At 65.1% G+C, this 110,304-nt stretch carries 112 protein-coding genes (2 of these 112 only partly in view); 69 read left to right on the top strand and 43 right to left on the bottom strand.

All coding sequences use genetic code 11. From position 1 onward, the window contains the following. On the top strand, positions 1-865 hold the 3' portion of the coding sequence (gene dtpA / locus VA599_RS03955; protein ID WP_031296906.1) for a dipeptide/tripeptide permease DtpA. The gene continues 623 nt to the left of window position 1, outside the view; the window shows 865 of its 1,488 coding nt (coding positions 624-1,488); the start codon falls outside the window, past its left edge; the stop codon is at positions 863-865. Positions 866-919: 54 nt separating this feature from the next. Here dtpA and VA599_RS03950 read toward each other — a convergent pair whose 3' ends face one another. Both VA599_RS03950 and VA599_RS03945 read right to left on the bottom strand, forming a co-directional pair. Continuing rightward, on the bottom strand, positions 920-1,612 hold the full coding sequence (locus VA599_RS03950; protein ID WP_346787723.1) for an MOSC domain-containing protein: 693 nt from the start codon (positions 1,610-1,612) through the stop codon (positions 920-922). Continuing rightward, positions 1,609-2,316, bottom strand: a complete 708-nt coding sequence (locus tag VA599_RS03945) for an alanyl-tRNA editing protein (RefSeq protein WP_031296908.1) — start codon at positions 2,314-2,316, stop codon at positions 1,609-1,611. Before VA599_RS03945 ends, VA599_RS03950 begins: the two co-directional genes overlap by 4 nt. A 150-nt stretch (positions 2,317-2,466) precedes the next feature. Between VA599_RS03945 and VA599_RS03940 the strand changes: the two genes are divergently transcribed. Beyond that, on the top strand, positions 2,467-3,144 hold the full coding sequence (locus VA599_RS03940) for a pseudouridine synthase (RefSeq protein WP_231151060.1): 678 nt from the start codon (positions 2,467-2,469) through the stop codon (positions 3,142-3,144). A 67-nt stretch (positions 3,145-3,211) separates the two neighbouring features. Here VA599_RS03940 and queF read toward each other — a convergent pair whose 3' ends face one another. Next, positions 3,212-4,045, bottom strand: coding sequence for an NADPH-dependent 7-cyano-7-deazaguanine reductase QueF (gene queF, locus VA599_RS03935; protein WP_346787722.1), 834 nt, complete (start codon positions 4,043-4,045; stop codon positions 3,212-3,214). Between the two features lie 46 nt (positions 4,046-4,091). Then, positions 4,092-5,627 (bottom strand): murein biosynthesis integral membrane protein MurJ, encoded by a 1,536-nt coding sequence (gene murJ, locus VA599_RS03930; protein ID WP_346787721.1) that lies wholly within the window; start codon positions 5,625-5,627, stop codon positions 4,092-4,094. 131 nt (positions 5,628-5,758) lie between these two features. Here murJ and rpsT point away from each other — a divergent pair, with 131 nt between their 5' ends. Both rpsT and VA599_RS03920 read left to right on the top strand, forming a co-directional pair. Beyond that, complete coding sequence (gene rpsT, locus VA599_RS03925; protein WP_011137294.1) at positions 5,759-6,022, top strand: 30S ribosomal protein S20; 264 nt, start codon at positions 5,759-5,761, stop codon at positions 6,020-6,022. A gap of 179 nt (positions 6,023-6,201) precedes the next feature. Further along, positions 6,202-6,900: a glutamine amidotransferase gene (locus VA599_RS03920; RefSeq protein ID WP_346787720.1), complete on the top strand. Its 699-nt coding sequence runs from the start codon at positions 6,202-6,204 to the stop codon at positions 6,898-6,900. 7 nt (positions 6,901-6,907) lie between these two features. Here the strand turns inward: VA599_RS03920 and VA599_RS03915 are convergent, their stop codons facing one another. From VA599_RS03915 to fabI, 3 genes are read right to left on the bottom strand one after another with little or no spacing between them, the layout of a single operon-like run. Further along, a complete protein-coding gene (locus tag VA599_RS03915) occupies positions 6,908-8,059 on the bottom strand; it encodes an acetate/propionate family kinase (RefSeq protein ID WP_104945240.1) in 1,152 nt (383 codons plus the stop codon). Continuing rightward, a complete protein-coding gene (locus VA599_RS03910) occupies positions 8,056-8,991 on the bottom strand; it encodes a phosphate acetyltransferase (protein WP_346787719.1) in 936 nt (311 codons plus the stop codon). The genes VA599_RS03915 and VA599_RS03910 overlap by 4 nt, the downstream gene beginning before the upstream one ends. A gap of 10 nt (positions 8,992-9,001) precedes the next feature. After that, complete coding sequence (gene fabI, locus VA599_RS03905) at positions 9,002-9,799, bottom strand: enoyl-ACP reductase FabI (RefSeq protein WP_021478777.1); 798 nt, start codon at positions 9,797-9,799, stop codon at positions 9,002-9,004. A 235-nt stretch (positions 9,800-10,034) separates the two neighbouring features. Between fabI and VA599_RS03900 the strand changes: the two genes are divergently transcribed. From VA599_RS03900 to VA599_RS03885, 4 genes are all read left to right on the top strand, one after another. Then, positions 10,035-10,298, top strand: coding sequence for an FmdB family zinc ribbon protein (locus tag VA599_RS03900; RefSeq protein ID WP_021478778.1), 264 nt, complete (start codon positions 10,035-10,037; stop codon positions 10,296-10,298). Between the two features lie 23 nt (positions 10,299-10,321). Then, positions 10,322-10,975 (top strand): DUF502 domain-containing protein, encoded by a 654-nt coding sequence (locus VA599_RS03895; protein WP_234004440.1) that lies wholly within the window; start codon positions 10,322-10,324, stop codon positions 10,973-10,975. Positions 10,976-11,053: 78 nt separating this feature from the next. After that, positions 11,054-12,847 carry an aspartate--tRNA ligase gene (aspS, locus tag VA599_RS03890; RefSeq protein ID WP_346787718.1) on the top strand — a complete coding sequence of 598 codons (1,794 nt, stop codon included), beginning with the start codon at positions 11,054-11,056 and terminating at the stop codon, positions 12,845-12,847. Positions 12,848-13,139: 292 nt separating this feature from the next. Then, on the top strand, positions 13,140-13,754 hold the full coding sequence (locus tag VA599_RS03885) for a peroxiredoxin (protein WP_021478781.1): 615 nt from the start codon (positions 13,140-13,142) through the stop codon (positions 13,752-13,754). 69 nt (positions 13,755-13,823) lie between these two features. On the opposite strand, the gene VA599_RS03880 is transcribed toward VA599_RS03885, so the two are convergent. Both VA599_RS03880 and VA599_RS03875 read right to left on the bottom strand, forming a co-directional pair. Beyond that, positions 13,824-15,041 carry an MFS transporter gene (locus VA599_RS03880; RefSeq protein WP_346787717.1) on the bottom strand — a complete coding sequence of 406 codons (1,218 nt, stop codon included), beginning with the start codon at positions 15,039-15,041 and terminating at the stop codon, positions 13,824-13,826. A 127-nt stretch (positions 15,042-15,168) separates the two neighbouring features. Beyond that, entirely contained in the window at positions 15,169-15,765 is a 597-nt protein-coding gene (locus VA599_RS03875; RefSeq protein ID WP_346787716.1) for an arylesterase, read from the bottom strand. On the opposite strand from VA599_RS03875, the gene VA599_RS03870 reads away from it, so the two are divergent. Genes VA599_RS03870 through VA599_RS03860 form a run of 3 tightly spaced genes read left to right on the top strand, consistent with a single transcriptional unit; the run spans position 15,764 to position 19,515 of the window. Beyond that, the gene (locus tag VA599_RS03870) at positions 15,764-16,462 is read left to right on the top strand and encodes an ABC transporter ATP-binding protein (RefSeq protein WP_021478784.1); all 699 of its coding nucleotides are present in this window, start codon (positions 15,764-15,766) and stop codon (positions 16,460-16,462) included. The genes VA599_RS03875 and VA599_RS03870 overlap by 2 nt on opposite strands. Continuing rightward, positions 16,459-18,954, top strand: coding sequence for an ABC transporter permease (locus VA599_RS03865; RefSeq protein ID WP_346787715.1), 2,496 nt, complete (start codon positions 16,459-16,461; stop codon positions 18,952-18,954). Before VA599_RS03870 ends, VA599_RS03865 begins: the two co-directional genes overlap by 4 nt. Before the next feature lie 39 nt (positions 18,955-18,993). Continuing rightward, entirely contained in the window at positions 18,994-19,515 is a 522-nt protein-coding gene (locus VA599_RS03860; protein WP_346787714.1) for a DUF2946 family protein, read from the top strand. Positions 19,516-19,580: 65 nt separating this feature from the next. Here VA599_RS03860 and VA599_RS03855 read toward each other — a convergent pair whose 3' ends face one another. The 7 genes from VA599_RS03855 to VA599_RS03825 form a co-directional block, all read right to left on the bottom strand. Further along, a complete protein-coding gene (locus VA599_RS03855) occupies positions 19,581-20,843 on the bottom strand; it encodes a CynX/NimT family MFS transporter (RefSeq protein ID WP_346787713.1) in 1,263 nt (420 codons plus the stop codon). Between the two features lie 12 nt (positions 20,844-20,855). After that, positions 20,856-21,545, bottom strand: a complete 690-nt coding sequence (locus tag VA599_RS03850; RefSeq protein WP_021478788.1) for a FadR/GntR family transcriptional regulator — start codon at positions 21,543-21,545, stop codon at positions 20,856-20,858. A gap of 79 nt (positions 21,546-21,624) precedes the next feature. Next, positions 21,625-23,157, bottom strand: coding sequence for a flagellar filament capping protein FliD (gene fliD / locus VA599_RS03845; RefSeq protein ID WP_346787712.1), 1,533 nt, complete (start codon positions 23,155-23,157; stop codon positions 21,625-21,627). Positions 23,158-23,329: 172 nt separating this feature from the next. Next, on the bottom strand, positions 23,330-23,584 hold the full coding sequence (locus VA599_RS03840) for a hypothetical protein (protein WP_021478790.1): 255 nt from the start codon (positions 23,582-23,584) through the stop codon (positions 23,330-23,332). Between the two features lie 41 nt (positions 23,585-23,625). Next, a complete protein-coding gene (gene modB, locus VA599_RS03835; RefSeq protein WP_021478791.1) occupies positions 23,626-24,300 on the bottom strand; it encodes a molybdate ABC transporter permease subunit in 675 nt (224 codons plus the stop codon). Beyond that, positions 24,297-25,025, bottom strand: coding sequence for a molybdate ABC transporter substrate-binding protein (modA, locus tag VA599_RS03830; RefSeq protein WP_031296912.1), 729 nt, complete (start codon positions 25,023-25,025; stop codon positions 24,297-24,299). The genes modB and modA overlap by 4 nt, the downstream gene beginning before the upstream one ends. A 53-nt stretch (positions 25,026-25,078) precedes the next feature. Then, positions 25,079-25,699 (bottom strand): DUF3313 domain-containing protein, encoded by a 621-nt coding sequence (locus VA599_RS03825; RefSeq protein WP_346787711.1) that lies wholly within the window; start codon positions 25,697-25,699, stop codon positions 25,079-25,081. 231 nt (positions 25,700-25,930) lie between these two features. Between VA599_RS03825 and mltG the strand changes: the two genes are divergently transcribed. Genes mltG through VA599_RS03790 form a run of 7 tightly spaced genes read left to right on the top strand, consistent with a single transcriptional unit; the run spans position 25,931 to position 30,973 of the window. Beyond that, complete coding sequence (mltG, locus tag VA599_RS03820) at positions 25,931-26,923, top strand: endolytic transglycosylase MltG (protein WP_021478794.1); 993 nt, start codon at positions 25,931-25,933, stop codon at positions 26,921-26,923. Continuing rightward, the gene (gene tmk, locus VA599_RS03815; protein WP_021478795.1) at positions 26,920-27,561 is read left to right on the top strand and encodes a dTMP kinase; all 642 of its coding nucleotides are present in this window, start codon (positions 26,920-26,922) and stop codon (positions 27,559-27,561) included. Before mltG ends, tmk begins: the two co-directional genes overlap by 4 nt. Then, the gene (locus VA599_RS03810) at positions 27,561-28,565 is read left to right on the top strand and encodes a DNA polymerase III subunit delta' (RefSeq protein ID WP_346787710.1); all 1,005 of its coding nucleotides are present in this window, start codon (positions 27,561-27,563) and stop codon (positions 28,563-28,565) included. Before tmk ends, VA599_RS03810 begins: the two co-directional genes overlap by 1 nt. Positions 28,566-28,580: 15 nt before the next feature. Next, positions 28,581-28,952, top strand: coding sequence for a PilZ domain-containing protein (locus VA599_RS03805; RefSeq protein WP_021478797.1), 372 nt, complete (start codon positions 28,581-28,583; stop codon positions 28,950-28,952). A gap of 60 nt (positions 28,953-29,012) precedes the next feature. Continuing rightward, entirely contained in the window at positions 29,013-29,783 is a 771-nt protein-coding gene (locus VA599_RS03800; protein ID WP_346787709.1) for a TatD family hydrolase, read from the top strand. A 13-nt stretch (positions 29,784-29,796) separates the two neighbouring features. Next, positions 29,797-30,180: a hypothetical protein gene (locus tag VA599_RS03795; RefSeq protein ID WP_346194768.1), complete on the top strand. Its 384-nt coding sequence runs from the start codon at positions 29,797-29,799 to the stop codon at positions 30,178-30,180. A 16-nt stretch (positions 30,181-30,196) separates the two neighbouring features. After that, positions 30,197-30,973, top strand: coding sequence for an MBL fold metallo-hydrolase (locus VA599_RS03790; RefSeq protein WP_346787708.1), 777 nt, complete (start codon positions 30,197-30,199; stop codon positions 30,971-30,973). Between the two features lie 47 nt (positions 30,974-31,020). Here the strand turns inward: VA599_RS03790 and VA599_RS03785 are convergent, their stop codons facing one another. The 4 genes from VA599_RS03785 to VA599_RS03770 all read right to left on the bottom strand — a co-directional run bounded on the left by VA599_RS03785 (position 31,021) and on the right by VA599_RS03770 (position 33,623). Beyond that, complete coding sequence (locus VA599_RS03785) at positions 31,021-31,485, bottom strand: CreA family protein (RefSeq protein WP_346787707.1); 465 nt, start codon at positions 31,483-31,485, stop codon at positions 31,021-31,023. 86 nt (positions 31,486-31,571) lie between these two features. Further along, positions 31,572-31,877 carry a chorismate mutase gene (locus VA599_RS03780; RefSeq protein ID WP_104945226.1) on the bottom strand — a complete coding sequence of 102 codons (306 nt, stop codon included), beginning with the start codon at positions 31,875-31,877 and terminating at the stop codon, positions 31,572-31,574. Positions 31,878-31,960: 83 nt separating this feature from the next. Then, the gene (gene trpS / locus VA599_RS03775; protein WP_429838488.1) at positions 31,961-32,983 is read right to left on the bottom strand and encodes a tryptophan--tRNA ligase; all 1,023 of its coding nucleotides are present in this window, start codon (positions 32,981-32,983) and stop codon (positions 31,961-31,963) included. 229 nt (positions 32,984-33,212) lie between these two features. After that, positions 33,213-33,623 carry a nuclear transport factor 2 family protein gene (locus tag VA599_RS03770; protein ID WP_104945224.1) on the bottom strand — a complete coding sequence of 137 codons (411 nt, stop codon included), beginning with the start codon at positions 33,621-33,623 and terminating at the stop codon, positions 33,213-33,215. 115 nt (positions 33,624-33,738) lie between these two features. Here VA599_RS03770 and VA599_RS03765 point away from each other — a divergent pair, with 115 nt between their 5' ends. Both VA599_RS03765 and VA599_RS03760 read left to right on the top strand, forming a co-directional pair. Further along, complete coding sequence (locus VA599_RS03765) at positions 33,739-34,491, top strand: AraC family transcriptional regulator (protein WP_346787706.1); 753 nt, start codon at positions 33,739-33,741, stop codon at positions 34,489-34,491. 349 nt (positions 34,492-34,840) lie between these two features. Continuing rightward, positions 34,841-35,197 carry a translation initiation factor Sui1 gene (locus VA599_RS03760; protein WP_031296914.1) on the top strand — a complete coding sequence of 119 codons (357 nt, stop codon included), beginning with the start codon at positions 34,841-34,843 and terminating at the stop codon, positions 35,195-35,197. Positions 35,198-35,215: 18 nt separating this feature from the next. Here VA599_RS03760 and ppsR read toward each other — a convergent pair whose 3' ends face one another. Next, on the bottom strand, positions 35,216-36,037 hold the full coding sequence (ppsR, locus tag VA599_RS03755) for a posphoenolpyruvate synthetase regulatory kinase/phosphorylase PpsR (protein WP_021478807.1): 822 nt from the start codon (positions 36,035-36,037) through the stop codon (positions 35,216-35,218). Between the two features lie 282 nt (positions 36,038-36,319). Here ppsR and ppsA point away from each other — a divergent pair, with 282 nt between their 5' ends. Further along, a complete protein-coding gene (ppsA, locus tag VA599_RS03750; RefSeq protein ID WP_346787705.1) occupies positions 36,320-38,707 on the top strand; it encodes a phosphoenolpyruvate synthase in 2,388 nt (795 codons plus the stop codon). A 76-nt stretch (positions 38,708-38,783) separates the two neighbouring features. Here the strand turns inward: ppsA and VA599_RS03745 are convergent, their stop codons facing one another. From VA599_RS03745 to VA599_RS03730, 4 genes are all read right to left on the bottom strand, one after another. After that, a complete protein-coding gene (locus VA599_RS03745; RefSeq protein WP_021478809.1) occupies positions 38,784-39,446 on the bottom strand; it encodes a thioredoxin domain-containing protein in 663 nt (220 codons plus the stop codon). Positions 39,447-39,563: 117 nt separating this feature from the next. Next, positions 39,564-40,889 carry a dicarboxylate/amino acid:cation symporter gene (locus tag VA599_RS03740; RefSeq protein ID WP_346787704.1) on the bottom strand — a complete coding sequence of 442 codons (1,326 nt, stop codon included), beginning with the start codon at positions 40,887-40,889 and terminating at the stop codon, positions 39,564-39,566. Positions 40,890-41,032: 143 nt separating this feature from the next. After that, complete coding sequence (locus VA599_RS03735; protein ID WP_021478811.1) at positions 41,033-41,635, bottom strand: MarC family protein; 603 nt, start codon at positions 41,633-41,635, stop codon at positions 41,033-41,035. Between the two features lie 168 nt (positions 41,636-41,803). Next, a complete protein-coding gene (locus tag VA599_RS03730) occupies positions 41,804-42,997 on the bottom strand; it encodes a THUMP domain-containing class I SAM-dependent RNA methyltransferase (protein WP_346787805.1) in 1,194 nt (397 codons plus the stop codon). Between the two features lie 1,644 nt (positions 42,998-44,641). Here VA599_RS03730 and mutY point away from each other — a divergent pair. From mutY to VA599_RS03660, 14 genes are all read left to right on the top strand, one after another. After that, positions 44,642-45,688 (top strand): A/G-specific adenine glycosylase, encoded by a 1,047-nt coding sequence (gene mutY, locus VA599_RS03725; RefSeq protein ID WP_346787804.1) that lies wholly within the window; start codon positions 44,642-44,644, stop codon positions 45,686-45,688. A gap of 96 nt (positions 45,689-45,784) precedes the next feature. Then, positions 45,785-47,989, top strand: a complete 2,205-nt coding sequence (locus VA599_RS03720; protein WP_346787703.1) for a RelA/SpoT family protein — start codon at positions 45,785-45,787, stop codon at positions 47,987-47,989. A 224-nt stretch (positions 47,990-48,213) separates the two neighbouring features. Next, positions 48,214-48,981 carry a deoxyribose-phosphate aldolase gene (deoC, locus tag VA599_RS03715; protein WP_346787702.1) on the top strand — a complete coding sequence of 256 codons (768 nt, stop codon included), beginning with the start codon at positions 48,214-48,216 and terminating at the stop codon, positions 48,979-48,981. Positions 48,982-49,091: 110 nt separating this feature from the next. Next, entirely contained in the window at positions 49,092-50,417 is a 1,326-nt protein-coding gene (gene deoA / locus VA599_RS03710) for a thymidine phosphorylase (RefSeq protein ID WP_104945218.1), read from the top strand. A gap of 15 nt (positions 50,418-50,432) precedes the next feature. Then, complete coding sequence (locus VA599_RS03705; protein WP_346787701.1) at positions 50,433-51,650, top strand: phosphopentomutase; 1,218 nt, start codon at positions 50,433-50,435, stop codon at positions 51,648-51,650. 94 nt (positions 51,651-51,744) lie between these two features. Then, positions 51,745-52,455, top strand: coding sequence for a purine-nucleoside phosphorylase (deoD, locus tag VA599_RS03700; RefSeq protein ID WP_104945216.1), 711 nt, complete (start codon positions 51,745-51,747; stop codon positions 52,453-52,455). 378 nt (positions 52,456-52,833) lie between these two features. Beyond that, positions 52,834-53,262 (top strand): 50S ribosomal protein L13, encoded by a 429-nt coding sequence (gene rplM / locus VA599_RS03695; protein ID WP_021475775.1) that lies wholly within the window; start codon positions 52,834-52,836, stop codon positions 53,260-53,262. A 15-nt stretch (positions 53,263-53,277) separates the two neighbouring features. After that, a complete protein-coding gene (rpsI, locus tag VA599_RS03690) occupies positions 53,278-53,670 on the top strand; it encodes a 30S ribosomal protein S9 (protein ID WP_021475776.1) in 393 nt (130 codons plus the stop codon). A 133-nt stretch (positions 53,671-53,803) separates the two neighbouring features. After that, on the top strand, positions 53,804-54,832 hold the full coding sequence (argC, locus tag VA599_RS03685; protein ID WP_346787700.1) for an N-acetyl-gamma-glutamyl-phosphate reductase: 1,029 nt from the start codon (positions 53,804-53,806) through the stop codon (positions 54,830-54,832). A 121-nt stretch (positions 54,833-54,953) separates the two neighbouring features. Further along, complete coding sequence (erpA, locus tag VA599_RS03680; RefSeq protein WP_369826569.1) at positions 54,954-55,286, top strand: iron-sulfur cluster insertion protein ErpA; 333 nt, start codon at positions 54,954-54,956, stop codon at positions 55,284-55,286. A gap of 67 nt (positions 55,287-55,353) precedes the next feature. Next, complete coding sequence (locus tag VA599_RS03675; RefSeq protein ID WP_221668364.1) at positions 55,354-56,211, top strand: CheR family methyltransferase; 858 nt, start codon at positions 55,354-55,356, stop codon at positions 56,209-56,211. Positions 56,212-56,315: 104 nt separating this feature from the next. Further along, a complete protein-coding gene (locus VA599_RS03670) occupies positions 56,316-57,572 on the top strand; it encodes a D-amino acid dehydrogenase (RefSeq protein ID WP_346787699.1) in 1,257 nt (418 codons plus the stop codon). 63 nt (positions 57,573-57,635) lie between these two features. Then, a complete protein-coding gene (locus tag VA599_RS03665) occupies positions 57,636-58,025 on the top strand; it encodes a group II truncated hemoglobin (RefSeq protein WP_021475186.1) in 390 nt (129 codons plus the stop codon). A 122-nt stretch (positions 58,026-58,147) separates the two neighbouring features. Then, a complete protein-coding gene (locus VA599_RS03660; RefSeq protein ID WP_021475187.1) occupies positions 58,148-58,438 on the top strand; it encodes a hypothetical protein in 291 nt (96 codons plus the stop codon). A 9-nt stretch (positions 58,439-58,447) separates the two neighbouring features. Here VA599_RS03660 and VA599_RS03655 read toward each other — a convergent pair whose 3' ends face one another. Further along, positions 58,448-58,807, bottom strand: a complete 360-nt coding sequence (locus VA599_RS03655) for a dihydroneopterin aldolase (RefSeq protein ID WP_021475188.1) — start codon at positions 58,805-58,807, stop codon at positions 58,448-58,450. 84 nt (positions 58,808-58,891) lie between these two features. Here VA599_RS03655 and plsY point away from each other — a divergent pair, with 84 nt between their 5' ends. Continuing rightward, positions 58,892-59,512, top strand: a complete 621-nt coding sequence (gene plsY / locus VA599_RS03650; RefSeq protein ID WP_104945212.1) for a glycerol-3-phosphate 1-O-acyltransferase PlsY — start codon at positions 58,892-58,894, stop codon at positions 59,510-59,512. Between the two features lie 194 nt (positions 59,513-59,706). Here plsY and VA599_RS03645 read toward each other — a convergent pair whose 3' ends face one another. Beyond that, complete coding sequence (locus VA599_RS03645) at positions 59,707-60,666, bottom strand: histone deacetylase family protein (protein WP_046155490.1); 960 nt, start codon at positions 60,664-60,666, stop codon at positions 59,707-59,709. 73 nt (positions 60,667-60,739) lie between these two features. Between VA599_RS03645 and VA599_RS03640 the strand changes: the two genes are divergently transcribed. Genes VA599_RS03640 through VA599_RS03630 form a run of 3 tightly spaced genes read left to right on the top strand, consistent with a single transcriptional unit; the run spans position 60,740 to position 64,483 of the window. After that, on the top strand, positions 60,740-61,645 hold the full coding sequence (locus VA599_RS03640) for an AAA family ATPase (RefSeq protein WP_346787698.1): 906 nt from the start codon (positions 60,740-60,742) through the stop codon (positions 61,643-61,645). After that, positions 61,629-62,573, top strand: coding sequence for a DUF58 domain-containing protein (locus VA599_RS03635; protein WP_346787697.1), 945 nt, complete (start codon positions 61,629-61,631; stop codon positions 62,571-62,573). The genes VA599_RS03640 and VA599_RS03635 overlap by 17 nt, the downstream gene beginning before the upstream one ends. After that, positions 62,570-64,483 carry a transglutaminase TgpA family protein gene (locus VA599_RS03630; RefSeq protein ID WP_346787696.1) on the top strand — a complete coding sequence of 638 codons (1,914 nt, stop codon included), beginning with the start codon at positions 62,570-62,572 and terminating at the stop codon, positions 64,481-64,483. Before VA599_RS03635 ends, VA599_RS03630 begins: the two co-directional genes overlap by 4 nt. A 45-nt stretch (positions 64,484-64,528) precedes the next feature. Here the strand turns inward: VA599_RS03630 and rpoS are convergent, their stop codons facing one another. From rpoS to nadA, 5 genes are all read right to left on the bottom strand, one after another. Then, positions 64,529-65,479 (bottom strand): RNA polymerase sigma factor RpoS, encoded by a 951-nt coding sequence (rpoS, locus tag VA599_RS03625; protein WP_021475108.1) that lies wholly within the window; start codon positions 65,477-65,479, stop codon positions 64,529-64,531. Positions 65,480-65,532: 53 nt separating this feature from the next. Further along, positions 65,533-66,540 (bottom strand): peptidoglycan DD-metalloendopeptidase family protein, encoded by a 1,008-nt coding sequence (locus tag VA599_RS03620; protein WP_346787694.1) that lies wholly within the window; start codon positions 66,538-66,540, stop codon positions 65,533-65,535. Positions 66,541-66,689: 149 nt separating this feature from the next. Continuing rightward, positions 66,690-67,358 (bottom strand): protein-L-isoaspartate(D-aspartate) O-methyltransferase, encoded by a 669-nt coding sequence (locus VA599_RS03615; protein ID WP_104945208.1) that lies wholly within the window; start codon positions 67,356-67,358, stop codon positions 66,690-66,692. After that, positions 67,343-68,086, bottom strand: coding sequence for a 5'/3'-nucleotidase SurE (gene surE / locus VA599_RS03610; RefSeq protein WP_021475111.1), 744 nt, complete (start codon positions 68,084-68,086; stop codon positions 67,343-67,345). The genes VA599_RS03615 and surE overlap by 16 nt, the downstream gene beginning before the upstream one ends. Positions 68,087-68,201: 115 nt before the next feature. Then, positions 68,202-69,119 carry a quinolinate synthase NadA gene (nadA, locus tag VA599_RS03605; protein WP_021475112.1) on the bottom strand — a complete coding sequence of 306 codons (918 nt, stop codon included), beginning with the start codon at positions 69,117-69,119 and terminating at the stop codon, positions 68,202-68,204. Between the two features lie 193 nt (positions 69,120-69,312). Between nadA and VA599_RS03600 the strand changes: the two genes are divergently transcribed. The 8 genes from VA599_RS03600 (at position 69,313) to xerD (ending at position 76,447) form a co-directional block, all read left to right on the top strand. After that, positions 69,313-70,323, top strand: coding sequence for a cation diffusion facilitator family transporter (locus VA599_RS03600; protein ID WP_346787693.1), 1,011 nt, complete (start codon positions 69,313-69,315; stop codon positions 70,321-70,323). Then, complete coding sequence (locus tag VA599_RS03595) at positions 70,320-72,995, top strand: bifunctional acetate--CoA ligase family protein/GNAT family N-acetyltransferase (protein WP_346787691.1); 2,676 nt, start codon at positions 70,320-70,322, stop codon at positions 72,993-72,995. Before VA599_RS03600 ends, VA599_RS03595 begins: the two co-directional genes overlap by 4 nt. 106 nt (positions 72,996-73,101) lie before the next feature. Continuing rightward, entirely contained in the window at positions 73,102-73,353 is a 252-nt protein-coding gene (rpsP, locus tag VA599_RS03590; RefSeq protein ID WP_011137222.1) for a 30S ribosomal protein S16, read from the top strand. Positions 73,354-73,387: 34 nt separating this feature from the next. Next, the gene (rimM, locus tag VA599_RS03585; RefSeq protein ID WP_103902154.1) at positions 73,388-73,897 is read left to right on the top strand and encodes a ribosome maturation factor RimM; all 510 of its coding nucleotides are present in this window, start codon (positions 73,388-73,390) and stop codon (positions 73,895-73,897) included. After that, complete coding sequence (trmD, locus tag VA599_RS03580; protein WP_021476698.1) at positions 73,897-74,664, top strand: tRNA (guanosine(37)-N1)-methyltransferase TrmD; 768 nt, start codon at positions 73,897-73,899, stop codon at positions 74,662-74,664. The genes rimM and trmD overlap by 1 nt, the downstream gene beginning before the upstream one ends. A gap of 3 nt (positions 74,665-74,667) precedes the next feature. After that, on the top strand, positions 74,668-75,036 hold the full coding sequence (gene rplS / locus VA599_RS03575; RefSeq protein WP_021476697.1) for a 50S ribosomal protein L19: 369 nt from the start codon (positions 74,668-74,670) through the stop codon (positions 75,034-75,036). Between the two features lie 72 nt (positions 75,037-75,108). Next, positions 75,109-75,573, top strand: coding sequence for a methylated-DNA--[protein]-cysteine S-methyltransferase (locus VA599_RS03570; RefSeq protein WP_346787690.1), 465 nt, complete (start codon positions 75,109-75,111; stop codon positions 75,571-75,573). Beyond that, positions 75,560-76,447 carry a site-specific tyrosine recombinase XerD gene (xerD, locus tag VA599_RS03565; protein ID WP_346787689.1) on the top strand — a complete coding sequence of 296 codons (888 nt, stop codon included), beginning with the start codon at positions 75,560-75,562 and terminating at the stop codon, positions 76,445-76,447. The genes VA599_RS03570 and xerD overlap by 14 nt, the downstream gene beginning before the upstream one ends. 69 nt (positions 76,448-76,516) lie before the next feature. On the opposite strand, the gene clpA is transcribed toward xerD, so the two are convergent. Together clpA and clpS are read right to left on the bottom strand one after the other, a co-directional pair. After that, positions 76,517-78,796: an ATP-dependent Clp protease ATP-binding subunit ClpA gene (gene clpA, locus VA599_RS03560; protein WP_021476694.1), complete on the bottom strand. Its 2,280-nt coding sequence runs from the start codon at positions 78,794-78,796 to the stop codon at positions 76,517-76,519. Continuing rightward, on the bottom strand, positions 78,796-79,104 hold the full coding sequence (gene clpS / locus VA599_RS03555; RefSeq protein ID WP_021476693.1) for an ATP-dependent Clp protease adapter ClpS: 309 nt from the start codon (positions 79,102-79,104) through the stop codon (positions 78,796-78,798). Before clpS ends, clpA begins: the two co-directional genes overlap by 1 nt. A 226-nt stretch (positions 79,105-79,330) precedes the next feature. Between clpS and VA599_RS03550 the strand changes: the two genes are divergently transcribed. Continuing rightward, a complete protein-coding gene (locus VA599_RS03550; RefSeq protein WP_011137214.1) occupies positions 79,331-79,534 on the top strand; it encodes a cold-shock protein in 204 nt (67 codons plus the stop codon). Between the two features lie 92 nt (positions 79,535-79,626). Here the strand turns inward: VA599_RS03550 and VA599_RS03545 are convergent, their stop codons facing one another. Beyond that, entirely contained in the window at positions 79,627-80,148 is a 522-nt protein-coding gene (locus tag VA599_RS03545; RefSeq protein WP_346787688.1) for a GNAT family N-acetyltransferase, read from the bottom strand. Between the two features lie 101 nt (positions 80,149-80,249). Between VA599_RS03545 and VA599_RS03540 the strand changes: the two genes are divergently transcribed. Next, entirely contained in the window at positions 80,250-81,140 is an 891-nt protein-coding gene (locus VA599_RS03540) for a LysR family transcriptional regulator (RefSeq protein WP_346787687.1), read from the top strand. A 91-nt stretch (positions 81,141-81,231) separates the two neighbouring features. Here the strand turns inward: VA599_RS03540 and VA599_RS03535 are convergent, their stop codons facing one another. Further along, positions 81,232-83,469, bottom strand: a complete 2,238-nt coding sequence (locus VA599_RS03535) for an NADP-dependent isocitrate dehydrogenase (protein WP_346787686.1) — start codon at positions 83,467-83,469, stop codon at positions 81,232-81,234. Between the two features lie 338 nt (positions 83,470-83,807). Between VA599_RS03535 and VA599_RS03530 the strand changes: the two genes are divergently transcribed. Then, positions 83,808-84,479: a pseudouridine synthase gene (locus tag VA599_RS03530; RefSeq protein ID WP_021476689.1), complete on the top strand. Its 672-nt coding sequence runs from the start codon at positions 83,808-83,810 to the stop codon at positions 84,477-84,479. A gap of 176 nt (positions 84,480-84,655) precedes the next feature. Here the strand turns inward: VA599_RS03530 and VA599_RS03525 are convergent, their stop codons facing one another. Together VA599_RS03525 and mutS are read right to left on the bottom strand one after the other, a co-directional pair. Continuing rightward, positions 84,656-85,081, bottom strand: coding sequence for a hypothetical protein (locus VA599_RS03525; protein WP_021476688.1), 426 nt, complete (start codon positions 85,079-85,081; stop codon positions 84,656-84,658). A 65-nt stretch (positions 85,082-85,146) separates the two neighbouring features. Beyond that, a complete protein-coding gene (gene mutS, locus VA599_RS03520; protein WP_346787685.1) occupies positions 85,147-87,687 on the bottom strand; it encodes a DNA mismatch repair protein MutS in 2,541 nt (846 codons plus the stop codon). A gap of 157 nt (positions 87,688-87,844) precedes the next feature. Here mutS and VA599_RS03515 point away from each other — a divergent pair, with 157 nt between their 5' ends. Continuing rightward, positions 87,845-89,107 carry a glycerate kinase type-2 family protein gene (locus VA599_RS03515; RefSeq protein ID WP_346787684.1) on the top strand — a complete coding sequence of 421 codons (1,263 nt, stop codon included), beginning with the start codon at positions 87,845-87,847 and terminating at the stop codon, positions 89,105-89,107. Positions 89,108-89,236: 129 nt separating this feature from the next. Here the strand turns inward: VA599_RS03515 and VA599_RS03510 are convergent, their stop codons facing one another. Continuing rightward, the gene (locus VA599_RS03510) at positions 89,237-91,252 is read right to left on the bottom strand and encodes a methyl-accepting chemotaxis protein (protein ID WP_346787683.1); all 2,016 of its coding nucleotides are present in this window, start codon (positions 91,250-91,252) and stop codon (positions 89,237-89,239) included. Positions 91,253-91,432: 180 nt separating this feature from the next. Beyond that, positions 91,433-92,839 (bottom strand): oxygen-independent coproporphyrinogen III oxidase, encoded by a 1,407-nt coding sequence (gene hemN, locus VA599_RS03505; protein WP_021476684.1) that lies wholly within the window; start codon positions 92,837-92,839, stop codon positions 91,433-91,435. 103 nt (positions 92,840-92,942) lie between these two features. Here hemN and fnr point away from each other — a divergent pair, with 103 nt between their 5' ends. Further along, positions 92,943-93,689, top strand: coding sequence for a fumarate/nitrate reduction transcriptional regulator Fnr (gene fnr / locus VA599_RS03500; protein WP_021476683.1), 747 nt, complete (start codon positions 92,943-92,945; stop codon positions 93,687-93,689). Positions 93,690-93,736: 47 nt separating this feature from the next. Here the strand turns inward: fnr and VA599_RS03495 are convergent, their stop codons facing one another. After that, positions 93,737-94,648: a DUF1853 family protein gene (locus VA599_RS03495; protein WP_346787682.1), complete on the bottom strand. Its 912-nt coding sequence runs from the start codon at positions 94,646-94,648 to the stop codon at positions 93,737-93,739. Continuing rightward, positions 94,638-95,399 carry an RNA methyltransferase gene (locus tag VA599_RS03490; protein WP_346787681.1) on the bottom strand — a complete coding sequence of 254 codons (762 nt, stop codon included), beginning with the start codon at positions 95,397-95,399 and terminating at the stop codon, positions 94,638-94,640. Before VA599_RS03490 ends, VA599_RS03495 begins: the two co-directional genes overlap by 11 nt. A gap of 145 nt (positions 95,400-95,544) precedes the next feature. Between VA599_RS03490 and VA599_RS03485 the strand changes: the two genes are divergently transcribed. From VA599_RS03485 to VA599_RS03440, 10 genes are all read left to right on the top strand, one after another. Continuing rightward, entirely contained in the window at positions 95,545-96,336 is a 792-nt protein-coding gene (locus VA599_RS03485; RefSeq protein ID WP_021476680.1) for an inositol monophosphatase family protein, read from the top strand. A gap of 156 nt (positions 96,337-96,492) precedes the next feature. Continuing rightward, a complete protein-coding gene (locus VA599_RS03480) occupies positions 96,493-97,983 on the top strand; it encodes a multicopper oxidase family protein (protein WP_346787680.1) in 1,491 nt (496 codons plus the stop codon). A 48-nt stretch (positions 97,984-98,031) separates the two neighbouring features. Continuing rightward, positions 98,032-98,355: a metal-sensitive transcriptional regulator gene (locus VA599_RS03475; protein ID WP_021476678.1), complete on the top strand. Its 324-nt coding sequence runs from the start codon at positions 98,032-98,034 to the stop codon at positions 98,353-98,355. Between the two features lie 58 nt (positions 98,356-98,413). Continuing rightward, positions 98,414-98,713 carry a hypothetical protein gene (locus VA599_RS03470; protein ID WP_166440158.1) on the top strand — a complete coding sequence of 100 codons (300 nt, stop codon included), beginning with the start codon at positions 98,414-98,416 and terminating at the stop codon, positions 98,711-98,713. A gap of 156 nt (positions 98,714-98,869) precedes the next feature. Continuing rightward, positions 98,870-99,247 (top strand): 30S ribosomal protein S6, encoded by a 378-nt coding sequence (gene rpsF, locus VA599_RS03465; protein ID WP_021476675.1) that lies wholly within the window; start codon positions 98,870-98,872, stop codon positions 99,245-99,247. Positions 99,248-99,265: 18 nt separating this feature from the next. Further along, positions 99,266-99,565 (top strand): primosomal replication protein N, encoded by a 300-nt coding sequence (priB, locus tag VA599_RS03460; protein WP_021476674.1) that lies wholly within the window; start codon positions 99,266-99,268, stop codon positions 99,563-99,565. A gap of 5 nt (positions 99,566-99,570) precedes the next feature. Further along, positions 99,571-99,798 carry a 30S ribosomal protein S18 gene (gene rpsR, locus VA599_RS03455; protein WP_011137185.1) on the top strand — a complete coding sequence of 76 codons (228 nt, stop codon included), beginning with the start codon at positions 99,571-99,573 and terminating at the stop codon, positions 99,796-99,798. Positions 99,799-99,820: 22 nt separating this feature from the next. Then, positions 99,821-100,270 carry a 50S ribosomal protein L9 gene (rplI, locus tag VA599_RS03450; protein WP_021476673.1) on the top strand — a complete coding sequence of 150 codons (450 nt, stop codon included), beginning with the start codon at positions 99,821-99,823 and terminating at the stop codon, positions 100,268-100,270. 122 nt (positions 100,271-100,392) lie between these two features. After that, complete coding sequence (locus tag VA599_RS03445; RefSeq protein ID WP_346787679.1) at positions 100,393-101,301, top strand: GNAT family N-acetyltransferase; 909 nt, start codon at positions 100,393-100,395, stop codon at positions 101,299-101,301. A gap of 86 nt (positions 101,302-101,387) precedes the next feature. After that, on the top strand, positions 101,388-102,698 hold the full coding sequence (locus VA599_RS03440) for an anaerobic C4-dicarboxylate transporter family protein (RefSeq protein WP_104947943.1): 1,311 nt from the start codon (positions 101,388-101,390) through the stop codon (positions 102,696-102,698). Position 102,699: 1 nt separating this feature from the next. Here VA599_RS03440 and VA599_RS03435 read toward each other — a convergent pair whose 3' ends face one another. After that, on the bottom strand, positions 102,700-103,029 hold the full coding sequence (locus tag VA599_RS03435) for a DUF2322 family protein (RefSeq protein ID WP_021476670.1): 330 nt from the start codon (positions 103,027-103,029) through the stop codon (positions 102,700-102,702). Between the two features lie 747 nt (positions 103,030-103,776). On the opposite strand from VA599_RS03435, the gene VA599_RS03430 reads away from it, so the two are divergent. The 7 genes from VA599_RS03430 to VA599_RS03400 all read left to right on the top strand — a co-directional run. Then, the gene (locus VA599_RS03430) at positions 103,777-104,352 is read left to right on the top strand and encodes a GbsR/MarR family transcriptional regulator (protein ID WP_346787678.1); all 576 of its coding nucleotides are present in this window, start codon (positions 103,777-103,779) and stop codon (positions 104,350-104,352) included. Next, positions 104,349-105,695: a cytochrome ubiquinol oxidase subunit I gene (locus VA599_RS03425; RefSeq protein WP_346787677.1), complete on the top strand. Its 1,347-nt coding sequence runs from the start codon at positions 104,349-104,351 to the stop codon at positions 105,693-105,695. The genes VA599_RS03430 and VA599_RS03425 overlap by 4 nt, the downstream gene beginning before the upstream one ends. Further along, positions 105,692-106,702, top strand: a complete 1,011-nt coding sequence (locus tag VA599_RS03420) for a cytochrome d ubiquinol oxidase subunit II (protein ID WP_021476667.1) — start codon at positions 105,692-105,694, stop codon at positions 106,700-106,702. The genes VA599_RS03425 and VA599_RS03420 overlap by 4 nt, the downstream gene beginning before the upstream one ends. 177 nt (positions 106,703-106,879) lie before the next feature. Further along, positions 106,880-108,208: a sn-glycerol-3-phosphate ABC transporter substrate-binding protein UgpB gene (gene ugpB / locus VA599_RS03415; RefSeq protein ID WP_021476666.1), complete on the top strand. Its 1,329-nt coding sequence runs from the start codon at positions 106,880-106,882 to the stop codon at positions 108,206-108,208. Positions 108,209-108,265: 57 nt separating this feature from the next. Next, complete coding sequence (ugpA, locus tag VA599_RS03410; protein WP_021476665.1) at positions 108,266-109,147, top strand: sn-glycerol-3-phosphate ABC transporter permease UgpA; 882 nt, start codon at positions 108,266-108,268, stop codon at positions 109,145-109,147. Further along, on the top strand, positions 109,147-109,986 hold the full coding sequence (gene ugpE, locus VA599_RS03405) for a sn-glycerol-3-phosphate ABC transporter permease UgpE (RefSeq protein WP_346787676.1): 840 nt from the start codon (positions 109,147-109,149) through the stop codon (positions 109,984-109,986). The genes ugpA and ugpE overlap by 1 nt, the downstream gene beginning before the upstream one ends. A gap of 13 nt (positions 109,987-109,999) precedes the next feature. After that, positions 110,000-110,304, top strand: the 5' portion of a protein-coding gene (locus tag VA599_RS03400) for a sn-glycerol-3-phosphate import ATP-binding protein UgpC (protein ID WP_346787675.1). Its footprint extends 808 nt past the window's final position; the window shows 305 of its 1,113 coding nt (coding positions 1-305); its start codon is at positions 110,000-110,002; its stop codon lies beyond the right edge, outside the window.

Below are 110,304 nucleotides of genomic sequence, written 5' to 3'. Positions count from 1 at the left end.
CAAATTGTCCACCTGGCTGGCGGTGCTGGCCGGCATTGTCGTCGCCTGCGGCGCGGCCGCGCTGCTGCTGAAGCACGAGATCATCGCCAACGTGGTGCTGGCCGTGCTGTCCATCGGCGTGGTGGGCCTGTATGTGAAGGAAACGCTGCTGCTGAAGGGCGCCGAGCGCAAGAAGATGATCGTGGCTGCCATCCTGATGCTGCAGGCGACCGTGTTCTTCGTGTTGTACAACCAGATGCCGCTGTCGCTGAATTTCTTCGCCATCCACAATACCGAGCACACGCTGTTCGGCATCCCGGTGCAGCCGGAGCAGTTCCAGTCGCTGAACCCGTTCTGGATCATGCTGGCCAGCCCGCTGCTGGCGCTGTGCTACAACAAGCTGGGCAACCGCCTGCCGATGCCGCACAAGTTCGCGATCGGCATGGTGCTGTGCGCCGGCGCCTTCCTGGTGCTGCCGCTGGGCGCCAAGTACGCCAACGCCCAAGGCCTGGTGTCGTCCAACTGGATGGTGCTGAGCTATCTGCTGCAGAGCGTGGGCGAGCTGCTGATCTCCGGCCTGGGCCTGGCGATGGTGGCGCAACTGGTGCCGCAGCGCCTGATGGGCTTCATCATGGGCGCTTGGTTCCTGACCTCGGCCGCGTCGTCGGTGATCGCCGGCTGGGTGGCGGGCCTGACCGCCGCGCCGGACAACGTCACCAGTCCGCTGGCCACGCTGGAGATCTACAGCCGCGTGTTCACCCAGATCGGCGTGGTGACCGGCGCGATCGCGATCGTGACCATCATCATCGCGCCGTGGCTGCATCGGATGACGCTGGACGAGAAGCCGGAGCATCCGGAACACGAAATGGCGCTGGACGCTCGCTGAGCGCGGCATCCGCCAAATAGCAACGGGGACCGGTTCGGTCCCCGTTTTGCTTGCCTAGCCGTCCAGCCGGCGGCTCCAGTCTTCCAGCTGGCCGCTTTCCAGCCTTTTCTCGATCAGCTGTCGCCAGGACTCCACCAGCGGCAGCCGGGAGATCTCCAGCAGCAACTCGCGTTCCAGGCCGCGGCGGTAGAACACTTCGGCCAGTCGCGCCAGCGTCCAGTCGGGGTGCGGACGCGTTAGCAGGCGGATGTCGTCGCCGGCGCCGACATCGCCCTCGCGCAGCACCCGGCAGTACCAGCCGGTACGGCCGCTGTCCTGCAGGCGTTTGGCCATGTCGCGCTGGTCGAAACGGTGATTGAGCTTCCAGCAAGGCTGGCGGCCCTGGGAGATTTCCAGCACTGCGGCGCCGATGGCCAATTGGTCGCCCAGGCACAGCGTGGTCTCGTCCATGCCCAGGGTGCTGAGGTTTTCGCCGAAGCCGCCGGGCTGCTCCAGCGCCGGACGCGGGCCGATTTCGCCGCGCCAGCGGGCGTAATGCTCGAAGGCGTACAGGTGCACCGCCTTGTGCGGGCCACCGTGGTGGCGCGGGTCGCCCTGCTCGTCGCCGGCCAGGCCCAGCGCGCCCACGGATGCGCGTCCCGCCAGCGGCTGCTTGGCGATGGCGCTGAGCGCGCCGGGACGGACATAGGGAGCGGCTTTGCCGGTCAATACCGCCAGCACGCTGCCGATGACGGTTTCCCGGCTCATTCCGCCAGCTCCACCACTACCCGCTTGTTGCGCGCGCCCTTGCTTTCTATCTTTTTCACCCGCACCCGGCCCACTTCGCCGGTGCGCGCGACGTGGGTGCCGCCGCAGGGCTGCAGATCCACGCCCTCCACCTCGATCAGCCGGATTTCCGGCAGGTGCAAGGGCGGCGTCACCGACATGGTGCGGATCAGCTCAGGCTGCGCCTTCAGCGCTTCGCCGCTGGTCATTTTCACCGCGAGCGGCAGGTCGGCGGCCACCAGCCGGTTCAGCTCGGCCTCGATATGCTCCTTGTCCAGTTCCATGCCTTCCGGCAGCGCGAAGTCCAGCCGGCCCGACTCCGCGGTCATGTTGCCGCCGGTGACGCCGGCCTTGATCACCACGCCCAGCAAATGCAGACAGGTGTGGATGCGCATGTGGCGGTAGCGGCGGTCCCAGTCCAGCTCCAGCGTCACCTCGGTTCCCGGCGCGAGGCGGACATCGCTCTCGGTCTGGTGCTGGATGGCGCGGGTCTCGCGGTCGCGGCGGGTGTCGGCGATGCGCAGCGTCGCGCCGTCGGCCAGCGTCAGGGTGGCGCTGTCGCCGGGCTGGCCGCCGCCCAGCGGATAGCACAGCGTGTCTTCCAGCGTCAGGCCGGCGTCGTCGTGGCTGAGCACGCGGGTGGCCAGGCGGGTCTGGTAGGGGGCTTGATAGAATCGTTCCGTCATGATGCGTCCTTTGTCGTCTTGTCTGGACAGGGTGACGGCTGCCGGGCGGGATTTCAAGTGACAGCGCCGCGGAGAAAAGACGGTAACAGCTTGTGGCGCAAGGCTTTAACGCCGATAATCGCCGCCAATCGATTTTTAAAGCCGTTAGCCATGCAAAGACACAATCTGGAACACTACAATCCGCCGCCGGACACCGGCCTTTCCGTGATCTACGCCGACAGCTGCCTGCTGGTGCTGGACAAGCCCAGCGGCCTGTTGTCGGTGCCGGGGCGGGGCGAGGACAAGGCCGATTGCCTGATCAGTCGCGCGCAGAAGGTTTACCCGGACGCGCTGACCGTGCACCGTCTGGACATGGACACCTCCGGCCTGGTGGTGATGGGCCGCGGCCCGGAGATGCAGCGCGCGCTGTCCATCGCCTTCATGGACCGCAAGGTGAAGAAGCGCTATATCGCGGTGGTGGACGGCATCGTGGAAAGCAATAGCGGCACGGTGGACCTGCCGCTGATCATCGATTGGCCGAACCGGCCGCGGCAAAAGGTGGATTTCGATGAGGGCAAGGAAGCCATCACCCATTACCGGGTGATTCTGCGCGACACCGGCCGCAACATCAGCCGGATGGAACTGGACCCGCAAACCGGCCGCGCCCACCAGCTGCGCATGCACATGCTGCACCTGGAGTCCGGCCACCCCATCCTCGGCGACGACATCTACGCGCCGCCGGAGGCGCTGGCCAAGGCCGACCGCCTGCTGCTGCACGCGTCGCGGCTGGTGTTGCGCCACCCGGTGACTTTCGAGGAGATGGAGTTCGAGGCGCCGGCGCCGTTCTGAGGCCGGGCCTTGTCCGCAAAAAAGGGATGCTCTTCGGCATCCCTTTTGTTTTGGCCGGCCGGGCGGCTTACTGCCGCGCGGCGCGGACGTTGTCCGTCGGCGGGGCGTCCGCATTGCTGCGCCACGGATTGATGTCCAGTCCGCCGCGGCGGGTGTAGCGGGCGTAGACGGTCAGCTTTTGCGGCGCGCAGGCGCGCAGCACGTCGACGAAAATGCGCTCCACGCATTGCTCGTGGAATTCGTTGTGCTGGCGGAAGCCGATCAGATATCTCAGCAGCGCTTCTCGGTCTATCTTCGGCCCGGTGTAGCGGATGGACACGCTGCCCCAGTCCGGCTGGCCGGTGACCAGGCAGTTGGATTTCAACAGATTGCTGCACAGCGTCTCGCTGACGATGTCGGCGGCGTCGGCCTTGAGAACCTCAGGGCAGGGCGCGTAGTGGTCGACCTCGATGTCCAGCTCGTCGATGTACTCGCCTGCCAGTTCGCGTACCTGTTCGGCGGCGAAGGCCTGCGGCAGCGCGATGGAGACCGAAACCTCCGCGCCGGCGGCTGCGGACAGGTCGCGCGCCAACTGGGCGGAGAGGGCGTCGACGCCGTCCATCCGCGTCTGGTTGTAGCTGTTCAGGTAGAGCTTGAACGACTTGGACTCGATCAGCCTGGGGCTGGCGGCCGGGATGCGGAAGGTGGCGATGCCGACCTGCGGCTTGCCGCGGGGGTTGAGCCAGGACAGCTCGAAGCCGGTCCAGATGTCGACGCCGGCGAAGGGCAGCGCGGCTTCATCCACGCCGATTTCGTCGCGCTTGGCCTGGCGCGCGATCGGGAACAGCAGGGAGGGATCGTAATGGTCCTGATAACTGACGGTCTTGCCCAGCGGCGAATGTTCGGGGGTGAGATGGCTCATGGTTGCGACTTTCTAACCGAATGCTGATGAATCATAGCCAGGTGGCTCAATGCTCGCGGCGCATGAATTGGCGCGGGCGGAAGCCCAGCGCGAACAAGGCTGCGAAGTAGACCGCCGCGCCGACGCCGACCAGCAGCAGCAGCCACAGCGCGCGCTGCCAGGCGTGGCCGTGCCAGTCTATCGGCAGCCACTGCAGGCAGGCCAGCAGCGCGGCGGCCATCGCCGCGATCGCGACGATGAGTTTGGCGAGGAAGGATTTCCAGCCGGCCTCGGGCCGGTAGATGCCGCGCTTGCGCAGCGTGTACATCAACAGGCCGGCGTTGATGCAGGAAGCGAGGCCGATCGACAGCGCCAGGCCGGCGTGCTTCAGCGGGAACACGAAGGCCAGGTTCATCACCTGGGTGATGATCAAGGTGGTCACTGCGATGCGCACCGGCGTCTTGATGTCCTGGCGCGCGTAGAAGCCCGGCGCCAGCACCTTGACCAGAATCAGCCCGAGCAGGCCGAAGGAGTAGGCGATCACCGCCTGCTGCGACATCAGCGCGTCGTGGGCGCTGAACTTGCCGTACATGAACATGGTGTACAGCAGCGGGCCGGATAGCAGGCCCAGGCCGACGGTGGCCGGCACCGCCAGCAGCAGAGACAGCCGGATGCCCCAATCCAGCAGCACGCTGAACTCGGCGTCGGACTTGCTGGCCGCGTGCTTGGACAAGGATGGCAACAGGATGGTGCCGAGCGCCACGCCCAGCACGCCGGACGGGAATTCCATCAGCCGGTCGGCGTAATACATCCACGACACGCTGCCGGTGGGCAGGAAGGAGGCGAAGGTGGAGTTGATCAGCAGCGAGATCTGGGCCACCGACACGCCGAAGATCGCTGGGCCCATCTGCCGGATCACCCGCCACACTTCCGGATCGCGGAAGGCGAGGATAGGGCGGGCCAGCATGCCGACCTGCTTCAGGAAGGGCAGTTGCCATACCAGCTGGATCAGGCCGCCGACGAACACCGCCCACGCCATCGCCATGATGGGCGGATGGAAGTAATGGGTGAAGCACAGCGCGAACACGATGAAGCTGAGGTTCAGGAAGGTGGGTGTGAAGGCCGGGATTGAAAATTTTCCCCAGCTGTTCAGGATGCTGCCGGTCATCGACGACAGCGAAATGAAGAATATATAAGGGAAAGACACCCGCAGGATGTCGGCGAACAGCGCGGCCTTGGCCGGCTCGCGGTAGAAGCCCGGCGCCGAGATCCACATGATGGCGGGCGCGGCCAGCATGCCTATCGCCGTCACCAGCAGCAGCACCGAACCCAGCACGCCGGTGACCTTGGCGACGAACTCGCGCGTTTCCTCATGGGTCTTGTTCTGCTTGTACTCGCCGAGGATGGGCACGAAAGCCTGCGAGAACGCGCCTTCGGCGAACAGCCGGCGCAGCATGTTGGGAATCTTGAAGGCGGCGTTGAAGGCGTCGGCGGCCATGCCGGCGCCGAAGATGCGGGCGACCAGGGTGTCGCGCACCAGGCCGAGGACGCGGGACACCATGGTCATGCTGCTGACTGCAGCCAGGGCCTTGAGCAGGTTCATTTTGGTTTGACGGCCGATACTGGACGGATTGAGCAAGCCCGCTAGTTTACGCTGGCGGGTTTATTGTTGCAAAACCTGAGTTTAGGGCTTAGAATCGCGGGTTTCAGATTCCGCTATCAGGAGAAAGATTCATGGCTAACAGCGCACAAGCTCGCAAGCGTGCACGCACAGCCCTTAAGCAGCGCGCGCATAACGCCAGCCTGCGTACTGCGTTCCGTACCGCAGTGAAGAAAGTGCTCAAGGCAATTGAAGCCGGCGACAAGGCCGCCGCTCGCGTGGTGTTCCAGGCTTCGGAAAAAGTGATCGACCGCATTGCTGACAAGGGCGTGTTCCACAAGAACAAGGCTGCTCGTCACAAGAGCCGTCTGTCCGCTCAGATCAAGGCCATGGCCTAATCGATCGACAGCCCAGGCTGCAAGAATACGCAGAGGCTCCGCAATAGCGGGGCCTTTTGTGTATCCGCGCCCCCGTCGCAGCGATGCGGCGGGGGCGTTGTCCTTTCCCGCGTCGACAAGGGCAAGGGGCTTATGCATACTCGTAGCCATTGACTTTGCATAAAAAGGAGGCGCTGCCGATGAAAACCGCCATTGCGATTCGCCATGTCGCGTTCGAGGATCTCGGGTCCTTGCACCGCCAGTTGGAAATGCGCGGCTACCGCATCGAATACCGCGAGGCCGGGGTGGACCGGCTGGACAGTCCGGCTCTGGAGCAGGCCGACCTGCTGGTGGTGCTGGGCGGTCCGATCGGCGTCGGCGACGACGATCTGTATCCGTTTCTCCAGCAGGAGCGATTGTTGCTGGAGCAGAGGCTGAGGCGGCGGCGGCCGACGCTGGGCATCTGCCTGGGGGCGCAATTGATGGCGAGCGCGCTTGGCGCGCCGGTGGCGCCGATGGGGCATAAGGAAATCGGCTACGCGCCGCTGCGTCTGACGGATGCCGGCAGGGTGTCGCCGCTGGCGCCGCTGGCCGACGCGCCGGTGCTGCACTGGCATGGCGATCAGTTCGCCATTCCCCACGGCGCGCAGTGCCTGGCGGGCAGCGAGCTGTGTCCTCACCAGGCTTTCGCCGTCGAGGATTACGCCCTCGGTTTGCAATTCCATCCGGAAGTGGAGCCGGCGCAGCTGGAACGTTGGCTGATCGGCCACAGCGGCGAGCTGGCGGCGGCCGGCATCGATCCGCGCGAGCTGCGCGAGCAGAACCGGCGGCACGGCGACGCCTTGCCCGCGCTGGCCGCCCAGGTGATAACTAGCTGGCTGAGCGGCATCCGCGCCTAGCCAGAGTCTACAGCAGGCGCGCCGCCTGGCGGGCCATCTCGCCTTCCTCGTCGGTGGGCAGCACATAGGCCGGCAGACGGCTGCCGGCGGCGGTGAGCCGGCGCGCGTGGGCGAGGTTGGCCGCGTGGTCCAGCTCGAAGCCCAGCCAGGACAGCTGCTGCAAGATCCTGGCCCTCACCTCCGCCGAGTGCTCGCCTATGCCGGCGGTGAAGATCAACGCGTCCAGGCCGCGCATCGCCGCGGCCAGGCTGGCCGCCTCGCGCGCCGCCCGGTAGCAGAACAGCTCCACCGCCTCGCGGGCCTCCGGCAACTCGCTGGCCAGCAGCTCGCGCATGTCGGCCGACACGCCGGACACGCCCAAGAGGCCGGAGTTCTTGTACAGCTCGCGCCGCACGTCCTTCACCCCCATGCCTTCATGCTCTTGCCAGTACAGGATCACCTCCGGGTCGATATAGCCGGGCCGGCTGCCCATCATCAGGCCGTCCACCGCCGAAAACCCCATGCTGGACGCCACGCTCTTGCCGGATTCGATCGCGCAGGCGCTGGCGCCGCTGCCCAGGTGGCAGACCACCACCTTGCCGTGGGCCAGGCCGATTTCCGGCAGCCGCCGCGCGATGGCGGCGTAGGACAGGCCGTGGAAGCCGTAGCGGCGCACGCCCTCGTCATGCCAGTGGCGGGCGATGCCGAAGCGGGTGGCCACCGTCGGCTGGGTGGAGTGGAAGGCGGTGTCGAAGCAGGCGATTTGCGGCAGCTGCGGATCTATCCGGCTGAAGGCGTCTATCACCGCCAGGCTGACCGGCTGGTGCAGCGGCGCCAGCGCGATGTAGTCGTCCAGCGCCGTTCGCACATCGGCGTCCATCCGCACCGGTTCGCGGAAGCGGTTGCCTCCATGCACCACGCGGTGGGCCAGGGCCCGCGCTTCCAGGCCCTGGTCGGCCAGGCCGTTCAGCGCCGCCGCCAGCGCGGTGTCGTGCGCGGCGTCGGCCAGGCCGCGTTCGGCCAGTTTCTGGCCATTGGCGTCGGCCAGCGAGAACAAGGCCTCGCGGCTGCCGAAGCGGTCCACCATGCCGCGCGCCAGCAGCGTCTGGCCGTCCAGCGAGAAGGCGCGGAACTTCAGCGTGGCGGAGCCGGCGTTGATCGCCAGCAGGCAGCGGTTCATGGACGTCCTCCCTGGCGGCGTTTCTGATGGGCAAGCAGGCTGGCGATGGCGCTGGAGGCGAGGCGGCCGCTGGCGTCGTCGGCGCGGCTGGTCAACACCATCGGCACCCGCGCGCCCATCACGATGCCGGCGGAGGCGGCCTGGGCGAGGTAGGTCAGCTGTTTGCCCAGCATATTGCCGGCTTCCAGGTCCGGCACCAGCAGGATGTCGGGATCGCCGGCCACCGGCGAGACGATGCCTTTGCTCTCTGCAGCCTCCTTGGAGATGGCGTTGTCGAAAGCCAGCGGGCCGTCCAGGATGGCGCCGGTGATCTGGCCGCGGTCGGCCATCTTGCACAGCGCGGCGGCGTCCAGCGTCGAGCGCATGTCGGGGTTGATGGTTTCCACCGCGGCCAGGATGGCCACCTTGGGGCAAGGGATGCCCAGCGCGTGGGTGAGGTCGATGGCGTTTTGGCAGATGTCGCGCTTGGTAATCAGATCCGGCTCGATGTTGACCGCGGCGTCGGTGATGAACAGGTAGCGCGGATAGCTTTCCACCTTCATCACCCAGACGTGGCTGATGCGGCGGTCGGTGCGGATGCCGGTGTCGCGCGCCAGCGCGGCGCTCATGAATTCGTCGGTGTGCAGGCTGCCCTTCATCAGGATGTCGGCGTAGCCGTCGCGGGTCAGCTGCACCGCGCGCGAGGCTGCGGCGTGGCTGTGCTCCACATCTATGCATTCGAAGCGCCGAATGTCGATTTCCAATTCGTCGGCCAGTTTCTGCAGCCGCGCCTGCGGCGCCACCAGGATGGGAGTGGCGATGCCGTTGTCGGCGGCCTCCACCGCGCCCAGCAAGGATTCGCGGCTGCAGGGGTGGGCCACCGCCATCGGCAGCGCGCCCAGCTGGCGCGCCTGTTGCAGGATGTCGTCGAATGCGTGGGTATCGTGAATCATGCCGCTCTCCTCAAGCCTTGATGTGGTGTCCGCCGTCTACGTAGATGGTTTGGCCGGTCAGTCCGCTGGCGGCGTCGGAAATCAGGAAGGCGCAGGTCATGCCCACTTCTTCGATCTCCACCAGGCGATTCTGCGGCGCGCGGGAGATGGCGTCCTCGATCAACTGGTCGAAATGCGCGATGCCGGAGGCCGCGCGCGTCTTCAGCGGGCCGGGCGACACCGCGTGCACGCGGATGCGCTTGGGGCCGAGCTCGTTGGCCAGGTAGCGGGACACGCTTTCCAGCGCCGCCTTGACCGGACCCATGATGTTGTAGTTTTCCACCACTTTGTCGGCGCCGTAATAGCTCATCGTGATCAGGCTGCCGCCGCGCTTCATCAGCGGCTCGGCCAGCCGCGCCATCTCGATGAACGAGTAGCACGACACTCGCATCGCCTGCTGGAAGCCCGCCAGCGAACAGTCGGTGACGCGGCCGTGCAAGTCTTCCATCGGGCAATAGGCGATGGAGTGGATGATGAAGTCCAGCCCGCCCCAGTGCTTTTCTATCTCGGCGAACACATGCTCCAGCTGGCCCGGCTGCTCCACGTCCAGCGGCAGCACCAGCTTGGCCTGCAAAGCTTCGGCCAGCGGCCGCACGTATTTCTCGGCTTTGGCGTTGAGGTAGGTGACCGCGCACTCCGCGCCCAGTTGATGCAGCACGCTGGCGCAGCCGTAGGCGATGCTGTCTTCATTGGCGATGCCGACGATGAGTCCTCTCTTGCCGGCGAGGATGTTGCGTATGCTTTCCATCTGACCTTCTTGGTAAACCATTTGGACCTCCGGGATAGCGTTGCAGGGCGGTGTTGCAGCAGAATGATTAAAAGTGGTTTTTGTATTGCCGTTTCAGTCGGATATAATGGTTGGTTTGCAGGCGGCGCACTTGTGTTTGAAAGCTGGCGGCCGCATCTGTACAGTCAGACCTGTCCTGAGTTTAGTTCCGGATGTGGTGCAGTGCAGCAATCATGCGTATTATGCCATTGTGGTCAATTGGCGGGAAAGTAAAGCTATGCCGATCTATGAATATCGTTGCGGCGCCTGTGGCGTCGCCAAGGAACACCTGCAGAAACTGAGCGACGCGCCAGTGGCCGCCTGTCCGGAATGCGGCAGCGCCGACTACAACAAGCAGCTGTCCGCCGCGGGCTTCCAGCTGAAGGGCTCGGGCTGGTACGCCACCGACTTCAAGGGCGGCGCTTCCTCGTCTTCGTCCTCCTCCGGCGACTCCGCCTCTTCCGGGGGCCATAGCTGCGGCGCCGGCTGCGGTTGCGACTGATGTCGGTTCCCCCGCAAATCAAAATGACCCTGAAGGGCTATCTGATCGCCGGCCTGCTGATCTGGCTGCCGCTGGCGATCACCCTTTGGGTATTGAACCTGATCATCGGTTCGCTGGACCAGACGCTGACGCTGCTGCCGGCCGAGTGGCGCCCCGAGCAGCTGTTCGGCATGCATATCCCCGGCCTGGGGGTGGTGTTCGCGGTATTGGTGGTGATGGGCACAGGGATGCTGGCCGCCAACGTGCTGGGCCGCCGCCTGGTGGAGTTCTGGCACGGCCTGCTGTCGCGCACGCCGGTGGTCAACTCGATCTACAACAGCGTCAAGCAGGTCAGCGACACCTTGCTGTCCGACTCCGGCAACGCGTTCAAGAACGCGCTGCTGGTGCGCTGGCCGCATCAAAATGCCTGGACCGTGGCTTTCCAGACCGGCACGCCGGCCCAGGAAATCCTCTGCCACGCGGAGAGCGGCGAGGAACTGGTCAGCGTTTACGTGCCGACCACGCCGAACCCGACCTCGGGCTATTTCATCGTGGTGCCGCGCAGCGACACCCGCGAACTGAACATGAGCGTCGACGAGGCGCTCAAGTACGTCATTTCCATGGGCGTGGTGGTTCCGAACCCGCCGCCGCAGGCTCAGCGCCCGCGGCTGAATGATGAACATAATCGGCAGGGCTAGGCCGTCACCCTGTCTAGCCCCTAAGCATGTCGTCCCCTAGCGGGAACTTCGAAGAATTCAATCAAAAAGGTTTACCCAATGCGCACCGATTATTGCGGACTCATCGACAAGAAATACCTCGGTCAAACCGTGACCGTCAAAGGCTGGGCCCACCGCCGCCGCGACCATGGCGGCGTGATCTTCATCGACCTGCGCGACCGCGAAGGCCTGGTGCAGGTGGTGATCGATCCGGACACCCCGGAAGCGTTCAAGCTGGCCGACAGCAGCCGCGGCGAGTACGTGTTGTCCATCAGCGGCATCGTGCGCGAGCGCCCGGCCGGCACCGCCAACAGCAAGATGATCTCCGGCGAGATCGAAATCCTGGCCAAGGAAATCGAAATCCTGAACGCCGCGGCCACGCCGCCGTTCCAGATCGACGACGAGAACCTGTCGGAAAACGTCCGCCTGACCAACCGCGTGATCGACCTGCGCCGCCCGGCGATGCAGAAGAACCTGCGCCTGCGCTACAAAGTGGCGATGGGCGTGCGCAACCACCTGGACAAGCAGGGCTTCATCGACATCGAAACCCCGATGCTGACCCGCTCCACCCCGGAAGGCGCCCGCGACTACCTGGTGCCGTCCCGCGTGCATCCGGGCGAATTCTTCGCGCTGCCGCAATCGCCACAGCTGTTCAAGCAGTTGCTGATGGTGGCCGGCTTCGACCGCTACTACCAGATCACCAAGTGCTTCCGCGACGAAGACCTGCGCGCCGACCGCCAGCCTGAATTCACCCAGATCGATATCGAGACCTCGTTCCTGAACGAGGACCAGATCATGGACATCACCGAGACCATGACCAAGGAGATCTTCAGCGACGTGCTGGGCGTGACGCTGCCGACCTTCCCGCGAATGACCTACGGCGACGCCATGTTCTACTACGGCTCCGACAAGCCGGATATGCGCGTTTCGCTGAAGTTCACCGAACTGACCGACGTGATGAAGTCGGAAGAGTTCAAGGTGTTCCGCGGCGCCGCCGACATGGCGAACGGCCGCGTGGTGGCCCTGCGCGTGCCGAACGGCGCGTCGTTCAGCCGCAAGGAAATCGACGACTACACCCAGTTCGTCGCCATCTACGGCGCCAAGGGCCTGGCCTACATCAAGGTCAACGACGTGAGCAAGCTGAACGAAGAGGGCCTGCAGTCCCCGATCGTGAAGTTCCTGTCCGCCGACGGCCTGAAGCAGATCATCGAGCGCACCGGCGCGCAGAACGGCGACATCGTCTTCTTCGGCGCCGACAAGGCCAAGGTGGTGAACGAGGCGATCGGCGCGCTGCGCATCAAGATCGGCCACGAGCACGGCCTGGACAACGGCTACTTCGTCAAGGAATGGCGTCCGCTGTGGGTGGTTGACTTCCCGATGTTCGAGCACGACGAGGAAGCCGACCGCTGGACCGCCTGCCACCATCCGTTCACCAGCCCGAAGCCGGGCCACGAGGACCTGATGGCCACCGATCCGGCCAACTGCCTGGCACGTGCCTACGACATGGTGCTGAACGGCTGGGAAATCGGCGGCGGCTCGATCCGTATCCACCGCGCCGAGATCCAGGAGAAGGTATTCGGCGCGCTGAAGATCAGCCCGGAAGAACAGCAGAACAAGTTCGGCTTCCTGCTGGACAACCTGAAGTTCGGCGCGCCGCCGCACGGCGGCCTGGCTTTCGGCCTGGACCGTCTGGTGACGCTGATGTGCGGCGCGGAATCCATCCGTGACGTGATCGCCTTCCCGAAGACCCAGCGCGCCCAGTGCCTGCTGACCAACGCGCCGAACGCGGTGGACGACAAGCAGCTGCGCGAGCTGAACCTGCGCCTGCGCCAGAAGGCCGAGCCGAGCGCCTGATCCTGACGGATCGCGTGGAGAAAACGGACAGCATGCTGTCCGTTTTTTTTCGCGCGCGGCCCGCTGATGGCCGTCGGCTTGAAACTTCAGCGGCCTATCCCCATCTGATGGGATAGCCCCCGCTCAGCCGGGGCGGTCCCGCGTCCGGCAATTGCAAAACTTTATCGCAACGATATCGATTTACAATTTGCCGGGTCCGGACGCAGTGTTTTATAAAGCTCCGCAATCCACGGCGTTTTCCGATGCCCGATCAGGAACGCGCCGTCATATCAAGACCCTTAAGGAGATTAAAATGGCCGTACTCGTTGGCAAGCAAGCCCCGTTCTTCGCTGGTGAAAAGACTTTCTCCGCCGTGCTGGGCAATGGCGAGATCGTAGACAACTACTCCTTCAAGCAAGCCACCGCCGGCAAGTACGCCGTGGTGTTCTTCTACCCGCTGGACTTCACCTTCGTCTGCCCGTCCGAACTGATCGCCTTCGACCACCGCCTGGCTGAATTCAAGGCCAAGAACGTGGAAGTGATCGGCGTGTCCATCGACAGCCAGTTCACCCACGCCGCATGGCGCAACACCCCGGTCGACAAGGGCGGCATCGGCCAAGTCGGCTACACCCTGGTTGCCGACATTCAGCATGACCTGTGCAAGGCCTACGACGTTGAAGCCGACGGCGGCGTCGCTTTCCGCGGCTCCTTCCTGATCGACAAGTCCGGCGTGGTGCAGCACCAAGTGGTGAACAACCTGCCGCTGGGCCGCAACGTCGACGAAATGCTGCGCATGGTCGACGCGCTGCAATTCACCGAAGAGCACGGCGAAGTGTGCCCGGCTGGCTGGAACAAGGGCAAGAAGGGCATGAAGCCGTCCGCCGAAGGCGTGGCTTCCTACCTGGCCGAGAACGCCAAGGACCTGTAATCCGCGACATTGTCCGGATTTCGTTCCGCACCCCGCCCGCGCAAGCCGGCGGGGTGTTTTGTTTGGCGTTCAGGCCGCGGCCGGGCTCAGCATCTTTTTCAGCGCGCCGTGCTGGATGGCCACGCTCAGGCAGGCCGCCAGCGCGCACAGCCACCACAGCGCCGCGCCGCCCAGCTGGCCGTACAGCGCGGTGCCCAGCGCCGGCGCCACCAGCGTCCGTCCGTTCCAGGCGGCGTTGTAAAGTCCCAGATAGCTGCCGCGCAGGCGGCCCTCGGAGCGATGCATCACCAGCTGCGCGTAGCTGGGCGACAGCAACAGCTCGCCGAATGTCAGCGTCACCATCATCAGCACCGCCCACAATGCGCCGTGGCCGGCGTTCAGCCACAGGAAGGAGCAGCCGGTCAGCAACACGCCCAAATGGGTGCTGCGCGCCAGCCCCCAGCGCAGGATGCGGCGGCTGACCGGAATTTGCAGAGCCACCACCATCAGGCCGTTGATGGTGAACAGATAGCCCACCCATTGCGGCCCCAGCTGGTAGTGCTCGCGCAGGAACAGCGCTAGCGTCACGTACATCTGGTCGAAAGCCAGCGTGACCAGCACCAGCGCGAAGATGGCGCGCAAGAAACTGGCGTCGCGCCAGGGGCCGGCCAGCGCGCTCTCGTCGCCGGCCTGGCGTGCTTGCGGCCGGGTGTCTTCCCGATGGCGGCTGTAGGACCAGGCCATCCAGCAGGCGCCAAGCAGCGTGCCGGCGGCGTTGGCCGCGTACACCCACTGGTAGCCGTAAGCGGCGAGGAAGCCGCTGGTGACGCCGGCGATGGCCACGCCCAGGTTGAACGCCACCCGCATCATGCCTTGGGCCACCGGCCGTTGCTGCGGGGTGCAGGGCTCCAGCGCCAGCCGCTGGTTGATCGGGCGGAAGCCGCCGTCGGCCATGCCGGACAGCACCAGGACAGGCATGAACATCCACACCGGAATCTGCAGCGCCAGCAAGGCCATGCACAGGCCGGACAGGGCGAGAGCCAGCACGCCCAGCGCGCGGCTGTCGAAGCGGTCGCTCAGGCTGCCGCCCTTCAGCGAGCCGGCCAGCATGCCGGCGCCGTAGAAGGCCATCAGCGTGCCGATCTGGCTGTAGGGCAGCTGGTAGCTTTCGCGCAGGTACAGCGGCAGGAACAGCTTGGAGATGCCGCCTACGTTATTGATGAAGCTGCAGGCGACCTGAATGTAGACGCTGGGCGGCAAGCCGCGATAGGGGCGGGAGAGGCGGCGGAGCAAGGAGGGCTGTGGCATGGCGGCGCAGCGGCCGTTCGGCCCGCTGGCCGCATGTCGGCTGAAGCGGGTTGGCGGATGGCTGTAGGATTATGCGATCCAATTATTCTTCTATTTGAAACAATCAACAGTCAAGTGTTGCGCCGCATTATTTCACTGGCAGTTTTGCCTTGACCGTGCGCATCATGGTGGCCTGCTTCTCCGCGCGGGGATGCAGGCCGTCCGGCTGGAAGGCGCTCAGATCGCCGGCGAAGCCTTCCACCAGCAGCGGCACGTAGGCCAGGCGGTTGCGCCGGGCCAAATCGTCATAAACGCCGCGGAACTCGGCGCCGTAGCGGGGGCCATAGTTGGGTGGCAGCGCCATGCCCACCAGCAGCACCTTGGCCTTGCGCGCTTGCGCCAGGTCTATCATCCGCTGCAGGTTGCGCCGCATCTCGGCCATCGGCAGGCCGCGCAGGCCGTCGTTGGCGCCCAGTTCCAGCACCAGCACGTCCGGCTGGTGGCGGGCGAGCGCGTCGGGCAGCCTGGCTAGGCCGCCGGCGCTGGTTTCGCCGGAAATGCTGGCGTTGACGACCTTGTGCCTGGGGGCCAGCGTGCGGGACAGCAGCGTTACCCAGCCTTGGTCCGGCGCCAGGCCGTAGCCGGCGGACAGGCTGTCGCCGAATACCAGCACCGTGGCGGCGAGGGCGGGCAGCTGCCACAGCAGCAACAAGGGGAACAGCATTTTGCAGACGATAGAACGCATGAACCATCCTGAGAAAAAGAAGGCGGTGTTGGCCGCCAGCGAGTTGGCGAAACAAGTGCATTTCCGCGGCGACGTGCTGCACATCCTGCGCAGCGCGTCGCTGACCCTGTATTCCGGCGAGAGCGTGGCCATCGTCGGCACCTCGGGTTCGGGTAAGTCCACGCTGCTGTCGCTGCTGGCCGGGCTCGACCACCCCAGCGACGGCGAGGTGGCGCTGTTCGGCAAGCCGCTGTCCCGGCTGAACGAAGACGCCCGCGCATTGCTCAGGCGCGACAAGGTGGGCTTCGTGTTTCAGAACTTCCAGCTCTTGCCGCAATTGACCGCGCTGGAAAACGTCATGCTGCCACTGGAGCTGGCCGGGCGCAACGACGCGCGCGACGCGGCGGAGAGGATGCTGGAGCGCGTGGGGCTGGCGGCGCGGCTGGGCCATTATCCGCGCCACCTGTCCGGCGGGGAGCAGCAGCGGGTGGCGCTGGCGCGCGCCTTCGTCATTCATCCCGGCCTGTTGTTCGCCGACGAGCCCACCGGCAATCTCGATCCGCATACCGGCCGCCAGATCATAGACCTGTTGTTCCAGCTGAACGCCGAGCAAGGCACGGCGCTGGTGCTGGTCACCCACGACAACGAGCTGGCCAGCCGCTGCGACGCCATCTACCGGCTGGTGGACGGCAAGCTGAACGGAGCGCGCGCCGAATGACCCTGCTTGGACGTTTCAGATTCGTCATCCGATTCATCCGCCGCGAGCTGGCGGCGGGCGAGCTGACCATCCTCGGCCTGGCGCTGCTGGTGGCGGTGGCGGCGATGAGCAGCGTCGCCTTCTTCTCCGACCGGGTGGAAAAGGCGCTGACCACCCAGGCCACCCAGCTGCTGGCGGCCGATCTGGTGCTCTCCGGCAACGAGATGGCGCCGGATGCGGTGCGCGCGGAAGCCGCGCGGCGCGGCCTGCAGACCGCCGACAACATCACTTTTCCGTCCATGGTGTTCGCCGCCGGGCAGGCGACGCTGGCCCAGTACAAGGCGGTGAGCGCCGGCTACCCGCTGCGCGGCGAGACCACGGTGCAGCTGCTGGACGGCGGCGAAAAGAGCGGCAGGCTGCAGCCGACGCCTGGCACCGCCTGGGCTGACGCCAGGCTGATCAGCCGGCTCAAGCTGAAGCTGGGCGACGAGATCGGCGTCGGCAACGCCCAGTTGGAGCTGGCCGGCGCCATCGTCCGCGAGCCGGACGGCAGCATGGACATCTACAACTTCGTGCCGCGGCTGATGTTCAACAGCGCCGACCTGCCGGCCACCGGCCTGGTGCAGGAAGGCAGCCGCATCCGCTGGCGGCTGTTGTTCGCCGGCGAGGACCGCCAGATCGCCGATTTCCGTGTCTGGCTGCGCGCGCACAAGCCCAAGGGCGCTCGGCTGGAAAACGTGGAAGAGATGCGGCCGGAAATCCGCACCGGCCTGGAGCGCGCGCGGCGCTTCCTCGGCCTGACCGCGATGCTGACCGTGGCGCTGGCCGCGTCGGCGGTGGCGCTGGTGGTGCGCCGCTACCTGCAGCGCCATTGGCAGCAGGTGGCGGTGCTGCGCTGCCTGGGCCTGGGCTCCGGCGAGGTGTGGGGGCTGTTCGTCGGCTTGTTCGCGCTGGTGGGGCTGCTGGCTGGCCTGCTCGGCACGCTGGCGGGCTTCGGCGTGCAGCTGGGGCTGATGCGATTGTTCAGCGGCTACGTCGGCGAGATTCTGCCCGATCCGGGCTGGCAGCCGTGGCTGATCGGCCCGCTGGCGGCGCAGCTGCTGCTGGCCGGCCTGGCGCTGCCGCCCTTGATGGGCATCCGCGACGTGTCGCCGGCCGCGGTGCTGCGCAACGAGCTGCCGCCGACGCGCCAGGGCGTGATCGCGCCGGTGCTGGCGCTGGCCACGCTGCTGGGCCTGGCCTCGTGGCAGGTAGGGGAATGGTCGCTGGCGGGTTGGCTGCTGGCGGCGATGCTGGGTTTTCTCGGCGTGTCCGGCGCGTTGGCGCTGGGCTTGGTGCTGCTGCTGCGCCGTCTGCCGCGCGGCGGCAAGGTGGGCTGGCGCTTCGGCATCGCCAACCTGGCGCGGCGCCGCTGGCTGGCGGTGCTGCAGATCGCCTCGCTGTCGGTGGGCTTGATGGCGCTGCTGACCCTGACCGTGGTGCGAGACGATCTGATCGGCGCCTGGCAGCGCAGCGTGCCGGCCGACGCGCCGAACAAGTTCGTGATCAATATCCAGGGCAATCAACTCGACAGCGTGCGCGGCGCGTTCGCCGCTGCGGGACGGCCGCAGCCCGAGCTCGCGCCGATGGTGCGCGCGCGGCTGATCGCCATCAACGAGCAGCCGGTGCGGCCTGCCGCCTATGACAACGAGCAGGCGCGGCGGCTGGCCGAGCGCGAGTTCAATCTGTCCTGGCGCGCCGAGCCGCCGCCGGGCAACCAAGTGGTGTCCGGCAAGTGGTGGGACGAGGGCAAGCGGGTGAAGCCGCAGTTTTCGGTGGAGAAGGGCCTGGCCAATCTTTTGGGCATCAAGCTGGGAGACACGCTGGCCTTCGACTTGGCCGGCACCGCCTACCGCGCCAAGGTGACCAGCCTGCGCGAAGTGCCCTGGGACAGCTTCCGCGTCAATTTCTTCGTGATCGGCACGCCGGGCCAATTCAGCCGGCAGCCGGCCAGCTGGATCACCAGCTTCCGCCTGGAGCCGGCGGACGAGGCTTTCGCCAATCAGCTGGTGGAGCGTTTTCCCAATCTGTCGGTGATCGACGTCGGCAGCATCCTGGCCGAAGTCAGGACGATGGTGGACAAGCTGACGCGCGCGATCGAGGCGATGTTCCTGTTGGCGCTGGCGGCCGGGGTGCTGGTGCTGTGGGCGTCGCTGACCGCCACTCGCGACGAGCGCCTGGCTGATGTGGGGCTGATGCGCGCCTTGGGCGCGTCGCGCAGGCAGGTGCGCAGCGTGGTGCTGGCCGAGCTGGTGTGGCTGGGCGCGGTGTCCGGCTTGTTGGCGGCTTTGGGGGCGATGGGAATCGGCGTGCTGGCGGCGGTAAAGCTGTTTTCGCTGCCGCTGCTGCTCAATTGGTGGCTGCTGCCGCTGGGGATGGCCGGCGGGGTGCTGGTGGTGACGCTGGCGGGCTGGCCGCTGGTGGGCAAGGTGACGAGAACACCGCCGCTGACGGTGCTGCGCGCCATAGGCTAGCGGCGGAACAAGCGGGACGAACCCGCGGAAGGAGAGGCGATGGACGAAATGGTGTTGGCGGCGCTGGCCAAGTGGCCGAACGTGCCGGCGGTATTCGGCTGGCTGCGGCTGGACGCGCGTGGCCAGTGGTGGATCAAGGACGCCCGGCTGCAGCATGAGGGGATGGTGGAGTTCTTCAACCGCAACTACAGCCGCGACGGCCAGGGCCGCTGCTATGTGCAGAACGGCCCGCAGAAAGTGTATGTGCAATTGGACGCCGCGCCCTTGGCGGCGCGGCGCACGCCCAAGGGCTGGAGCACGGTGCCTTACGACGACGACGTGCCGGCGCGCGCGGCCTGGCTGACGCCGGACGGCATGCTGCTGCTGGAAATCGGCGGCGAGCTGGCCGCGGTGGACGACCGCGACCTGGCCGCGGTGCTGGAAGAGGCGCTGCCGGATTGGGACGGCGATGCGGCGTCGCTGCCCGCCATGCTTCAGGTGGGCGAGGCCGGGCTGCCGCTGGCGACCGAAACCTTGCCGGCGCTGCAGGCCCGCTACGGCATCGTCGCCCGGCCCAGGTAAGCCGTTTGGCTGGATGAGAAAAAGCCCCGCCGCAACGGCGGGGCTTTGTCATGGGGAGGCTGGGATCAGACTGGTTCGGCCTTGACGTCGACCAGCCGTTTGCGGCCGGCCAGCATGCCGACGCAGAAGGCGGCGGCGGCGATCAGGCTGAACAGCAGCGCCAGCGGCCAGGCCTCATGGCTGTGGCCGCGGATCAGGCCGACGGCGAACGGGCCCATCGAGGCCAGCATATAGCCTATGCCCTGCGCCATGCCGGACAGGCTGGCCGCCACGTGCTGGTCGGGAGAACGGTGGGCGAGCAGGCTCAGCGCGGTGCTGAACAGGCCGCCCTGGCCGAAGCCGAGCAGAACCGCCCACAGGATCAGGCTGTCGGTGGGCGCGTACAGCATGCCCAGCAGGCCGGCGATCACCGCCAGCAACGTGATGGCGATCGGCGGACGCTGATTGCGGCAGCGGTGGGCCAGGATCGGCACCAGCAGGGATGCCGGCACCTGAACCATGGTGGACAGCGACAGCATCAGTCCGCCCTGCATCGCGGTGAGGCCGCGGTCCATCAGGATGGAGGGCAGCCAGCCGAACACGATGTAGGCCAGCGACGATTGCAAGCCCATGAACAGCGTCACCTGCCAGGCCAGCGGGTCGCGCAGCAGGCCGCTGACCCGCCACTGGCCGCGGCCGGCGGCGTGGCGGGTGTTCAGCTGCGGCCACCAGACGGCCAGCGCCAGCGCCGCCGGCAAGGCCCACAAGGCCAGCGCGGGCCGCCAGTCGTGGCTGAAATGTTCGGCCACCGGCACGGTGAAGCCCGCGGCCAGCGCCGCGCCCAGGCACAGCGCCATGGTGTAGACGCCGGTCATCAGGCCGGCCCGGCTGGCGAAGTCGCGTTTGACGATGCCGGGCAGCAGCACGCCGATCACGCCGATGGCGGCGCCGGCCAGCGCCGAGCCGGCGAACAGGCCGAACAGGCCCAGCTGGGTGCGCAGCAGGATGCCGGCAGCCAGCGCCAGCAGTACCAGCGCGATGGTCTTCTCGCTGCCCAGGCGGCGCGCCAGATGCGGCGCCAACGGACCGAAGATGCCGAGGCAAGCCACTGGCAGCGTGGTCAGCAGGCCGGACATCGCCGGGCTGAGGCCGGTATCGGCGCTGACCATGCCCAGCACAGGCGCCAGGCTGGACAGCGCCGGCCGCAGATTGAGCCCCACCAGCACCAGCCCCAGCAATAACAGCAGCGCGCGTTTGCGGCTGCTGGTTTGCGGCACGGCGGAGGGGGTGTCGTCATCGATCAACAGTTCGTCGGCGATCGCTTGGGGCCGACCCGTATTTTCTTGCATCGTGCTTCCTTCTTATTGTTGCTTGTCCAGCAGCCGGTCCAGCGTGGCCAGCAGCGGGCGGGTGATGGCGGCGGCGGCCTGGCCGGCTTCGTCCGGCCGGCCTTGCCGGATCGCGTCGAAGATGGCGGCGTGGGAGGCCAGGTCCGGATCGGGCAGCGCTTCGTCGCGGATCGAGTCCTGGACGCTCTGCCGCACCGCGCGCGAGAAAAAGTGGTAGAGGCCGGCCAGCGCCTGGTTGCCGCTGGCGTCGGCGATGGCGACATGGAAGGCGAGGTCGCGCTCGGCGTAACTTTCTGGCGTTTCGCCGTCCTGCGGCCGCAGCCCTTCCAGCGTGGCGGCGATGCGGGCGATGTCGGCGCGGCTGGCGCGCTCGGCGGCCAGCCGCGCGGCGCTTTCCTCCAGCAGGCAGCGCACTTCCAGATGCTCGCGCAGGCTGGAGCGGCTGATCGCGCGCATCGCCTCGCCCGGATTGACGATGGCCCGCACATAGGTGCCGTCGCCCTGGCGCACTTCCAGCAGCCCGGCGTACAGCAGCACCCGCACCGCCTCGCGCACGGTGTTGCGGCTGATGCCCAGTTCGTCGGCCAGTTCCGGCTCGGTGGGAATGCGGCTGCCCACCGGCCAGCGGCCTTGTTCCAGCTGGCGGCCCAGGTTGTCGACGGCGATGTCGACCAGCGAGCGTTTCGCGGCGGAAATATTCATAGATCCCGGCTTAAACATCCAATCATCCGATGAATTTTACCGGCAAAAGCCGAGAAGGGCAAAACCAAGGGAGAACGGTTCAGGCGGTGGCGGAGAAACCGCTGCTGGACAGGCCCAGCCCCTGGCCCACCAGCAGCGCGTTCAGCGTGTAGGGCGCGCCGATCGAATACACCAGCGCGTACATCGCGAGGCCGCTGATCTGCTGGGCGGACAGCATGCTGTTGCCGGACGGGTAACTGAGCAGGTTCTGCAAGTTGAACGGGAAGGTATTGGGCGTTTGCGGAGTGTGGATCACCAGTTGCCGGTTGCGTTGCTGGGCTTGCAGCGCGCGGGTTTCATTGACCAGCGAGCCGCTGCCCTGCGAGGTGTAGCTGTTGGCGAGCGCGTTCAGCGATTGCGCCGCCGTGTACAGCAGGTTGGCGGCGCCGCTGGAGTCGCTGTTGTACGCCGCCTGCAGCGAATTGACGTTTAGGCTCAGCGTGCCGCCCAGTCCGTATTGCGCCGGTCTCTGGTAGCTGAGGCCGACCTGGCTCAGCATGGTCAGCAGCGAGCTGCCGTTGCTGTAGCTGTTTTGCGCCTGCTGATTCAGCATCCGTGGCAGCATGGCGGCGATTGGATCGTTGCTTGGCCGCACCTGGTTGCCCAGCAGGCTGTTGATGGCGCCCTGGGCGGTATTGAAGGCGCTGGCCAGCGACTGGGCGTTGGTGTTGAGCTGGCCGAAATCGACATTGACCGTGATGTTGCTGCTGCCGGTCGCCAGCAGGTTGGCCGACACGCCGCTGCCCAGCTGAATGCCGAAATTGCTGGCGTTGGAGCCGGAAGCGCCGTTGATGGTGTAGCTGGCGTTCAGCGCGGCCTGGGTCTGGGTCAGGTTCTGGCCGCTGCCCACGGCCTGGGTCTGGTCGAAGGCCAGCCGCGACAGGCCGCTTTGGTCGGTATTGTTGCCGTCGTTGTCGCTGACCGTGATCTTGAAATTGTTGCTGGCGCCGGTGCTGGCCTGGCTGATCTGCAATTGATAGGCGCCGGACGAGTTCTGCACCACGTTGGCCACGACTCCGGCGCCGGCGCCGTTGATCGAACTGGCGATGCTGGACAGGGTGCCGTTGCTGATGCTGATGGTCACCGGCGTGTCGTTGGCGGTGAAACTGGTGGCCGAGGTCGAGCTGGTGTAGGCATAGCTGCCGGTGGTGATGGTCAGGCTGCCGCTGCCCACCACGGTGGTGCCGCTGTCGGACAGCGAGAAGCTGGTGGTCGCGCTGTGCGCTTGAGCTAGTTGGGAAACATTGAGCAGGTAGCTGGCGTTCTGCGCGCCGGCGGAGGTGCTGACGCTGGCTACGGCGGGATTGCTGCTGCTGGCGGTGCCGCCGCCGAATCGTATCGACGGCGCGTAAATCTGCTGCAGACTGCTTTGGAAAGTGCCGAGAATCGACATCAGTTGGCCCAGCGTGGACAACTCGATCTGGATCGGATCGGCTGCGCTGCTGCTGGCGCTGCTCTGGCTGGCGGCGCTGGACGAGCCCAGCAGTAGTCCGCTCGACAACAAACTGCTCAAGTTTGGCAGCAGGCTGTCGAAAGACGAGAAAGAGGAGTTGTATCCGGACAGGGAGTTCATTGCCAACACTCACAAGCCACATCTTGTTCAAGTGTAGATCAAATCGCTCAAGTCATTGCTTATTCAGCTTTTTTGTCGGTTTTTGCCGTGTGTTCGCGTTTGGGATTTTGCGTAAGCGAGACACAAAAAACGGCATGGCGCGAGGCGGCATGCCGTATGCGGGGGAGAGCGATTACTTGGCCATCGAGTCCTTCACGCATTTCTTGGCGAAGCTCTGCTTGGCGGCGCCGGCCAGTTTCTTTTCCGCAGCCTTGGCGTCACAGCTGGTCTGAGCGGCGGCGGTGTCTTTTTCGCATTTCTTCAGGAAGCTTTGCTTGGCGGCGCCGGCCAGTTTCTTTTCGGCGGCCTTGGCGTCGCAGGCGGCGTCGGCCAGCGCCAGATTGGCGCTGAACAGGGCGAGTACGGCGATCAGCACGGATTTGCGCATGATGGTTGGTCTCCAGTGAAGGCCCGCGGCGCGGGCGGATGTCATTCCGATTGTTTTTGTCTGGCGTTCAGCCAATAAACGGCGCTCAACGCCGCCAGTGAAAACAGCAGCAACATCAGCGCCAGCTGGTGGGCCGCGCCATAGTTGGCCTGCTCCACTTGATTGTACAGCGCGATCGATATCACGCGCGTTTCGCCGTCGATGTTGCCGCCTATCATCAGCACCACGCCGAATTCTCCCACCGTGTGGGCAAAGCCCAGGCAGGCCGCGCTGAGCAGGCCGCTGCGGCAGGATGGCAGGATCACATGGCGCATCCGCTGCCAGCGGCCCGCGCCCAGCAGCAGCGCGCTTTCCAGCTCTTCCTGCCGCACCGCGCGAAAACTGGCCAGCAAGGGCTGCAGCACGAAGGGCAGCGAGTACAGGATGGAGGCGAGCACCACGCCGGGAAAGGTGAAGGCGAGGCCGGGCAGGCCCAGCGAGGAGGTCAGCTTGCCGACCGGCCCGTGCGGCCCGAACGCCAGAAGCAGGTAGAAGCCCAGCACCGTCGGCGGCAGCACCAGCGGCAGCATGGCGCCGGCCTCCATGAAGGGGCGCAGCCGGGAGCGGCTATGCGCCAGCCACCAGGCGCAGGGAATGCACAGGGCCAGCAGCAGCAGGGTGCTGATGCCGGCCAGGCGCAATGTCAGCGCGATCGCGCTCCAGTCCTGGGGACTCACGGCTTGAAGCGGTAGCCGGCCTGAGCCATCAGCGCGCGCGCCTGCTCGCCCTTGAGGAAGGCCATCAGCGCGGCCGCGGCCGGGGTGGGCTTGATCAGCAGCGCGTCCTGGCGGATCGGCTGATGCAGTTTTTCAGGCACCAGCCAGTAGCGGCTGTGTATGCCTTGCTCCAGCAATTGGGAATAGGCGACGAAGGCGAAGTCGGCGCCGCCGACATCTGCGAACTGCATGGTCTGGCCGATATTGTCGCCGGTCAGCAGCTTGGGTTTCACCGCCGCTTCCAGCTTCAGCGCGGCCAGCGTTTCCATCGCGGCGCGGCCGTAGGGCGCGGTGGCCGGGTTGGCGACGGCCAGCTTGGCGAAATTTCCCTGGCGCAGCGCCGCTTCGCCGGCGTCGTCGCGCTGCTTGCTCCACAGCGCCAGCTGGCCGTAGGCATAGGTGAACTGGCTGGAGGCCTGGCCTACGCCGGCCTTGGCCAGCTCGGTCGGGCGTTCGTCGTCGGCGGACAGGAACACCTCGAACGGTGCGCCCTGGCGGATTTGCGCGGCCAGCTTGCCGGACGCGCCGGCGCTGGCCTTGATGTCGTGCCCGGTGGCGGCCTTGAAGGATTTGGCGATCTTGTCCAGCGTCTGCTGGAAATTGCTGGCGACGGCGACATTGACGGTGTCGGCGAGAGCGAGGGGGGAGAGGATCAGGCACAGCAGGGCAAGGCGCAGGCGCGGCATGGCGGACTCCGGGGACAGGATCATCCGCCCATTATGCTGCCAAAGGCCGGCGGCTAGCCAGCCGCCCGGCCGGCGATCTTGAACTGGAGCAACTGTTGCCAGTCACAGCCTAGCAGGTCCTGCCAGTCTTCCCCGCGGACGCCCGAGGGGTGGGAAGCCGCGCTTTGCAGATTGACCACGCCGCCCAGCAAATGGCCGTCGCGCGAGTCCTCGAACTGCGCGACGCTCGCCACCTGCTCCAGGTAAGGCGCGATGCCGCGGACCAGCGGCGACTGGCCGTCGATCGGCCGGCCGGGCGTCGGACCGGCATCGAGTCCGGGGACCACCAGCCGCAGCCTGACGATGCCGGGCGCCGGCTCCGCCACCTGGGGAATGGCCGGCATCCAGGCGCGCAACAGCGTTTGCAGGCGAAGGTTGAGGCTGTGTCCGAGCGCGGTGGCCACCAGTTGCCAGCGCCCGTCGCGGCGGGTGTCGAGCAGCCACAGCGGCTCCAGCAGCAGGCCGTGGTAGGGAGTGAGCAGCCGGGGTGACTCGGCGTAGACGAACTGGCGGTTGTGCCTGCCCTGGCAGAAGCCGGGGCGGGTGGCTTGCAGGTCGCTGTCGCCGCCGCGGGCCACCCGGCACAGTTCGTTCCAGGCGACCAGCGCGCATCCGAGATTGAAGAAGGGTTTCATCGTTTGTTCTACCCTGGCCGTATCTTGTTGAATAAAGTGAAGGAGCGCCCGGCGCGAGGCCGGTTGTCTAGGCTGAAAAATAGGCAAAAACCGGCCAATGACTATTGATTTGGCGCAAACTACCGGGCTTGTGGCCAGTGCAAGCTGTCATGTCGGACAGCCTCGCTTGCTGGTATGATTCCGCCTTCGTCGCCGTGGCGGCCGTCACATCTGGATTTGCGAAGCGTTTAAATGAAGAAAATTTCCCGCGTTCTGTTGTTGCTGCTGCTGTGCGCGGCAGGGTGGCTGGCCTGGGCGCTGCTGCTGCCGGTAGAGATGCCGGCGGGTGGTTACAAGCTGCTGGTCGGCCCCAACCGCACGATGAAGCAGATCGCCCATTCGCTGGCGAAGGACGGCGCGATACGCGACGGCCAGCTGATGGTCGCGCTGGCCAGGATCACCGGCTCGGACCGCAAGGTGAAGGCCGGCCTGTACCGTCTGGACGGCAGCCAGTCGATGCTGGACGTGCTCGATCGGCTGGTGCAGGGGCATCCGGACGAGGCGAGCCTGACCACGATCGAGGGCTGGACCTTCCGCCAGCTGCGCCAGGCGGTGGAGCGCAATCCGGACATCCGCCATGACGGGCGGAAGCTGAGCGATGTGGATCTGGTGGCGCGGATCGGCCTGGGAGACGCCAGCCCCGAGGGCCTGTTCTTCCCCAGCACCTATCTGTTCACGCCTGGCACCTCCGATCTGGACTTGTACCGCCAGGCCTACGCCACGATGCGGCAGCACCTCGACGCCGCCTGGGCGGCGCGCAAGCCCGATCTGCCCTACGCTTCGCCATACGAGCTGTTGACCATGGCCAGCCTGATCGAGAAGGAAACCTCCAGCGAGGCGGACCGGTCGATGGTGGCGGCGGTGTTCATCAATCGCTTGAAGAAGGGCATGCGGCTGCAGACCGATCCCTCAGTGATCTACGGCATGGGCGCCAGCTACCAGGGCAATATCGGCAAGGCCGACCTGCGCCGCGATACGCCTTACAATACCTATACCCGCGCCGGCCTGACGCCGACGCCGATCTCGATGCCGGGCAAGGCCGCGTTGTACGCGGCGGCCCAGCCGGCCGAAACCGACGCGCTGTACTTCGTCGCCCGCGGCGACGGCAGCTCCGAGTTTTCCAGCACCCTGGAGCAGCACAACCAGGCGGTGCGCAAATACATCCTGAAGAAAGGCCAGCAATGAGCACGCAGCAGGTCCGACGCGGCCGTTTCATCACGCTGGAAGGCATAGACGGCGCGGGCAAGAGCACCCACCTCTCCTTCATCCGCGACTGGCTGTCCGGACGCGATGTCGACGCCGCGTTCACCCGCGAGCCCGGCGGCACGCCGCTGTCGGAAAAGATACGCGACCTGCTGCTGGATCCCGGCACAGTGGCTTCGCTGGATGCCGAGGCGCTGCTGGCTTTCGCCGCGCGCCAGCAGCACATCGCCGAAGTGATAGAGCCGGCGCTGGCCGCCGGCCGCTGGCTGGTGTCCGACCGCTTCACCGACTCCACCTACGCTTTCCAGGGCGGCGGCCGCGGCGTGCCGTTCGAACGCATCCGCGCTCTGGAAGACTGGGTGCAGCGCGGCCTGCAGCCGGACCTGACCCTGCTGTTCGACCTGCCGACCGAAGTGGCCGCCGGGCGCATGGCCGGCACCCGGGTGCCGGACCGTTTCGAGCAGGAAGCCGCCGATTTCCACCGCCGCGTGCGAGCGGCCTACCTGCGCCGGGCCGAGGAGGCGCCGCAGCGCATCGTCGTGCTGGACGCCGGCCGCGGCATCGCCGACATCCAGGCCGACATCGCCGTCCACCTGCAACGCTTGCTGGAGCGCGGCTGATGCTGTACCCGTGGCAGGGCGATGATTGGGCGCGGCTCTCTGCCGAGCGCGAGCGCATGCCGGGCGCCTGGCTGTTCACCGGCGGCGCCGGCATCGGCAAGCTGTCCTTCGCCGAGCACCTGTCGCTGTCGCTGCTGTGCGAGAGCCCCGCGTCCAACCATCAACCCTGCGGCCAATGCCAGGGCTGCCGCTGGTTCGCCAGCGGCACCCATCCGGACTTCCGCCGCCTGTCGCCGTTCGCCGACGAAGAGGAGGAGGGCAAGGAGGCCAAGACTACGCGCAAGCTGCCGCAGATCAAGATCGAGGCGGTGCGCGAGGTGATCGATTTCGCCCATCTGACCGCGCACCGAGCCGGCCGCCGGGTGATCCTGGTGGAGCCGGCCGAGAACCTGAACCTGGCCGCAGCCAACGCCTTGCTGAAGATACTTGAGGAGCCGCCGGAGGCCGTGCTGTTCCTGCTGGTGTCGCACGCGCCGCAACGCCTGCTGCCCACCATCCGCAGCCGCTGCCGCCAGTTCGCGCTGACCCGCCCGTCGGAGCCGGCCGCGCTGGCCTGGCTGAAGGAGCAGGGCGTCGCCGGCGCCGAGGCGGAGCTGGCGCACAACGGCGGCGCGCCGCTGTTCGACCACGATCCCGAGCTCGCCGCGCTGCGCGCCCAGTTCGTCCGCGGCCTGGGCCAGCCCAGTTTCGCCGGCATGCTGCAACTGGCGGAGTTGATCGACAAGAACAAGCAGCTGTCTTTGGCGCAGCCGCTGGCCTGGCTGCAGAAATGGCTGCACGACCTGGCCGCGCTGTGCCTGGCCGGCAGGGTCCGCTATTATCCAGATCAGGAGAGGGCGCTCGCCGCGCTGGCGCCGCGCTGCGACGTCGTTCTGCTGATGGCTTGCCAGCAGGCGTTGACCGCGCTGGCGCCGTTCTCCCAGCATACCTTGAACATTCGCCTGCAACTGGAGGCGGTGTTGATGGATTACCTGAAGATCTTCGCCGGCGGCAAGGCCGGCTAAGCAAAAGGGGCCTGAATGGATGCCGCCAAGCCGGATCTGAACAATCCCAATCGCCCCGGCGTGCTGTCGCTGCATATCAAGGAGCGCAGCGCGCTGTTCGCCGCCTACATGCCTTTTCTGCGCAACGGCGGCATTTTCATTCCCACCAACAAGGAAATGCAGCTGGGCGAAGAGGTGTTCCTGCTGCTGACGCTGATGGAGGATCCCCAGCGCATCGCGGTGCAGGCCAAGGTGGTGTGGATCACGCCGGGCGGCGCCAACAACAGCCGGGTGCAGGGCGTCGGCGTGGAGTTCGTTTCCGGCGAGGCCGGCAAGCAGGCCAAGGACAAGATAGAGACGCTGCTGGGCGGCGTGCTCAACTCCAGCCGCCCCACCCATACCATGTGAGGTCCGGGGAGAGGACGTGATATCCTGTGGACCGGATTCACGTTTTTCTGCCCACCGACCATGTTGATCGATTCCCACTGCCACATCAATTTTCCCGACCTCGCCGAGCGCATGCCCGATGTGCTGGCCAATATGCGCCAGAACCAGGTGACGCACGCCCTGGTGATCGGCGTCAGCCGCCCCAAGTATCCGCAGGTGCTGGCCTTGGCCGAGTCGCATCCCAATCTGTACGCCACCGTCGGCGTGCATCCGGATGACCCGGAGGCCGAGGAGTACAGCGAGGACGAACTGGTCGAGCTGGCCGCCCATCCGCGGGTAGTCGGCATCGGCGAGACCGGCCTCGATTACCACTGGTGCAAGGGCGATCTTGATTGGCAGCATCAGCGCTTCCGCACCCATATCCGCGCTGCCCGGCGCGTCGGCCTGCCGCTGGTGATCCATACCCGGGAGTCCGCCGAGGACACCATCCGCATCATGCGGGAAGAGCATGCCGAGCGATGCGGCGGCGTGATGCACTGCTTCACCGAAACCTGGGAAGTGGCCGAGGCCGCGCTGGCGCTGGGCTTCTACATCTCGTTCTCCGGCGTGGTGACCTTCAAGAACGCCAAGCAGGTGCAGGAGGTGGCGCAGAAGGTGCCGCTGGAGCGGATGCTGATCGAAACCGACTCGCCCTATCTCGCGCCGGTGCCGTTCCGCGGCAAGACCAACGAGCCGGCCTATGTGCGCCACGTGGCGGAGTTCATCGCCCAACTGCGCGACATCCCGTTCGAGGAGGTGGCGCAGGCCACCACGGAAAACTTCTTCCGCCTGTTCGCCAAGGCGGCGGGCTGAAACGGAGAGGAATATGCGGCTGCCCGCATTGGGTTTGATCGGATGGTTGATCGCGCTGCCGGCGCTGGCCAATTGCGTCAGCCTGGCCGGACGCAGCTACTGCGCGCCGCCGGGCGGCCAGGCGGTGCTGCACCTGGGCCAGCCCTACTGCGGCGCCGGCGCCTGCGTGTCCGACGAATTCGGCAATCTGTTCTGCTCGCCGTATCCCGGCGGCGGCGTGGTCCGCGCCCGGGGCGGTTTTTACGCCGGGCCCGGCCTGTGCTTGCTGGGGCCGGACGGCGCGCCGAACTGCGCGGCGCAGCCGGGCGGCAGCTGCGCGATCGGCCCCGGCGGCCAGCCGGTTTGCGAAGGCGGTTCCGTCGCCGTGCCCGCGGCGCGGGCGCAGCCGTGCCAGTGATCAAGCAAGGAGAGTTGTGAATACGCTAGAAGTCACCATCCTGGGTTGCGGCTCCAGCTCCGGCACGCCGGCGATAGGCTGCGGCTGCCCCACTTGCCGCTCGGACGATGTCCGCAACAAGCGCACTCGCGCCAGCGCCTACGTGCGGGTGGGAGAGCTCGGTTTCCTGATCGATACCGGGCCGGATCTGCGCCAGCAGGCGCTGCGCGAAGGCTTGAGCCGGCTGGACGCGGTGCTGTACACCCATCCGCACGCCGACCACCTGAACGGCATCGACGACCTGCGCGCCTTCTGTTACCTGAAGAAGGGGCCGATCTCGCTGTACGGCAACGACTTCACCATTTCCAACATCCGCGAGCGCTTCGGCTACGCGCTGCTGCCGCCGTCCAAAATGTGGGACAAGCCGGTGCTGTTGCCGGAAGTGGTCAACGGCCCGTTCCGGCATCAGGGCGTGGCGCTGACGCCCATTCCCTTGCTGCACGGCAGCTGGCCCTGTCTGGGCTGGCGCATCGGCGACGTGGCCTGGCTGACCGACCTGTCCCACATTCCCGACAGCAGCCTGCCCTTGCTGGAAGGGCTGGAGCTGCTGTTCCTCGATTGCCTTAACCAGGATCCCTACCCATCCCACCTGTGCGTGGACCAGGCTTTCGAATGGGCGGGACGCATCGCCGCGCGCCGCACGGTGCTGATCCACATGACCCACAAGCTGGAATACCTCGATCTCAGCGAGCGCTGTCCGCCCGGCGTGGAAGTCGGTTTCGATGGCTGGCGCGCCGAAGTGGCTATGGGATGATGGTTGTCATGTTAAAAAACATGATCTTTTTCAATGGCTTGTGATGTTTACTTCTTGAGCGGGATCTTCTGGTCCAGCACCGCCACCGCGGTGATCGCGTTGTCCGGGCTGCCGTCCACCAGCTTGTCCGAGTAGGTGAGGTAGGTCAGCACATTGCGCTTGGGGTCGACGATGCGCACCACGCGCACGTGCTTGAATACGAAGGACGCGCCCTCCTTGAAAACTTGCTCTTGCGGCGGGATCGGCTTGTTGAAGCGGATCCCGCCCACCTGGCGGCAGGCGACGGAGAAGCGGGACGGATCCTTGGCCAATCCCATCGCGCCCTTGTAGCCGCCGGTCTTGGCGCGCGACACGTAGCAGGCGACGCCTTGCACCGAGGGATCGTCAAAGGCTTCCACCACCACCTTGTCGTTGGGACTGAGCAGCTTGAAGGTGGTGGACACTTCGCCCACCTCTTCGGCCAGGGCCGGCAGGGACAGGCAGGCGAGCAGCAGCAGGGCGGCTTGTTTCATCGGTTTTCTCCGGCGTGGGCCGGCCGCCTGGAGCGGCCAGACAGGGTCACAGGACGGGACGATTGTAGGCAAAGCCGCCCGCCGCCTCAATCTCCGGCGGCCCGTTCGCGGAAAGCCGCCATCTCGTCGGCGACGAAGTACTCTATCATCGTGCGGTAGACCGCCGCGGTCAGCGCGGGGTCCGCGCCCAGTTCGCCGGCCAGCCGCTCGACGCGGCGCATCACCTGGTCCACCCGCTTGCCGCCTTCCACTTCTTCGCGGCTGTGTTTGAACGCCGCCGCCTGGCGCACGTAAATGCCGCGCTCGGCGATCAGCGCCACCAGCGAGCGGTCGACGCGGTCTATCTGTTCCCTGACTTCAGCCAGGTCCTGGCATTGAAAAACGCTGTCCATTCATGGTCTCCTTAGAAAGCGCGGCATCGGCGCTTGCGCATGAGCGGCTGGCGAAGCCCTGAAGCCCGCCAGCCCGCGGCGCGTCAGTAGTAGTTGAGGCCCATCGCGGCCTTCACTTCGGACAGCGTGCGAGCGGCCACGTCGCGGGCGCGGCGGGTGCCGGTCTTCAGCATTTCCAGCACCGCGGCCGGGTCCTGGGCGTAGCGCTCGCGGCGTTCGCGGATCGGCGCCAGCATCTCCTGCAGGCAGTCTTCCAGATGCTTCTTGATCACAGTGTCGCCCAGACCGCCGCGCTGGTATCGGGCTTTCAGTTCCGCCACCAGCGCCTGGTCCGGATGGAAGGCGTCCAGATAGGTGAACACCACATTGCCTTCCACCTGGCCCGGGTCGGCCACCCGCAGGTGGTTGGGGTCGGTGTACATCATCTTCACCGCCTGGCGGATGTCGTCCGGCGTGGCGGACAAGGTGATGGTGTTGCCCAGCGATTTGGACATCTTGGCCTTGCCGTCTATGCCGGGCAGGCGGGAGCCCACCTCCGGCACCACGGCCCGGGTTTCCACCAGCACCGGCCGCTCGACGCTGGCGTTGAAGCGGCGGACGATTTCATTGGTCTGTTCGATCATCGGGATCTGGTCTTCGCCGACCGGCACGATGGTGGCCTTGAAGGCGGTGATGTCGGCGGCCTGGGCGGCCGGGTAGGTGAGGAAGCCGGCCGGGATGTCGCGCTCGTAGCCGCGCTGCTTGATCTCGTCCTTGATGGTCGGGTTGCGCTCCAGCCGCGCCACCGTCACCAGATTGAGATAGTAGGACGCCAGCTCGGTCAGTTCCGGCACCAGGCTCTGGATGAAGATGGTGCTCTTGGCCGGATCGATGCCGACGGCCAGATAGTCCAGCGCCACCTGCAGCACGTTGTCGCGCACCTTCAGGTAGTTGCCCATATTGTCGGTCAGCGCCTGAGCGTCGGCCAGCAGCAGGAACTGCACGCAGCGGTTCTGCAGGATCACGCGGTTGCGCAGCGAACCGACGTAATGGCCCAGATGCAGCTGGCCGGTGGTGCGGTCGCCGGTGAGGATGATGTCTTGCGAGTTGATGTTGTCCAGATTCATTTCGATCTCCACTGTTGGAATGAGGAGACCGGCAGGGCGGACTGGGGGAGGTGAGGCTAAAAACAAACCCGGTGCGCCTTGTCGGCAGCCTCCGGGTTTTTATTGCATATGCGTTCGCCGGTGCCGCCTAGGAGAGGCGCCACCACCAAAATCGGATTGCGAATGCGGGTGCGGTTTTCATTCTTTCATCAAAACACGGGGCCGAGCGCCGCGTCAAGCCCCTTGCGCTTCAGTGGCGCGAGCCGAGGTCGCGGTCGGCGTCCGGGCCTTCCAGCTGGCGGGTCAGCTCGTCGCAGGCGACGATTTTGCCGTCGCGCAGCGTAATGTGGGCCTGCACCTGAAAGCGGGCGGCGCTGCCGTCTTTCTTGGCGACATGCACCTGATGGTGGGTCAGCACGCAGTCGTCGTCCTGGGCGACGGCCAGGAAATGCACCGCCATTTTTTCCACGACTTCGCGCTGCATGCGCAGGTGGCGCTTGAAGCCGGCCAGATCCAGCTCGCGGCCGTCGACGCGCTGGCGGTAGCCGGGCGCCATGTAGCGGGCGATGCTGTCGTCGTCGACGCGGCCGGCTTCGATCAGCTCGGTGAACATGCCGCGGACGATGGCGAGATTGTCGGGGATATGGAGGAAAGAGCTCATATTGCGGTCTCCTGGACTGGCGCGCCGCGCCGATGGTGGATAGAGACACTGTAGGCGCTTTACGGTTTGATGCGTTAGCGGCAAAGTATCAAGTATTGTCTCAATCGGATCAATTATGGATACGGTCAATCTACCCTTCCATTGTCTGGTGATGGGCGGGGCATCGCATGGCGGTGTCGCCAGCCATGCCCATGCTGTCGGGCAGCTGATCTATCTGCGTCGTGGCGCGATGCTGTGCCAGAGCGAAACCATGCGCTGGCTGATGGCGGCGGGGCAGGTCGGCTGGATTCCCGCCGGCATGGCGCACAGCGCCGAGCCTTTGGCCGAGATCGAAGGGGTGAGCGCCTATGCCGACAGCGCCGCGTATCCGGATCTGCCGACCGAGGCTAGGGTGGTGCCGGCGGGCGGCATGATGGGCTTGTTGCTGGAGAGGCTGCTGAGCTACGAGGCGGAGCCGTGGATCGGCCGTCGGCAAAGGCTGGCCGGCGTGATCATCGACGAGCTGCTGCGTTTGGCGCCTTTGTCGCAGCAATTGCCCCTGCCCGCTGATCGCCGCCTGGGCACCTTGTGCCGGCGGGTGTTGGCGGATCTGGGGCGGGGGTGGCTGCTGGACGAGCTGGCGGCCGCGCATGGGTTTTCCCGCGCCAGCCTGACGCGGGCGTTCGCCAGGGAGACCGGCGTATCGTTTGGAAACTGGCTGGCGCAAGCCAGGCTGTTGGAGGCGGCGCGGCTGCTCAGCGGCGGCGCGGCGGTAGGAGAGGCTGCGCTACAGGTAGGCTATCAGTCCCTGAGCGCGTTTGGCGCGGCGTTCCGTCGCCATCTGGGTATGGCGCCGGGCGAATTCCAGCGTGCTCAGGCCCGCGTTTGAATCCAATACGGCGGTGCGGCCGGGGGCCGGGCCGGGCGCGGCTTGCGAAGTGTTCAGCAGCCGGCGGAACAGCATTTCAGCCAGTTCGCGCTGGGCAGGCGTTTGTCCCTGGTTCGCGGCGGCGATGCCGTCGACCCGCAGCGGGGCGGGCTGCCGCAATGCCGCGATAGGCGATAGATTGGGGTCGGGCAGATTCATGGCGCTCTCTTTGGCAATATTCACAATATTGGAGAGCGAATAGTTGCTATTGTTCTGCTTTTTTTAGGAAATTTACAAATAAACAATGGCATAGCGTCTGGCGACGCCTTGCCTGGATGGCATGGGTGTCCATGTCGGGAGCGAGATGACGATGGCGAGAGAGAGAACGGGCGGATTGGTGTATTCCACCGAGCATGGCCGGATGTGTCCGGAATGCGGGCAGCCCGAGGCCCAATGCCGCTGCAAGGCGCCGGCCGCGCCAGCCGGCGACGGCATTATCCGGGTGTCCAGGGAAACCAAGGGACGCGGCGGCAAGGCGGTGACGGTGGTGAAGGGGCTGCAGTTGACGGCCGACGAACTGGCCAAGGTGGGGAAGCAGCTGCGCGCGCGCTGCGGCAGCGGCGGCACGGTCAAGGACTGGACGCTGGAGATCCAGGGCGAGCACGTGGAGATCGTGATCGCCGAGCTGGCCAGGCTGGGCTTCAAGGCCAAGCGTGCGGGCGGCTAGGCGCCGCCCGCGCCGGGATCAGAACTTCCGGCCCAGCGAAGCCTTGTGCATGATGGTGGAAGCGATTTCCTCAATCGACTTGTGGGTGGTGCTGATGAAGGGCACGCCGTGATGGCGGAACATCGATTCCGCCTCGTTCACCTCGCGCCGGCAGTTGTCCATGCTGGCGTACTTGGAGTCCGGCCGGCGCTCCGAGCGAATGTGGTGCAGCCGGTTGGGATCGATGGTGAGGCCGAACATCTTGTCCTTGAACGGCAGCAGGATTTTCGGCAGCGTCGGGCTGCCCAGGTCTTCCGGCGTCAGCGGGTAGTTGGCGGCGCGGATGCCGTATTGCAGCGCCAGGTAGAGGCAGGTCGGCGTTTTGCCGGAGCGGGACACGCCCACCAGAATCACATCGGCTTCGTCCAGATCCTTCAGCTTGACGCCGTCGTCGTGGTTCAGCGAGAAGTTCACCGCCTCGATCCGGTGATCGTATTTCTCCTCGTTGACCATGCCGTGGGCCTTGCCCACCGTCAGCGTCGCCTTTTGCCCGATCTCATCCTCCAAGCGGCCGATGAAGGTCTCGAAGAAGTCGATCAACACCACGTTTTCCAGCCGCAGCGCCTCGCGCACCTCCGGGTTGACGATGCTGGTGAAGACCAGCGGCCGCAGGTGGTCGCGTTCGGCGATTTCGCTGATCCGCTCGGCCAGCGCGCGCGCCTTTTCCACGGTGTCGACGAAAGGCACGGTCTCGCGCTGGAAGTCCAGCGCGTCGAACTGGGTCAGCAGCGTGTGGCCCAGCGATTCTGCGGTGATGCCGGTGCGGTCTGAAATGAAGAAGGCTGAACGGTGATGCGACATGGATGACCCTGCGGATGGTGGATTTGCCTGCTGCAAAGTGTATACCGGCGCGGGCGGCGGCGATATGGCGGGATTCTGTTCGTTTTCTTCATGTAATCATAAAATTACATGACAAATAACTATTGAGAATGGCCATTTTCAAAACAACTGTTTGATTGTATTGACTTTGTCGACCATCCTGTCGCAAAAAGTCTTGTGCAGCGCAAAAGATGCTACGCAATTCGCACGTAATTCGGCTAGAATGCGGCCCATCGTCCCAATCCCAACACAGGAAGTGAAGTGATGGCAGACAACTACGTCATCTGGTTCGAGAAGCTGCGTATGACCGACGTGGAAGAGGTAGGCGGCAAGAACGCCTCCCTCGGCGAAATGATCAGTCAGCTGGCGGGTTCCGGCGTTCGTGTTCCCGGCGGCTTTGCCACCACCGCCCAGGCGTACCGGGATTTCCTGCAGCATAATGGCCTGGCCGACAAGATCAGCGCCGCGCTCGCCAAACTCGATATCGACGACGTCAGCGAACTGGCCCGGGTAGGCAAGGAAATCCGCCAGTGGATCATCGACACCCCGTTCCCGGCCAAACTGGATGCAGACATCAAGGAAGCCTGGGACAAGATGGTGGTCGACGCCGGCGGCGCCGACATCTCCGTAGCGGTCCGCTCTTCCGCCACCGCCGAAGACCTTCCCGATGCCTCGTTCGCAGGCCAGCAAGAAACCTTCCTGAATATCCGCGGCCTCGACAACGTCAAGGACGCGATGAAGCACGTATTCGCCTCCCTGTATAACGACCGCGCCATCTCCTACCGCGTGCACAAGGGCTTCGCCCACGATGTGGTGGCCCTGTCCGCCGGCGTGCAGCGCATGGTGCGTTCCGACATGGGCGCGGCCGGCGTGATGTTCACCATCGACACCGAATCCGGCTTTGAAGACGTGGTGTTCATCACCGCTTCCTATGGCCTGGGCGAGACCGTGGTGCAGGGCGCCGTGAACCCGGACGAGTTCTACGTGCACAAGCCGACGCTGCGCGCCGGCCGCCCGGCAGTGCTGCGCAAGACCATGGGTTCCAAGCTGATCAAGATGGAGTTCACCGACGCCTCGCAAGCGGGCCGCTCGGTCAAGACCGTGGATGTGGAGCCGGCGCTGCGCAAGGAATTCTCGATCAACGACGCTGAAGTGGCCGAACTGGCCGAGTACGCGCTGATCATCGAAAAACACTACGGCCGCCCGATGGACATCGAGTGGGGCCGCGACGGCGTGGACGGCAAGCTGTACATCCTGCAGGCGCGTCCGGAAACCGTTAAGTCGCAGGAAGACCGCAAGGACACCCTGCGCCGCTACCGTTTGAACAGCAAGTCCGAAATCCTGTGCGAAGGCCGCGCCATCGGCCAGAAGATCGGCCAGGGCACCGTGCGCACCATCCGCGACGCGTCCGAGATGGATCAGGTCAAACCCGGCGATGTGCTGGTGACCGATATGACCGACCCGGATTGGGAACCGGTGATGAAGCGCGCAGCCGCCATCGTCACCAACCGCGGCGGCCGCACCTGCCACGCGGCCATCATCGCGCGCGAATTGGGCATCCCGGCCGTGGTCGGCTGCGGCGACGCCACCCGCGTGTTGAAAGCCGGCATGCAGGTCACCGTGTCCTGCGCCGAGGGCGACACCGGCAACATCTACGACGGCCTGCTGGATGTGGAAATCATCGATCTGGAACTGGACAAGATGCCCAAGGCGCCGGTCAAGATCATGATGAACGTCGGCAACCCGGAACTGGCCTTCGATTTCGCCCAGCTGCCGAACGAAGGCGTGGGCCTGGCGCGGATGGAATTCGTCATCAACCGCCAGATCGGCATCCACCCGAAGGCGCTGCTGGAATTCGACAAGCTGAGCCCGGAGCTGAAGGAAACCATTTCCGACCGCATCGCCGGCTACGCCAGCCCGGTGGACTTCTACGTCGACAAGATCGCCGAGGGCGTGTCCACGCTGGCCGCGGCTTTCTATCCGAAGAAGGTCATCGTGCGCATGTCGGACTTCAAGTCCAACGAGTACGCCAACCTGATCGGCGGCCAGTTGTACGAGCCGCACGAAGAAAACCCGATGATCGGCTTCCGTGGCGCCGCCCGCTACGTGGCCGAATCGTTCCGTGATTGCTTCGAGCTGGAATGCCGCGCGATCAAGAAGGTGCGCGACGTGATGGGCCTGACCAACGTCGAGGTGATGATTCCCTTCGTCCGCACGTTGGCCGAGGCTGAGAAGGTAGTCGAGATCCTGGCCGAAAACGGCCTGAAGCGCGGCGAAAACGGCCTGCGCCTGATCATGATGTGCGAGCTGCCGACCAACGCGGTGCTGGCGGAGAAATTCCTGCAGCACTTCGACGGCTTCTCGATCGGCTCCAACGACATGACCCAGCTGACGCTGGGCGTGGACCGCGACTCCGGCGGCCCGATCGCTTCCACCTTCGACGAGCGCAACGAGGCGGTGAAGGCGATGCTGCACATGTCGATCCAGGCTTGCCGCAAGCTGGGCAAGTACGTGGGCATCTGCGGGCAGGGCCCGTCCGATCATCCGGACTTCGCCAAGTGGCTGGTGGAAGAGGGCATCGAGACCGTGTCGCTGAACCCGGACACCGTGGTGGAAACCTGGCTGTACCTGGCCAAGGAACTGAACAGCTAAGGCTGCCAGTCATCCATCGGTGAATGAGAAACCGCCCGGAAACGGGCGGTTTTTCTTTATCTGCGGCAGCCCGGGCTCAGCGTCCGGCGCCGCCATTCCGGCTTAGCTGATCCTGAATCAGCTTGGCCTTCTCCAGCAGCCGCTCGGTGCCTTTTTCCCGTTCCGCCTCCTGCTCCTGCCGCACTTCCGCGGCCTCGCGCTCGGCCGCCATCGCCTGCTGCTCGCCTTCCTGCAGCAGCGCCTCGATGGCGTCGAAATTGAAGAAGTCGCGGGTATTCGCCAGCCGCTCCGAGTAATGGACCACGTTGGCGGCGTCGGCCAGGATGATGGACGGCGAGGTGTAGCCGCTCAGCGGGTACTCGGTGATCAGCACGCCGTAGCGCTTGTGGAAATCGCGGCCGCGCAGCGTGGAAAGCAGCGCGATATTGGGCAGGCCGTGCTCGTGCCGCGCGCGCGCCAGCGACGACGGCGAGTCGACGGTGATCACGATCAGCTTCAGATGCGGCCAGCTGTCCAGAAAGCGCCGGGTTTCCCGTAGCAACAGCAGGCCGGCGTGATCGTCTTCGTCAACGGACAGCAGGGTGACGATCAGCTTCGGCGTGTGGGAGAAGCCCTCCAGCGGGGCATCGCGCTTCTGGTCGTCCACCAGCATGAAGCTGGGCAAATAGCTGCCTTGGCGTGGGAAATCGCCGATGACGGGCAGCATTTCATCACCGTATTGCACCCAAAAGTCTTCCATTTCCACTCCTCCTAGCATTTTTATCGTGGACGAGTAGACGGCGAAATCAAGAATTTCGTCCTAAATGAAACGAAAAACCCGCCTGGCGGCGGGTTGGCGGAAATGGGCGCGGGCGCCTCAGGAAGTCTGCAGCGCCGGCTCCGGCGCGGCTTCCTGCCGGTTTCTGGGCGGGGTAGGCGGCTCGGCGCCTTCCAGCACCTGGCGCATCTTTTCCACGTCCAGCGCCTTTTCCCACTTGGCGATCACCACGGTGGCGACGCCGTTGCCGATCAGGTTGGTGATGGCGCGGGCCTCGGACATGAAGCGGTCGATGCCGATCAGCAGCGCCAGGCCTTCCACCGGCAGCTTGCCGCCCAGCGTCGCCAGCGTGGCCGCCAGCGTGATGAAGCCGCCGCCGGTCACCGCCGCCGCGCCCTTGGAGGTCAAGAGCAGCACGCCGATGATGGCCAGCTCCTCGCCCAGCGTCAGGTTCACATTGGTGGCCTGGGCGATGAAGATCGCCGCCATGGTCAGGTAGATGGAGGTGCCGTCCAGGTTGAACGAGTAGCCGGTGGGCACCACCATGCCGACCACCGGTTTGGAGCAACCCAGGTTCTCCAGCTTCTTCATGATGCCCGGCAGCGCCGATTCGGACGAGGACGTGCCCAGCACCAGCAGGATTTCTTCCTTGATGTAGACCAGGAAGCGCCACAGGCTGAAGCCGGAGCAGCGGGCGATGGTGCCCAGCACGATGAAGACGAAGGCGAAGCAGGTGAGATACACGCAGGCCATCAAAAAGCCCAGCTGCTTCAGCGAGCCGATGCCGTACTTGCCGATGGTGAAGGCCATCGCGCCGAAGGCGCCGATCGGGGCCAGCTTCATCAGCATATTGATCACGCCGAACAGCGCGTGGGAGAACTCGTCCAGGATGTGGACGATGTTCTTGCCGTTGTCGCCCATCTTGGTCAGCGCCAGGCCCAGCAGCACCGAGAAGGTCAGCACTTGCAGGATCTCGCCGCTGGCGAAAGCGCCGACGACGGTGTCCGGGATGATATGCAGCAGGAAGTCGACGGTGTTCATTTCCTTGGCGCCGGCGGTGTATTTGGCGATGTCCTTGGCGTGCAGCGTGTGCGGGTCGATGTTGAGGCCTGCGCCCGGCTGCAGCAGGTTGACCACGACCAGGCCGATCACCAGCGCCAGGGTGGTGACGGCTTCGAAGTAGAACAGCGCCTTGACGCCGACGCGGCCCACTTCCTTCATGTCGCCCATCTTGGCGATGCCGACCACGACGGTGGCGAAAATGATGGGGGCGATCATCATCTTGATCAACTTGATGAAGGCGTCGCCCAGCGGTTTCATCTTGGCGCCGAGGTCAGGCGCGAGGGCGCCGAGCGTGACGCCCAGCGCGATGGCGATCAGCACCTGGACGTACAGGCGCGAAAAGAAGGGGGTCTTGGTTTGCATGGTTCTCCCGACTGGCGTTGGTTGCTTCGGACGCGGACTCTTGGATGGTCCATTTGCATCCGATGCTAACAACAGCCATCAGCCGGGAGCATTGTCGATATCCCTATCGGGGATAACCCTGATGCTGTATCTGAATTGAATATTCAGTGCAACTGCTTCAGATAGGAGGCGAAGCCGCTGAGCAGCATTTCCACCGAGATGGCGGTCAGCACCAGACCCATCAGCCGCTCCAGCGCGGTGATGGCCTGCTCGCCCAGCAGCTTCTGCAGTTTGCCGGAGAACAGGAACACCACGGTGGTGACCAGCATGCAGATGGTCAGCGCGCCCATCCACTCCAGCATCCGGCCCGGCTCGCGGGTGGACAGCAACAGCACGGTGGCCATCGCCGACGGGCCGGCGATCAGCGGAATGGCGATCGGCACGATGAAGGGCTCGCCGTGCAGCTTGTCGCCGCCGAACACGCTGCCTTCGCCGGGGAAGATCATCTTGATCGCGATCAGGAACAGGATCACGCCGCCGGCGATGCGCATCGATTCGTCGGTCAGGTGCATCAGTTCGAGGAAATTGCGGCCGAACAGCATGAAGATGGTCAGCACCAGGAAGGCGATCAGGCATTCGCGGTAGACCACGCGCTTGCGGCGCTCGGGCTTGACTTGCTTCAGCGCGGAGATGAACAGCGGGATATTGCCCAGCGGGTCGGTGATCAGAATCAGCAGGATGGTGGCGGACAGAAACGAGGTTTGCATGGTCTGAGGCTTGGGTGGGTTCGGCCGCGATTATCTCATGCCGGCCGAATGGCGGCGAGCGGGGATGCGACTGGAAATTAACCGTTCTCGCAGTTCCTGGCGGCGAACGTCCGTAAAAATGCCGCCCGGCCATAGGCGGGGCGGCATTTTTACGGAGTGGGCGGGGGCTTACTGCTCGCCGTTTTCGGATTCGGTCCCGTTTTCACCATCCTTCTGCTTGCGCGCGCTGCCTTCCACCATATTGATGACGAACAGGCGGCATTGCAGCGAGCCGTTGAACAGCGGCGTGCGGCGCTTCGGAGCCAGGTGGATCAGCTTGCCCAGGCGCAGGTCGCCGCTGAACAGGCAGGCGGTCCAGCCGGCGAAGTGGGCCTTCAGCCAGTCGCCCAGCTCCGGGTACCAGGCCGCCAGCTGGTCCTGTTCTTCCAGCCGCACGCCGTAGGGCGGGTTGCTGACGATCAGGCCGTGCTCGGCGTGCGGGCGGGTGTCGGCCACGTCGGCGGCCGCGACCTTGATCAGGTCGGCCAAACCGGCGCGCTCCAGGTTGGCGCGGGCGATGTTGATCATGGCCTGAGAGCGGTCCGAGCCGCGGATGGCCAGCGAAGCGGCCGGCTGCTCGGCTTTGCGCGCGTCCAGCTGCAGTTTTTCCCAAGCGGCGGAATCGAAGCTGGACAGCGCTTCGAAGCCGAAGCTGCGGGCGCGGCCCGGCGCGCGGTTCAGCGCGATGTCGGCGGCTTCCACCAGGAAGGTGCCGCTGCCGCACATCGGGTCCAGCAGCGGCTGGCTGCCGTCATAGCCGGCCAGCAACAGGATGCCGGCGGCCAGGTTTTCGCGCAGCGGCGCTTCGCCGGTTTCCTCGCGCCAACCGCGCTTGAACAGCGGCTCGCCGCTGGTGTCCAGATAGATGGTCGCCTCGTCGGCGGTCAGGAACACGTTGACGCGCACGTCCGGGTGGCGGGTGTCGACGCTGGGGCGGCCCTGATGGGTCTGGCGGAAGCGGTCGCAGATCGCGTCCTTCACCGTCAGGCCGATGTAGTCCAGGCTCTTGACGCGGGCGGCGATGCCGTCGGCCTTCAACTTGATGGTGCGCGACACATCGAACCAGCGCGGCCAGTCCACGCCCATCGCCAGCCGGTAGATGTCCTGGTCGGCGTGGTAGCCGCCATGGGCCAGGCGCAGCAGCACGCGGCTGGCGGTGCGGCTGTGCAGGTTGACGGCCATCATCAGCCGCGCGTCGCCGGCGAAGGCCACGCCGCCGTCGGTCGGCGCGATGTCGCCGGCGCCCAGCGCCAGCAATTCGTCGGCCAGAATCTGCTCCAGGCCGCGCGGGCAGGGAGCGAACAGCGACAGCCGGCTGTCCAGGCGATTGGTGATCACGTTTTCGGCGCGGGCGGCCGGCGCGTGGCCGTGGCCGCCGTCATGCGGGCGCTGTTCGAAAGCGCGGCGCGGCTGGTCGACGCGGTGGGTGTCGCCGAAGGGCTGCAGGCCGCGCGGGCGATGCTCGTGCCGGTCGCCGCGCGGGCCGCGGTCTTCGCGCGGTTGCCATTGCGGCTTGTCGTCGCGGCTGAAGCGGTTGTCGCGCTCGCCGTCCTCGCGCTTGGAGAACAGCTTGCGCGGCGCGTCGCCGTCCTGGCGCGGGGCGCGGTCTTCGCGCGGCTGCCACTGCGGCTTGTCGTCGCGGCGGAAGCGGTTGTCGCGCTCGCCGTCCTCGCGCTTGGAGAACAGCTTGCGCGGCGCGTCGCCATCCTGGCGCGGGGCGCGGTCTTCGCGCGGCTGCCACTGCGGCTTGTCGTCGCGGCGGAAGCGGTTGTCACGCTCGCCGTCCTCGCGCTTGGAGAACAGCTTGCGCGGCGCGTCGCCATCCTGGCGCGGGCCGCGGTCTTCGCGCGGTTGCCATTGCGGCTTGTCGTCGCGGCGGAAGCGGTTGTCACGCTCGCCGTCCTCGCGCTTGGCGAAGGGCTTGCGCGGCGCGTCGCCGTCCTGGCGCGGGCCGCGGTCTTCGCGCGGTTGCCATTGCGGCTTGTCGTCGCGGCGGAAGTGGTTGTCGCGCTCGCCGTCCTCGCGCTTGGCGAACACCTTGCGCGGACCGCTGTCGCCATAGGGCGCGCGGTCCTTGCGGGCTTGCCACTGCGGCTTGTCATCGCGGCGGAAGTCGCCTTCTGCGCGCGGCTTGAATTCGCGCGGCGGGGCGTCTTCGGTATGCAACGGCTTGCGGCCGGACGGGCCGCGGTCGCGGCTGTAGCGCTTGTCCTGCGGCGCGCCGTCGCGGCGGAATTCGGAAGCGCGTTCCACGCCTTCCGGCAGCGGCTTGCGGCTGGACGGACCGCGGTCGCGGTCGTAGCGGCGCTCATGGCCGGCTTCCGGCTGGCGCTTGTCGAAACGGCGATCATCCTGGCGCGGCTGCCAAGCCGGCTTGTCGCCGTCGCGGTTGAAACGTTTCTGCTGGCCTTCGCCGCGCTCGTCCGAACGCTTGTCGAAACGGCGGTCGTCCTGACGCGGCTGCCAGGCGGACTTGTCGCCGTCGCGGTTGAAGCGCTTTTGCTGGCCTTCGCCGCGGTCGTCAGGGCGCTTGTCGAAGCGGCGGTCGTCCTGGCGCGGCTGCCAGGCGGGCTTGTCGCCGTCGCGGTTGAAGCGCTTTTGCTGGCCTTCGCCGCGGTCGTCAGGGCGCTTGTCGAAGCGGCGCTGCTCCTGGCCTGGCTTCCAGTCAGGCTTGCCCGGACCGGGCCGCTGGCCGGAATAGGGCGCGCGCGGCTTGCCGTCCTGAGGCTGCCGATCCGGGGCGCTCGGGTTTCCGCCTGCCGGCGAGTTGGCCGCGCGTTCGCGGCTGGTTTGATCGCGGCGCTGGCTGGCGCGTTGGCGGGAGCGGAAACTGGACATGAAACGACCTCGAATGGACAAGCTAAAATAAGTAATCCTTTAATTTTAACGTATTTGGCCGCCGCCTGCTTGGTGACGCTGCTGCTTTCCGCTACCATAACCGGTTCGATTGGATATTGGATTGCGATGTTGCACAGCAGTTTCGCCTCCCGGCTGGTGGCCTGGCAACGGCGGCACGGCCGCCACGACCTGCCCTGGCAGGTGACGGATCCATACCGCGTCTGGCTGTCGGAGATCATGCTGCAGCAGACTCAGGTGAAGAGCGTGCTCGATTATTATCCGCGCTTCCTGGCCCGTTTCCCGGACGTGGCGGCGCTGGCCGCCGCGCCGGCGGACGACGTGCTGGCGCAGTGGAGCGGCCTGGGTTACTACAGCCGGGCGCGCAATCTGCACAAGGCGGCGCGGATGGTGATGGACGAGTTCGGCGGCGCGTTTCCGGCCGAGCGTGAGCAACTGGAGCGTTTGCCGGGCGTAGGGCGGTCCACCGCCGCCGCGATTTCGGCCTTCGCCTTCGGCCGGCGCGAAACCATCTTGGACGGCAATGTCAAACGCGTGCTGGCGCGCTGTTTCGGCATAGACGGCTTTCCCGGCGACAAGGCGATCGAGAAACGGATGTGGGCGCTGGCCGAGCAGATCCTGCCGCCCGACGCCGCCGACATCGGCCCCTATGTGCAGGGTTTGATGGACCTGGGCGCGACGGTGTGCAGCCGCGGCAAGCCGGCCTGTACCGTCTGTCCGATGGTGGACGGCTGCGTGGCGGCGCGCGAGGGCCGCGCCGGCGAGCTGCCGACGCCGCGGCCGAAAAAGACGGTGCCTACGCGCCACACGGCGATGCTGCTGGCGCGGCACGAAAACAAGGTATGGCTTGAGCGCCGGCCGCCCACCGGCATCTGGGGCGGGCTGTTGTCGCTGCCGGAGTTCGGCACCACGCTCGAGATGGAAGGCTGGCTGAGCGGCAGGGGCGATGGCGACATGCTGCCCGCCTGGCCGGAGCTAGAACATGTATTCACCCATTTTCGCCTGATCATCACGCCGCAGCCGGTCCGGATCGACCGCCTGGCCGCGGCGGGAGTCGCCGAGGCCGATGGCCAGTGGCTGGACATCGATCAGGCGGTGGACGCCGGCGTGCCGGCACCGGTGCGCCGATTGCTGCTGAGGCTGGCGGCGCATGATTGAAAGAGGGCAGGCTAGCCCTGTCCGCGTGGCCAATCCGCTGGCCGGGCGCGCCCGGCCGCGGCTTAAAGACGGCTCGTCCGTCCAGATAGAACTGATATGGTTTCCGTAGTCCGCACCGTTGCCGATACCCTGGCCGACGCCGCCGACCCGGCGCGCTGGCTGGAGCGCATGTCCGCCGCTTTCCCCGATCAGGACGGCGCGCTGCTGGCGCGCGCCTTCCATGCCGCGCGGGAGCTGTACGCCGGCAAGACCGTCCCCTCCACCGGAGAAGACCTGTTCACCCACGCGGTGGCCGCCGCCGCCATCGTCGCCGATCTGAATTTGCTGCCCGACGCCATCGTCGCCACGCTGCTGTTTTCGGCGCCGGATTACCAGCCGGAATGGCAGGCCTGGCTGACCGAGGCCTTCAACCCGACCGTGGCGATGCTGGTGGACGGCGTCGGCGGCGTGCGCCGCATCACCGAGTTCGCCCGCATCGACCGGATGGCCACGCCGGAGGACTGCGCGCGCCAGGCCGAGACCATGCGCAAGATGCTGCTGGCGATGGTGGCCGACATCCGCGTGGTGCTGATCAAGCTGGCGTGGCGCACCCAGACCATGCACTACCTGGCCAACGTGTCCGATGAGACGACGCGCCGCCGCATCGCCGGCGAGACGCTGGAGCTGTTCGCGCCGCTGGCCAACCGCCTGGGCGTGTGGCAGATCAAATGGGAGCTGGAGGACCTGGGCCTCAGGCACACCGAGCCGGACACCTACAAGAAGATCGCCAAGCTGCTGGACGAGCGCCGGCTGGAGCGCATCGACTACATCGAGCGGGTGCTGGACGTCCTGCGCGACGAATTGAAAAAGGCCGGCGTCAGAGCCGAGGTGGCCGGCCGGCCCAAGCACATCTACTCCATCTGGAAGAAGATGAAGAAGAAAAGGCTCGATTTCACCGAGCTTTACGACATCCGCGCGGTGCGCATCCTGGTGGACAAGCTGCCGGACTGCTACACCGCGCTCGGCATCATCCACGGGATGTGGCAGCCGATCCGCGGCGAATTCGACGACTACATCTCCCATCCCAAAGCCAACAACTACCGCAGCCTGCACACCGCGGTGGTCGGTCCCGAGGACAAGGCGCTGGAGGTGCAGATCCGCACCTTCGAGATGCACGAGCACGCCGAGTTCGGCGTCGCCGCCCACTGGCGCTACAAGGAAGGCGGCAAGGGCGACGCGGCTTACGAGGAAAAGATTTCCTGGCTGCGCCAGCTGCTGGACTGGCGCGAGGAAATGTCCGATCGCGAAGGCCTGGCCGAGGCGTTCAAGACCGAGCTGTTCGCCGACACCATCTATGTGCTGACGCCGCAGGGCAAGGTGCTGGCGCTGCCGCAGGGCGCGACGCCGATCGATTTCGCCTACGCCATCCACTCCGGGCTGGGCAACCGCTGCCGCGGCGCCAAGGTGGAAGGGCAGATCGTGCCGCTGTCCACGCCGCTGCAGAACGGCCAGCGCGTGGAAGTGCTGGTGGCCAAGGAAGGTGGCCCGTCGGTCAACTGGCTGCACGACGGCTGGGTGAAGAGCCACCGCGCCATCTCCAAGATCCGCCAGTACATCCGCCTGCAGAACGCCGACACCGTGCGCGAGACCGGCAAGGCGCTGTTCGAGCGCGAGCTGGCGCGGCGGCCGCACATCCAGCCCAATCTGCAGCAACTGGCGGAGAAGCTGGGCTACGACAAGCTGGACGAAGTCTATGGCGCGCTGGGGCACGGCGAGCTGACGATACGCGCGGTCAGCAACGCGATCACCAGCTTCGCGCCGCCGCCGGCGGTGGAGGTGCAGCCGGAAAGCCTGATCCGCGCCAGCAAGGGCGGCCACGACGCCGGCGGCGTGCTGATCGAGGGCGTGGACAACCTGATGACGGTGCTGGCCAAGTGCTGCAAGCCGGCGCCGCCAGACCAGGTGATGGGCTTCGTCACCAAGGGCCGCGGCATCTCCATCCACCGCAGCAGCTGCCTGACCCTGAAAAAGCTGTCGCAGGAAGTGCCGGAACGGCTGATCGCCGCCGAGTGGGGCGAACAGAAGAACAGCGTGTTCCCGATCGACATCGAGGTGATGTCGCAGGACCGGCCTGGCCTGCTGCGCGACATCTCAGACGTGCTGTCGCGCGAGAAGCTGAACCTGATCGGCGTGAACACCCTGTCGCGCGACCAGAAGAGCCGCTTGCGGCTGACGGTGGAAGTGCGCCAGGTGCAGGACATCAGTCGCGTGCTGTCGCGCCTGATGGAGTTGTCCGGCGTGCAGGAGGCGCGCCGGGTCTGAGCGGTAACGGAGAAGCCGGCTGGAATGCCCGCGGGACGGGCGTTGCGGCCGGTTTCGCTTTTGGCGCGGGCGAGTGGCCGGCGCCGGACGGTTTGCGTTTAAGCAAGTCGCATCGATTCGCAATTTGCTTTCATGTGAAGAAATTTTCATAATCGTGGGCATTGCCCTGGGTAAACCGCCGTCATGCGGTTTGCGCCTTTTGGACGCATACGAGAGAGATCGATATGTCTGCACTGATTGAAGCCGCGCGCCGCGCGCTGTCCCTGATGGACCTGACCACCCTCAACGACGACGACACCGATGAGAAGGTGGCCGCGCTGTGCCGCAAGGCCAAGAGCCCGGATGGCACCGTGGCGGCGGTATGCGTTTACCCGCGCTTCGTGCCCATCGCCAAGAAGACGCTGCGCGAAGCGGGTTGTCCGGAAGTGCAGGTGGCCACCGTCACCAACTTCCCGCACGGCAATGACGACATCTCGATCGCGGTGGCCGAAACCCGCGCCGCCATCGCCTACGGCGCCGACGAAGTGGACGTGGTGTTCCCGTACCGCGCGCTGATGGCCGGCAACCGCGACATCGGCTTCGAGCTGGTCAAGGCCTGCAAGGAAGCCTGCGGCGGCAAGCTGCTGAAGGTGATCATCGAAAGCGGCGAGCTGAAGGACGCGGCGCTGATCCGCGCAGCCAGCGAGATATCCATCCGCGCAGGCGCGGATTTCATCAAGACCTCCACCGGCAAGGTGCCGGTCAACGCCACCTTGCCCGCGGCCGAAGCCATGCTGGCCGTCATCAAGGAGCAGGGCGGCGAATGCGGCTTCAAGGCCGCTGGCGGCGTGAAGAGCGCCACCGAGGCAGCCGAATATCTGGCTCTGGCCGCGCGCCTGCTGGGCGAGGGCTGGGTAAGCGCCCGCCATTTCCGCTTCGGCGCGTCCAGCCTGTTGGCCAATCTGCAGATCGAGATCGCCGGCGGCGTTGCCAAGCCGACATCCGGCTACTGATCCATTCAAGAATTCGCGGGGTTACCGCACTCTGGCCGGGCGATTTCCCGGCCGCACCGCCCATCGCCGTTTCATTCTGCAGCGCGATGGGTTTCAGGCAGGAGAATGCCATGTTTTTGCCGCAGGAAATCATCCGCAAGAAACGCGACAACCTGACGCTGTCGCAACAGGACATCCAGCAGTTCGTCGCCGGCATCACCGACAACAGCGTCGCCGATAGCCAGATCGCCGCCTTGGCGATGGCCATCTACTTCAACGGCATGGAGCTGGACGAGAACGTCCACCTGGCGCTGGCGATGCGCGATTCCGGCCGCCGCATGCACTGGAAAGACTTGAATCTGCCGGGCCCGATCGTGGACAAGCATTCCACCGGCGGCGTCGGCGACGTGGTGTCGCTGATGCTCGGGCCGATGGTCGCCGCCTGCGGCGGCTTCGTGCCGATGATTTCCGGCCGCGGCCTGGGCCACACCGGCGGCACGCTGGACAAGCTGTCCGCGGTGCCCGGCTATAACCCGTTCCCGGAGCCGGAGCTGTTCCGCAAGGTGGTGAAGGATGTGGGCGTGGCCATCATCGGCCAGACCTCCGACCTGGCGCCGGCCGACCGTCGCTTCTACGCCACCCGCGACGTCACCGCCACCGTGGAGTCGATCGCGTTGATCACCGCGTCCATCTTGTCCAAGAAGCTGGCGGCGGGGCTCGACGTGCTGGTGATGGACGTGAAGGCCGGCAGCGGCGCCTTCATGCCGACCATGCAGAAGTCGATCGAACTGGCCGAGCGCATCGTCAAGGTGGGCAACGGCGCCGGCGTGGCCACCACCGCGCTGATCACCGAGATGAGCCAGCCGCTGGCCTCCACCGCCGGCAACAGCATCGAAACCCGCGAAGCGGTGCGCTACCTGAAGGGCGACGAGCGCAACCCGCGCTTGCACGAAGTGACGATGGCGCTGTGCGCGCAGATGCTGATCGGCGGCAAGCTGGCCGCCGACGAGGCCGATGCTCGCGCCAAGCTGCAAGCAGGTCTGGATTCCGGCCGCGCCGCCGAGATCTTCGGCCGCATGGTGACCGCGTTGGGCGGTCCGGCCGACTTCATGGAAAACTACGACCGTCATCTGGCGCCGGCGCCGATCGTGCGCCCGGTGTACGCCGACCGCTCAGGCTACGTCGGCGCGATGGACACCCGCGGCATAGGCATGGCTGTGTGCGCGCTGGGCGGCGGACGCCGTCTGGCCACCGATGTGCTGGATTTCCGCGTAGGACTGTCGCAGTTCGTTGAACTGGGCCAGAATATCGGCAAAGACACTCCGCTGATGATGATCCACGCCGCCGACGAGGCGAGCTTCGAAGACGCGGCGCGCCGCGTCAAGGCCGCCATCCGCGTTGACGACGCCGCGCCGTCCGAGCTGCCGCTGGTTTACCAGATCATCCGCGGCGAATAAGGCTGGGGAGGCATCATGAAACGCGCAATCATCTTGATCTTGGACTCGCTGGGCATCGGCGCGGCGGCCGACGCGCCGGCGTTCGGCGACGCCGGCAGCAACACGCTGGGCCACATCGCGATGGAGGCGGCCGCCGGCCGCGCCAACGTCGGCCGCAGCGGCCCGCTTAAGCTGCCCAATCTGTCCAAGATGGGCCTGGGCCACGCCTGCCGGCTGTCGTCCGGCTATTTCCCGGAAGGCATGGACCCGGCCGATCCGGTAGCCGCCTACGGCTACGCCCGCGAAATCTCCAGCGGCAAGGACACCCCGTCCGGCCACTGGGAGATCGCCGGCGTGCCGGTGCTGTTCGACTGGGGCTATTTCAGCGACCACGACAACAGCTTCCCGCAGGAGCTGCTGGACGCCATCGTCGAGAAGGCCGGCCTGCCGGGCTTCTTGGGCAACTGCCACGCTTCCGGCACCGAGATACTGGACCGCCTGGGCGAGGAGCACATGAAGACCGGCAAGCCGATCTTCTATACTTCGGCCGACTCGGTGTTCCAGATCGCCTGCCATGAAGAGACTTATGGCCTCGACAAGCTGTATGAGCTGTGCAAGATCACCCGCGAGCTGCTGGAGCCGTACAATATCGGCCGCGTGATTGCCCGGCCCTTCGTCGGCGAAGGCAAGGGCAAGTTCGCCCGCACCGGCAACCGCAAGGACCTGGCGGTGGAGCCGCCGGCGGCCACGGTGCTGAAGAAGCTGGCCGACGCCGGCGGCGATGTGGTGTCGATCGGCAAGATCGCCGACATCTACGCCCACGTCGGCATCACCCACAAGCACAAGGCCACCGGCTTCGACCAATTGTGGGACGCCACGCTGACGGCGATGGACCAGCATCAGGACAAGCCGGCCATCATCATGGCCAACTTCGTCGACTTTGACTCCAGCTACGGCCACCGCCGCAACACCGCCGGCTACGCCGCGGCGTTGGAGGAGTTCGACGCGCGGCTGCCCGAGGTGATGGCCGCGATGGGCGACGACGACATCCTGATCTTGTCCGCCGACCACGGCTGCGACCCCACCTGGCCCGGCACTGACCACACCCGAGAGCATATCCCGGTGCTGTGCTACGGCAAGAAGGTGAAGGCGGGCGCCATCGGCGAGCGCGCCACTTTCGCCGACATCGGCCAGAGCGTCGCCCGCCATCTGGGCCTGCCCGATATGGACTACGGCGCGTCCTTCCTGGACTGATGCCGCCGCCCCGGGCCGCCGCGCGCGGCCCGGCGTCGTTTTTCCCGGTCCGCGCAAGCGGGGCGGGAGCAGAATCATTTAGAGGAGACCTTGAATGGCAACCCCGCATATCAACGCCAAAGACGGCGCCTTCGCCGAAACCGTACTGATGCCTGGCGACCCGCTGCGCGCCCAGCTGATCGCCGAAACCTTCCTGGAAGGCGCGGAGCTGGTCACCAACGTGCGCAACGTGCTCGGCTACACCGGCACCTACAAGGGCAAGCGCCTGTCGGTGATGGCCCACGGCATGGGTATCCCGTCCGCCAGCATCTACACCACCGAGTTGGTCAAGGACTACGGCGTCAAGAACATCATCCGCATCGGCTCCTGCGGCGCGGTGACGCCTGACATCAAGCTGCGCGAGCTGTTCGTCGCCATGGGCGCGTCCACCGACAGCAAGGTCAACCGCATGCGCTTCAACGACCACGACTACGCCGCCATCGCCGATTACACGCTGCTGCGCACCGTGGTGGACACCGCCGCCGAGCAGGGCAAGCCGATCACAGTCGGCAACGTGTTCTCCGCCGATCTGTTCTACGGCGTGCAGCCGAACATGCTGGACGTGCTGTCCAAGATGCAGGTCAACGTGATCGAGATGGAGCTGGCAGGCATTTACAGCGTGGCCGCCCAGTACGGCGCGCGCGCGGTCGGCATTCTGACCGTGTCCGACATTATCCCGACCGGCGAGGCCACCAGCGCGGAGGAGCGCCAGACCTCCTTCCGCGACATGATGGAAGTGGCGCTGGACGCCGCGATCAAGCTGTAAGTCACTGATAGCCATGATTAAACGGGCGCCGGATGGCGTCCGTTTTCGCATTGCGGAACGGAGTGTGGCATGCGCGCACATCGTTTATCGTGCAGTGCACAAAAAATGCTTGCCTAATCCAGATGGGATACCGATAATCGGTATTGCATCAGGGCGTTGCGCACTGTGGCGTTCCTGGTGTTGTCTCCTCCATCCTCCTTCTTTAGGTGGAACTTGGCGCAACACGCTTGAGCGTTGCGCTTTTTTTTTGCCGCCGTTTTTCGCCCGGATTCCACCGTTTCCCGCCTGCTGGAAATCTGTTGTGTCACAAGGGTTTGACAGCTACCCGGCCACTGCACTAGAATCCGTAACTTTCAAGAATTACGATGGAAGAGTTCCATGAAGACCTTTTCTGCCAAGGCGCATGAGGTAAAGCGCGAATGGTACGTGGTCGACGCCGCCGATAAGGTGCTGGGTCGCCTGGCTGCCGAAATCGCCCGCCGTCTGCGTGGCAAACACAAGCCGGAATTCACCCCGCACGTTGACACTGGCGATTTCATCGTCGTAGTGAACGTCGACAAGCTGCGCGTGACCGGTACCAAGGCACAAGACAAGAAGTACTACCGTCACTCTGGTTACCCGGGCGGCATCTACGAACGCACCTTCACCGAACTGCAAAACCAGTTCCCGGAGCGCGTTCTGGAAAAGGCCGTGAAAGGCATGCTGCCGAAGGGTCCGCTGGGCTACGCCATGATCAAGAAGCTCAAGGTATACGCCGGCGCTGAGCACCCGCACGTCGCCCAACAGCCCAAAGTGCTGGAAATCTGATTTTAAGGCTTAACAATGAACGGTAAATACTACTACGGCACTGGCCGTCGCAAGAGCTCCGTTGCTCGCGTGTTCATGCAGAAGGGTTCCGGCCAGATCATCGTTAACGGCAAGCCTGTTGACGAGTATTTCGCCCGTGAAACCGGTCGCATGGTTATCCGCCAGCCGCTGGTTCTGACCGAAAACGTCGAATCCTTCGACATCAAGGTGAACGTTGTCGGCGGCGGCGAAACCGGCCAAGCCGGCGCGATCCGCCACGGCATCACCCGCGCCCTGATCGACTTCGACGCTGCTCTGAAGTCCGCTCTGTCGGCAGCTGGCTACGTGACTCGCGACGCTCGCGAAGTTGAACGTAAGAAGGTCGGCCTGCGCAAAGCTCGCCGCGCCAAGCAGTTCTCCAAGCGTTAATCGCGGATTCCTGCTCGAAAAAACCGCCCGGCTTCGGCCCGGCGGTTTTTCTTTTGCTGTGCACTTGCCGCCACAGCGTCTACTGCCTAAACTGTCGCTTTTGCGACATTTTTTTACATAAAGGGCAGTCCACATGATCAAGGTTGGGATCGTCGGGGGCACCGGTTACACCGGCGTCGAGTTGTTGCGTTTGCTGGCCAAGCATCCGCAGGCGCGCGTGACTGCGGTGACTTCGCGCAAGGATGCCGGCATCCGCGTCGACGAGATGTTTCCCAGCTTGCGCGGCCGCATCGATCTGGCGTTCAGCACGCCCGACGAAGCCAGGCTGCAGGACTGCGACGTGGTGTTCTTCGCCACGCCCAACGGCATTGCGATGCAAGAGGCCGCCGCACTGCTGGACGCCGGCGTGCGGGTGGTGGACCTGGCGGCGGACTTCCGCATCAAGGACGTGTTCGAGTGGGAGAAGTGGTACGGCATGCCGCACGCCGCGCCACAGCTGGTGGCCGACGCCGTTTACGGCCTGCCCGAGGTGAATCGCGAGGCCATCCGCGGCGCCCGGCTGGTGGCCAATCCGGGTTGTTATCCGACTGCCGTGCAACTGGGCTTCCTGCCGTTGATCGAGTCGGGCGCGATCGACGCCTCCAGCCTGATCGCCGATTGCAAGTCCGGCGTGTCCGGCGCCGGCCGCAAAGGCGAGATCGGCGCGCTGCTGGCCGAGGCCGGTGATTCGTTCAAGGCTTACGGCGTGTCCGGCCACCGCCACTTGCCGGAAATCCGCCAGGGTTTGGCGCGCGCCAGCGGCAAGCCGGTGGGGCTGACTTTCGTTCCGCACCTGACGCCGATGATCCGGGGCATCCACGCCACGCTGTACGCTAGGCTGTCCAAGGATGTCGATCTGCAGCAGCTGTTCGAGGCCCGTTATGCCGGGGAGGCCTTCGTCGATGTGCTGCCGGCGGGCAGTCATCCCGAAACGCGCTCGGTGCGCGGCGCCAATTTGTGCCGGATCGCGGTGCACAGGCCGCAGGGCGGCGACACGGTGGTGGTGCTGTCGGTGATAGACAACCTGGTCAAGGGCGCGGCGGGCCAGGCGGTGCAGAACATGAACCTGATGTTCGGCCTGCCGGAGACGGATGGTCTCGATGTGGTGCCGCTGTTGCCGTGATCGCAGGGCTGGGGCTTGAAGGCTCGCCATTCGCCCTGATATCCGACTAAAATAGTGGGTGAATGGCCGCGACCGGCCCGATTGAATTGCGAGGTTACACATGACAGAAGCTGCTACCGAAATGCCGTGCCCGATCAACTTCACCGAAAGCGCCTGCGCCAAGGTGCAGGATCTGATCGCTGAAGAGGGCAATCCCGACCTGAAGCTGCGCGTGTTCGTCACCGGCGGCGGCTGTTCCGGCTTCCAGTACGGTTTCACGTTCGATGAAATCGCCAACGAGGACGATACCGCGATCGAGCGCCAGGGCGTGACCTTCCTGGTGGATCCGATGAGCTACCAGTACCTGGTCGGCGCCGAGATCGATTACCAGGAAAGCCTGGAAGGCTCGCAGTTCGTGATCCGCAACCCGAACGCCACCACCACTTGCGGTTGTGGTTCTTCGTTCTCGGTGTGATACTGAACGCAGGTAAGAACCAGGCCCGGGCCCTTGCCCCGGGCCTTTTTGCTGTGGAATCCAGAACATGAACAAGCTGCCGCCGGTGGTATTGCCCAAGATCGAATTCAATCGTGAATTCTCTTTCACGGATGCCGACTTCGAGCGCATCCGCAAGCTGATCTACAAGGAGGCGGGGATTTCCCTGAATCCGTCCAAGAAGGACATGGTGTACGGCCGGCTGGTGCGGCGCATCCGCGAGCTCAAGCTGCCCGGCTTCGCCGCCTATGTCGATTTCCTGGAATCGATTGGCGGCAAGCGCGAATTCGAGCAGTTCGTCAACGCGTTGACCACCAATCTGACTTTCTTCTTCCGCGAGGAGCACCACTTTCCCATTCTGTCCGAGCATCTGAAGAAGAAGGCGGCGGCCAGCGGCGAACTGGCGATCTGGTGCGCGGCGGCGTCCACTGGCGAAGAGCCTTACTCGCTGGCGATTACGGCGCTTGAATCCTTTCCCGGCGCCACGCGGCCCAATATTTCCGTGCTCGCCACCGATCTGGACACCAGCGTGCTGGAGACCGGCCGCAAGGGCATTTATCCGGCGGAGAAGATCGCCCGCCTGCCGGCCGGCCATGCGGTCAAGTATTTCGACAAGCAGCCCGACGGCAGCTACCAGGCCAAGCAGGCGCTGCGCAATATGATCACTTTCCAGCGTTTGAACCTGGTCGAAAGCAACTGGAGCGTGCGCAAGCAGTACGACGCGATCTTCTGCCGCAACGTGATGATCTACTTCGACCGCGACACCCAGTTCGCCGTGCTCAAGCGCTTCGCGCCGCTGCTGAAGCCGGATGGACTGCTGTTTGTCGGCCACTCGGAAAACTTCTATTTCGCGTCCGATTACTTCCATCTGCGCGGCAAGACCGTGTACGAGCACGCGAAAAAGTAGGCATTTGTCCGACAAAACAGTCGCCGCGCCGCGCGATTGCCATTACCATTCCGTCTCTAACGGGCAAGCGAGTCTTGCCCGTTGTCTTTGCGCGGGGAGGCGGTATGCGAGTGGCGGTTCTCGGGGCCGGCGTGGTGGGCGTGTCCACCGCCTGGTTCCTGGCCAGGATGGGACACGAGGTGGTGGTGCTGGAGCGCGCCTGCGGCGCGGCTAGGGAGACCAGTTTCGCCAATGGCGGCCAGCTGTCGGTCAGCCAGTCCGAGCCCTGGGCGAGCCCGGGCGCGCCGTGGCAGGTGTTGCGCTGGCTTTGGCGCGACGACGCGCCGCTGCTGTTCCGGCCGAGGATGGACCCGTCGCAGTGGCGCTGGATCGCCGGATTCCTGGTGGAGTGCCTGCCTGGCCGCCATCAGCGCAATATGCGGCAAATGGTGGCGCTGGGGCTGTACAGCCGCGACGCGATGCGCCAGTTGCGCGAGGAAACCGGCATTTCCTACCGCCGCCTGTCGCGTGGCATTCTCAGCCTGCATTACGACGCCTGCCAGCTGCGCCATGCCCGGCGCTCGGCCGAGCGGCTGCAGGCGCTGGGAGTGGACAAGCGCGTGCTGAGCCCGATGCAGGCGCTGGCGCTGGAGCCGGCGCTGGAGCCGACCTTGCCTGGCTTGGCCGGCGCCAGCTGGTGCCCGGACGACGAGTCCGGCGATGTGCATCTGTTCACCCGCGGACTAGCCGAAGCCGCCGCGGGCCTGGGCGTGGAGTTTCGTTACAATACCCGGATCAATGCGCTGGAGATGGCGGACGGCGGCGTGTCGGCGGTATCGGTGACGGGGCCGGACGGCGGCTACCAGCGCGTGACGGCGGACGCCTACGTGCTGGCGTTGGGCAGCCACTCGCCGTTGCTGGCCGCGCCGCTGGGCTTGCGGCTGCCGGTTTATCCGGCCAAGGGTTATTCGGCGACGGCGCCGGTGAAGAGCCTGATCGCCGCGCCCATGGTCAGCCTGACCGACGAATCCCATAAACTGGTGTTCAGCCGCTTGGGCGATGAGCTGCGCATCGCCGGCACCGCTGAACTGTCCGGTTATTCGTCCAGCCTCGATCCTCTGCGCTGCGAGGCCTTGCTGCGTCGGGCCAGGACGCTGTTTCCCTCGGCCTGCGACTGGGAGGCCGCGCGCTTCTGGAGTGGGTTGCGGCCGGCGACGCCGGGCAACGTGCCATTGATAGGCAGAAGCGGAATCGGCAGGCTGTTCCTGAACACCGGCCACGGCACCTTGGGCTGGACCGAGGGCGCGGGTTCGGGGAAGGCGTTGGCGGAGATCATCAGCGGCAGGACGCCGCAGCTGGATTTCGCGTTTTGCGGGCATTGAGGCCGCGAAGCGATTGATGAATGGTTTTGGCCGGCGCGTTTTGCGCCGGCGCTTGGAGCGTGAATGAGCGAAGTGCAGGAAATGACGCCGTACCAGCTATTGGGCGGCGAAGGAGTGGTCCGCTGGCTGTGCGACCGGTTCTACGACATCATGGATAGCGAGCCTTCGGTGAAGCCGCTGCGCGACATGCATCCGGTCGATCTCGCCGGCTCGAGCCAGAAACTGTTCATGTTTCTGTCCGGCTGGCTGGGCGGCCCTTCGCTGTATATGGAAGCCTTCGGCCACCCTCGGTTGCGCATGCGCCACATGCCGTTCGCTGTGGACGAGGCCGCGCGCGACCAGTGGATGTTCTGCATGCGCAAGGCGGTGAGCGAACTGGTGGCGGAGGACTGGCTGAAGGACAAGTTGCTGGAAGCGTTCTACAACACCGCGGATTTCATGCGCAATCGCTGAACCGGACGCGCCGGGGGACGTTTGGGCGATTGTCTCTGCATTGCTGGCAGCTGTTGTAAATAGATGCTTGAAGTCGGCGTCTCTTTGTCCATGATTAAAGTATCCACACGTGGAGCCTGGACATGGGCCGCCGTCTGCTGCTGCTGCTGCTCGTCATCGGATTGGGCGGAGAGTCCGCCCTGGCGGGGTGTTTGCCGCAGGCGATGATGTGCGCGTCGCCGCGCGATCCGGAGGTGAAGCGGCCGGAGCTGACCGAGCAGGGCTTGCAACTGGGCCCCCTGAGGCTGGAGCGCGAGCCCGGCAGCCAGAGCCTCAGGCTGACGCCGGCGCTGGATATGGGCAAGCGCACCCACCTGTCGGTGCGCATGCATCACAAAGACGTCGGTCTGAGGCTGAAATTCAATACCGACTAGACGCCGGACTCAGCTTGGCCGATGGCCGCGCTCGATCTGCACGCCCACGCGCTTCACGCCGGGCAGTATCCCCAGCTTGGTGACCGCCACTCTGACCCACGGCGCGCCGAACTCCTCGCGCACCATCTTCGCGATATGCTCGGCCAGCGCCTCCAGCAACAGGAAGTGCTGTTCTTCCAGCGATTGGCGCAGCCGCTCCACCACCACGCCGTAGTGTATGGTGTCGCCGATGTCGTCGCTGTGGCAGGGCGTGTCGCTGGGAATGCCGATTTCCAGGTCGATTTCAATGGTCTGGGCGGCTGTGCGCTCCCAGTCGTACACGCCGATCACGGTGTCGGCGCGCACTTCGCGCAGGAATATGATGTCCATCTGTCCGTCAGGTGGTTGGGCTTTCGCGCCCGATACCGTAAAATCCGAAGCTCTCTATTCTAATGCAACGGATACCGCTCCACCATGACCACGACCGCATTCGCTTTTGTTCTGGCGGCCTATTTGATCGGATCGCTGTCTTTCGCCGTGATCGTCAGCAAGGCGATGGGCATGGACGATCCGCGCAGCTACGGCTCCGGCAACCCCGGCGCGACCAATGTACTGCGCACCGGCAAGAAGCTCGCCGCCGCGCTGACGCTGCTGGGCGACGGCGCCAAGGGCTGGGTGGCGGTGGCGCTGGCGTCCTGGCTGGGCCCGCGCTACGGCCTGGGCGAGCAAGGCATCGCCCTGTGCGCGCTGGCCGTGCTGTTCGGCCACATGTGGCCGGTGTTCTTCGGCTTCAAGGGCGGCAAGGGCGTGGCCACCGCGGTGGGCATCCTGTTCGGCATCAATCCCTCGCTGGCGCTGGCCGCGCTGGCCACCTGGCTGTTCATGGCCTTCGTGGTGAAGATTTCTTCGTTGTCGGCCATCATCGCCTGCGTGCTGGTGCCGGTGTACGCCTTTTTCATCCTGGGGCCGCAAAGCGTGTATTTCGGCACCTGCATCATCATCGCCATCGTCGTGGTTCACCGGCACAAGTCCAACCTGATCAAGCTGATGACCGGCAAGGAAGACAAGATAGGCAATAAGGGCGATGCCGGCTGAGCCGCGCGTCGGGAATGAAAAAAGCCGTCCCTCGGGACGGCTTTTCGTTTGTCTGGGGTCTCTGTCAATGAAAGCCGCTGGCGAAGCGGCTCCAGCACGGCATCCAGTTGTCGGCGCTGTCGTCCCGGTTGTCGCCCAGCATCAGGTACTGTCCGGCCGGAATGGCGATGGGGTCGAAGTTGCTGTGGGGATATTCAGCCGTCGGACAGCACGCGGATATGGGCGGCGACGCTGCGGCCCAGCGCCGACAGGTCGTAGCCGCCCTCCAGCACCGACACGATGCGGCCGGCGCAGTATTGGTCGGCGATTCCCACCAGATGGCGGGTCACCCATTCGTAGTCGGACTCGATCAATCCAAGCGAACCCATGTCGTCCTCGCGGTGGGCGTCGAAGCCGGCTGAGATGAACAGCATCTGCGGCTGGAATTCATGCAGCAGCGGCAGCCAGACGTTTTCCACCGCTTCGCGGAATTCGCGTCCGCCGCTGCCTGCCTTCAGCGGCACATTGTGCATGTTCGGTCCCATAGGCTCGTCGCCGCTGTACGGATAGAACGGATGCTGGAAGATGGACACCATCAGCACGCGCGGATCGTCTCGCAGGATTTCTTCGGTGCCGTTGCCGTGGTGGACGTCGAAATCCACCACCGCCACCCGCTCGAACTTGTAGTGGGCCAGCGCGTGGGCGACGCCGACGGCGATGTTGTTGAAGAAGCAGAAACCCATCGCCTTGTCGCTTTCGGCGTGATGTCCGGGCGGACGGATCGCGCAGAAGGCGTTGGGCGCCTTGTCCTCGGCCACCAGTTCCACCGCCTTCACCACTGCGCCGGCCGCGCGCCGGGCCGCCTGCAGCGTGCCGGGCGACATCGCGGTGTCGGGATCCATGCGGAAGGTGCCCACGCTGGGCGCGCAGGCTTCCAGGTATTCGACGTAGCGCGGCGGGTGCACGCGGGCCAGCTGCTCGTAGCCGACTTCGGGCGCTTCCACCTCTTGCAGTGAGTCGAAAATCTGCGAGGCCATCAGCTGGTCGCGGATGGCGGTCAATCGTTCCGGGCACTCTGGGTGGCCCACCCCCATATTGTGTTGCAGACAGTCGGGATGGGTGACGTAGGCGGTCAACCCGTTCCGCTGCAGGCGGTTTTTCAGCCAAGTGAACACGAATGCTCCCCGCGTGCTTACAATGGGATTGCGATATGTGAATTTGATAAATACTGCGCGCAAGCGGGGTCAAATGCAATCACTCTCCCAGGCCTACCGGCAACTGAACACGCTGATATTGGGTAAGCCGCAGGCGATCCGGCTGGCTTTCGCCTGCCTGATCGCGCGGGGACATCTGCTGATCGAGGATGTGCCCGGCGTGGGCAAGACCACACTGGCGCACGGGCTGGCCGCTGTGCTGGGGCTGGAATACCGGCGGGTGCAGTTCACCAGCGACCTGCTGCCGGCGGACATTCTGGGCGTCAGCATCTACCAGCGCGACAGCGGCCGCTTCGAGTTGCACAAGGGGCCGGTGTTCACCCAGGTGCTGTTGGCCGACGAGATCAACCGCGCGTCGCCCAAGGTACAGTCGGCGCTGCTGGAGGCGATGGAGGAGCGCCAGGCCTCGATAGACGGCCACACCCACCCGTTGCCGGCGCCGTTCTTCGTGATCGCCACCCAGAACCCCGGCGAGCAGATGGGCACCTTCCCCTTGCCAGAGTCCCAGCTGGACCGTTTCCTGATGCGGATCTCGCTTGGCTACCCGCCGCGGGAGGCCGAGCGCGCGCTGTTGATGGGTGAGGACCGCCGCGCGCTGCTGGAGCGTTTCCAGGCGACGATGGCACCGGGAGAGCTGCTGGCGCTGCAGCAGAAGGCGGCCGCGGTCACGGTGTCGCCGGCGCTGGCGGATTATCTGCTGGCGTTGCTGGAGGCGACGCGCAGGCCAGGCCTGTTCGCCACTGGACTGAGTCCGCGCGCCGGACAGGCGCTGGCCGCCGCCGCGCGCGGTTGGGCGCTGCTGGCGGGGCGGGACCATTTGCTGCCTGAGGATGTGAAGGCGATTTTCACGCCGGTGGCCGCTCACCGGCTGCAGTCGGCGTCCGGCGCGCCGGTGGAGTCGGAACTGGACAAGCTGCTCGCCCATGTCGCCATTCCGTGAGCGTCTGCGGCGCTGGTGGTGGTCGCGCCTGCCGCAGGAGGAGCGCTGCGAGCTGTCTCAGCGCCGAATCTATCTGTTGCCCACTCGCTTCGGCTTACTGTTGATGATTGTGGCGCTGGCGGTCTGGCTGGGCGCGCTCAATTACCAGGTCAGCCTGGCTTACGCGCTGGCGTTCTGGATCGTTGGCCTGCTGCTGGTGGCGGTATTGATGGCTTACCGGCAGTTGGCTGGGCTGAAGCTGAGCGCCGACGGCGGCCCGGCGGTGTTCGCCGGCGAGGCCGCGCGGTTTTCCCTGCTGCTGGAGAACCGGACGCCCGCCGCCAGGCGTTTGCGCATCGCCGCCGAGGGAGGCGAGCCGCAGGCGTGCGAGCTGGAGGGCATGGCGGATGCCCGGATGGCGCTGGAGCTGCCCGCGTCCAGGCGCGGCTGGCTGCCTTTGCCGGCCTGCGTGGTGGAGAGCGACGCGCCGTTCGGCCTGGTGCGGGCGTGGGCGGTGCTGAAGCTGCGCGCGCGGGTGCTGGCTTATCCGGCCCCGCTGCCGGACGCGGCCAGGGGACGCCGGGAGAAGGAAGCCGGGAAGGGGGGAGGCGAGGGCATCGGGGATGAGGATTTTTCCCATCTTGACGCCTATCGCTATGGCGATACGCCGCGGCAGATCGCCTGGAAGGTGATGGCGCGGCGCGATCTGCTGGCCAGCAAGCGCTTTTCCGCCGAGGCCGGCGCCGGGCTGCAGCGCTTGGGCTGGGACGACTACGCCGGCGAGTCCGATCCGGAGCGCCGGTTGTCCCGCCTGGCCTGGCGGGTGGAACAGTGCGAGCGCCGCCGCCAGCGCTACCGGCTGTGCCTGCCAGACGGCGAAATTGGCCCGCAACCGCGCCAGCGCGAACTGGCGCTGGGCGCGCTGGCTTTGTTCGGAAGCGCGCGGTGACGGTTGCGGCCAGGCAAGAGCCGAACCGCTGGCCGGTGCTGTTGGCCTTGCTGTGGATCGTGTCCCCGCTGGCCTGGCATCTGCCGCTCTGGCTGCCGGCAGGCTGCGCGCTGGCCCTGCTGTGGCGAGGCTGGCGGTCGGCGTTGCCGCCGCGCTGGCTGCTGCTGCCGGCGCTGCCGATTGCGGCCGCGGCGCTATGGATGAGCCTGGGCACGCTGGTGGGACGGGAGGGCGGCGTCGCCTTGTTGACCATGCTGATCGCTTTCAAAGCCTTCGAGACCCGCACGCTGCGCGATTGGCGCGTGCTGACGGCCTTGGGCTTTTTCCTGGCGGCGACGCCGCTGCTGTTCGACCAGTCGCCGTTGATGGCGGCCTGGCTGGCGCTGGCCATGCTGTTGCTGACCTGGGCCGCCGCGAGGCTGGCCGGCGCGTTGCCGCGCGGCAGCTGGCGCCACGCCTGGCAGGCCTTGGCGCTGTCGCTGCCGCTGATGCTGGCTCTGTTCGTGGCGATGCCGCGGCTGCCGCAGCCGTTATGGAGCCTGAATACGCCGCCGCAAACCGCTTCCAGCGGCCTGGGCGAAGATATGGAGCCGGGCAGCATCAGCCGGCTGATTCTGAACCGGGAGCCGGCGTTTTCCGCGGTGTTCGACGGCGCCGCGCCAAGGCTGGATCAATTGTACTGGCGGGTGGCGCTGCTGGATGACTTCGACGGACGCCGCTGGCAAGCATTGGGAGGCGAGCGGGATGAGCGGGACGAGCCGGCGGCGGGGCGCGTTCTGCGCTATCGCCTGACGCTGCGGGCCGACCGCGGGCGCTTGCCGGCGCTGGAGCTGGCGTCCGGAGCCGGGCCGGGCAGCCGCCTGGAAGGCGGCGGACTGTTGCGCCAGGAGACGCGCAGCGACGAGCTGCTCGGCTATGCGCAGGAAAGCCGGCTGGGAGAGCGCCGCCGGGTGGTTCTGAGTCCGGCCCGGCGGGCCTTCTACCTGCGCCTGCCGCCGGGGAATTCACAAAGCCGCGCCTTGGCCGTCCAATTGGCAGCAGCGGGCGGGGATGGCCGCGGATTCCTGCGCGCGGCGCTGGACTTCCTGAAGCGCGGCGGCTTCCGTTACACCCTGCAGCAACCGCTGCTGGGCGATCAGGCGGTGGATCATTTTCTGTTCGCCAGCCGCCAGGGCTTCTGCGAGCACTACGCGTCCTCGTTCGCTTTTCTGGCCCGTGCGGCGGGGTTTCCTGCGCGGGTGGTGGTCGGCTATCAGGGGGGAGAATACAACCCGGTCGGCCGTTTCTGGCAGCTGCGCTCATCGGACGCGCACGCCTGGGTGGAGGTCTGGCTGGACGGCGCGTGGCAGCGGGTGGATCCTACGGCCGCGGTATCGCCGGGACGGCTGGCGCTCGGCGCGGAGCAGACGCTGCCCGCGCTGAGGACGGAAAGCGGCATGGCGGCGGCACTGCCGCCCCAGTGGCTGAGGCGGGCCCGCCAGCAGTGGTTTGCGGCCAATTTCGTCTGGCAGCAGTGGGTGGTCGGCTATGACGCGGAGCGCCAGCAGGGGCTGTTCCGATGGCTGGGACTGGGCGAACGGGTGGATGCCGCCAGCGTGTTGCGCGCGCTGGCGGCCGGAATGGCGCTGGCGATGATGCCGCTGCTCCTGTGGTGGCGCAGGAGGCCGGCGGAGGAGCCGCTCCCCGCGGGCTGGGAGGCATTGCGCAGGCGGCTGGAGAAGAGAGGCGTCGAGGCGCCGCGCGCGCAGGGGCCGCTGGAGCGGCTGAAGGCGGCGCGCGGGCTGCCGCGCGACGATTTCAACCGCCTGAAAGCGCTGGTCGATGAATATATCGAACTGCGTTATCGGCTAACCGCTGCCGACGGCGCGCGCGAAAAACGGTGGCTGAGGCGGGCGCTGCGCTGGAAATGACAAAGCCCGGCGGGAGGCCGGGCCGATGGCTGCGTCTGGCGGACTTCAGAGCAGGAAGTCGCGGGAGATGCCTTTGCGGCGCAAGATGCGGCGCAGCTGTTCCAGGCCCTCGATCTGGATCTGGCGCACGCGTTCGCGGGTCAGGTTCAGCGAGGCGGCCAGTTCCTCCAGCGTGCAGATCTCGTAGCCGTTGAGGCCGTAGCGGCGCTCGATCACCAGCCGCTGCTTCTCGTTTAGCTGGCTCAGCCAGTCGTGGACGAACATCTCCAGCTGGCTGTTGTGCAGCTGCAGCTCAGGCTCCTCATGCTGCTCGTCGGGGATGGATTCGCCGATCGACAGCATCGGATCGATGTCCAGCGGCGCGTCCAGCGAGGCCATGCGCTCGTTCAGGTTCAGCACCTTGCGCACGTCCTCCACCGGCTTGCCGACTAGGTGGGCGATCTCCTCCACGCTGGGTTCGCGGCCGATCTGGCTTTCCAGGTGGCGCGAGGCGCGCAGGTAGACGTTCAGCTCCTTGATCACGTGCACCGGCAGGCGGATGGTGCGGGACTGGTTCATGATCGCCCGCTCTATGCTCTGGCGTATCCACCAGGTGGCATAGGTGGAGAAGCGGAAGCCGCGCTCGGGATCGAACTTCTCCAGCGCGTGCATCAGGCCGATATTGCCTTCCTCGATCAGGTCGAGCAGGGCCAGCCCGCGGTTGATGTAGTGTTTGGCGATGTTCACCACCAGCCGAAGATTGTGCTCGATCATCTTCTGCCGGGCTTCGAACTCGCCGGCCACCACCCGCCTGGCCAGCGCCAGTTCTTCCTGCGGCGTCAGCAGCGCGTTGTTGCCGATGTCGTTCAGATAAATCTGGGTGACGTCGGCGACCACGTCCTCGAAGACTGCTGGGCTTTCTGCGCTTTCCTCTGCCTCGGCTTCGGCTGCGTTTTCTTCGCCATTGTCTTCGTCAAGAATGTCATCCTCGTCGAGGATGTCTATTTCGTTGCTCATCTCTCTACCCCCGTCGCTGTCTTGTCCCGACGGGGGTGGGTGGCCACGCCCGATCAGGACTTGTGTTCAAGATACTGCATCGGGTCCACCGGCTTGCCGAAGCGGCGGATCTCGAAATGCAGCTTGACTTGGTCGGCATCGGAATTGCCCATTTCGGCAATCTTCTGCCCTTTCTTGACAGACTGTCCTTCCTTGACCAGCAACTGGCTGTTGTGCGCGTATGCGGACAGGAAGGTCTTGTTATGTTTGATGATGATCAGTTTGCCGTAACCCCTCAGTCCGGCGCCGCTGTACACCACTTTGCCGTCGCCGGCCGCCAGCACCGGCTGGCCCATCCGGCCAGTAATCTCGATGCCCTTGTTGCTGTCCGAATATCCCTTGGTCATCTTGCCTTCGGTAGGCCAGGCCCAGGGCACCGCGTCTTCTTCCTGCCTGGCGCTGGGTGCGCTGGCTTCCTTGGCCGGCGCCGGTGCCTGCGTGACCGCGCTGGCTTCCGGCTTCTTCGCCGGCGGCGTGGCAACCGCGGGAGCGGATGTTTGAGCGTTGTTGTTATTGGCTACGCGTCCCTCGCTCTGGGCCGGCAGATTCTTCACCGCTTCGCTGCTGTATGGCAGCTTCAGCGCCTTGGGGTAAGCCTTGACGCTGGAGCCGCCGGCATTCTTCGCCGTCTCGCCCGCCGCCACGATCGGCGCGGCTGATGGCTTGTCCGCGGCGGGGGCCGCCGGGCTTGCCGCGCCTCCGCCCGGAGGAGACAAGCGCAGAACCTGGCCGACCTTGATGCTGTTGTCGGGCAGATTGTTCCAAGCTGCCACGTCCTTGTACTTCAGCCCGTGGTTCAGGGAAATCCGGAACAGGTTGTCGCCGGGTTTCACCACGTAAGTGTTGCCGTTTTCAGCGGCCGCGTCATCCGCCACCGGCTGGACTTTCAGACTGCCTTGGTCCCGATAGGGGGCGGCCACGGTGGCGTCATGCGGGGCGGACGGCGTGTCGACCTTGGCCGGAGCCGCCTGGGCGACCCGCGCCGGCGCGGCGCTTTCCACCGGAGCCGCCTGTTGCACCATGCTGCTGCAACCGGCCAAACCGGCCGCTATTGCGGCGACTACTATATGCGCATACCTGCAATGCATTTTTAGCATGTTTTTTTTGTTCAAATGTTGAATAAGTGTTTTGATTGATTGTCTGACAGATCAAGTGTTGCGTTTTTGCAGTCTTAACTGCGTCCGTTCAGCAGTGGAACAAACTTGACCGGGTCCAGCCGGGTCTTTTGCAGGCCTTGAGCCGTCTTTTCCAGCAGCCATAGGTGCTGCTCGGCCTCGCCCAGCGGCAGCACCATGCGGCCGCCGTCGGCCAGCTGGTCCACCAGCGGCGCGGGCACCGCCCGTGCGGCCGCGGTGATGATGATGCCGTCGAAGGGCGCGGCCTCGGGCAAGCCGGCATTGCCGTCGCCGTGCACCAGCCGGGCGTGGACCAGCTTGGCGGCGCGCAGATTGCGTCTTGCTTGGTCAAGAATCGCGCCCAGTCGTTCAATCGAATAGACCTCGGCGCCCGTCTTCAGCAGCACTGCCGTCTGGTAGCCGCAACCGGTGCCGACCTCCAGTATCTTGCCGGGCTGCCGGCCCTGGATCAGCAGCTCGGTCATCCGCGCCACGGTCAGCGGCTGGGAGATGGTCTGGCCGTGGCCGATCGGCAGCGACACGTCGTCGTAGGCGCGGGTGGCCAGCGCCTGGTCGACGAACAGATGGCGCGGCACCTCGTGCATCGCCGACAACACCCGCTCATCGTTGATGCCGTGCTGGCGCAGGCGGTCGCTCATGCGGCGGCGCGTGCGTTCGGACAGCATGCCGTAGGCCTGGGCGTTCGGGGTCAGCGGTGCAGCCATGTGGAAATCCTGTCCAGTTGCCCGTAGGCGGTCAGATCCAGCATCAGCGGCGTGACGGACACCTGTTTGGACGCGACGCAGCCGAAGTCGGTGCCGGCGCCGGCATCCTGCACCGCGCCGACCGGTCCTACCCAGTATATCGTCTCGCCGCGGGGATTCTGTGATTTGATGACCGGCTGCGCGCAATGGCGGCGTCCCAGGCGGGTGACCTGGATGGCGCCTAGTTCTTCCGGCGGCGCGTCGGGGACATTGACGTTGAGCAGCACCGGTTGCTGGAACGGATCTTCCAGGCAGCGCTCCACCAGTTGCTCCACTATCTTGCCGGCGCTGGCGAAATGCTTGCCGCTGTGGCCGGCCATGGAGACGGCGATGGAGGGGATGCCCAGCATGAAGCCCTCGGTGGCGGCGGCGACGGTGCCGGAGTACAGCGTGTCGTCGCCCATGTTCGGGCCGTGGTTGATGCCGGTGAAGATCATGTCCGGCTTGAAGTCGAGGAGGCCGGTGACCGCGAGGTGGACGCAGTCGGTAGGCGTGCCGTTGACGTAATGGAAGCCGTTGGCGGCCTTGCGCACCGTCAGCGGGCGGTCCAGCGTCAGCGAGTTGCTGGCGCCGCTGCGGTCGCGCTCCGGCGCCACCACCGCCACTTCGCCGTAGCGTTGCAGCGTCTGGGCCAGCATGGCCAGTCCAGGCGCGAAATAACCGTCATCGTTGCTGAGCAGAAACTTCATACTGTCTTTCCGTGTGAGTCGCCCGATTGTAGCGCCGCCGGCATGACAGCGGATAGCGCGGCGTAGGCGCGGGGACCGTAAAAAAACCCGCGGAGGGCGGGTTTGTCTAGCCTGTTCAGGCGTAGTAGCGTTTGCTGAATTCCAGCATCCGCTCGATGGGCACGCGCGCGGCGTCCATTTGTTCTTGGCTCAGGTAGTCGATGGCCAAGCCCTCGCCCTGCTGCGCGCGCTTCACCGCCTCTATGGTGTTCATCTTCATGTAAGGACAGGAGTTGCACTGGCAGCCGGCGTAGATCGGCGCCTGGCGCAGGTCGAGGTCGGGACGGGCCAGACCCATGTTGTACAGGATGCCGTCCTCGGTGGCGACGAAGATCACCGCCTTGGCGTCGCCCTGGTAGGCCTTCACCCAGTTCAGCATGCCGGAGGTGGAGCCGACGTAATCGGCTTTCTTCAGCACCGGCAGCGGGCTTTCCGGATGGGCGATCAGGTATTTCTCGCCGGGCACGGCCTCGAACGCCTCGTTCAGCGCCGCCTCGTTGAACTTGTCGTGCACCTCGCACACCGCCGACCACAGCGGCATGTCGTAGCCGTACTGGTCGTTGAGGTAGCCGCCCATATTGCGGTCAGGCGAGAAGATCACCTGCTTACCCTCGGCGTACAGGTGGGCGATGATGTCGTCGACGTTGCGGCTGGTGACGATCCAGTCCGACACTGCTTTGTGTTCGGCGCTGGAGTTGATGTAGGACACGTGCACGTGGTCCGGATAGCGCTTGCGCCACAGGGTCAGCTCGGCGACGTCGGTCTGGGTCACCAGCGAGCAGGTCGAGCCGGCGTCCGGCAGGATCACGGTGGCGTCCGGGTTGAGGATCTTCGCGGTCTCGGCCATGAAGCGCACCCCGGCGAAGACGATGATGTCGGCCTGGGCCTCCTTGGCGTACAAGGACAGTTCCAGGCTGTCTCCCACCTTGTCGGCCATCTGCTGGATTTCCGGCTGGGTGTAATAATGAGCGAGGGTGACGACGCGTTTCGTCATGGTGTTTCGGCTCCTGCCAGACCGGGGAAGGGACCCGGCCGGTTGAATGCTGCGGCGCAATAAACGTTTGTTGCGAAACTGTAAAGGTTAGCAATATTGTAAAGCTTGCGCCACTGGCTGGGTATCGCACCGGGTTAATTTCACCGGGCGCCGTGGCTGAAATGCATCTGTCAGTGGTTTGTCGGAGGTCAAAATGACGCCTGGTTTCCATCTGCATGATGAGGACGGCGTGGATCACGCCCACGACGACGATCACGACGCCAACCACTCGCATCTGCACCGCCACGGCGGTCCGGAGGGTGGAGACGGCAGGCGGCTGAGCAGCCGCGCGCTGGCCAAGGTGTTGGCGTTGACTTGCGGTTTCGCGCTGGTGGAGGCGCTGGGCGGCTGGTGGAGCGGCTCGCTGGCGCTGCTGTCCGACGCCGGCCACATGCTGACCGATTCGCTGTCGCTGCTGCTGGCGCTGTGGGCGGCACGCATCGGCAGCCGGCCGGCCACTGACCGGCTGTCGTTCGGCCATGGTCGGGCCGAGGTGCTGGGCGCGCTGCTGAACAGCCTGCTGCTGTTCGGGCTGTCGGTCTTCATCGTTGCGGAGGCGGCGGAGCGGCTGCTGCGGCCGCATGCGGTGAACGGGATGGGTGTGATGCTGATCGCCGCGATCGGCCTGGCGGTCAATATGCTGGCGGCCTGGGTGCTCAGCCGCGGCGCGCATTCGCTCAACAGCAGGGCGGCGCTGTTGCATGTGCTGGGCGATCTGTTCGGCTCGGTGGCCGCCATCGCGTCCGGCGTGATCATCTACCTCACCGGCTGGACGGCGGCGGACCCGTTGCTGTCCATCCTGGTGGCGCTGCTGCTGCTGGCGGCGGCCTGGCGATTGATCCGCCAGGCGGTGATCGTGCTGATGGAGGGCGTGCCGGCGCATCTGGACTACAACCGCATCGGCGAGGCGCTGTCGGGCATCGCCGGCGTCCGCTCGGTCCATGATCTGCACGTGTGGACGATGTCGGCCGAGCGGGCGGCACTGTCCGCCCACGTGCGCATCGCCGCGCCGCAGGACTGGCCGCGCATCCTGGCCGCCTGCCAACTGATGCTGTCGCGCGAATTTTGCATAGATCACGTAACCTTGCAGGCGGAATGGCCGGCGTCCGCGCCCGCCGGCAAGCCGGTACCGATAGATATCATCTCCGAGGACAAGCATTCATGAGGCCGCATTACCTGACCCCGCTGTTTTCCCCGCGCACCGTAGCCGTGGTCGGCGCCAGCGACCGGCCGGGTTCGATCGGCCAGGCGGTGTTCGCCAATCTGCTGGCCAGTTCCTTCCAGGGCAAGCTGTTTCCGGTCAATCTCAACCACAAGGTGGTGGGCGGCATGCCGGCGGTGGCCTCGGTTCGGCAAATCGAGGAGCCGGTGGATCTGGCGGTGGTGGTGACGGCGATCCGCTCGCTGCCGGCGGTGATCAAGGATTGCGGCAAGAAGGGCGTGAAGGCAGTGCTGCTGGCCAAGGAATTTTCCGACAGCGAGCAGTTGGAGCAGGAGCTGATCAACGAGGCCCAGTCCATCGCCCGCCATTTCGGCATCCGCATCCTGGGGCCGAACGTGCTAGGCCTGATGCGCCCGGTGGCCGGCTTCAACGCCAGCAATTACAACGGCAAGGTGCGGCCGGGCAATCTGGCGCTGGTGTCGGAGTCGTCGGCGCTGTGCGCGGCGATGCTGGACTGGGCCGACAGCAAGGAGATCGGCTTCTCCAGCGTGGTGCCGCTGGGCGGGGCGCTGGATGTCGGCTTCGGCGAGATTCTGGATTATCTGGTGGCAGACAACGCTACTCAGGGCATCCTGTTGCATGTTCACCACATTCATGACGCCCGCCGTTTCATGTCGGCGCTGCGGGCCGCCGCCCGCACCAAACCAGTGGTGGTGATCAAATCCGGCCGTTTCGAAAACGACGCCAGCGGGCTGACCCACGCCAGCAATCTGGTGGCCAGCGGCGACGCCTTCGATGCCGCGCTGGCGCGCGCCGGCGTGCTGCGGGTGTCGTCCATCGCCCAGCTGTTCACCGCCGCCAAGGTGCTGGCCGCCAACTACCGAGTCGGCGGCCGCCGGCTGGCCATCGTCACCAACGGCTTCGGCCCCGGCATGCTGGCGGCCGACAGCGCCGTCGATTACGGCGTGGAGCTGGCCAAGCTGAGCGAGGGCACGGTCAAGCTGCTGGATAGCGTGCTGCCGCGCAACTGGTCGCACGGCAATCCGCTGGACATCATCGGCGACGCCAGCCCGATGCGCTTCCGCACCGCGGTGAAGGCCTGCGTCGACGATCCCGGCGTGGACGGCGTGATGGTGATCTTCACCCCGCAGGCCGGCACCGACCACTTGACCACCGCCCAGCTGATGATAGGCCTGCAGCGCGAGACCACGAAGCCGTTGTTCCTGTCCTGGCTGGGCGACGCCAAGGTGTCGGAAAGCCGCGAACTGTTCTCCAAGGCCAAGTGCGCCCACTTCCGGGCGCCGGAGTACGGCATCGAAGTGTTCCGCCACCTGGCCGACTACCAGCGCAACCAGCAATTGCTGCTGCAGACGCCGGGGCCGCTGGAGGGGCTGCGCAACGATCCGGACGTCAACACCGCGCGCAAGGTGATGGACGCGGCGCTGGCCGAAGGCCGCACCGTGCTGTCGGAGCGCGAATCCAAGCAGGTACTGGCGGCCTTCCATATTCCGGTCAATCCGACCACGCTGGCCCGCACCGCCGACCAGGCGGTCAAGCAGGCGGCCAAGATCGGCTATCCGGTGGTGCTGAAAATCGACTCGCCGGACATCATCTACAAGTCCGACGTCGGCGGGGTGGAGCTCAACATCAGCAACGAGGAAACGCTGCGCGCCGCCTTCGACGCCATCCTTTCCCGCACCCGCCAGGCGCGGCCGGACGCGCGCGTCGACGGTGTGTCGGTGCAGCCGATGCGCAAGCGCCGCTTCGCGCGCGAGCTGATGGTGGGCGTCGCGCGCGATGCCGGCCTCGGCCCGGTGATCGCCTTCGGCGCCGGCGGCATCGCGGTGGAGGTAATGCGCGATCTGGCGCTGTCTTTGCCGCCGCTGAACGATTACCTGGTGGACAGCATGATAGGCCAGACCCGGATCGGCCAATTGCTGGGGCCGTTCAAGAATCTGCCGCCGGTGGATGTGGACGAATTGCGCCACGTGCTGCTGCAGGTGTCGGAAATGGTGTGCGAGCTGCCGCAGTTGAGGGAGATGGACATCAATCCGCTGGTGGCGGACGAACAGGGCGTGATCGCGCTGGACGCGCGCATTTTCGTCGGACCCGCGCGCGCGGACCAGAAACGCTACGGCCACATGGCCATCATGCCTTATCCCACTCATATGGTGGTGTGCGCCAAGCTGCATGACGGCACGCCGGTGATGATCCGGCCGATCCGGCCCGAGGATGCGGACATGCAGCAGGCCTTCGTCCGCAACCTGTCGGAGGAGAGCCGCTACAACCGCTACCTTTCCAGCATCAAGCAGCTGTCGCAAAGCATGCTGGTCCGCTTCACCCAGCTCGACTACGACCGCGAGATGGCGCTGGCGATGACGCGCGAAGGCGATGGCGGAGAGGAGATGTTGGCGGTGGCGCGCTTCATCACCGATCCGGACAACGAGGCCTGCGAGTTCGCGCTGGAAGTGGCCGACGACTGGCAGGGGCGCGGCATCGGCACCTTGCTGCTGCAGGCCTTGTTCGACGCGGCGCGCGAGCAGGGGCTGAAACTGATGCGCGGCGAAGTTCTGGCAGGCAATAAGGGCATGCTGAAACTGATGCATAAACTGGGATTTAGCGTCGAGCCGCACCCCGAGGACAGGGCGTTGACGCTAGTGTTGAAGACGCTGTAAGCGGGCGCTTCGGGATGGTCTTGCATTAAGCGCTTGCAAGATAAGGGAAATCTGCCATAAAATCGTGGGCTTTTCTATATCCCGTTTTTTTCAAGGACAATCGACAATGGTAGTGATTCGTCTGGCCCGCGGCGGCGCCAAGAACCGTCCGTTCTACAACATCGTGGTGACCGATTCCCGCAACCGTCGTGACGGTCGCTTCATCGAGCGCGTTGGCTTCTACAACCCGGTAGCCAACGAGAAGCAAGAGCGCGTCCGCTTCACCATGGACCGTCTGAACTACTGGGTCGGCGTTGGCGCACAGCTGTCCGACTCCGTTGCCAAGCTGCTGAAAGAGCAGAAAGTCGTAGCCGCTTAATCCGGCTATCCGACATCAAGACGGAATTGGGCGCATGCGCGACGAAGATCTCGTAGTAATGGGCTTTGTGCGCGGCGCCTTCGGTATCAAAGGCTGGGTGAAAATCCACGCCGATACCGAATACGCTGACGGCCTGTTCGATTACCCGGTCTGGTGGCTGGGCAAGAACGGCAGCTGGAAGCCGTATACATTTGAGAACGGCGCAGTCCAGCCCAAGGCGCTCGCCGCCAAGCTGGAAGGCGTCGAAGGCAGAGATGCCGCCGAGTTGTTGCGCGGTTCGCAGATCGCGGTTCCGCGCAGCGAACTGCCTGCTCCCGCCGATGACGAGTACTACTGGAACGACCTGATGGGTCTGACCGTGGTCAATCAGCAGGGCGAAACGCTTGGCAAGGTGGATAATCTGCTCGAAACCGGCGCCAACGACGTGCTGGTGGTGAAGGGCGACGATGGCCAGCAGCGGCTGATTCCGTTCGTGGAACAGTATGTGCTGGACGTGGTGCCGGCCGAAGGCCGCATCCTGGTGGACTGGGGTCTGGATTACTGATGCAGATCGACGCGGTGACGCTGTTCCCGGAGATGTTCGATTCGATTGCCCGCTTTGGCGTCAGCCAGCGGGCGCTTGACTTGGGCCTCTGGCATTTCAAAGCCTGGAATCCGCGCGACTTCACCCACGACAATTATCGTCGGGTGGACGACCGGCCTTATGGCGGCGGTCCCGGCATGGTGATGCAGATCGAGCCGCTGGAACAGGCGATAGACGCCGCGCGCGCGCGCCAGCGCGAAGCCGGCGTCGAAGCCAGCCATGTGGTCTATCTGTCGCCCCAGGGCACGCGGCTCTCCCACGCCAAGGCGGCGGAGCTGTCGCAGCGGCAAGGCTTGATCCTGCTGTGCGGCCGTTACGAGGGCATAGACGAGCGGTTGATCGCCACCCAGGTCGATGAGGAAATCTCGATCGGCGATTACGTGCTGTCTGGCGGCGAACTGCCGGCGATGGTGCTTGCCGACGCGGTGGTCCGGCTGCTGCCGGGCGTATTGAATGACGCCCAATCGGCTTACGAAGACTCATTTGTGGACGGTCTGCTGGACTGCCCGCATTACACCCGACCCGAAGAGTATCGAGGCATGCGGGTGCCGGACGTGCTGTTGTCCGGTAATCATGCCCTGATCGCCAAATGGCGGCTCAAGCAGTCGCTGGGGCGGACGTGGAAACGTCGGCCCGAGCTGCTGCAAGACCGCGTTTTGACAAAACAGGAATCTCGGCTGCTGGCGGAGTACCAGCAGGAACAAGATATCCGTAAAAAACCGGAGTAAAACATGGATCTGATCCAGAAACTCGAGCAAGAAGAAATCGCACGCCTGGGCAAGACCCTGCCGGCATTCGCCCCGGGCGATACCGTCGTGGTTCAAGTCAAGGTAAAGGAAGGCAACCGCGAGCGTCTGCAGGCTTACGAAGGCGTTGTGATCGCCAAGCGTAACCGCGGTCTGAACAGCGCGTTCACCGTGCGCAAGATGTCCGCCGGCGAAGGCGTTGAGCGTACCTTCCAGACCTACTCCCCGCTGGTGGCTTCCGTTGAAGTGAAGCGCCGCGGCGACGTGCGTCGCGCCAAGCTGTACTACCTGCGTGGTCGTACCGGCAAGTCCGCACGCATCAAAGAAAAGCTGCCGGCTCGCAAGCAGGGTTAATCCTGCCGGCGACAGCCGCTATCATCAAAGCGCAAGGCCTGGCCTTGCGCTTTTTTTATTGGGGGAAGGGGAATGGACTATCAGGTGGTGATCGCCGCGCCGTTCGGCCGGCTGGGCGTGCGCTGCGAAGCCGGCGCGTTGCTCGAGCTGCGTTTCCTGCCGGCGGGCGCGGCCTTGCGTCCGCCCAAGCCGGGCAGCCTGGAGGCTGAGGTGGCGAGGCAGCTGGATGCCTACTATGCCGATCCGCGCCATGTCTTCACCGTGCCGCGGCGGCTGGCCGGCACGCCGTACCAGCTGCGGGTGTGGGAGCGGATTTCGGCGATACCCTGCGGCGACACTCGCCGCTACCTGGACCTTTCCCGGGAGTTGGCGTCGTCGCCGCGCGCCGTCGGCGGCGCTTGCGGCCGCAACCCCATTCCCATCATCGTGCCCTGCCACCGGGTGGTGGCGAGCGCCGGCCTAGGCGGCTTCAACCAGTCTACCGGCGACGAGACGCTGGACATCAAGAAATGGCTGCTGCTGCATGAGCTCGGATAAGGACAGCATCGACGCCTTCCTCGATCAGCTGTGGCTGGAGGACGGACTGTCGCAGAACACGCTGGCCGCCTACCGCCGCGACTTGTCCAAGCTGGCCGGCAGGCTGGCCGAGCAGGGGGCGACGCTGGAAGCGGCCGGGCAGGCGGATCTGGAGCGAGCGCTGCTGGCCGGCGTGGCCAGCGAGAAGCCGGCCACCCGCGCGCGACTGATTTCGGCCCTGCGCCGCTATTGCCAGTATCTGCTGCGCAGCGGCATCCGCTCCGACGATCCCAGCGCCAGGCTGGCGTCGCCCAATCGCGGGCAGCGTCTGCCCAAATCGCTGTCCGAAGTCGACGTCGAAGCGCTGCTGGACGCGCCGGATGTGGAGACGCCGCTCGGCCTGCGGGATCGGGCCATGCTGGAGGTGCTGTACGCCAGCGGCCTGCGGGTGTCGGAACTGGTGGGCATGACGCTGAACCAGCTGAACTTGCTGGATGGCGTGGTGAAGACGATAGGCAAGGGCAGCAAGGAGCGGCTGGTGCCGCTCGGCGAAATCGCCCAGGACTGGCTGCTGCGCTACCTGAAGGAGGCGAGGCCGCTGCTGCTGGCCGGCCTGCCGTGCGACGCGGTGTTCGTCACCCAGCGCAAGGCCGGGATGACGCGGCAGATGGCCTGGCACCTGATCTCGCAATACGCCAGCCGCCAGGGTCTGTCCAAGGTCAGCCCGCATGTGCTGCGCCACGCCTTCGCCACCCATCTGGTCAACCACGGCGCCGACCTGCGGGTGGTGCAGCTGCTGCTGGGCCATTCCGACATCTCCACCACCCAGATCTACACCCACGTCGCGCGCGAGCGGCTGAAACAGCTGCACGCGCGCCATCATCCGCGGGGCTGAGGCCCGCGGCGTTGGAAATAAAAAAGACCCGGCATGCCGGGTCTTTCGCTGCGTGGAGGGACGTTGCGCTCAGACCGGTTCCGCCGCCAGCGCGCTCTGGTCGAACAGCAGCTCCACCTTGTCGTCGGCCACGGTGACCGTGACTTCGCCGCCGGCCACCAGCCTGCCGAACAGCAGCTCGTCGGCCAGCGCCTTGCGCAGCGTGTCCTGGATCAGGCGGGCCATCGGACGCGCGCCCATCAGCGGGTCGAAGCCGTTCTTCGCCAGATAGCGACGCAGCTCGTCGGTGAAGTGGATGTCGACGTGCTTCTCCGACAACTGCTGTTCCAGCTGCATCAGGAACTTGTCCACCACCTGCAGGATGATCTGCTCGTCCAGCACGCCGAACGGGATGATGGCATCCAGACGGTTGCGGAACTCGGGGCTGAACAGCCGCTTGATGTCGCCCATCTCGTCGCCGGCGGCCTTGGTCTGGGTAAAGCCCAGCGAAGGCTTGGACAACGATTCGGCGCCGGCATTGGTGGTCATGATCAGCACCACGTTGCGGAAATCCGCCTTGCGGCCGTTGTTGTCGGTCAGCGTGCCGTGGTCCATCACCTGCAGCAGCACGTTGTAGATGTCCGGATGCGCTTTTTCGATCTCATCCAGCAGCACCACCGCGTACGGATGCTTGTTGATGGCCTCGGTCAGCTGGCCGCCCTGTTCGAAGCCGACATAGCCCGGAGGCGCGCCGATCAAGCGCGACACGGCGTGGCGCTCCATGTATTCGGACATGTCGAAGCGGATCAGCTCGACGCCGAGTATGTAGGCCAGCTGGCGCGCCAGTTCGGTCTTGCCGACGCCGGTGGGGCCGGAGAACAGGAAGGAGCCGATCGGCTTCTGCGGGTTGCCCAGGCCGGAGCGGGTCATCTTGATCGCGCTGGCCAGGCCTTCGATCGCTTTCTCCTGGCCGAACACCACGTTCTTCAGATCGCGCTCAAGATTCTTCAGCACGTTCTTGTCGTCGCTGGAGACCGTTTTCGGCGGAATGCGGGCGATCTTGGCGACGATCTCTTCGATCTCCGACTTGTTGATCACCTTCTTCTGCCGCGACTTGGGCAGGATCTTCTGCGCGGCGCCGGCCTCGTCGATCACGTCGATCGCCTTGTCCGGCAGGTGGCGGTCGTTGATGTAGCGCGCCGACAGCTCCGCCGCGGTGGACAGCGCCGATTGCGTGTACTTGACGCCGTGGTGGGCTTCGAAGCGCGACTTCAGGCCCTTCAGGATTTCCACCGTCTGCTGCACCGTCGGCTCGGTGACGTCGATCTTCTGGAAACGGCGGGACAGCGCGTTGTCCTTCTCGAAGATGCCGCGATACTCGTTGTACGTCGTCGCGCCTATGCAGCGCAGGCTGCCGTTGGACAGCGCCGGCTTCAGCAGGTTGGACGCGTCCAGCGTGCCGCCCGACGCCGCGCCGGCGCCGATCAGCGTGTGGATCTCGTCGATGAACAGGATCGCGTTGGTGTCCTCGGTCAGCTGCTTGATCACCGCCTTCAGCCGCTGTTCGAAATCGCCGCGGTACTTGGTGCCGGCCAGCAGGGCGCCCATGTCCAGCGCGTAAACGGTGGACTTGGACAGAATCTCCGGCACCTCGCCGCCGACGATACGGCGCGCCAGGCCCTCGGCGATGGCGGTCTTGCCGACCCCGGCCTCGCCGACCAGCAGCGGGTTGTTCTTGCGGCGGCGGCACAGGATCTGCACCGTGCGCTCAAGCTCGTGCTCGCGGCCGATCAAGGGATCGATCTTGCCGTCGCGGGCCATCTGGTTGAGGTTCTGGGTGTAATTCTCCAGCGCCCCGCCCGGTCCGGTGGCCTGCTCCTCGCCGTCCGCGTCGTTGTTGCCGCTGTCGCGCGGCTCCTGCGGCGGCTGCTGCGACCGCTGCTTGGTGATGCCGTGCGAGATGAAGTTGACGACGTCCAGCCGCGAGATGCCTTGCTGGTGCAGGTAATACACCGCGTGCGAATCCTTCTCGCCGAAGATGGCGACCAGAATGTTGGCGCCGGACACTTCCTTCTTGCCCGACGACTGCACGTGCAGGATCGCGCGCTGGATCACGCGTTGGAATCCAAGCGTCGGCTGGGTTTCGACTTCCGCCTCGCCGGGCACGGTGGGAGTGTGCTCATCGATGAAGTCGGTCAGCTGCTTCTTGAGTTGGTCGATATTGGCGCCGCAGGCCCGCAAGACTTCTGCGGCCGACGGGTTGTCGGTCATCGCGAGCAGCAAATGCTCCACGCTGATGAACTCGTGGCGCTTGCGCCGTGCGTCCATGAACGCCATGTGCAGGCTTACTTCAAGCTCCTGGGCAATCATCAGTTTTCCTCCATTACGCACTGAAGCGGATGCTGATGCGCTTTCGCATATTGCAACACCTGCTCGACCTTCGTTGCAGCCACGTCTTTGGTATAAACGCCACACACGCCGTGACCTTGCGTGTGGACTTGCAGCATGATCTGGGTGGCCTTCTCTCTGTTCATGTAGAAGAACTGTTGGAGAACCTGCACCACGAAGTCCATTGGGGTAAAATCATCGTTCAATAACAACACCTTATACATCGGGGGTGGGTTTTCCCTAACCCGTGACGCCTCAAGCTGGGCATCGTCTTTGACCGAGGTGGACATGTCGACTTTCACTGAAACGGTGCCTCACTTCAATTTTGGTTCCCCCAGACTTTTTTTCAAGGGGGCTCTCAAGATCGCAATCACTTGACTCCGTCGCCGCGCTTGCGTAGAAATGCAGCTGGTGCTTGGCTTAACTGTTTGGCATTTTGCAGCACAGCATTTTGTCAAACTCTATTAAGCTCTAAGTTGGTCGGCTTCACCAGCCTTTTTTTCGCAAGGAAGTTAAATGGCATTTGGTACCGTGAAGTGGTTCAATGACGCAAAAGGCTTCGGCTTTATTACCCCGGACGAAGGTGGCGAGGATCTGTTCGCCCATTTCTCGGCCATCAACATGCAAGGCTTCAAGACCCTGAAAGAGGGTCAGCGTGTAAGCTTTGAAGTGGTGTCCGGCCCGAAAGGTAAGCAAGCGTCCAATATTCAGAACGCGTAAGTCAGTTCTGGATTCAGTCCCGCCGCGTGGTGGGCTGCAAGGCATATTTCAAAGCCCGCCTATGGCGGGCTTTTCATTTTCGTGGCGGTCTACTAGGCCGGCGCGCGCGAAATATAGACCAATGATGCCGGCGCGGCGGGGATGTCGCGCAGACTGCCGTGATGGCTGAAACCCTGCCGCAGCAGCACGCGGATCGAAGGCAGATTGGCTGGCCGGACCTTGGCGAACGCGGCAGGGGCTGCCAAGCAGTCGAACGCGCAGCGCAGCGCTTGCCGGGCCATTTCGCTGGCGAGTCCCCGCCCCCAGGCGGAAGGCGTGAAGCGATAGCCCAAATTCAGCCTGTCTTGCCCGTCGTAATCGCTGTAGTTGAGACCGCCAAAGCCGATGATCCTATTCGGCTCTTCTTTGTCGGCGACTGCCCAGCGGCCGAAGCCATGCCGCTCCCACTCTTCCGTCCAGCCGGCCAGCGTCATGCGGGCATGCTCGGGAGAAGGGTAGGGGCCATGCGGGTTGTAGCGGTTGGTTTCGGGATCGCCGAAGATCGCGTACAGCGCTTCGGCGTCGCCGGCGCGGACGGCGCGCAGCAGCAGTCGTTCGGTCTGGATAAGCCGCATGTCGTTCTCTTCTTTTCCGTCGAGTGGGAGTGAGTCCATTGTCGGAGGCTGAGAGCTATCATGTAACGCGTTGGCTAAAATATTTGCCATGGATTTTTATTATGTCTGTGAGTCTGGATGATCTGGAGTTGCTGCTGGACGTGGCCGAATTGGGCAGTTTCAGCCAGGCGGCTGCGCGGCGAGGCTGGTCGCAGCCGCAGGCCAGCCAGCGCGTCGCTCTGCTGGAGATGCGGTTGGGCGCGAGGCTGTTCAGCCGGCATCGCCGCGGCGCGGAGCCGACTGCGGCCTGCATGGCTTTTCTTCCTGCGGCGCGAGCGGCATTGGATGCGATGGCCGAGGGCCGGGAGCGTCTGGCCGGGGCGGAAGGGCTGCCGAGAGTCCGGGTGGCTTGTCTGCCTTCTTTGGCTGGCGTGGTGTTTGGTCCCTTGCTGGCGAAGCTGGCCGAGGCGCCGCTGGAAATCCGTTGCGATACCGATCATTCGCCCCAGATCCTGCAGCAACTGCTGGGCGGCGAGCTGGATATCGGTTTTGTGCTGCAAAGGCCCGCCGTCTCGGGACTGGAAATGGAGGCCTTGTGCGATTCGCCCATTGTGGCGGTGGCGGCTCCTTCCCATCCGCTGGCGGGAGTGGAGCAGGCGCAGCCTCTTGGCCGATTGGCGGAGCATCCGTTGGCGCCGCAGAACTGGGGAGACGGCGCTGAGGAACTGGTTCGCCGCCTGAGGCGGCTGCGCGCGCCGGGCAGGCCCATCCATCTGTCGCAGCCGGCCTCGGCCGCGCGCGATCTGGCCCTCTGGCACGGTTATGTGGCTTTCGTGCCGCGTCTGGCGGTGCGGCAGGAGCTGGAGTGGGGCGCGCTGCGGGAATTGCCATTGCAGGAGCCGGAACTGGGCCGTTGGCGGCTGATGATGGCCTGGCGCGGCGGCAAGCGGCCGGACGTGGCGAAGATGATGACGCTGGAGGCCGCTCGGGCGTTGGCCAGGGATTGGCGTTGATTCGGAAGATCCATGCGCGGAAGGGGAGGAGGACGCGCGGGCATGAAAAAAGCCCCCGGCAACCGGGGGCTTGTGGTCTGCTGGCCAGGTTTTAGGCCTGCACGGAGGAGATCGCCGCGTTGAAGGTGGCGCTGGGACGCATCACCGCGCTGCACTTGGCTGCGTCCGGCAGATAGTAGCCGCCGATGTCGGCCGCTTTGCCTTGGACGGCCTTCAGTTCGGCCAGGATCTTCTGCTCGTTGTCGGCCAGTTGCTGGGCGACCGGCGCGAAGCGGGCTTGCAGCTCCTTGTCGTCGGCTTGCGCGGCCAGCGCCTGGGCCCAGTACATCGACAGGTAGAACTGGCTGCCGCGGTTGTCCAGCTCGCCGGTGCGGCGGGACGGGGACTTGTTCTCGTCCAGCAGCTTGCCAGTGGCCAGGTCCAGCGTCTTGGCCAATACTTTGGCTTTGGCGTTGCCGGTCTTGATGCCCAGATCTTCCAGCGACACCGCCAGCGCCAGGAATTCGCCGAGCGAGTCCCAGCGCAGGTGGTTCTCTTCCAGCAACTGTTGCACGTGCTTGGGCGCGGAGCCGCCGGCGCCGGTTTCGTACATGCCGCCGCCGGCCATCAGCGGCACGATGGACAGCATCTTGGCCGAGGTGCCCAGCTCCATGATCGGGAACAGGTCGGTCAGGTAGTCGCGCAGGATGTTGCCGGTCACCGAGATGGTGTCCAGGCCGCGCGCCACGCGCTCCAGCGTGAAGCGCATCGCGCGCACCTGGGACATGATGTGGATGTCCAGGCCGTTGGTGTCGTAATCCTTCAGGTAGGTTTGCACCTTCTTGATCAGTTCGTTCTCGTGCGGGCGATACGGGTCCAGCCAGAACACCGCCGGCATGCCGGAGTTGCGGGCGCGGGTCACGGCCAGCTTGACCCAGTCGCGGATCGGCGCGTCCTTGACCTGGCACATGCGCCAGATGTCGCCGGCTTCCACGTTTTGGCTCAGCAGCACTTCGCCGGTGGCGAGGTCGACGATGTTGGCGACGCCGTCGGCCTGGATTTCATAGGTCTTGTCATGCGAGCCGTATTCTTCGGCTTTCTGCGCCATCAGGCCGACGTTGGGCACGGTGCCCATGGTGCGCGGGTCGAAATTGCCGTGCCATTTGCAGAAGTTGATCATCTCCTGGTAGATGCGGGCGAAAGTCGATTCCGGCATCACTGCCTTGCAGTCGTAAGGCTTGCCGTCGGCGCCCCACATCTTGCCGCCGGTGCGGATCATCGCCGGCATCGAAGCGTCCACGATCACGTCGTTCGGCGAGTGGAAGTTGGTGATGCCCTTGGCGGAATCCACCATCGCCAGGCGCGGGCGGTGTTCCTGGCAGGCGTGCAGGTCGCGGATGATTTCTTCGCGCTTGGAGGCCGGCAGGGTTTCGATCTTCTCGTACAGCGTGGCCATGCCGTTGTTGACGTTGACGCCCAGCTCGTCGAACAGCTTGCCGTGCTTCTCGAACGCGTCCTTGTAGTAGATCTTGACGCAGTGGCCGAACACGATGGGGTGGGACACCTTCATCATGGTGGCCTTCACGTGCAGCGAGAACAGGATGCCGGCCTCGCGGCAGTCTTCCATCTCGCGCTCGTAGAATTCGCACAGCGCTTTCTTGCTCATGAACATCGAGTCGATGATTTCGCCGTTCTGCAGCGCCACCTTGGGCTTCAGCACGATGGTCTGGCCGCTCTTGGTCACCAGCTCCATCTTGACGTCGCGCGCCTTGTCCAGCGTGATGGACTTTTCGCCGTGGTAGAAATCGCCGTGGTGCATGTGGGAGACGTGGGTCTGCGACCACTGCTTCCATTCGCCCATCGAGTGCGGGTGCTTCTTGGCGTAGTTCTTCACCGCCAGCGGCGCGCGGCGGTCGGAGTTGCCTTCGCGCAGCACTGGGTTGACTGCCGAGCCCAGACACTTGGCGTAGCGGTCCTTGATCGCCTTTTCTTCGTCGTTGGCCGGATTTTCCGGGTAGTCGGGCAGCTTGTAGCCCTTGGACTGCAACTCTTTGACGCAGGCGGCCAACTGGGCCACCGAGGCGCTGATATTGGGCAGCTTGATGATGTTGGCTTCCGGCTGCAGCGTCAGCTTGCCCAGTTCGGCCAGGGTGTTCGGAACCTTCTGTTCGTCGGTCAGATAGTCGGGGAATTCGGCCAGCACGCGCGCGGCTACGGAGATGTCGGCGGTATCCACCTGGACGCCGGCCGAGCCCGCGAAGGCCTGGACGATGGGCAGGAAAGAACTGGTGGCCAGCGCCGGCGCTTCGTCGGTGAGGGTGTAGATGATTTTCGATTGTTCTGCTGGCATTACTCTATCTCCATGTTGATCTTGTGACGACAGAACGATTGCGCGAAGAGTTCAACGCTCGGACGATGTCCCGGGGAACATCGGAGCGGGCGGCCGGCCTGACGCGGGCGTCTGGCGGCTCTTGGGCAATTTTCAAAAGCGAATTATACCCCTTCTCATCGGCTTGGTTGGCGGCGCAACTGAAACTTTTATGCCTGATAACTGGCGGATGGACGTTCGGATGCGAATAAAACGCTTGTTCGAACCGCCGAATGGCGGCGTCCGGCGCACGATATCGATCACGGCGCGCCCCGGGCTTGCTATCATTCGCCTACCTTATGTTTAGCCGTGTCGTCCGCATGCCCCAGCTCATCCTGCTCAACAAGCCTTACGGCGTGATCTGCCAGTTCTCCGAACACCCCACCCATCCTACGCTGAAGTCCTGCGTGGCGCAGTCCGGCGTCTACCCGGCCGGTCGGCTCGACACCGACAGCGAGGGGCTGCTGCTGCTGACCGGCGACGGCGCGCTGCAGCACCGCATCGCGGATCCGCGCTGGAAGCTGCCCAAGACTTATTGGGTGCAGGTGGAGGGAGAGCCCAAGGTCGAGCAGCTGGAGATGCTGCGCCAGGGCGTGGACCTGGGCGACTTCGTCACCCAGCCGGCCCAGGTGAGGCGCATCGACAGCCCGGAACTGTGGCCGCGCAATCCTCCGGTGCGTTTTCGCAAGACGGTGCCCGACTGCTGGCTGGAAATCATCATCAGCGAAGGAAAGAACCGCCAGGTGCGGCGAATGACGGCCAAGGCGGGCCTGCCGACGCTGCGTCTGGTGCGGGTGGCGATCGGTCCGTGGGCGCTGGATGGATTGCTGCCGGGCGAGGCGCGCGCGATCGAGGTTTCGCTTCAGGATTTGCCGCGGGCGCAGTCCGCCGGCCGCGGCGGCAAGCCGCGGCCCAATGCGCCTCAAGCGCCGAGCCCGGGCAAGGCAGGCAAAACGCCCTCCTTCCGTTTCGCGCGCGGCAAGAAACCCTAAGCCGCCGGGCGGCATTTGGGTGGAAGGGACGGCTGGCATCGGGAAATATGCGAGGCGCCGACCGCGATCGCTGCGTTTGCAGGGCTGAAATGCGGAGCGGGAAAGCTTTCGCTTTCCCGCTGGGGTGTTGCGGCGCCGATGCCGCGCGCCGATCTATTGGGTCACGGACCAAACAGCTAGTGGTTATGATGATCCTCGAAATAAGCGATCGGACCCGCGCTGGTTAGGCCGATATGGAAGTTCGAGCTTTCCGAGAACACCTCGCCGGCGCTTTCGGCAGCCCGTACGAATTCAAACAGTACTTCAACTTCCTTGAACTTGCGCGCCAGGATCAGATTTCCATCCAGCCAATTGTGAATCTCGTCCGAATGCGGGTGCTGGTTTTCCAGCGAGAGCTGGAAGCCTTCACCGCTGATCAAACTGATGGCCGGCGGCATGCTGATGTCGAACTGGCTCAATTCCTTTTGCGCCAGCTCCGCGAAGCTGGACAGTTCGAGGTTGGCCTTTTCCCGGATATCGGAAAGGGCAATAGACCCGTCGTCCCCGATGTGGCCAAGCAGCTGGCTCAAGCTGGGAATGGCGGAGGTGGTTTCAAACGACATCACTTGCTCCTCTTCTGAACGTTACCATCTAGTAATAATAGGAAACGATTCCTCGAGTGAGCTGGTCAATTGGCCAGTTTTTTGAGTTCGAACAGCAGATCCAGCGCCTGGCGCGGGCTCAACTCATTGGGATCAATCTCGTGTAGACGGTCTACCGCAGGATTAAGTTCCGGTTCGGGGGCCGGCGCCGGCGCGGCGAACAGATCCGGCTGCACGCGGGTGGCGGACTGGTTTTCCAGGTCGGTCAGATGGCGGCGCGCGTCGCGTATCACCTTGCCCGGCACGCCGGCCAGCTGCGCCACCGCCAGGCCGTAGCTCTGGCTGGCCGGGCCGTCCTCGACGTGGTGCAGGAACACGATGCGGTCCTTGTGCTCCACCGCCGACAGATGCACGTTGGCCACCGCCGGGTATTCGCCGGCCAGCGTGGTCAGTTCGAAATAGTGGGTGGCGAACAGCGTGTAGGCGCGGTTCTTTTCGATCAGCGCGCGGGCGATGGCCCAGGCCAGCGCCAGGCCGTCGAAAGTGGACGTCCCGCGGCCCACTTCGTCCATCAGCACCAGCGAGTGCTCGCTGGCGTTGTTGAGGATGTTGGCGGTCTCGGTCATTTCCACCATGAAGGTGGAGCGGCCGCCCGCCAGGTCGTCCGACGCGCCGATGCGGGTGAAGATGCGGTCGATCGGGCCGATCACGGCGCTGTCGGCCGGCACGAAGCTGCCGACGTGGGCCAGCAGCGTGATCAGCGCGTTCTGCCGCATATAGGTCGATTTACCACCCATGTTCGGGCCGGTGATCAACAGCAGCTTGCGTTCGGCCGACAATCTGGTGTCGTTGGCGATGAAGCGTTCCACCTCGGCCTCCACCACCGGGTGGCGGCCGGCGACGATGTCCAGCCGCGGCTCCGGCACAAACCGCGGCTCTGCGTAGCTGCCGATGGCGGCGCGCTGGGCGAAGGCCGACAGCACGTCCAGGGCTGCGACGGCCTGGGAGATCAGCTTCAGTTCGGCGATGTGAGGCGCCAACTCGTCCAGCAGCGCCTCGTACAGCTGCTTTTCCAGCGCCAGCGCGCGGTCCTGCGCGGTCAGCGCCTTGTCCTCGAATTCCTTCAGTTCCGGCGTGATGTAGCGCTCGGCGTTCTTCAGCGTCTGGCGGCGGCGGTAATCGTCCGGAACCTTGTCCGACTGCGCCTTGGATACCTCGATGTAGAAGCCGTGCACGCGGTTGAACTCCACCTTCAGCGTGGTGATGCCGGTGCGCTCTTTCTCGCGCGCTTCCAGCTTCAACAGGAAGTCGCCGCAGTCGGTTTGAATGGCGCGCAACTCATCCAGCGTCGGACTGAAGCCGTCGTTGATCACGCCGCCGTCGCGCAGGAAGGTGGCCGGCTCCGGCAGGATGGACGCCGCCAGCATCTTTTGCACCGGGGAGTCGACCGGCAGCACGCCGGAGAGCTCGTTCAGCAGTTCGGAATCGAGCGAGGCCGCCAGCGACTTGACGCCGGCCAGCGCCGTCAGCGAGTCCCGCAGCGCCGACAGGTCGCGCGGGCGGGCCGAGCGCAGCGCCACCCGCGAGGTGATGCGTTCGATGTCGGACACCTGGTCCAGCTCGGCATGCACGTCCTGATAACGCGCCAGCAGCGCGCGCACCGCGCCGTGGCGGCGGGCCAGCTTGCCGTGGTTGCGCATCGGGTGGTGCAGCCAGTGGCCGAGCAGGCGGCTGCCCATGCTGGTGGCGCAGGTGTCGAGCAGCGACGCCAGCGTCGGCGAGGACTCGCCGCGTATGGTTTCGGTCAGCTCCAGGTTGCGGCGAGTGGCAGCGTCCATGCGGATCAGCTCGCCGGCTTCCTCCACCGACAGCGCGGCGATGTGGGCCGGGTTCACGCCCTGGGTGGACTTCACGTACTCCAGCAAAGCGCCGGCCGCGCCGACGGCCACCGGCAGCGTATCCGCGCCGAAGCCGGCCAGATCGCGGGTGCCGAAGTGGCGGGTCAGCGCCAGCTTGGACGATTCGATGTCGAACTGCCACGGCGGCAGCTTTTTCTTCGGCATCGAGATGCCTTCGAAGGCGGCGAGGCCGGTATCGTCCGGGATTACCAGCTCGGCCGGCTTCAGCCGCTCCAGCTCGCTGGACAGATCCTCGACATCGGCCTGCATCACCTTGAACTCGCCGCTGGCGAGAGACAGCCAGGCCAGGCCCAGCACGCCCTTGACCATGTTGACTGCCAGCACCAGGTTGTCGCGCTTGTCGTCCAAGAGGGCCGCGTCGGTCAGCGTGCCCGGCGTGACGATGCGCACCACCTTGCGCTCCACCGGACCCTTGGCCAGGGCCGGGTCGCCAATCTGCTCGGCGATGGCCACCGATTCGCCCATCTTCACCAGCCGCGCCAGATAGCCCTCGGCGGCGTGATAGGGAATGCCGGCCATCTTGATCGGCACGCCGGCGCTGGCGCCGCGCGCGGTCAGCGTGATGTCCAGCAAGCGCGCCGCTTTTTCCGCATCCTCGTAGAACAGCTCATAGAAGTCGCCCATGCGGTAGAACAGCAGCTTGTCTGCGTGGTCGCGCTTCAGGGCGAAATATTGGGCCATCATCGGGGTGTGCTGGGGCGTGCTCATCGGGTGTCGGGCTCTGCTTTTGGTCTGTCTGGAAAAATGCGTAACGCCCCGGTGAAGGCGGGGCGTTGGAATCGCCGTCATTCTAACGCGCGGCGGCGGGGGTGTCAGCCGCCGCCGGCTGCGGCAGAATGGCGTCATCGCCATTGGAGAACCCGTCATGTCCGATCTCGACCCGCAATCCACGCTGCGCCGCCTGTTTGACGCCGCCGTCGCCAGCGCGATGCCGCAGCGGCTGGCCGATCATTTGCCGCCGCCGCCCAAGGGGCGCGCTGTGGTGGTGGGCGCCGGCAAGGCCGCCGCGGCGATGGCGCGGGAATTGGAGCGGGTGTGGCCGGGGGAGTTGTCCGGCGTGGTGGCGACGCGTTATGGCCACGCGGTGGCGACCGAGCGGATAGCGGTGCTGGAGGGGGCGCACCCGGTGCCGGACGAGGCGGGCAGCGCGGCCGCGCGGCGGATATTGGAAGCGGTGAGCGGGTTGACGGCCGACGATCTGGTGATCTGCCTGCTGTCCGGCGGGGGATCAGCCTTGCTGACCTTGCCGGCCAGAGGCGTCAGCCTGGAGGACAAGCAGGAGGTCAGCCGGCAATTGCTGGCCTGCGGCGCCGGCATCGATGAAATGAACGCGGTGCGCAAGCATTTATCCGCAATCAAGGGCGGGCGGCTGGCGCTGGCCTGCGCGCCGGCCAAACTGGTGACGCTGGCGATTTCCGACGTGGTCGGCGACGATCCGGCGGTGATCGCCTCCGGCCCGACCGCGGCGGACCCAACCAGCTATGCAGATGCCCGCGCGGTGGTCGCCAAATATGGTTTGACTTTGCCGCCCGCCGCAGCGGCATTGCTGGCGGCGGAGCCGGACGAAACGCCGAAACCCGGCGACGCCAGGTTGGCGCATGCAGAGTACCGGCTGATCGCGACGCCACAGCTGGCTTTGCGGGCGGCGGCGGCCGAGGCGGAGCGGCTGGGGCTGAACGTGCTGTTGCTGGGCGACAGCATAGAAGGCGAGGCGCGCGAGGCGGCCAAGGTCCACGCGGGCATCGCGCGCCAGATCGCCGCGCATGGCTCGCCGGTGGCCAGACCGGCGCTGATCCTGTCCGGCGGCGAAACCACGGTGACCTTGCGCGGCAAGGGCAGGGGCGGGCGCAACAGCGAGTTTCTGCTCTCGCTGGCCATGGCGCTGAACGGCCTGCCGGGTATTTACGCGCTGGCGGCGGACACCGACGGCATAGACGGCAGCGAGGACAACGCCGGCGCGTTGATGGCGCCGGATACCCTGGCGCGGGCGGCGGCGTTGGGCGTGGATGCCGGCGCGCGGCTGGCGGACAATGATGGCTACGGCTTTTTCGCCGCGCTGGGCGATCTATTGATCACCGGCCCGACGCACACCAACGTCAACGATTTCCGCGCGATTCTGCTGTTGTGAGCCTGTCTGGGTCGTAGGGCGAGGGAGGCGGCGCCAGCACGGCGCGCGGGAAGCGGGTTGCCGCTGTTGTCCGGCAAGCGCCGGCCTCCGCTCTGCCATCATCCGGGACGAGCCAGCGTGAGCAGGCGCTCAGACCGTGAAGCGCCCGGCCAGGCTCACCAGCCGCTGGGCAATCGACTGCAGCTCGCCCGCCGTTTCCGCGCTGTCACGGACCGCCAGGCTGTTCTGTTCCGACATCTTCGACACTTGCTCCACGTTCTGCGCCAGCGCCTGGCTGGCATGGCTCTGCTCGCGCAGCGAGGACGTGATCTGATGGATGCTGTCCAGCACGTCGTCCACGCAATGGCGGATATTGTCCATGCTGCTGCCAGCTTCGCGAGCGCGTTGTTGGCCATCCATGATGGATTTCATGCCCAGCTGCATGCTGTCGTTGCCCTTCTGCACGGTGTTCTGGATCTGGCTGACGATATTGCTGATCTCGGTGGTGGACAGCGCGGTGCGTTCCGCCAGCTTTCTCACTTCGTCGGCCACTACGGCGAAGCCGCGGCCCATCTCGCCGGCGCGCGCCGCCTCGATCGCCGCGTTCAGCGCCAACAGATTGGTCTGGTCGGCCACGTCGCGGATCACGTCGACGATGCCGGCGATGGATTCGGATTGCTTGCCCAGATCGGCGATGGTGTTGGATACCGATGACACGTCGCGCACGATGCCGTCCATGCTGCTGGCGGTGGCGGCGATCACCTGATTGCCGTCCGACGATCGTCCAGCGGCGTCGGTGGACAGACGATTGGCCTGCTCGGATTGCTCGGCGCACACCGACAGGCTGGTGCTCAGCTGTTCTATCGCCGCGGCCATGCTGCAGGCGGCCTCGCTCTGCTGGGCACTGCCGGCGGTGATGCTCTGCGCGCTGTGCGCCATCGCGTCGGCGGCTAGATTGACCTCGCGCGAGGTGTCCAGCAACTGGGCCACGGTCTCGCGCAACTGGTTGCGCATCTGGCGGATCGCCGCCAGCAGGCTGAGATCGTCCCGCTCGCGCAGATGGATGCGGGTGTCCAGCCGGCCCGCCGCCAACTGTTCCACCACCTGTTGCACGTAAAGCGGCTCTCCGCCCAGCTGCAGCGTGATGGACAGGTAGAGCTGATGGAACAGGAAGATGGCCAGCAGCATGGACGCGACGCCGATGGCGATATAGGTGTCGCGCTGGCTGGCGGTGCGGTCTATCCGCGCCTGCAGCAGCTGGTCCAGCTGTTTCAGGCCGGCGGCGATGTAGGCGGACACCGCTTCGGCCCCGGCTGCGCTGTGTCCCGCCACTTTCAGGCCGGCCGCGCCGGTCTTGCCGCCGACCGCGTCGTCTATCGCCGGCAACTGGCTTTTGAGCGTCGCCGCCAGCTTGTCAGCTTGGGACGACATGTCCGGCTTCAGGCCGGCGTTGTAGGCCACGGCCTTGGCGATGTCGCTGGCCAGGCCGTCGTTGACCTCGGCGATCAGCGGCCGCAGCTCCACCAGGCGGTCGCGCTGGGCGGGATCGAGCGGATGGTTGGCCTCGGCCAGCGAAGCGATGGCGTTGGCTTCGCCCAGATGGCTGACCAGCGTGGTCAGCTTGGCGGTGGCGGCGTCCATCAGGTAATAGGTGTCGATGTCCGGGTCAAGCGTCAGGTTGGAGTTGTCGCTGATGACGCCGATCAGATTGTTCAGCTTGTCGCTGAGATTGCCGTAAGCGGCGATCCATTGAGTAGGCTGGGCGGACTGCGTGGCCTTCAGCTTGTCCCAGGCCGCGGCGGCGTCCTTCCAGGCGGCGTCGCTGGCCAGTTCCGGGCCCAGCCGGCCGTTGGCGTCCTGTAGCGCCTGCCATTTGGCTTGCAACTGCTGGGAGGCGGCGGGAAAGCCGCTTCTGGCCTGGGCATCGCCCAGCGCCGCGCGCACCGCCAGCTCCTGGCCCTGCTGGGTCTGGGCCAGCATCGCGGTCAGCGGCTGCATGTAGGCGACGCCCACTTTTTCCTTGGCGGTGGATTCGATATTGTCCTGGTTGCTGCGATACAGGCCATAGACCAGATACAGCAGCGCCGTGGCGAACAGCACGCCGATCACGGCGAAGCGTTGCGGATAGCTCAGGCGTTGCATCAGCCTGACGATGGGCGTGGACATGGAGCGGCTCCTTGCGAAAGCGGGCTGCCGCGCCAATTTTTGCCCGGCACGCTTGCATACCCTTTGTATAAGTGATTTTGCTTATCACACAGGGAAAAATACCCGCTACCCGCCTTATGGGCAGTCTCGTCCGGAATAAAGGAGCGCGCCGGGGGAGGGCCCGGCGCCAGGAAGGGGGCTTCAGATGGTCTTGGAGTAGCGGGCGCGGGTTTCGCGTTCGCGCAGATGGCGGTCGAAGATCATCGCGATATTGCGGATCAGAAAGCGGCCCTGGGGTTCCACCATCAGGAAGTCGCCGTCGAAGGAGAGCAGGCCCTGTTGCTGGAATTCGCGTATCTGTGGCATTTCCGCCGCAAAATATTGGGCGAAATTGATGCCGTGGATTTCTTCTATCGCTTCCACCGATAGCGCGAAACGGCACATCAGGCTCTGGATGATGGTCCGGCGCAGCACGTCGTCGTTGTCCAGCGTCAGTCCGCGCACCACCGGCAGCCGGCCCTGGTCTAGCGCCGCGTAATAGCCATCCAGCGTCTTGTCGTTCTGGCTGTAACAGGAGCCCACCTTGCCGATGGAGGAGACGCCGAAGGCCAGCATGTCGCAATCGGAATGGGTGGAATAGCCCTGGAAGTTGCGTTGCAGCCGGCCCTGGCGAAGGGCGATGGCCAACTCGTCGTCGGGCTTGGCGAAATGATCCATGCCGATGAACACGTAGCCGGCGTCGGTCAGCGTCTTCACCGCGTCCTGCAGGATGTCCAGCTTGACCGCGGCCGGCGGCAGATCCGCCTCGTTGATGCGCCGTTGCGGCATGAATACGCTGGGAAGGTGGGCGTAGTTGTACAGCGACAGCCGGTCGGGGTCCAGCGCCAGCGCCTTCCGCAGCGTGTCGCGCATGGTTTCGCGGCTTTGCAGCGGCAGGCCGTAGATCAGGTCCAGGCTGACCGATTTGAATCCGCCTTCGCGCGCCGCTTCGATCACCGCGCGGGTTTCCTCTTCGGTCTGAATCCGGTTTACCGCGCGCTGCACCGCGGGATCGAAATCCTGTATGCCCACGCTGACGCGGTTGAAACCATATCCTGCCAATTTCAGCATGGTTTCACGTTTTACCTTGCGCGGATCAATCTCTATGGAATATTCTCCGTCGCTCAGGAATTCGAAGTGAGTGCTCAGGATGCCCATCAGCCGCTCAAGCTGGGCATCGGACAGGAAGGTGGGCGTGCCGCCGCCGAAGTGCAGCTGTATCACTTTTTCCCGGATGCCCAGTTCCGCGGAAACCAGGCGGATTTCCTTCTCCAGATAGTCCAGATACTGGTCCGCCTTGCCGCTATCCTTGGTGATGATCTTGTTGCAGGCGCAGTAATAACAGATGGTGTTGCAAAAAGGTATATGAGCGTACAATGATAGAGGCTTGCGGTTGGCGCCGATCTGGCGCTGACGCAATTTGTCCAGATAGTCTTGCGTCGAGAAATTAGACGTAAAACGATCTGCCGTCGGGTAGGATGTGTATCTAGGCCCCGCGCCATCCAGCCTCTCGATCAACTCGCGATCGAAGACAAAATGGGCGGGAGAGAAGGGGTGGGTAGTTTTCATGTCGTATTCGGATGGTAAAACTTCTGGAGGACTGGTAAATTTGCGAAAAATTAGTGAATTCCGCCTTGATAAGGGTCAAGCTTCGCCGGCTTGCACATACAGCATGTCTGAACAAAACCAAACCTCCCTGCATACGCTGAAAATTTCCTGCTCCAGCTGCAGCCTGCGCGAGCTATGCCTGCCTGTCGGTCTGAACCGCGAGGAAATGGGCCAGCTGGACGCGGTGATCCGCCAGAGCCGCCGCCTGAAGCGCGGCGAATACCTGTTCCGCAGCGGCGAGTCCTTCAAATCGCTGTACGCGATCCGCACCGGCTTCTTCAAAACCTGTGTCGCCAGCCAGGACGGCCGCGAACAGGTGACCGGCTTCCTGATGTCAGGCGAGCTGATGGGCCTGGACGGCATTTCCTCCAGCAATCACAGCTGCGACGCGGTGGCGCTGGAGGACAGCGAAGTATGCGAGCTGCCGTTCACCCGGATGGAGTCGTTGTCCCGCGATATCCCCAGCCTGCAGCACCACTTCTATCGCCTGATGAGCCGCGAGATCGTGCGCGACCAGAACGTGATGCTGCTGCTGGGCAATATGAAGGCGGAGGAGCGCATCGCCGCCTTCCTGCTGAATTTGTCGCAGCGGCTGTCCACCCGGGGCTTCGCCGCCAACGACTTCATCCTGCGCATGAGCCGCGAAGAGATCGGCAGCTTCCTCGGCCTGAAGTTGGAAACGGTCAGCCGCACGCTGTCCAAGTTCCAGCAGCAGGGCTGGATCACCGTCGATCACAAGCATATCCAGCTGGTGCTGGTAGACGAGCTGAAAAACCTGATTTCAGGCTGCATGCACGCCGACGGCCACTAAGGCTGTCCGGAATCGGCAATCGAGGCAGGCGCGACGCCTGCCTTTTTTCATGTCCGCGAGATTTTGAGCTTCAGCGCCGCCAGGCGCGCCGGGTCCGGCCAGCCGGGCGGGACGACGAAGCCGCGCGCGACCTCGCGCCACAGGCCATCGCCGACCGCTCGCAGTTCGGCCAGCAGCTGCGGGGCTTGAATCGCCTGCAGCCGCGCGCGCAGGGCTGCCTCGTCCAGGGTATCGGCTTCGGCCAGCAGCGCCGGGGCGAGCCATGACAGCCTGGGCAGCCAGGCCCAGCGCGAATCGCCGTCGGCGCGCGGCCAGGGGGCGTCCCTCGGCGCGAGCCAGCCGCGCAGTTGATGGGGGTTGAGCGGCGCGGGCGGAAACTGATCCGCCGGATAGAAGAACCAGCCGCAGAGCCGGGCCGCGGCGCGGCAGCCCTGGAAACCGTCCGGGAGGACGGACTGCGCGTCTGGATGGCGGGAAAGCCGCAATTGTGTTGTGGTTTTGGTCGCTTTTACATGCCAGGCGTCGTTGAGGCCGGGACCGACCAGATCGTCGGCGGTTTCGCCCAGCGAAAGGTAAAACTTGCTGGCTGTTTCCAGATGCCAGGGCTCGCCGTCCAGCAGCAGCAGGAAGTCGAACTCTCCGATGGTCCGGCGCTCCCTGTTTATGACTTTGAGATTTTCTGCGACTGGTTTGATGTGTGGGGCCTGATGGAACCAGAAGGAAAAAAGCCGTTCGGCATATTGTCCCAGCCGCTTGGCGGCGGCGACGGCCAGCCAGGCCTCCAGCTCGGCTGGCGCATGATCCAGCCGGGCCAGCAGCGCCTCGCCGTCCGGTCCCAGTAATCGTTCAGCGGGCAGGTCGGCGCCGCACAGCCAGGGCGAAGGAGAGGTCAGCAGAAAGGCGAGGTCGCGCACCGCGGGGCGCGCGTAGGGCAGGGCGAGGCCGGACTCAGTCGGCATCCCCGAGTCGGCCAGAGGCGGTGCGCTGCACCTGTTTGTAGAAGCCGCGCAGGATGTCGATCTCCTCGCGCAGCATCCCGGCGCGGTGGAACATGGTGCGCATCCGCCGCATCAGCCGCTCGCTGTTGCGGCGCTTGAAATAGCCGATCTCGTCCATCGCCTGTTCCAGGTGGCCGCACATGCCGTCCACCTCGCTCTGGGTCGCCGCTTCGCCCTCGGCGCGCAGGTATTCCACGTCCACGCCGGTGTGGCTGAACAGTTCGTAGGTCATCACCTGCACCGCCATCGCCAGGTTCAGCGAGAAGTAGTCGGGGTTGCCGGGAATGGTCACCAGGCGGTTGCATTGCTCGACTTCCTCGATCGACAGGCCGAAGGTCTCGTTGCCGAACACCAGGGCCACCTGTTCGCCGTCGCGGGCGCGGGCGATCAATTCCGGCGTGGTCTGGCGCGGGGTGGACAGCGGCGTGGTCAGCTCGCGGCGGCGGCTGGTCAGCGCGCAGGCGACGGTGACGTCGGACAGCGCCTCGGCCAGCGTGGAAACCACGGCGGCGCTCTCCAGCAGGTCCACCGCGCCCGAGGCCAGCGTGTTGGCCTCTTCGCTGGGGAAGACCTTGGGCTCGACCAGATACAGGCGGCTCAAACCCATGGTTTTCATCGCGCGCGCGGCCGAGCCGATATTGCCCGGATGGTTGGGGCGGGCGAGCACCACGCGGATGTTTTTCAGAAAATCAGGTACTTGGGGTTTATTCATTGGCGTTTTCACATTAAAATAGCGGGCATATACCAAAAGCCCGCGCCCAGGCGTCGGGTTTTTTTGTTCCTTAACCCAGATTGTTACTGGCGGGTGTCGCGTCATCGACGGACACCCGCCCATCGTTCAAGTGTAGAGGCCGTCAATGCATCCGATGCTCAATGTCGCGGTTAAAGCCGCTCGCCGCGCAGGCAGTGTTATCCAGCGCGCGTCGCTCAACCTCGACGCCATCCGCGTAGAGAAGAAAAAGCACAATGACTTTGTGACCGAGGTGGATCGCGCCGCCGAGGAAGCGATCATCAACGTCATTCTCGAAGCCTATCCGAAGCACGCGATTCTAGCAGAAGAGTCCGGCGCCAAAGGCATGGGTTCTTCCGAATACGAATGGATCATCGACCCGATCGACGGCACCACCAACTTCCTGCACGGCCATCCCCAGTACGGCATTTCGATCGCGCTGGCGCACAAGGGCCAGGTCCAGCAGGCGGTGGTCTACGACCCGAACCGCAACGATCTGTTCACCGCCTCGCGCGGCGTCGGCGCCTTCCTCAACGATCGCCGCATCCGCGTCTCCAAGCGCTTCATGATGAATGAGTGCGTGATCGGCACCGGCTTCCCGGTTTCCGACCAGAGTTACCTCGACCAATACCTGGGCATGCTGAAAGACGTGATCGGTAAGACCGCCGGCGTGCGCCGCGAAGGCGCCGCGTCGCTGGACCTGTGCAACGTCGCCTGCGGCCGCACCGAAGGCTTCTTCGAGCTGAACCTGAAGCCGTGGGACATCGCGGCCGGCAGCCTGATCGTGCAGGAAGCGGGCGGCATCGTCACCGATCCCACCGGCGAGCAGGGCTGGTTCGAGTCCGGCGACATCGTCGCCGGCAGCCCGAAGGTGCTGGCCCAGTTGCTGCATCTGCTGGCGCCGCACGTAAGCAAGTAAGCGGATAGATTATCCCGAAAACGGCAGACCACCCGGTCTGCCGTTTTTTATGCCCGCAAGCACAGAGAGCGGAACTGTTGCCATCGCCGGCACTCTAGGTTCAATATACCTAATGGGGGTATTAAGGCCTTAGACAGGCCCTCAATGGAGCGCGCGATGCAAAGACGTCAAATGATGCGATGGGGGGCCGCGCTGGCCCTGGCGCCGTGGTGGCTCAGGCCGGCGGCGGCCGAGTCCGCCCATGCCGGCCACGGGGCGATGGCGATGGGAGAGGGGATGAGAGAGGCGATGCCGGATGCGGCGGCCCTGGGTTTGGCCAGGGGCTTGCCGTTGCCGGAGCTGAAGCGGCTGCCGCTGGAGCGCAAGGACGGCGCGTTGCAGGGCTGCCTGACCGCGGCCGCGGTGAGCCTGCCCTTGCTGCCTGGCAAGCCGGCGACGGCGTTCTGGGCTTACAACGACAGCGTGCCCGGTCCGGCGATCGAGTTGTCCGAGGGCGAGACGCTGGCCCTGCGCTTCGACAACCGCCTGCCGCAGCCTACCACCGTGCATTGGCATGGCCTGCCGATTCCGGCCGACCAGGACGGCAATCCGCATGATCCAGTCCTGCCCGGCCAGGGCCGAGACTACCGCTTCTCCTTGCCGGCGGGCAGCGCCGGCAGCTACTGGTACCACCCGCATCCGCATGGCCATACCGCCGAGCAGGTGTACCGCGGCCTCGCCGGCGTGTTCGTGGTCAGAGGCCGCGACGATCCGCTGGCCCATCTGCCGGAGCGCTGGCTGGTGTTGTCCGACCTCAAGCTGGATGAAGACGGCAAGATCGCCGCCAACAGCGACGCCGACAAGATGGATGGTCGGGAGGGACAGTTCGTGTTGGTCAACGGCGCGTGGCATCCCAGGCTGGAACTGGGGCGCGGCGAGCGCCAGCGCTGGCGGATCTGGAACGCCACCAGCGCGCGGGTGCTGAAGCTGGCGCTGCCGGCGCACGAGGTCTGGCTGGTCGGGACCGATGGCGGGCTGATCGAAAAGCCGCGCCGCGTCGAATCTCTCGTGCTGCCGCCGGGCGCGCGCGCCGAGCTGGCCGTCACCGGCCGCTTCGCCGCAGGCAAGCCGGCCGGCCTGGTAGCGTTGCCGTACGCGCGCGGCAAGATGATGGGGCCGGAACAGGACAAGGCATTGCCCTTGCTGGACACAGAAGCCGGGAGCGCGGCAGTCACCGCCTCTTTGCCGGCTAGCCTGCGCCGGATCGATCTGCTGCCCAAGCCCTCGGTGACGCGACGCGTGGTCTTCAGCGAGGATATGGCCAATCCGGCGGCGATGTTCCTGATCAACGGCAAGACCTTCGACATGGACCGGATGGACTTCACCGGCAAGGTCGGCGCGGTGGAGGAGTGGGAAGTGGACAACCGGGCCGACATGGACCACCCCTTCCACCTGCACGGCACCCAGTTCCAGGTGACCGAGCGGCATGACGGCAAGGGGTGGCGGCGCGAGCCCTACCTTGCCTGGCGTGATGTGGTCAATGTGCCGCCGGAGCAGAAGGTGAGGCTGCGCTTCCGCCAGGACATGCCGGGGCCGCGGATGTTCCACTGCCACATCCTTGAACACGAGGACGCCGGCATGATGGGAACGCTGGATGTCCGTGCCTAGCGCGATGGGATGGGCGATAATGCCGATATGAAAAATCCAGGAACCGTCATGGGCGATACACATTCTCCCCAGGAGTGCTGCCATGAGGCGGCGCAGGCCGAACGCAGCGTGGTGCAGCCCGGCAAGGCCGCGCTGCTGAAGCGCCTGGCGCGGATCGAGGGCCAGGTGCGCGGCATCAGCGGCATGATCGAGTCCGACCGCTACTGCGTGGACGTGCTGACCCAGGTGGCGGCGGTGAAGTCGGCGCTGGACGCGGTGGCGCTGCAGTTGCTGGAGAACCACATGAAGGGCTGCGTTTCGCGCGCGCTGCAGCAGGGCGACGCCACCGGCATGGTGACCGAACTGATCGATGTGGTGAAGAAGGTGCGTTGAGCCCAAGTCTTGAGCAAGCCCGCGTTCGCGGGCTTTTATTTTCTTCGGGGAGTTGGCAATGAAAAAATTGGCATGTCTCGCGCTGCTGTTCGCCGGCGCCGCCCACGCGGCGCCGATTCCGTTCGAAACCTACATCAAGCTGCACAACGGCATGCTGGAGGCCGAAGTAGTGTCCATGGTCGGCGCGCCCGATTACAGCAGCGACAGCAATCAGGGCCAGTTGACCGGCGGACGGGTGACGACCGTTTCCACAACCCGCCAGCTGTCCTGGCTGGCCAACGGCCAGATTCCCTACACCACCATCGTCACGCTGCGCGACGGGGTGGTGGTGGATATCAAGCGCGACAAGAAGTTGTAAATCCGCCGCGTTTTGCCGGCGCAGCGCGTGGATGTTCCTGAATTAACGCGCTTAAAGTTTGCCTAGCCGCAGCAAAGTGCGTAGAATGCTGCGGTTTACTACCTTGCCTTTCGCAATCGCATGGCGGAAGGCTACGAATAGCCAAAAGGAGTTCACATGCGCCATTACGAAATCGTGTTCATCGTGCACCCGGACCAGTCCGAACAGGTCCCGGCCATGATCGAACGCTACAAGGGTATGGTTCTGGCCGCCGAAGGCAAGATCCACCGTCTGGAAGACTGGGGCCGCCGCCAACTGGCTTACCCGATCCAAAAGCTGCACAAAGCTCACTACGTTCTGATGAACGTTGAGTGCCAGTCGGAAACCCTGGCCGAGATCGAGCACGCCTTCAAGTTCAACGACGCTGTTCTGCGTCACCTCAGCATCAAGCTGGACCGCGCCATCACCGACGCGTCCCCGATGATGAAGGACGAAAAGGCTAAAAACCTGCTGGACGCCCAGCAGCCGGCAGCCGAGGCCGAAGCTTCTGCCTAATAGGCAGAGGTAACGGACTTGCAGAACCGTCTGGTATTGACCGTCACGGTTGAACGCGAGGATGCGCTGAGATACACGCCCGCCGGCTTGCCGGTAGTGGAAATGTGGCTCAAGCATCAGTCTAGACAGACAGCTGGCGGATTCGAACGCGATGTGGCCTGCGATATACAGGCCGTGTGGATAGGCGACGACGCCCGGAAACATTCCGGGAAACTGGCGGGACAGGTGATCAACGTCACCGGATTCCTCGGCCAGCGCAGTCTGCGCAATCCGCGGTTGGTACTCAATATCGAATATGTTGAATTTGTAAAAGGTTAGTCAAAATGGCTCGTCAACTCTTCAAGCGCAAGAAGTTCTGCCGCTTCACGGCAGAAGGCATCAAGGAAATCGACTACAAATCCGTTGATCTCCTGAAAGATTTCATCGCCGAAAACGGCAAAATCATCCCGGCTCGCATCACCGGTACCAAGGCTCGCTACCAGCGTCAGCTGACCACCGCTATCAAGCGTGCTCGCTTCCTGGCTTTCCTGCCGTACACCGACCAGCACTAAGACCGGGAAAGGAACTTAAAAGATGCAAATCATTCTGCTCGAAAAAGTTGCCAACCTGGGTCAACTGGGTGACGTGGTCAACGTGAAGAACGGCTTCGCCCGTAACTTCCTGATCCCGCAAGGCAAAGCCAAGCGCGCTACCGAAGCCAACCTGAAAGAGTTCGACGCTCGCCGCGCCGAACTGGAAGCCAAGCAAGCCGAAATCCTGGCCGACGCCAAGGTTCGCGCTGAGAAGCTGAACGAAGCCGTGATCACCATCGCCCAGAAGGCGGGTGTGGACGGTCGTCTGTTCGGCTCCGTGACCAACGTGGACGTGGCTGAAGCCGTGACCGCGTTCGGCGTGGAAGTGAAGCGTTTCGAAGTTCGCCTGCCGAACGGCCCGTTCAAGGCCATCGGCGAGTACGACATCGAGATCGCCCTGCACCACGACGTGGTTACCCCGATCAAGATCGTTGTGGTCGGCGAAGCTTAATTCCTGTTTCAGGAATCTTCGAAAAGCCCGCTTCGGCGGGCTTTTTTACGTCTGGTGAAAATATGGTTGCGCATCGCAACCTGTATCGCTTATGGTTGCGTATCGCAACTTTAGAGAGATGCATGATGGACGAGCGGGAGCTGCGCGCCTTGTCGCGCGACATCGTCAGGGAGCTGGGCATGCTGGCCGGTCGCTGCGGCGAGGTGGAGCTGAGCCCGGTGGAGGCGCACCTGCTGATCGAGCTGGAGGCGGGGCCGGCCAGCAATCAGCAATTGGCCGGCCGTCTGCGGGTGGACAAGTCCAACAGCAGCCGGCCGCTGCAGAGGCTGGCCGAGCGCGGGCTGATCGCCTGGCTGGCGGACCCGGCAGACGGCCGCAGCAAGCAGGCCGAGCTGACCGGCCAGGGCCGCGACTGGCTGCGGCGCCTGCACGCGGCGATGGACGCCGACATGGCGCGGGTGCTGGCGCAGCTGGACCCGCCGGAGCGGGCGGCGCTGGAGGACGGCTTGCGCGTCTATCGCCGGGCGTTGCTGCATGCCGACCGGCAGCGGGGCTATGCGATCCGCCCGCTCGAGGCGGCGGACAACGGCGCGCTGGCGGCGCTGATCCGGCGGGTGTCGGCCGAGTACCGCCTGGGCGAGGGCTGCAGCTTCCTTGATCCGCAGCTGGATGCGCTGTTCCAGGTTTACGACTGGCCCGGATCGCGCTACCTGGCGGTGATCGTCCCCGACGGCCGGCTGCTCGGCGGCGGCGGCATCGCGCCGCTGGCGGGCGGCTCGGCTGGGGTCTGCGAGCTGCAGAAGATGTATTTCGATGCGGCGCTGCGCGGACGAGGCCTGGGACGGCGCTTGCTGCGGTTGTTGCTGGAAGAGGCGCGGGCGCGGGGCTATCGGCAGTGTTATCTGGAAACCACCGCCGCGCTGGGCGAGGCGACGGCGTTGTACGCGTCCGAGGGCTTTGTCCGGCTGGACGCGCATTGGGGCGATACCGGCCATGGCGCTTGCGAGATCGCGATGGCGCGCGATTTGTAGGAATATCAGAATACCCTGATCATGGACAATCCGCGGATGTTGGCTTATTGCGACAATATGAGCCTGACAATGCAGAAAGTCGCATCATGGTATACCTGCAACTCGTAGTCGTGCTGGGGCTGATCTTCCTCGGCGTGCGCATGGGCGGCATCGGGCTGGGCGTCACCGGCGGCGCCGGCCTGTTCATCCTGACCTTCGTCTTCGGCCTCAAGCCAGGCCACGCGCCGATAGACGTGATCCTGATCATCATCTCGGTCATCACCGCGTCGGCGGCGCTGCAATCGGCGCGCGGGCTGGATTACATGGTGGGCGTGGCCGCGCGGCTGTTGCGGCGCAATCCCCGCCACATCGTGCTGCTGGCGCCGCTGGTGGGCTGGCTGTCCACCTTCCTCGCCGGCACCGGCTTCATCGCGCTGGCGCTGATGCCCATCGTGGTGGAAGTGGCCGAGAAGACCGGCATCCGGCCGGAACGGCCGTTGGCCGGCCTGACCGTGGCGTCGCAGAACGCCATCGTCGCCTGCCCGGTATCGGCCGCCACCGTGGCGCTGGCCACGGTGCTGGCGCCGCACGGCGTCGCGCTGACCGACATCATCATGATCAGCATCCCGGCGACGCTGCTGGGCGCGCTGGCCGGCGGCGCGGTCATGTTGCGCTACGGCTGCGAGCTGGCTGACGACCCGGTCTACCGCCGCAGGCTGGAAGAAGGGCGCGTCAGCCGGCCGCAAACCAGCTCGGACGAGGCCTTGCCGCGCACCGCCGCCTGGTCGGTATACGGTTTCCTGCTCACCGTGGCGCTGATTGTATGCCTGGCCGCCATGCCGCAGCTGCGGCCGGCCTGGCCTGGCGCCAAGGGCATGGAGCCGGTGGCGATGGTGGATGTGATCCAGATGTGCATGCTGGCTTATTCCGCGCTGGCGGTGCTGGCGTGCAAAGCGGATCTGCAGGCCATGGTTTCGGGCAGCATGTTCCGTTCCGGAGCGGTGGCGGCGGTGACCATCCTGGGCGCGGCGTGGATGAGCGACACCTTCATCCAGGCCAATCTGCCGCTGTTCAAGCACAACATCGTCGGCATCATCGAATCGGCGCCGTGGCTGTTCGCCTTCGCGGTATTCACGATGGCGGTGATTCTGTTCAGCCAGGGGGCCACCACCAAGGTGATGATGCCGTTGGGGGTGTCGCTGGGCATCGCGGCGCCGGTGCTGATCGCCATTTATCCGGCGGTGGTGGGCGTCTATGTGCTGCCCAGCTATCCCAGCCTGATCGCCGCGGTGGAGATGGACTACACCGGCACCACCCGCATCGGGCGCTGGGTGTTCAACCACAGCTTCATCGTGCCGGGCCTGGTGAGCACCGCGGTGTCGATCGCGGCGGGGTTCGGGCTGATGGCGCTGCGGTGACTCAGTCTTCGGCCTTCAGCACCAGGCGGGCGCGCAAGCCGGGCGCGCCTTGTTCGGCGATGGCCAGCAGGCGGTCGATATTGGGATGGCTGCCGGGATGGGCGCGGGCGGAGGCGGTGTGTTCGGCGAACAGCTCCAGCCCCTCGCGCGCGGCCTTGCGGTCGATGTGGCCGTGGCGTTTGACCAGCGCGTGGTAGACGCGCAGCGAGCCGGCGGTGCCGGGCAGGTTTTCCAGCCGATGCATCGCTTCGCCTTCCGGGTTGAGCAAGACGATGGCTTCGATGCCGTCGGTGGCTGGCAGGGTTTGCAGCAGGTCCTGGAACGGGGTCATGGTCATTCTCCTTGTTATGTGTGTTGCCTGTCCGTCTAGGATAAGGGCTAAAGATGACAGTTCTAGTGGACGGCATTCATTAAACTGACAGCAAGTGTTAACGAATGTTTCATATTGGTGCGTTTTTAATCGGCCTTGCACCGTAATGGTGCAATTTTTGACGCAAGGCCTTGATATGTTTGTTTGAAACGATGTTTTCAAACGTAGTGCGGGCTGGCACGCTGTTTGCTTTATGCATCCGGAGCTGTGAGCAGGGTCGGGAGACCCGCGCGCCAGTCTGCAAAGGGGAGGATGAGAGCGGCAAAGCCGCCCTTGAACGGGGTTGTCGAAGAGGTAAGCTTCGACAACCCCGATTCATTTTAACGGCTCCGGTTTGCGCCGGCGGCTGGCATTGTCTAAACCTGTTCGAAGGATGGAGCGGGGGCGCGCTGCTTGCGAGGCGGGCATCCGGCAAGGCGAGGAGAGCTATCGGGAGTCGGGCGGACGGGCAGCGAAGCGCCGCCAATCAAGCCGCGCTGGCGCGCGCGGCCTGCCGCTGAAACGCGGGCGCGGCGTATTGCCAACGGCATCAAAGCGCGGGTTTTCACGATCAAGGCCATGCCATGCATGGCCTTTTTTGCGGCCTTATTCATGACGATGGCTTGCGGTCAAGCCTACAGATCAGACTTTGTTCATCTTGACCCGAACTATATTCGGCAACTATGATTCATATCAAAGTTTCAGAAATTCCTGAAAGTTGAGAATGTCATGAATATTCCACCTCTGGTGCAGGCCTTCGTGCTGCACTTCGGCGAGATGGGCAGCCGCTGGGGCATCAACCGCACCGTCGGCCAGATCTACGCCTTGTTGTACGTATCGGAAAAACCGCTGAACGCCGACGAGATCGGCGAGGCGATAGGCTGTTCCCGCTCCAATGTCAGCATGGGGCTGAAAGAGCTGCAGTCGTGGCGGCTGGTCAAGCTGCAGCACTTTCCCGGCGACCGCCGCGAATACTTCTCCACGCCGGAGGACGTGTGGCTGATCTTCAAGACCCTGGCCGAGGAGCGCAAGAAGCGCGAGGTGGAGCCGACGCTGACCATGCTGCGCGGCGCGATCATGGAAAGCCCGGCCAGCGAAGCCGAGCAGCACGCGCAGGCCAGGATGAAGGAGATGTACCAGCTGATCGAACTGGTCACCACCTGGTTCTCCGACATCCAGCACATGGACGTGGAAACCCTGCAGCGGCTGATGAAGCTGGGCTCGCAAGTGCAGAAGGTACTGCAGCTCACCCAATCCCTGTCCCGCCTGGGCAACCGCGATCATGATCGGGAGCATGCCGAATGATGACTGAAATCGATCCCGTCACGCTGGCGCGCATCCAGTTCGCCACCAATATCAGCTTTCACATCCTGTTTCCCACCATCAATATCGCGATGGCCTGGGTGCTGCTGTTCTTCAAGGTGCGTTTCCGCCAGACCGGCGATCAGGGCTGGATGGACGCCTATGGCTTCTGGGTGAAGATCTTCGCGCTGTCGTTCGCGCTGGGCGTGGTGTCCGGCGTGACGATGAGCTTCCAGTTCGGCACCAACTGGCCGGGCTATATGCAGACGGTGGGCAATATCGCCGGTCCGCTGCTGGCCTACGAGATATTGACCGCCTTCTTCCTGGAGGCGGGCTTCCTCGGCATCATGCTGTTCGGGCGGAGCCGGGTGCCGGAGAAGGTGCACACGCTGTCCACCTTGCTGGTGGCGGGCGGCAACACGCTGTCGGCGTTCTGGATCATCGCGCTCAATTCCTGGATGCAGACGCCGACCGGCCACGTGATGCGCGACGGCCGCGCCCATGTGCTCAGCTGGATTGACGTCATCTTCAACCCGTCGATGCCGTACCGGCTGACCCACATGCTGCTGGCCTCCGGCCTGACCGTGGCCTTCCTGATCGCGGGCCTGTCCGCCTACCGTTACCTGCGCGGCGAGCGCGGGCGCGGCATGATGGTGGCCTTGAAGACCGGCGTGTTCCTGGCCGCGCTGCTGATTCCGCTGCAGATGTTCGTCGGCGACATGCATGGCCTCAACACGCTGAAGCACCAGCCGGCCAAGCTGGCGGCGATAGAGGGCATCTGGCATACCGAGAAGGACGTGCCGCTGCTGCTGTTCGCGCTGCCCAACGCCGAAACCCGCAGCAACGATTACGCCATCGGCGTGCCGCAGCTGGGCAGCCTGATCCTCACCCACCAGTGGGACGGCGAGATCAAGGGCTTGAACGAGTTCGCGCAGCATCCGCCGGTGGCCAAGGTGTTCTGGAGCTTCCGCGTGATGGTGGCGATGGGCGGGCTGATGTTGCTGGCGTCGTGGCTGGCCGCCTGGCAGCTGAAGAAGCGCGGCGAACTGAACCCCAAGCTGGCGCGCCTGTTGGTGGCGATGACCTTCTCCGGCTGGATCGCCACGCTGGCGGGCTGGTTCGTCACCGAGATCGGCCGCCAGCCCTGGCTGGTGACCGGCATCCTCACCACCGCGCAGGCGGCGGGGGCGGCCACCGCGCCGATGTTGTTCACCTCGCTGGGCACCTATCTGACCTTGTACGCGCTGCTGCTGGCGGCCTATATCTCGGTGCTGTTCCATCTGGCGCGCAAGGCCGGCGCGCCTGAACTGGCGGCCGCCGCCCAACTGAAGGAGAAACTGGCATGAGCGAGGCTTATTACCTGCCGGCGGTATTCGCCGGGTTGATGGCGCTGGCGATGCTGGTGTACGTGGTGCTGGACGGTTTCGACCTCGGCGTCGGCATTCTGCTGCCGCTGGCCAGCGACGAGGAAAAGGATCTGATGATCGCGTCCATCGGGCCGTTCTGGGACGCCAACGAAACCTGGCTGGTGCTGGGCGCGGGCCTGCTGCTGGTGGCCTTCCCGCTGGCGCACGGCGTGGTGTTCGGCGCGCTGTACCTGCCAGTGCTGGCGATGCTGGTGGGGCTGATCCTGCGCGGCGTGGCCTTCGACTTCCGCGTCAAGGCGCAGGACCCGCACAAGCCGTGGTGGAACGCGGCCTTCGCCGGCGGCTCGATGCTGGCGGCGCTGGCCCAGGGCGTGATGCTGGGCCGTTATCTGACCGGCTTCGCCGACACCTCCACTTCCTGGCTGTTCTCGCTGGTGGTGGGCATCGGCCTGGCGCTGGCCTACGCGCTGCTTGGCGCTTGCTGGCTGGTGATGAAGACCCATGGCGGCTTGCAGGCCAAGGCGATACGCTGGGCGCAGCTGAGCCTGTACGGCGCCGGCACCGCGGTGGTGGCGGTGTCGCTGGTGACGCCGCTGGCCAATCCGGCCATCGCCGCCAAGTGGTTCGCGCTGCCGCAATTCCTGCTGTTGCTGCCGCTGCCGCTGGGCACGCTGGCGCTGTTCGTATTGCTGATCGCCTGCCTGCCCAGGCTGGCCCGCCGCCAGGCCGCCGGCAACGACAGCTTCTGCTGGCTGCCGTTCGCCGCCAGCGTCGGCATCGTGCTGCTGTCGTTCTGGGGCCTGACTTACAGCGTGTTTCCCGAGGTGGTGCTGGGCAAGATGACCATCTGGCAGGCAGCGGCGGACCCGGAGGCGCTATGGGTGATACTGTGGGGCGCCATCGTGGTGCTGCCCTGCATCATCGGCTACACCGCCTTCGCTTACCGGGTGTTCTGGGGCAAGGCCGACAAGCTCAGCTATCAGTAAGAAAGCGAAGGAAAAACAAAAAAGCGCGCCTGCACGGCGCGCTTTTTTTGCGGCTTCATTCCATTTTTGCGTCTTGATGCAAATTTAATGTCATATTATCGTAACGATACTGTCATTTTGCCCGGCCACAATCCGCCGCGTGAATGCCAGCCGCCATAACGATAAATGGAGAAGCCGATGTCCCGAGCCCTGTCCCCCACCTTACGCCGCGCCGCCGCGCTCGCGCCGCTGACGCTGGCCCTGTCCCTGCCGGCGCAGGCCGCCACCGAAATCCAGTTCTGGCATTCGATGGAAGGCTCGCTGGGCGACCGCGTCAACGCCATCGCCGCCCAGTTCAACGCCAGCCAGAAGGACTACAAGGTGGTGCCGGTGTACAAGGGCCAGTACGACGAGTCTCTGGCCGCGGCCATCGCCGCCTACCGCAGCGGCAACGCGCCCGCCGTGGTCCAGGTGTTCGAGGTGGGCACCGCCACCATGATCCAGGCCAAGAAGGCGGTCAAGCCGGTATACCAAGTGATGGCCGACGCAGGCGAGAAGCTGGACGAGAAAGCCTTCATCCCGGCGGTGGCCAGCTATTACAGCGACGCCAAGACCGGCCATCTGCTGTCCTTGCCGTTCAACAGCTCCACCCCGGTGCTGTACTACAACAAGGACGCGTTCAAGAAGGCCGGCCTGCCGGACGCGCCGCCCAAGACCTGGCCGGAACTGGCCGCCGCCGCCGCCAAGCTGAAGGCTTCCGGCATGCGCTGCGGCTACAGCACCGGCTGGCAGGGCTGGGTGCAGCTGGAGAATTACAGCGCCTGGCACAGCCTGCCGTTCGCCAGCCTGGACAACGGCTTCGGCGGCGCCGGCGCCACGCTGCAGTTCAATGGCCCGACCCAGGTCAAGCACATCGAATTCCTGGCCAAAATGGCCAAGGACGGCACCTTCAGCTACGCCGGCCGCAAGGACGAGGCCACGCTGAAGTTCTACAGCGGCGAGTGCGGCATCATGACCGGCAGCTCCGGCTCGCTGGCCAATATCCGCAAGAACGCCAAGTTCAACTTCGGCATGGGCATGATGCCCTACGATCCGGCGGTGAAGGGCGCGCCGCAAAACGCCTTGATCGGCGGCGCCAGCCTGTGGGTGATGGCCGGCAAGTCCCCGGCCGAGTACAAGGGCGTGGCCCGCTTCTTCAAGATGCTGATCTCGCCGGAAGTGATGGCCAAGTGGCACCAGGACACCGGCTACCTGCCGGTAGTGACCGCGGCTTACGATCTGTCGCGCAAGCAGGGCTTCTACGACAAGAACCCGGGCGCCGATATCGCCACCCGCCAGATGCAGAACAAGCCGCCCAAGTCCTACACCCGCGGCCTGCGCCTGGGCTACATGCCGCAGATCCGCACCGTGATGGACGAGGAGCTGGAAGAAGTGTGGACCGGCAAGAAAACCGCCAAGGCCGCGCTGGACAGCGCCGCGCAGCGCGGCAACGAGCTGCTGCGCCGCTTCGAGAAAACCGCCAACTGATCCCTCCGGAAACGGGCGCGCCGCAAGGCCGCCCGTTTTTCTCGATAGAGTCCACGCATGCAGAACCGCATTCATTTTTCCAATCGCTGGCTGGGCTTCGCCTTGATGGCGCCGCAGCTGGCGATCACCTTGATCTTCTTCCTGTGGCCCGCGCTGGAGGCGCTGTGGCAGTCGGTGCAGCAGCAGGACCCGTTCGGCCTGGACAGCCAGTTCGTCGGCCTTGCCAATTTCAGCCTGCTGTTTCATGACCCGCTGTATCTGGGCACCATCCAGACCACGCTGCTGTTCAGCGCGCTGGTGACCTTGCTGGGCACCGGCAGCGCGCTGATCCTGGCGGTGATGGCCAACCAGATCACGCGCGGCAAGCGCGTCTACCAGACGGTGCTGATCGCGCCGTACGCGATCGCGCCATCGGTGGTGGCGGTGCTGTGGCTGTTCCTGTTCAACCCCAGCCTGGGCTGGATCAGCTATCTGCTGCGCGAGGCTGGCTACGAGTGGAACCACGCGCTCAACGGCGGCCAGGCGCTGCTGCTGGTGGTGCTGGCCTCGGCCTGGAAGCAGATCAGCTACAACTTCCTGTTCTTCTACGCCGGCCTGCAGGCGATACCGGCGTCCTTGATCGAGGCCGCCGCGATAGACGGCGCCGGACCCTTGCGCCGCTTCCGCGACTTGGTGTTTCCGCTGTTGTCGCCGACCAGCTTCTTCCTGCTGGTGGTCAACCTGGTGTACGCCTTCTTCGATACCTTCGCGGTGATCGACGCGGCCACCGGCGGCGGGCCGGGCAAGTCCACCGAGACCATGATCCTCAAGGTGTACCTGGAAGGCTTCAAGGGCCTGGACCTGGGCAGCTCGGCCGCGCAATCGGTGGTGTTGATGGCGGTGGTTGGCCTGTTGACGCTGATCCAGTTCCGTTACGTGGAAAGAAAGGTGCAGTACTGATGGTGGAGAACCGCAAAGGGCTGGACCTGTTCTGCCACGCGATGCTGATCGCGGGCATGCTGGTGGTGGCCTTCCCCTTGTATCTGATGTTCGCCGCCGCCAGCCAGGACGCCGATCAGGTGACGCGGGTGCCGCTGTCGCTGCTGCCCGGCAGCCAGCTGTGGACCAACCTCGCCACCGTGCTGTGGAACGGCAGCGGCGGGTTGGCGGTGCCGCTGGCGCGCACGCTGTGGAACAGCTTTGTGATGGCGATGCTGATCGCGGTCGGCAAGATCGTGATTTCCTTCCTGTCGGCCTACGCCATCGTCTATTTCCGCTTCCCCTTGCGCAAGACCGGTTTCGCGCTGATCTTCGCCACGCTGATGCTGCCGGTGGAGGTGCGCATCTTCCCGACGGTGGAGGTGGTGACCAAGATGGGGCTGATCAACAGCTACACCGGCCTGACGCTGCCCCTGATCGCGTCCGCCACCGCCACCTTCCTGCTGCGGCAGTTTTTCATGACGCTGCCCAAGGAATTGATGGAAGCGTCGCGGGTGGATGGCGCGGGGCCGATCCGCTTCATGATCGACGTGGTGCTGCCCTTGTCGCGCACCAATATCGCGGCGCTGTTCGTGATCACCTTCATCTACGGCTGGAACCAGTATCTGTGGCCGCTCCTGGTCACCCACGATCCGGCGATGTCCACCTCGGTGATCGCGATCAAGGGCATGCTGGGCGAGGGCGCGGTGCAGTGGCATCTGGTGATGGCGTCCGCGCTCTTGACCCTGCTGCCGCCGCTGGCGGTGGTGATCGGCATGCAGCGCTGGTTCGTCAAGGGCCTGGTGGACAACGAGAAATGAGAAAGAGCGCCAAATGGCAAAACTGAGTCTGAAGAATATCGCCAAGCGCTATCCCGGCGCCGAGCGCCGGGTGCTGGAAGAGATTTCGGCGGAGATCGCCGACGGCGAGTTCGTGGTCATCGTCGGTCCGTCCGGTTGCGGAAAATCCACGCTGCTGCGGATGGTGGCCGGGCTGGAGAGCACCGAGGACGGCGAGATCCGCATCGGCGAGCGGCTGGTCAACCAATTGGAGCCCAAAGACCGCGACATCGCGATGGTGTTCCAGAACTACGCGTTGTATCCGCACATGACGGTGGCGGAAAACATGGGTTACGCGCT

It is taken from the genome of Chromobacterium indicum, from assembly GCF_039708975.1.
Classification (GTDB): Bacteria; Pseudomonadota; Gammaproteobacteria; order Burkholderiales; family Chromobacteriaceae; genus Chromobacterium; species Chromobacterium piscinae.
Note: the sequence above shows the minus strand (reverse complement) of the source record. Positions and strands in the feature narration are given on the sequence as shown.

What these genes read in the sequence shown, in the direction of transcription:
- VA599_RS03950 (WP_346787723.1), bottom strand. Translation starts at nt 1,612, where the DNA reads ATGAGCCGGGAAACCGTCATCGGCAGCGTGCTGGCGGTATTGACCGGC.
- VA599_RS03945 (WP_031296908.1), bottom strand. Translation starts at nt 2,316, where the DNA reads ATGACGGAACGATTCTATCAAGCCCCCTACCAGACCCGCCTGGCCACC.
- VA599_RS03940 (WP_231151060.1), top strand. Translation starts at nt 2,467, where the DNA reads ATGCAAAGACACAATCTGGAACACTACAATCCGCCGCCGGACACCGGC.
- queF (WP_346787722.1), bottom strand. Translation starts at nt 4,045, where the DNA reads ATGAGCCATCTCACCCCCGAACATTCGCCGCTGGGCAAGACCGTCAGT.
- murJ (WP_346787721.1), bottom strand. Translation starts at nt 5,627, where the DNA reads ATGAACCTGCTCAAGGCCCTGGCTGCAGTCAGCAGCATGACCATGGTG.
- rpsT (WP_011137294.1), top strand. Translation starts at nt 5,759, where the DNA reads ATGGCTAACAGCGCACAAGCTCGCAAGCGTGCACGCACAGCCCTTAAG.
- VA599_RS03920 (WP_346787720.1), top strand. Translation starts at nt 6,202, where the DNA reads ATGAAAACCGCCATTGCGATTCGCCATGTCGCGTTCGAGGATCTCGGG.
- VA599_RS03915 (WP_104945240.1), bottom strand. Translation starts at nt 8,059, where the DNA reads ATGAACCGCTGCCTGCTGGCGATCAACGCCGGCTCCGCCACGCTGAAG.
- VA599_RS03910 (WP_346787719.1), bottom strand. Translation starts at nt 8,991, where the DNA reads ATGATTCACGATACCCACGCATTCGACGACATCCTGCAACAGGCGCGC.
- fabI (WP_021478777.1), bottom strand. Translation starts at nt 9,799, where the DNA reads ATGGTTTACCAAGAAGGTCAGATGGAAAGCATACGCAACATCCTCGCC.
- VA599_RS03900 (WP_021478778.1), top strand. Translation starts at nt 10,035, where the DNA reads ATGCCGATCTATGAATATCGTTGCGGCGCCTGTGGCGTCGCCAAGGAA.
- VA599_RS03895 (WP_234004440.1), top strand. Translation starts at nt 10,322, where the DNA reads ATGACCCTGAAGGGCTATCTGATCGCCGGCCTGCTGATCTGGCTGCCG.
- aspS (WP_346787718.1), top strand. Translation starts at nt 11,054, where the DNA reads ATGCGCACCGATTATTGCGGACTCATCGACAAGAAATACCTCGGTCAA.
- VA599_RS03885 (WP_021478781.1), top strand. Translation starts at nt 13,140, where the DNA reads ATGGCCGTACTCGTTGGCAAGCAAGCCCCGTTCTTCGCTGGTGAAAAG.
- VA599_RS03880 (WP_346787717.1), bottom strand. Translation starts at nt 15,041, where the DNA reads ATGCCACAGCCCTCCTTGCTCCGCCGCCTCTCCCGCCCCTATCGCGGC.
- VA599_RS03870 (WP_021478784.1), top strand. Translation starts at nt 15,764, where the DNA reads ATGAACCATCCTGAGAAAAAGAAGGCGGTGTTGGCCGCCAGCGAGTTG.
- VA599_RS03875 (WP_346787716.1), bottom strand. Translation starts at nt 15,765, where the DNA reads ATGCGTTCTATCGTCTGCAAAATGCTGTTCCCCTTGTTGCTGCTGTGG.
- VA599_RS03865 (WP_346787715.1), top strand. Translation starts at nt 16,459, where the DNA reads ATGACCCTGCTTGGACGTTTCAGATTCGTCATCCGATTCATCCGCCGC.
- VA599_RS03860 (WP_346787714.1), top strand. Translation starts at nt 18,994, where the DNA reads ATGGACGAAATGGTGTTGGCGGCGCTGGCCAAGTGGCCGAACGTGCCG.
- VA599_RS03855 (WP_346787713.1), bottom strand. Translation starts at nt 20,843, where the DNA reads ATGCAAGAAAATACGGGTCGGCCCCAAGCGATCGCCGACGAACTGTTG.
- VA599_RS03850 (WP_021478788.1), bottom strand. Translation starts at nt 21,545, where the DNA reads ATGAATATTTCCGCCGCGAAACGCTCGCTGGTCGACATCGCCGTCGAC.
- fliD (WP_346787712.1), bottom strand. Translation starts at nt 23,157, where the DNA reads ATGAACTCCCTGTCCGGATACAACTCCTCTTTCTCGTCTTTCGACAGC.
- VA599_RS03840 (WP_021478790.1), bottom strand. Translation starts at nt 23,584, where the DNA reads ATGCGCAAATCCGTGCTGATCGCCGTACTCGCCCTGTTCAGCGCCAAT.
- modA (WP_031296912.1), bottom strand. Translation starts at nt 25,025, where the DNA reads ATGCCGCGCCTGCGCCTTGCCCTGCTGTGCCTGATCCTCTCCCCCCTC.
- VA599_RS03825 (WP_346787711.1), bottom strand. Translation starts at nt 25,699, where the DNA reads ATGAAACCCTTCTTCAATCTCGGATGCGCGCTGGTCGCCTGGAACGAA.
- mltG (WP_021478794.1), top strand. Translation starts at nt 25,931, where the DNA reads ATGAAGAAAATTTCCCGCGTTCTGTTGTTGCTGCTGCTGTGCGCGGCA.
- tmk (WP_021478795.1), top strand. Translation starts at nt 26,920, where the DNA reads ATGAGCACGCAGCAGGTCCGACGCGGCCGTTTCATCACGCTGGAAGGC.
- VA599_RS03810 (WP_346787710.1), top strand. Translation starts at nt 27,561, where the DNA reads ATGCTGTACCCGTGGCAGGGCGATGATTGGGCGCGGCTCTCTGCCGAG.
- VA599_RS03805 (WP_021478797.1), top strand. Translation starts at nt 28,581, where the DNA reads ATGGATGCCGCCAAGCCGGATCTGAACAATCCCAATCGCCCCGGCGTG.
- VA599_RS03800 (WP_346787709.1), top strand. Translation starts at nt 29,013, where the DNA reads ATGTTGATCGATTCCCACTGCCACATCAATTTTCCCGACCTCGCCGAG.
- VA599_RS03795 (WP_346194768.1), top strand. Translation starts at nt 29,797, where the DNA reads ATGCGGCTGCCCGCATTGGGTTTGATCGGATGGTTGATCGCGCTGCCG.
- VA599_RS03785 (WP_346787707.1), bottom strand. Translation starts at nt 31,485, where the DNA reads ATGAAACAAGCCGCCCTGCTGCTGCTCGCCTGCCTGTCCCTGCCGGCC.
- VA599_RS03780 (WP_104945226.1), bottom strand. Translation starts at nt 31,877, where the DNA reads ATGGACAGCGTTTTTCAATGCCAGGACCTGGCTGAAGTCAGGGAACAG.
- trpS (WP_429838488.1), bottom strand. Translation starts at nt 32,983, where the DNA reads ATGAATCTGGACAACATCAACTCGCAAGACATCATCCTCACCGGCGAC.
- VA599_RS03770 (WP_104945224.1), bottom strand. Translation starts at nt 33,623, where the DNA reads ATGAGCTCTTTCCTCCATATCCCCGACAATCTCGCCATCGTCCGCGGC.
- VA599_RS03765 (WP_346787706.1), top strand. Translation starts at nt 33,739, where the DNA reads ATGGATACGGTCAATCTACCCTTCCATTGTCTGGTGATGGGCGGGGCA.
- VA599_RS03760 (WP_031296914.1), top strand. Translation starts at nt 34,841, where the DNA reads ATGGCGAGAGAGAGAACGGGCGGATTGGTGTATTCCACCGAGCATGGC.
- ppsR (WP_021478807.1), bottom strand. Translation starts at nt 36,037, where the DNA reads ATGTCGCATCACCGTTCAGCCTTCTTCATTTCAGACCGCACCGGCATC.
- ppsA (WP_346787705.1), top strand. Translation starts at nt 36,320, where the DNA reads ATGGCAGACAACTACGTCATCTGGTTCGAGAAGCTGCGTATGACCGAC.
- VA599_RS03745 (WP_021478809.1), bottom strand. Translation starts at nt 39,446, where the DNA reads ATGGAAGACTTTTGGGTGCAATACGGTGATGAAATGCTGCCCGTCATC.
- VA599_RS03740 (WP_346787704.1), bottom strand. Translation starts at nt 40,889, where the DNA reads ATGCAAACCAAGACCCCCTTCTTTTCGCGCCTGTACGTCCAGGTGCTG.
- VA599_RS03735 (WP_021478811.1), bottom strand. Translation starts at nt 41,635, where the DNA reads ATGCAAACCTCGTTTCTGTCCGCCACCATCCTGCTGATTCTGATCACC.
- VA599_RS03720 (WP_346787703.1), top strand. Translation starts at nt 45,785, where the DNA reads ATGGTTTCCGTAGTCCGCACCGTTGCCGATACCCTGGCCGACGCCGCC.
- deoC (WP_346787702.1), top strand. Translation starts at nt 48,214, where the DNA reads ATGTCTGCACTGATTGAAGCCGCGCGCCGCGCGCTGTCCCTGATGGAC.
- deoA (WP_104945218.1), top strand. Translation starts at nt 49,092, where the DNA reads ATGTTTTTGCCGCAGGAAATCATCCGCAAGAAACGCGACAACCTGACG.
- VA599_RS03705 (WP_346787701.1), top strand. Translation starts at nt 50,433, where the DNA reads ATGAAACGCGCAATCATCTTGATCTTGGACTCGCTGGGCATCGGCGCG.
- deoD (WP_104945216.1), top strand. Translation starts at nt 51,745, where the DNA reads ATGGCAACCCCGCATATCAACGCCAAAGACGGCGCCTTCGCCGAAACC.
- rplM (WP_021475775.1), top strand. Translation starts at nt 52,834, where the DNA reads ATGAAGACCTTTTCTGCCAAGGCGCATGAGGTAAAGCGCGAATGGTAC.
- rpsI (WP_021475776.1), top strand. Translation starts at nt 53,278, where the DNA reads ATGAACGGTAAATACTACTACGGCACTGGCCGTCGCAAGAGCTCCGTT.
- argC (WP_346787700.1), top strand. Translation starts at nt 53,804, where the DNA reads ATGATCAAGGTTGGGATCGTCGGGGGCACCGGTTACACCGGCGTCGAG.
- erpA (WP_369826569.1), top strand. Translation starts at nt 54,954, where the DNA reads ATGCCGTGCCCGATCAACTTCACCGAAAGCGCCTGCGCCAAGGTGCAG.
- VA599_RS03675 (WP_221668364.1), top strand. Translation starts at nt 55,354, where the DNA reads ATGAACAAGCTGCCGCCGGTGGTATTGCCCAAGATCGAATTCAATCGT.
- VA599_RS03670 (WP_346787699.1), top strand. Translation starts at nt 56,316, where the DNA reads ATGCGAGTGGCGGTTCTCGGGGCCGGCGTGGTGGGCGTGTCCACCGCC.
- VA599_RS03665 (WP_021475186.1), top strand. Translation starts at nt 57,636, where the DNA reads ATGAGCGAAGTGCAGGAAATGACGCCGTACCAGCTATTGGGCGGCGAA.
- VA599_RS03660 (WP_021475187.1), top strand. Translation starts at nt 58,148, where the DNA reads ATGGGCCGCCGTCTGCTGCTGCTGCTGCTCGTCATCGGATTGGGCGGA.
- VA599_RS03655 (WP_021475188.1), bottom strand. Translation starts at nt 58,807, where the DNA reads ATGGACATCATATTCCTGCGCGAAGTGCGCGCCGACACCGTGATCGGC.
- plsY (WP_104945212.1), top strand. Translation starts at nt 58,892, where the DNA reads ATGACCACGACCGCATTCGCTTTTGTTCTGGCGGCCTATTTGATCGGA.
- VA599_RS03640 (WP_346787698.1), top strand. Translation starts at nt 60,740, where the DNA reads ATGCAATCACTCTCCCAGGCCTACCGGCAACTGAACACGCTGATATTG.
- VA599_RS03635 (WP_346787697.1), top strand. Translation starts at nt 61,629, where the DNA reads ATGTCGCCATTCCGTGAGCGTCTGCGGCGCTGGTGGTGGTCGCGCCTG.
- rpoS (WP_021475108.1), bottom strand. Translation starts at nt 65,479, where the DNA reads ATGAGCAACGAAATAGACATCCTCGACGAGGATGACATTCTTGACGAA.
- VA599_RS03620 (WP_346787694.1), bottom strand. Translation starts at nt 66,540, where the DNA reads ATGGTGCAACAGGCGGCTCCGGTGGAAAGCGCCGCGCCGGCGCGGGTC.
- VA599_RS03615 (WP_104945208.1), bottom strand. Translation starts at nt 67,358, where the DNA reads ATGGCTGCACCGCTGACCCCGAACGCCCAGGCCTACGGCATGCTGTCC.
- surE (WP_021475111.1), bottom strand. Translation starts at nt 68,086, where the DNA reads ATGAAGTTTCTGCTCAGCAACGATGACGGTTATTTCGCGCCTGGACTG.
- nadA (WP_021475112.1), bottom strand. Translation starts at nt 69,119, where the DNA reads ATGACGAAACGCGTCGTCACCCTCGCTCATTATTACACCCAGCCGGAA.
- VA599_RS03600 (WP_346787693.1), top strand. Translation starts at nt 69,313, where the DNA reads ATGACGCCTGGTTTCCATCTGCATGATGAGGACGGCGTGGATCACGCC.
- VA599_RS03595 (WP_346787691.1), top strand. Translation starts at nt 70,320, where the DNA reads ATGAGGCCGCATTACCTGACCCCGCTGTTTTCCCCGCGCACCGTAGCC.
- rpsP (WP_011137222.1), top strand. Translation starts at nt 73,102, where the DNA reads ATGGTAGTGATTCGTCTGGCCCGCGGCGGCGCCAAGAACCGTCCGTTC.
- rimM (WP_103902154.1), top strand. Translation starts at nt 73,388, where the DNA reads ATGCGCGACGAAGATCTCGTAGTAATGGGCTTTGTGCGCGGCGCCTTC.
- trmD (WP_021476698.1), top strand. Translation starts at nt 73,897, where the DNA reads ATGCAGATCGACGCGGTGACGCTGTTCCCGGAGATGTTCGATTCGATT.
- rplS (WP_021476697.1), top strand. Translation starts at nt 74,668, where the DNA reads ATGGATCTGATCCAGAAACTCGAGCAAGAAGAAATCGCACGCCTGGGC.
- VA599_RS03570 (WP_346787690.1), top strand. Translation starts at nt 75,109, where the DNA reads ATGGACTATCAGGTGGTGATCGCCGCGCCGTTCGGCCGGCTGGGCGTG.
- xerD (WP_346787689.1), top strand. Translation starts at nt 75,560, where the DNA reads ATGAGCTCGGATAAGGACAGCATCGACGCCTTCCTCGATCAGCTGTGG.
- clpA (WP_021476694.1), bottom strand. Translation starts at nt 78,796, where the DNA reads ATGATTGCCCAGGAGCTTGAAGTAAGCCTGCACATGGCGTTCATGGAC.
- clpS (WP_021476693.1), bottom strand. Translation starts at nt 79,104, where the DNA reads ATGTCCACCTCGGTCAAAGACGATGCCCAGCTTGAGGCGTCACGGGTT.
- VA599_RS03550 (WP_011137214.1), top strand. Translation starts at nt 79,331, where the DNA reads ATGGCATTTGGTACCGTGAAGTGGTTCAATGACGCAAAAGGCTTCGGC.
- VA599_RS03545 (WP_346787688.1), bottom strand. Translation starts at nt 80,148, where the DNA reads ATGCGGCTTATCCAGACCGAACGACTGCTGCTGCGCGCCGTCCGCGCC.
- VA599_RS03540 (WP_346787687.1), top strand. Translation starts at nt 80,250, where the DNA reads ATGTCTGTGAGTCTGGATGATCTGGAGTTGCTGCTGGACGTGGCCGAA.
- VA599_RS03535 (WP_346787686.1), bottom strand. Translation starts at nt 83,469, where the DNA reads ATGCCAGCAGAACAATCGAAAATCATCTACACCCTCACCGACGAAGCG.
- VA599_RS03530 (WP_021476689.1), top strand. Translation starts at nt 83,808, where the DNA reads ATGCCCCAGCTCATCCTGCTCAACAAGCCTTACGGCGTGATCTGCCAG.
- VA599_RS03525 (WP_021476688.1), bottom strand. Translation starts at nt 85,081, where the DNA reads ATGTCGTTTGAAACCACCTCCGCCATTCCCAGCTTGAGCCAGCTGCTT.
- mutS (WP_346787685.1), bottom strand. Translation starts at nt 87,687, where the DNA reads ATGAGCACGCCCCAGCACACCCCGATGATGGCCCAATATTTCGCCCTG.
- VA599_RS03515 (WP_346787684.1), top strand. Translation starts at nt 87,845, where the DNA reads ATGTCCGATCTCGACCCGCAATCCACGCTGCGCCGCCTGTTTGACGCC.
- VA599_RS03510 (WP_346787683.1), bottom strand. Translation starts at nt 91,252, where the DNA reads ATGTCCACGCCCATCGTCAGGCTGATGCAACGCCTGAGCTATCCGCAA.
- hemN (WP_021476684.1), bottom strand. Translation starts at nt 92,839, where the DNA reads ATGAAAACTACCCACCCCTTCTCTCCCGCCCATTTTGTCTTCGATCGC.
- fnr (WP_021476683.1), top strand. Translation starts at nt 92,943, where the DNA reads ATGTCTGAACAAAACCAAACCTCCCTGCATACGCTGAAAATTTCCTGC.
- VA599_RS03495 (WP_346787682.1), bottom strand. Translation starts at nt 94,648, where the DNA reads ATGCCGACTGAGTCCGGCCTCGCCCTGCCCTACGCGCGCCCCGCGGTG.
- VA599_RS03490 (WP_346787681.1), bottom strand. Translation starts at nt 95,399, where the DNA reads ATGAATAAACCCCAAGTACCTGATTTTCTGAAAAACATCCGCGTGGTG.
- VA599_RS03485 (WP_021476680.1), top strand. Translation starts at nt 95,545, where the DNA reads ATGCATCCGATGCTCAATGTCGCGGTTAAAGCCGCTCGCCGCGCAGGC.
- VA599_RS03480 (WP_346787680.1), top strand. Translation starts at nt 96,493, where the DNA reads ATGCAAAGACGTCAAATGATGCGATGGGGGGCCGCGCTGGCCCTGGCG.
- VA599_RS03475 (WP_021476678.1), top strand. Translation starts at nt 98,032, where the DNA reads ATGGGCGATACACATTCTCCCCAGGAGTGCTGCCATGAGGCGGCGCAG.
- VA599_RS03470 (WP_166440158.1), top strand. Translation starts at nt 98,414, where the DNA reads ATGAAAAAATTGGCATGTCTCGCGCTGCTGTTCGCCGGCGCCGCCCAC.
- rpsF (WP_021476675.1), top strand. Translation starts at nt 98,870, where the DNA reads ATGCGCCATTACGAAATCGTGTTCATCGTGCACCCGGACCAGTCCGAA.
- rpsR (WP_011137185.1), top strand. Translation starts at nt 99,571, where the DNA reads ATGGCTCGTCAACTCTTCAAGCGCAAGAAGTTCTGCCGCTTCACGGCA.
- rplI (WP_021476673.1), top strand. Translation starts at nt 99,821, where the DNA reads ATGCAAATCATTCTGCTCGAAAAAGTTGCCAACCTGGGTCAACTGGGT.
- VA599_RS03445 (WP_346787679.1), top strand. Translation starts at nt 100,393, where the DNA reads ATGATGGACGAGCGGGAGCTGCGCGCCTTGTCGCGCGACATCGTCAGG.
- VA599_RS03440 (WP_104947943.1), top strand. Translation starts at nt 101,388, where the DNA reads ATGGTATACCTGCAACTCGTAGTCGTGCTGGGGCTGATCTTCCTCGGC.
- VA599_RS03435 (WP_021476670.1), bottom strand. Translation starts at nt 103,029, where the DNA reads ATGACCCCGTTCCAGGACCTGCTGCAAACCCTGCCAGCCACCGACGGC.
- VA599_RS03430 (WP_346787678.1), top strand. Translation starts at nt 103,777, where the DNA reads ATGAATATTCCACCTCTGGTGCAGGCCTTCGTGCTGCACTTCGGCGAG.
- VA599_RS03425 (WP_346787677.1), top strand. Translation starts at nt 104,349, where the DNA reads ATGATGACTGAAATCGATCCCGTCACGCTGGCGCGCATCCAGTTCGCC.
- VA599_RS03420 (WP_021476667.1), top strand. Translation starts at nt 105,692, where the DNA reads ATGAGCGAGGCTTATTACCTGCCGGCGGTATTCGCCGGGTTGATGGCG.
- ugpB (WP_021476666.1), top strand. Translation starts at nt 106,880, where the DNA reads ATGTCCCGAGCCCTGTCCCCCACCTTACGCCGCGCCGCCGCGCTCGCG.
- ugpA (WP_021476665.1), top strand. Translation starts at nt 108,266, where the DNA reads ATGCAGAACCGCATTCATTTTTCCAATCGCTGGCTGGGCTTCGCCTTG.
- ugpE (WP_346787676.1), top strand. Translation starts at nt 109,147, where the DNA reads ATGGTGGAGAACCGCAAAGGGCTGGACCTGTTCTGCCACGCGATGCTG.